Source organism: Streptomyces sp. NPDC046859 (assembly GCF_040645135.1).
GTDB lineage: Bacteria > Actinomycetota > Actinomycetes > Streptomycetales > Streptomycetaceae > Streptomyces.
Genome location: NZ_JBEYXR010000030.1, coordinates 1 through 86,921, shown reverse-complemented (window position 1 = coordinate 86,921; position 86,921 = coordinate 1). Strand labels below are relative to the sequence as shown.

Here is an 86,921-nt window from a genome sequence, read left to right as displayed (position 1 = left end):
GACCACCTTGTTCGCCGCGTTCGACGTCGCCACCGGCGAGGTCATCAGCTCCCTGCACCGCCGGCACCGGGCGACGGAGTTCAAGAAGTTCCTGACCCGGATCGACAAAGAGGTGCCCGCACACCTGCAGATCCACCTGATCTGCGACAACTACGGCACCCACAAGACACCCGCGATCGAGACATGGCTGTCCAAGCACCCCCGCTTCCATATGCACTTCACCCCGACCGGCTCCTCGTGGATCAACCAGGTCGAGCGGTGGTTCGGGTTCCTGGCCGACCAGAAGATCCGCCGCGGCGCACACAAGAATGTCCAGAGCCTCGAAGCCGACATCCGCGCCTGGGTCAAGAACTGGAATGCAGACCCCAAGCCGTTCATCTGGACCAAGACCGCCGAGGAGATCCTCGAATCCCTCGCACGAATCTGCCGACGGATCTCCGGCGCAGGACACTAGTAGTGCTTCGTCACGTTGGGTGATGTGGGCTGTTCATGGGCAGCCCCGTGGGGCGAGGTCGGGGCAAGTGGAACGGCCGCGGGGCGAGGTGGCGGAGTGCGTGCCGATGTGTTCGGGTCGTTGTGCGGCGGGATCAGCGGCGGTGGGGCGAGCGCTGTCTGCAGGACCTGATGCTGGATGGCCGGCGCAAGGCGATCCGGCCGAGGGCCGAGCGTCCGCCGGACGGGAACGTGCTGGGAGCAGAGCGACGGCGCGCCCGGTACCCACGGTGACGATCTCCTGCGGGGATGGAGTGTTCGGCGGGGCCGGACAAGGTGATGCCACGCTGCTCCCGCGTTGCGTGGCCCTCCCGCCGAGTTGATCCTGTACAGGAGGTATGTCGACCATTCGAGTGAACCGAACGCATAGGGCTGCGTGACCTGCGGACTTCGCGGTCCGAGTGAGGGAGCGGGGTTCCAGATGAGGCTTGTCGTCGATCTCAACCGATGCCAGGGCTTCGCCCAGTGCGCCTTCCTGGCCCCGGACGTCTTCACTCTGCACGGCGAAGAGGCGCTGCTCTACACCTCCCGCTTCGACGAGGCCCTGCGTGACCAGGTGGAACGAGCCGTGGCCGCCTGCCCGGTCCAGGCCATTCTCGCCGACTTCTCCGACGAACCGACGAGGGGGGTGGGGGGCCGTGTCGGCTGACAGCGGTGCCGCGGCCCTCCGGCGGGAGGGACGCATCGTCGTCGTAGGTGCCTCGCTGGCCGGACTGCGCGCGGCGGAGGTCCTGCGGGACGGGGGCTTCACCGGGTCGCTCACCCTGATCGGTGACGAGCCGTACGAGCCGTACGATCGGCCCCCGCTGTCCAAGCAGGTGCTGCTGGGGCTGGAGAACGCCGAGGCGACCGCGCTGCCGCGCAGGCGGGAGATCGACGCCGTATGGCGTCTGGGCGTGGCCGCCGCGGGCCTGGACCGAACCGCCAGGCAGGTGATCCTGGCGGACGGCGACACCGTGCCGTACGACCGCCTGCTGATCACCACCGGTACCAAGGCCCGGCCCTGGTTCCATCCGGAGCAGGCGGCGCTGGACGGGGTCTTCGTGCTGCGTACCCGTGACGACGCCGCGCAGCTGTGCCGGAAACTCGCCACCGGCCCACGTCGGACACTGGTGATCGGCGCCGGATTCACGGGCTCCGAGATCGCCTCCGTCTGCCGGGAGCGCGGCCTGGAGGTGACGGTCGTCGAACGCGGCCCGGCACCCCTGGTCGGCGCCCTCGGCGGGGTGATCGCCGCGGTGGCGGCCCGGCTACAGCATGATCATGGTGTGGACCTTCGCTGCGGAGTCAGTATCACCGCGCTGGAGGGTGACCAGGCCGGACGGCTCCGGCGCGCCCACCTGTCCGACGGATCGGCGATCGACGTGGACGTGGCGGTGGTCTGCCTCGGTGCCATCCGGAACACCGAATGGCTGGCCGGCTCCGGAGTGGCCGCCGGCCCCAGGGGGATCGCCTGCGACGCGGGATGCCGGGTGTTCGACGTCAACGGCATCGTCACCGACGACATCTATGCCGCCGGCGACGTCGCCCGGAGCCCGCACCCGCTGTTCGGGTACCAGTTCCTGTCGCTGGAGCACTGGGGCAACGCGGTCGAACAGGCTCGGATCGCCGCCCACAACATGATCAGCGCGGGTCCCGAGCGCTGCCCGCACCTGTGGGTGCCGATGTTCTGGTCGGTCCAGTTCGGCGTGAACATCAAGTCGGTGGGTGTGCCGACCATGGGCGATCAACTGGTCGTGGCGCAGGGGGCACTCGCCGAGGGGCGGTTCGTCGCGGTGTACGGGCATCGCGGCCGGGTCATCGCCGCGGCATCCTTCGACGCGGGCAAGTGGCTGGGCCACTACCAGCAGCAGATCGAGACCGGAGCGTCGTTCCCGCCGGACCACCCAGTGGTGGACGGGCGTGCCGAGGCCGTGCAGCCGATCGATCCGGCGTTCCCGGACCCCCACCTGCCCACCCACGGACCGACCGTCACCCTGACCGGCCACTCACCGACCGAGCGGCGTGTCCACTTCGTCCCGGCACGCGCCTGATCATTTTTGCGGACCGTCGGTCCTCAGGAGACACCATGACTCTCGGCACCCTGTTCGCGCAGATCACCGACTATGCGAATCGCGCCGACCCGTACCCGCTCTACGCCGCACTGCGCGCCTCGCCGGTCAGCCGTCAGGACGATGGATCGTACCTGGTCAGCACGTACTACGAAGTGCGGAGCCTGGCCAACGACCCGCGGCTGAGCAACGACGCGCGCAACCGCACTCCCGGCGCCGACGGCCCCGCCATGCCCGAGGAGGACACGAACCTGCCGCCGAGCTTCCTGTTCCAGGACCCGCCAGGACACGACCGGCTGCGCAACGCGGCGATGCGGCCGTTCGGGCCGCCGCACAGCCCCAGGTTCCTCCACGACCTGCGCGGAGAGCTGGCCAGGGTCGTGGCCGACCTGTTCGATGGGCTCGAAGGCAGGGACGAGATCGACGTGGTCGACGACTTCGCCTACCCCCTGCCCGTGACGGCCATCTGCAAGGTCCTGGGCGTGCCGCGCGAGGACGAACAGCGCTTCCACGGCTGGGCCGACACCGTCGCGTCGGGGCTCGATCCCAGTGGCGGGCAAAGAGGCATGGAAAAGGCACAACAGGCACGCCGCGAGCTGGGCGTCTACCTCTCCGGCCTGATCGACACCAAGCGCCGCAGCAACGGCAGCGGGATCCTGGGTCCCCTCGCTCGCGAAACAGGTCCCGGCGGCAGCATGTCGACCGCGGAGCTGGTGTCCACCGCGATACTGCTCCTGATCGCGGGCCACGAGACCACCGTCAACCTGATCAGCAACGCGACACTTACCCTGCTGCGCCACCCCGAGGTCCTCGAGCGGTTCCGGAAGGAGCCGGAGCTGGTCGTCCCGCTCATCGAGGAAGTGCTGCGGTACGAGCCGCCGGTCCAGTTCATACCGTTCACCACCGCCCTGGCCGACATCGACATCGCCGGGACCACCGTGCGCAAGGGTGCGCCCGTCCGGCTGATGCTGGCCGCGGCCAACCGCGACCCCAAACGTTTCGAGGATCCCGACCGGTTCGAGCCCGATCGCGCCGACAACCAGCACTTGGGGTTCTACACCGGCATCCACTACTGCTTCGGCGCCCCGCTGGCCCGGATGGAGGCGCAGATCGCCCTGCCGGAGCTCTTCCGCCGGATCAAGAACCCACGGCTGCTGGCGGACCCACCGCCGTACCGCGCCAACCCCGTCCTGCGCGGCCCTCGCCACCTTCCCGTGGCGATCGACGGCCTCACCGCACCCTGACGCAGGAGCCGTCCAGCGGGGGCCGTCGCCTTTTACTGCGGCCACTTGTGGCTGCTCTGCCGCACGGCCCCCAGAAAGACATGCCACATCAGCGGTCTGCTCACCAGACCAGCGATGTAACGAGTGTCCGAAAGCGGGAGCACTGTAGATCACGACCACCGACAGTGCTCCCGCCTCGCAAGGAGGGGACGAAAAGCGACTGCCGTGCAACGATTTCAGACCCTGCCATTCCTCATGGCCTGCTCCTTTGTATGCAGTGCCGAAATCTGTCTGAAAATCCTTGCTGAAAATTGCAAGAGTGTCTGTGGTGGCTTGAGGATGGGCCGCATGACCAACCACATGACGCGACGCGCACCTGCCTTCATCGCCGTCCCCGCCATCGTCGCGGCGGGTCTGTTGATGCCTTTGACAGCCGCACCGTCCGCCGCCGCGACCGTCGGAGCGCCGGCTCCGCAGTGCGTCGAGTACTTCCAGAGCTGGCGGTACACCGATGTCCACAACGGCTGCGTCGACGCCGTATCCATCACGGTCGAGTACACGAACAATCAGTGGGCCCCGTGCCGCGTCATCGAGCCCGGAGAGCGGGTCACCTTTGCCGGATACGGGACGAGTGGCAACTACGTCACGGGGCTGCGGACATGTGATCCCACCCTCGTCACCACGGCCAGCGCCTGAACCGAGCGCCACAAGACGTCGAACCTGCGCTGGCCTGACGTCGCCGCTTCGCGCCTGTCGGGGCACAGCAGTCGCCCACCATGAAACCTGAAGCAACTGTCGGGGGCCGCTGCCGGCAGACAGGGAAAGAGCTGGGCATAGGTGTGGATCATCGGGGTAGTCGCCAGTTGTCCGGTGGGAAGGCTGGGGCCGTCAAGCCTGGGGAGGTCGAAGCGGCCCCGGCCTTCCCACCGCAGCACAACGGTCGACGTGGGCCGCTCCGACGGCGGGAAAGTCTGCGATCCGTGGTCCGAGACAGCGCGTCATCTCAATCCCGCTACAACGGAGCGGATCAGAGCACTGCAGCCCCGCGCCACAGCCGGAGGTGTGCAGCCTGCCCTCCGAGTCCCAGTCCGGCCGTGGCGGGTGCGTCGGTCTGTCTGTTCTCGGTGTGACCAGTGGCTGCCCAGTGCCGCCTCGGCCTACGGGCTGCCTCCTGCCGACCGACAGACCAGACAGGGCGGCATCAGTGGGGGAGGTGTCCGCACCTGCGCCAAGGCAGGTGAGGTGGCCGCTACGTCGTGGGCGCGGAAGGGGTGGGGAGGCGAACCTCCAGCACGACTGCCGTGCCGGCCACGGTCCGGTCCTCGTGCATGGTGATCTTCTGGCCGGTCCGGACGTGCGCCCAGTGCGCGGGGGTGAGGGGGATGAGGCGCACCGTGGCTCGGCCACCAGGCCGCAGAAGGGGCATGTCTTCGACCCAGAGTCCGGCAATGCTGACGGAAGCGCCGCCCGTGGGGGAGAGGGTGCCGATGTCCCACATGGGTCGCAGAACACCGTGACCCGGGATCGGCGTCGTGCGTCGGGCCTCGCTGGTGGGCCGCAGCGTCATGTCTGCCCGGACCATGCCGTTCCTGATCTCGGAACATCGCCAGTGGCACCAGGCCGTGCTCCGCTCGAACCCGAGTTGCGCAGCCGCCTGGGCAAGCTGCTCTTAGAAAGCCAACGGCAGCGGAGGTGCGCCTCCGAGTTCCTCCAGCAGGTGCAGTGCGGTCTGCCATTCGTCGTGGACGAGATAGTCCCAGACGTCCCGCACTGAGATGTCGTTCTCGGTCGCGACCTCTTGCGGAACGAGGAGCGAAGCTGATTCGAGCAGCTCAGTGACATTCATGCGGTCATTGTCGACGACGTTGTCGAACTGCCTCGGCGCAAGGCCAACCTCCCGTGGCACGGCGTTGACGCGGGGGGCACGGTCGATGAGCGGCAGGGCGGTCGTGGTCATCGTGGTCTGTCCGATTGCGCAGACCTGACCGGCTGCAGGTTCGCGGGTTTTTGCGTTCTTCACAGCGTGGGCGATGAGTTTGCGGCTGTGGGCCGGTCCAAGCTGGTGACCACTTGGGAAAGGACACTGTCATGTCGGAGCTTTTGGTCGACTTCATCACTTCTCTCGACGGGTACGCGTCGGGGGAGGGGTGGCCCGGGTTCTGGGGGCTGGAGGGCCCGGAGTATCTCGGATGGCTCGGGGAGCAGCCGAAGGCCACCTACTTGATGGGGTCGAACACCTACCGTCTGATGTCGGGGTTCGCGGCAGGGGAGGTCCCGGCCGGCCAGGACGAGTTCAGGCCCGAGGAGGAGGCGTCCGTCGACGAGCTGACGCAGGCGTCGAAGGTGGTGTTCTCCTCGTCCCTGAAAGAGCCTCTGGCGTGGGCGAATTGCACGCTGGTCCGTGAGGACGCGGTCGAGGCGGTCCGTGCCATGAAGGCGGAGGGCTCGGGGCTTCTCAGCACGATCGGCAGCCTCAGCCTGTCCCGGTCACTGCTGCGGGCCGGACTCGTCGACCGCTTCCGGGTGGTGATGTTCCCGGTGATCACCGGGGCCACGGGCGAGGAACGCATCTACGACGGCTATCCGGATGTTGCCCTCGAGATGATCGACCACCGCACCTTCGACGGCCGGACTCAGCTGGTCGAGTACAAGCCGCGGGTGCTCGAACACCCGCCGCTCGGTGTCCCTGGGTGACGCCGCGCCGTCGACTCCGTCCCCGGCGCAGGGCTGTCAGTCGCTTCGGCTGTTCGGCTGTTCGGAGCCACATGGTTAGGCCCGGTGCGGTCGGTCGGGGAGGACCACTGCAGGAGTGAGTTCATGTCGCCGACCGACGGCCGCAGATGGCTGTTGAGGCCGGCCGCTGGTTCGTCCGCCCGCCGAACGACTTGCCAGGTGACCGTAGACTCGCGCGCCATGGAAGAGACGTTCGAGCTGGGGACCATCAGTTGCCCGTCCGGCACCCTGGTGATCATTGACGGCGGTCACCTGGGACTGTGGAGCGGGGACCGGTCGCCGGCGGAGATCGATCCGGCTTCCTTGGGTATCGAAGACGCTGTCATGGCCGCCGACGTCACGGGCGCCGTTGACTTCATGGTCACCGGGCCGGATGCTGCCGACGCTCTTCGGACCTTCGGTCGGCAGCCAGGCTGCAGGATCCATGACATCCCTGCCTCGAAAGCCGCCGAATTCGAGGCGACTTTCGACGGACACTGCCGATCTGCCGGTCTCGACGCCCGGCTGGAGGCCTTGCCGGTTCGGGAGGCGCATGCCCACAGGGCCCGTCGGACAGGCGAAGAGGGTGGTGGCAGCTTCGGGATGTTCGGGGTGCCCGTCGTCGCACTAGGTGGCGTACCCCGAAGCCGACACCTGCCCGTACTGGCTACACGGGTCGACCACGGCGACGGTGTCGGGGAACGCTGGTCCGAGATCTCGATCCGGACGGGTGAGGGCCGGGTGACGTCATCGGTTTCCTTGGGTGACGTAGGCGTGGACTGGGCACGTGTACTTTTTGGCGATGTCGACGCCCTGAACAGCTGGCAGCACGACGAGCCGGTGGACGGCTTGGCCGACGTGGCGTTCTGGGGTGCTGCGGCAGACGCAGCGGCCTCGACGTTTGCAGCACCTGAACTGGGCGAGCCCGGTGAGGACGGTGTTCGCGGGTGGACCGGCCTTCCCGTCTCGGAGGCAATCGACAGAGCACGCGCTCTGTCGAGATGGAAGGACGAGACCGGACAGCGAATGGCGGTGGACTTCCGACCCCACTCCCATCACTGGCAGATCATGCGCGAGGTACGTGCTTCGCAGGTCGAGGCCGGATCCGTGGAACTCGATGGTGCCCGCGTGCTGTGCGCAATGACCAGCTGGGGCGACGGCTTGTTCCCCGTAATCGCCGATCTGGATGCGGCGGGTGACCTCCTCGCAGTGCGAGTGTGCTTCTCCTCCGCTTCCTGAACAGCCGGCCCGGAGCGCGCGGGACGGGTACGTAGTGCCGTACCGCGGTGAGCACTTTCATGCACCACGACCGGTTCAGCAGTGCGCGACGACCTCCAGAGTGATCTTGAGATGCCGACCCGTCATACCCTTGGCCTTGGTGATGCCGAAGGCGTACCGGTCGATCGTGGTAGTGCCGCTTGCTGTCATCCGCTTGCCCTCCTGGGCCACCGTGCCGAGTGTGACGGTGATCGGCCGAGTCACCCCGCCTACTGTCAACTCGCCGTACAAAGTGGTATCGGCGTCGGATCGTTCCACACGCTGGCTCCGGAATCCGATCTCGGGATGTCGAGCCACGTCCAAGTAGTCAGAGGACCTGACGTGGTCGTCACGCTGTTGATTGCCCGACTCGAAGCTTCCTGCCTCTATTACGACGTCCACCGACGACTCGTCTGCCGGCTCCGCCACAGTGATGCGGCCATGACCGATGGCGAAGGTCCCTCGGACTGGGAGCAGCCCGAACATGGCGCGTGTGTCGAAGCGGACCGTTGATGCCGCCTGATCGATCTCGTATGCACCTGCTGCCGGTAAGAGCTGGTTCCCCGATGCCGCCATGAGCTCGTAGCCTCCGTGTGCTGAAGATCAACCCGTGCCGGGTCAGCCTCTCGCGGCGGCAGCGGGTATGCCAGCCCCCGCGTGCCGACGTGGTTGACAAGGACGTCCTGGAAGCCGGCCAAAGCCACGTCGGTTCTCATAGACATTTCTGCGGCGTTGACCGCCAAAGTGCTGTCTGAAACCGTCGACAAACGTTGTCCGCTCTCGCTTGCGAACCCAATCACCAGGTCGTCGAGGTCGCGGTCAGCGCGATGCCTTCTGCTGCCCTGCGTAGGACGGTGACGCACGCAGGCGGCCGCAGGCCCGTCGACGAAGAGGTTGCGGAGATCTTCGTCGAGGAAGATCAGGCGGATGTGGCGAGTGAGCACTATTGCGCCGTCCACGATGAGCACGGTGTCCTTGCGGGACCGTCGATGAGGCGGGAGCGCCAGCTGGCTCGCGATTATGACAGCACTGTTATTAGGGCTGTGACTTCTTCGGATCCCACGGCGGTACCGGACCCCTGGCATTCTCTGCACGAGCTTCTGGCAGCCATGGATGCCGAGATCGAGCAGTTCTACATCGAGCGCGGCATCAAGGGAGTGCGGCCCCGGTTCGCCTATCCGCTGATCCGGCTCGCGCACACCGGACCACTGACCATCCGTGAGCTCGCGGAGTCCCTGAACCGCTCGCACTCCGCGGTCAGCCAGACCATCGCCGCCATGCGCAAGGAGGACCTGGTCACCTCCGAGCCGGGGCCTGACGCCCGTACCCGGCGGATTGACCTGACCGAACGCGGCCGGGCACTGGTGCCGTTTCTCGAGGCGGGATGGCGGGCCACCCATGCCACCGTCGCCGAGCTGGACGACGAGATCCCGCATCCGATGACCGCCGTCGTCGAAGAGGTACGTCAGGCCCTGGAACGCCGGTCCATGCGGCAGCGGATCCTTCACCACCTTGCCGAGCCACCGCGATGACGGGACGTGTCCGTATCAGGTTCCTCGACACCCGCCCCCTGCGCAGCAGTAGGCCGTTCCGTGACCTGTGGATCGGCACCTCGACCGCTCAGTTCGGCGGACAGATAGCCAACGTCGCAGTATTAACGCAGGTCTGGGACCTGACGAACAGCCCCGTCGGGGGAGAGCAGCCGCCGATGCCCTGTCTGGCAGTTGACGTTGATGGTTCGTTCGCTGACCGGTCGTCGCGTGATTAGGTGGTGGGGCGGGTGCCCGGGGTGTGGCCGAAGGTACGGCGGAAGACGCTGATGAAAGTGCTGGCGGATGACCAGCCGCAGCGGTGGGCGACTGCGGTGACCGGGGTGTCGTCGGCGAGGAGGATGAGGGCGTGGTGAAGCCTGATCTGGGTGCGCCACTGCGGGTAGGTGAGGCCGAGGTCGTCGCGGAGGCGGCGCGAGAGGGTGCGGGCGCTGGCGCCGATCTGGCGTCCGAGGTCGTCGAGGGGGCGGTTGTCGGCCGGGTCGGTACGCAGGATGTCGTGCAGTTCCCGGAGCAGGGGATCGGTGGGGGCCGGCAGTCGCAGAGGCTGCTCGGGGGAGAGGGCGAGTTGGTCGAGCATGACGGCGCGCAGGCGGTGGCGGGATGGGGTGTCGTCGCAGGGGTCGCGGGTGTAGGCGACGATGAGCTCGCGTAGGAGAGGGCTGACGGTGAGGACGGCGGGTCTGTCCAGGCCGAGGGGGTTGTCGGTGGTGGGCAGGCCGACGAGGTGGAGGTCGAGGTCGCCGTGGGCCTGGTGCTGGTGGACCGTGCCTGCGGGGATCCAGAGCGCGCGGGTGGCAGGGGCGATCCAGGAGCCGGCGTCGGTGGTCACCGCGATGGTGCCACGGCTGGCGTAGGCGATCTGGTGGTCGTCGTGGCGGTGTGCCTCGATCTCGCCGCCGGAAGCTAGGCGCCGGGTCCGGGTCGGCGCGACAGGTGTTCGGCGGATCTTCTGCATCACCTGTCAATCTATCGAAAGTGCGACACGAGCGGGCCCTTCAGCATGGGAAGGGTGCGAAGGCATACACCGATCTTGCTGCTGGCCGCAGGGCACGCCTGCGTCGACATCTACCAGGGCGCTGTCGCGGCGTTGATCCCGTTCTTCGTGGCCGAGCGGGACTACACCTATGCGGTTGCCTCCGGCATCGTGCTGGCCGCGTCCCTGCTGTCGTCGCTGGCCCAGCCGCTGTTCGGGGTGCTCGCTGACCGGTGGGCCATGCCGTGGCTGCTGCCGGTCAGCACCTTGCTGGGCGGGGCGGGCATCGCGGTCAGCGGCCTGAGCGGCTCCTACGGGATCACGCTGTTCTTCGTCGCTGTGTCCGGCATCGGCGTGGCCGCCTACCACCCGGAGTCCGCGCGCGTGGCGCGCCAGGCCAGCCAGGGCAGCCACAGCGCGATGAGCTGGTTCTCTCTCGGCGGCAACATTGGTTTCGCGCTCGCCCCGCTCATGGTGTCGGCCACGATCGGGCAGGGCTCCCTGCACCTGACACCCGTCCTCGTCGTGCCCGCCCTCGCAGGCGCCGCCCTGTGTGTGCCTGTCCTGCGGATGCTCGCCCAACCTCAGATCGGCACGGCCACGACACATACGCCCCGCCGCGCGGACGACGTGGCCTCGTTCGTGAAGCTGTCCCTGGCGGTGGTGTTCCGCTCCATCGTCTTCACGGGCTTGAGCACCTTCATCTCCCTCTACGCCCAGCAGCGCATGCCAGGCAGCACCACAGCGGGCACCCTCGCTCTGTCCCTGCTGTTCTTGGGCGGCGCAGTCGGTTCGGTCCTGGGCGGAGTCCTGGCCAACCGCTACGACCGCGTCCGCGTCTCCCGCTGGTCCTACCTGCTCTCCATCCCCGCCGTCATCGGCGTGATCCACGCACCCGGCCCGGCCATGTTCTGTTTCGTGGCCCTCACCTCGGCCGGCCTGTACGTCCCCTTCTCTCTCCAGGTCACCCTCAGCCAGGATTACTTACCCTCCCGCATCGGCACCGCCAGTGGCATCACCCTCGGTCTCACCGTCAGCATCGGCGGCCTCATCAGCCCTCTGTTAGGAGTCCTCGCCGACACCACCACCCTCCGGACCGCCCTCACCCCTCTGATCACCATGCCGGTCCTCAGTTGGCTCCTCTTCCGCACCCTGCCCGAACCCGCCACCCGGACCGTTACCCCCACTCCCGCATCCGCACGGCGAGACGCCCAGACCCGCACAGGCCGATGAGCACGATGCGGCCCGCTGGCGGACAAGGTCACGGACGAGCAGTCGAGTAGCGGCAGTTTTGGGGCTGTTCGGCGACCGAATGGTCGCGAGTGGGCACGGTGGTGCCGTCCACGATGAGCACGGTGTCCTTGCGCGCAACCGCCGACGAGGCGGAAGCGCGAGCCTGGGGGCCGAGGTGGTCAATGGTGCGATCGGCCGTGAACTGCGAGATGCCGATAAGCGGGCAAGCTGGCGCATCGGCAAAGTTCGTGCGCCCGTAAGCAGCACGCGGTCTTCCAGCGGCAGATTCCACGGACGGCCCCGCCGCACCGCATCCGCGCCCTCCCGTCGCAACTCGGCCACCAACCTGCGCGAGCAGTGCGGGCTCAGCCCAGTGAATGGAGCTATCCGGGACGGCTCGGACGCCGTGATCACAATTGCCACAGGCCCGTCATCAACGCAAGGGAAGATCGCTTCGCCTTGAGCAAGGTGGGCGTGCGCGAGTGCACGCTCCGAACTGCAATGCCGGCTCAAGCTGCGTTGTCGGATCCGGGTTGGAGCGCGGGGCCGAGAAGCAGGCCCCCGTCCAGGACGAATTCCGAGCCCGTGGCGAAGGACGCGTCCTGGGACGTGACGAAGAGCAACAGGCGGGTGATGTCGGAGGGTTCGGCGAGCCGGGGGATGGCGAAGGGATCGGGCGAGTAGAGGTCGGCGATGGCCGGCTGGCCCGCGACGGTGGGTTCGTTGATCAGCGGTGTGGAGACGACGCCGGGGTGGATGGAGTTGACCCGGATGTTGTCCCGCCCGAGCTCCAGTGCGGCTGTCTTGGACAGCCCGCGCACGGCCCACTTGCTGGCCGTGTAGGGGGCGTAGAAGGCCGTGCCGACGTGGGCCATGGTCGAGGCGATGTTGACGATGGTTCCGCCACCACCCCTGCGCATCGACGGAGCCACGGCCCTGATGCCGAGGAACTGACCGGTGACGTTGACGCTGAAGGTGTGCTCCCAGGCGCGCAGTTCGGTGTGCTCGATAGGGGCCGCCGGGTTCTGGATGCCCGCGTTGTTCACCAGGACGGTGATCGGCCCGAAGTGGTCTTCGACTTCTCGTACCAGTGCCGCCCAGTCGTCCTCGCTGGTGACATCCAGGTGAACGGACAGAGCCCGATGGCCGAGCTGAGCGGCGAGATCGCGGCCGGCGTCATCGTCGCGGCCGGCGATGACCACGTTCGCCCCCTCGGCGTGGTAGCCCCGCACATGACTGCTGCCCATACCCCCGCCGCCGCCGGTGACGATGACGGTCTGGCCCTCAAAACGTTCCATGGTGGCCCCTTCCCGGCTTAAGCACTGGTGAGCCGAGTGACTCACCTCCCTTCTCAAGGTAGGAGCAGGACCAGAGGTGAGTCAAGTGACTCACCTCGCGATGAGGGGCATACTGGAGGGCATGACGGCACAGCCTTCCGAATACCACCGGCGCGTGGCAGCGCAGAAACGGACGTCCATCATCGAGGCGGCGACAAAGCTGTTCCTCGACTCCGGCTACGACGGCACCTCGCTGGCCCGCATCGCAGAGGCGGCCGGAGTATCGAGGGCGACTCTGTTCAAGCAGTTCTCCACCAAGGCGGCCCTGTTCGAGGCGATCGTCACCGAATACTGGAAAGTCGACGACGGGGAGGCACCCCTCCCCGAGCCCGGGAACCTCCGCGCCGGGCTTGAGACCATCGGACGCCGCTACGTGGCCCTCCTCACCCAGCCCGGCATGGCCGCCCTCTTCCGCATCGTCATCGCCGAGGTACCGCGCTTCCCCGAGCTCGGCGAGACCCAGTTCAACCTCGGCAAGATGCCCTACTTCGAATCGGTCCGCCGCTACCTGGCAGCGGAGAACGCCGCTGGTACAGCCCGGCTCGACGATGCGGAGATGGCGGCGACCCAATTCCTCGGGATGATCTCCAACTTCGTGTTCTGGCCGCGGATGCTGCTCGCACGCTGGGAGCCGGACGACACCGCTATCGGCAGCGCGGTCGACCAAGCGGTGCTGACCATGCTCGCCCGATACGGCGCCCCAGGCACCCGCGGCACCTGAGTCACGGGGCCCCACCGCTCTGGGTAACTACCTTTTGCCTCCCGCGCACAGGCAGGCCCTCGATTCTGTCGAGTACTCGATCCTGGCGAGTAGGGGGCGCCACCGCGTGCAGCGGGTAGGGCAGACGCTCGTCCGCCCCCAGCGGTCGTCACTGTGACGACCGCGTTGTCGCTTTTGCCGTGGCGGCCCAGCCAGTGCCGGCTCACGTGCGCGGTCGCCGTTCCCTCCTTTGGGTCCCCGGAGTTGTCGACGACCAGCACCCGCCCGCGTGTGGGGCCGACGTTGCCGCACCGAGCAGGCGTGAGAATGGGCAGTCCGTCGCTTCATTTCGAGCGACGGACTGCCCACGACGCTGTTGCTCGTGAGTTCGCGGGGGCGGCTGAAGGGCTTTAGGCGGGAATGAGGCCATGGGGGTCGATGATGAACTTTTCGGCCACTCCCGTGTCGAAGGTCGCGTAGGCCTCGGGGGCGTCGTCGAGGCTGATCACCCTCGTGTTGAGCATCGGGCTCAAGTAGGGCATGCGGTCCCACAGGATCGCCATCATCAGCTCGCGGTTGTAGTGCATGATCGGTGCCTGCCCGGCTGCGATCCGCGGCGACTTGATCCAGGCCTTGCCGAAGTCGATCGGGTACGTTCCCTCTTGCTCGGCCTTCGACTTCGCGAGCGGGTCGGGGCCGTAGACGCCGATGACGCCCGTGGCTCCGCCCGCGCGGGTGGCGTCGATCACCTGGTTGACGGCGTAGGCCGGGTCCATGTCATCGGCCTCGCGGCCGATGCCGTGTGCCTCGGTGCCGACGTAGTCGACTGCGCAGTCGACCCGGGGTTCGCCCAGGATGGCCTCGATCTGGTCGGTGAGCGCTGCGTCCTGGGTCAGGTCGATCGTCTCGCAGCCGTTCTGCTTCACCAGCTCCAGGCGGTCCTTGTTGTGGTCGCCGACGATGATGCAGGACGCCCCTAGGAGGCGCGCCGATGCTGCGGCGCAGCGGCCGACCGGGCCGGCGCCGGCGATGTACACGGTCGAGCCCGGCTGGGCGCCGGCCTCCATGAGACCGTGGAACGCGGTGGGCAGGATGTCCGAGAGCAGCGCCAGGTCACGGATCTTCGCCATGGCCTGGTCCTTGTCGGGGAAGCGCAGGAGCTGGAAGTCGGCGTACGGGACGAACAGGTACTCGGCTTGGCCGCCGTCCCAGTCGCCCAGGTTGAAGCCGTACGCTCCGCAGGACACCTTGGGGTTCGTGGTCTCGCAGACGTCGGTCCGGCGGGCCCTGCAGTTGCGGCATCTGCCGCAGGCGACGTTGAACGGGACGGAGACGAGGTCGCCCTCGCTGAGGAACTCGACGTCGGGGCCGACCTCGATGACCTCCCCGGTCATCTCGTGCCCCATGACCATGCCCTGGGGCACGGGGAAGGACCCGCGGTAGATGTGCAGGTCGCTACCGCAGATGTTGGTGGCGACGAGCCTGAGGATGACTCCGTGCGGGGCCTCCTTCCCGTTCGGCATCTGAAGCTTCGGGAAGTCTAGAGACTCGACGCGCATGTCTTTCGGGGCCTGGAAGGTGACGGCGCGGTTGCTGCTTGCCATGACGATCTCCTTTGCTGATCCACGGGGACTCGGCCGTGGGAGTGCCGACGGTCATCGGGTGGCTTTGCGACTCGGCTTTCCCTACGTAGGGCTGCCACTCGACGTCTGCGTGCCGGAGCCGGACCCTCTATGCCCTGCGTGCCACGCTTCCGGTTAAGCACGTCATCTGAATCAGGGCATCAGCGCGTCGTTGGATTTGAGGCATGACCGACGCAGCAGCGCCTGCCCCCAGAATTACTTGCCCGTCCGGGCCTACGTCCGGGTGACGGGCGCTCGCGAGCACAATCACAAGAAGACCTCATAGTCCCGCGCGCCGCAACCGTGGTCTTCATGGGCATCTCAGGGCCGGGGGCATCGCCGGCAACCATGCCGAGTACATTCTCGTCCCGTTCGCGGCCCAGGGGGTCATGTCGGTGCCGGACGTCCGGGACGACCCCACGGCACTGTTCGCGTCCGACTCGGCGCCCACCGGGTGAATGGGTGCCGACGTGGGCGGAATGAAGCCGGGCGACGTGGTCGCCGTGTGAGGTGTGGGCGGGCTGTCTGCCAGATGGCCACACGGGCGGCGCTGCTCGGCGCCGGCCGGGTTATTGCTGTCGACCAATTCGAGTACCGCCCGGACATGGCCCGCCGGCACGTCGGCGCAGTGACTCTGAGCTACGGGCTGGTGGCTGGACGGCGCTTGGCAGGCATGCCGGTGACCGCACAGCCCGCTGACCAGTCAAAACGGGTCCATCACCAATCCGGAGGCAAGATCTCCGCTACCGCTGATGCTCCGGCCTGCTCATCGATCTCTTGGACGAAGGCACCGGCCGCCTCCACCCGCGATCGGTCGCCCTGCACCAGCTTCTGGTGAGCCTGGACCGGCCGAAGAGCCGACGGATCTGGCTCCGCGACCCACGGGCTCCGGCTCTCCTGCGTGACCTTGCCAGCGGTACCGTGCCGCTCACCCACGATGCGACTCAGGGCCCTGCCGGACGGGCGGACCGACGCCCACTTGCGTAATCTCCTCATGGACAGCGGTGTCGTGCCGCACTTCGACCGGCTCCTCCTGCTGTTCGAGCGGCGGCTCGCCCAGCGGATCGCCGCCACTTCAGTGAGACCCTCGCCCCGGCCAGCGACCCTCCGCTCCTCGACCTACTCGTCCTGGTCTCCCTTGGTGGGCTGACCGGGCCGAAGCCGACCCCCATGGTGTTGGCCGGCTGTGCCACCCTGTTCCTGCCGCCCGCCCTCACGAGCAGCGCGAGGCTCCTGCGCGCCATGCTGGCGCCTGGTCATCTGCCCGGCGTGGACATGGGTGAACCGGATGACACTGATCGCCGGGCAGCCGCACTCCAGTGGGGCGTCTGGTCGACCACCCTGCCGACGTGACCGGTTCCGTTGGAACCGTGTGTGAAGCGTTCGACGGCAGGCCCGTGCGCGGCCGACGGAGACCCTGGCACCGGCCGTCACATCCTGCGGGCCGAGGAAATGTCGTATGCTGCCCGCCTTTTGGCATGTGACCAATCCGCAGCCCGTGTGGCCCCGGATTACCCAGGGACGTTCCGTCCCGTCACGTACACGGGAGAAGCATGGTGAAGGAACCAGTACACATCGGCACGCGGCAGCCGGTGAAACCTGACCTGCAGCGTCTGCTGCACGAGGTGGCGCTGGGTGATCAGGAGGCCTTCGCCGCGGTCTACGACGCCGTGGCCGGTTCCGTTCTCGGTGTGGCCCGGGCTGTTCTGCGTGACCAGGCACAGTCGGAAGAGGTGGCGCAGGACGTGCTGGTGGAGGTGTGGCGCACGGCTCCGCGTTACCGGCCCGAGCGGGGCACGGCGATCAACTGGATCCTCACGCTCGCTCACCGGCGGGCCGTGGACCGGGTGCGGTCGGTGGAGGCGGCGGCGGCCCGTGACACCAAGGCCGCGCTGCTCGATCATCAGCCTGCCTACGACCAGGTGACCGAGGAGGTCGAGACCCGGCTGGAGCAGCAGCAGGTACGGCGCTGTCTGCGCACCCTGACCGAACTGCAGCGGCAATCGGTCACTCTTGCCTACTACCGCGGGTTGACCTACCGGGAGGTCGCTGAGGCGCTGGCGCTGCCGGTCGGCACCGTCAAGACACGTTTGCGCGATGGGCTCATCAGGCTCCGTGACTGCCTGGGGGTGACCGCATGACCACAACCGATCTGCACACGCTGACAGGCGCCTACACCCTGCACGCGCTGGACGGCGAGGAACGTACCGCCTTCGAGCGACACCTGGCCTCATGTGATTCCTGCGGACAGGAGGTCGCGGAGTTCACGGCCACTGCCGCGCGGCTGGCCCGGGCCGCCACGGTGCGCACCCGCCCCGTCATGCGGGAGCAGGTCCTTGAGCGCATCACCACGGTGCGGCAGGCGCCCCCCGGTGCCGCGGCGCTGGAGCGGGTACGCCGGGGCGGTCGGCGCGGGCGGGCTCTGGGACGGTGGGCGCTGGCCGCCTGCGTGGCCGCCGCGGCGGCTTTCGGCGGCACAGCCGTGTGGCAGTACGAACGCGCGCAGAGTGCTGTGGACCGGGCGGCACAGGCGGAGCGGCACGCGGCGGACGTCGCTGGAGTGCTGACCGCGCCCGACGCCAGGTCCCGCTCGGTGAAGGTGGCGGGCGGCGCGGGCACGCTGGTGGTTTCCGCCAGCCGCGACCGGGCCGTCTTCGCGACCTCCGGGATGCCTGCGCCGCCGCGGGGCAAGGTGTACCAGCTGTGGTTCGCCGACGGCGGGAAGATGCGTTCCGCCGGGCTGATGGACCCAGGCCTGGGGAGTCAGGCCGTGCTGATGCAGGGGGCCGTCGACGGCGCCTCGGGCGTCGGCATCACGGTGGAACCGGCCGGGGGATCGGATCAGCCCACCTCGGAACCGATCGCCCTGCTCGGCGTTCCGGCGTAGACAGGAGCCGGTGACGGGTGGGAGAAGCCTCCCAGCGGGCTTCCCCCACCCGTCACGACATGGGTTGACCGGTGCGAGCGCGGTGGCCGCGGGAAGAAGCCGCTGGTGCGTGTCACATAGCGGTCCCAGCCAGGCTGGTGGGCCATGTGCCGTTCCAGGAGCCGTTTCCCGCTTCCTTCTATCAGCAGCGCATCACGGTTAGGGCTGCGACCTGCCATCCGTCGTCGTCGCAGGCCGAAGATTCCCCACGAGACGCGGAAGTCACACCACTGTCCTCCGTGGCCTTAGGTCGTACGGCCAGGAACTGGTTCGCGCCCATGCGCCGCTCCTCGAAGGCCAAGGCCGCGCCGATCAGGTACAGCCGCCAGACGCGGGCCGTCTTGTTTCCCGCCAACCGGACGAAGTCGTCCCAGGGTTCTTCCAGACGGAGGTGCCAGGCGTTGATGATGCGCGCGTAGTGCTCGCGGCGACTCCACCGAACGTACTTCCAGGCCGGCCCCTTCCAGCAGGCCGACGGTCTCGCCCATCGGCCGCATGTGCGTTCCGGGGCGATGTACGCCTCAATGCACGCGCCGCCGTCGGGCGCGGTCGCGCTGCGGGACGTCTGCTGGACCGGTACGCGCCCGCACGGGCGGACCACCGCGTCCGGGCAGCAGCGAAGGCAGGGTATTTGTCGTCCCGACGTGCTCGCCCATCTCGATCGTGGCCACGGCGTCAAAGACGGAGCCGGTGATGTCCCGGTCGTTCTGGCACACCACGGCCACCAGGTGCTCCAGCCTCCAAGTACGCACCTGCTCCCGCACGTATGCCGCCCTGTTCACGCGCCAGGGTCACGGCGGTGACCTGCACCTGGTGCTTCTGCGCCGCGTACAGGTTCAGCGACTCCGGCCGCAGCCGATGAAGCGCGGCACCTCAACCAGCATCCGCAAACAGGGCACGCGCAGTGTGTTGCGCGGCTGGGCGAACAGTCCGTGCAGCCCGCGGGCTTCGGCGTATTCCAGGCCGCATCCCTCGCACCGCACGGACATGTTCATCTTCAACTCCTGCATGGCGACGTTGAGTTGACGCAACAGTCCGAGCAGGTTCAGGTAGATGCGGCGGTGGTGCACGATGAAAGCGGGTCGACGCGGTGCGTGCGTCCGTCGGGCGCGGCCAGTTCAGGGGTGTGGGCGTGGCCGCCGAGCCGGCCGTAAGCCTCGTAGAGCGTGACGTGGTGGGCGCGGGCCAGGATGTGCGCGGCGGTCAATCCTGACACTCCGCTGCCGATGACTGCCGTACGGCGGGCGTGTGGTGGCCGCTGCTTGTCCGCTCGGCGTTGCGCCACACGGTCGGTGCCTGGTGTTCTGTCCCTTCCCGGACGGATGAACGCCACCTCACAGAGCCGACCTGGCGGTGCCGCGACCGCCCGGCCGGCCGGCCGTGAGGATGGGCATTCGGTCCGCCTGCCGCCCACCGCCCTGCCGGCAGTCGGGCGGGCCGGATGCCCCGGCACAAGGAAAGCGCCCCCCGGATCACTCCCGTCAAGGCGACCGGGCGGGGGGCGCGTCCTAGGCTCACAGATGTCAGCTCTTGGGCATGAGAACGGTGTCGATGATGTACACGTTGGCGTTGGCGGTCTTGACGTTGCCGCAGACGACCTTGGCCGAGTCGTTGACGGTGTAGGACTCGCCGGAGCCGGAGGTCGTGATCTTCGACTTCTCCAGGGTGGTGAAGGAGCCGTTCTCCAGGTCCTTCGGCGTCAGCTTCTGGCCCACCACGTGGTACGTGAGGATCTTCGTCAGCTGGGCCTTGTCGTTCAGGACCTTGTCCAGGGTCGCCTTCGGGATCTTGGCGAAGGCGTCGTTGGTCGGCGCGAACACGGTGATGTCCTGGGCGTTGTTGAGGGTGTCGACCAGACCGGCCTTCTTCACGGCCGCCACCAGGGTGGACAACGCCGGGTTGTTGGAGGCGGCGGTGGCCACCGGGTCCTGGGCCATGCCGTCGAAGGAGCCGGCGCCGTCCTTCGGCACTGCGGAACAGGCCGCACCGAACGGCTGGTCCGTACCGCTCGCGGTGCTGCCGGAACCGGCCATGTCGTCGCTTCCCTTGGTGTCAGAGGCCGACGCCTTGGTCGAGGAGCCGGACTTGCCGGAGTCGCTGTCGTCCGAGCAGGCGGTCAGGGCGAGGGGAAGGACGGCGGCAGCGGCGAGCAGGCCGACGCTACGACGGACACGAGTGTTCATGATGTTCTCCTGAGTGAACGGGGCAGCACGATGCGGCCGCGTAAGGGGTTGTCGTGGAAAGGTGGTTCGGAAGAGAGCGCAGGCTCTCGGGTCAGGTGGGCAGGTGGTCAGTCGACGGTCACGACGACGGAATGCCATCCGCTGGCGCCGTCGGGGATCGTGCGGGTGCGGTGGTCGGTCTGCACGGTGCCCGTGCGGTCGGTGGCCCGAACGGTGAGGGTGTGGCTGCCCCGGGTGGCCTGCCAGGGAAAGGACCACTGCCGCCAGGTGTCCAGGGTGTCCTCGGTGGCCAGACGTGCCTGCAGCCAGGGCCCGTCGTCCACGCGGACCTCGACCTTGTCGATGCCCCGGTGCTGCGCCCAGGCGACCCCGGCGACCATCACCGTGCCCGCGTCGGGCCGGGCGAAGGGCTTGGGGGTGTCGATCCGCGAGGCGGTCTTGATCGGGGCCCTGCGCGCCCAGCCCCGCTTGACCCAGTAGGGGTCATACGCCTCGAAGGTGGTGAGCTCGATGTCCTCGATCCACTTGCAGGCCGAGACGAACCCGTACAGGCCCGGGACCACCATCCGCACCGGAAAACCATGGGCGAAAGGCAGCGGCTCGCCGTTCATTCCGAGGGCGAGCAGTGCGTCTCGGCCGTCCATCACCTCCTCGACCGGGCTGCCGATCGTCATGCCGTCCACCGAGCGCGCCACGAGCTGGTCCGCCGGGCCTCCCCGGGACGGCGGCCTCACCCCGCACTCGGCCAGCAGATCGGCCAGCCGCACGCCGATCCAGCGGGCGTTGCCCACGTAGGGGCCGCCGACCTCGTTGGAGACACAGGTCACCGTGATGTCCCGCTCGATCAGCTCCCTGCGCAACAAGTCGTCGAAGGAGTAGTCGACCGCACGGCGTACGCCCTGGCCATGGACACGCAGCCGCCAGCTCGTCGCATCCACCCTCGGTACCACCAGCGCGGTGTCCACCCGGTAGAAGCTGCTGTTCGGGGTGGTGAAAGGGCTGATCCCCGGAACACGCAGCGCGGCCCTCGCGGGGACCGGCGTGGCCGGTGACCCAGGTCGCGGCAGCACGACCTTCTTTCGTGAGGCGACCGCGTCCTGGCCGCGCGAGGCGTTCAGTGACCGGCCGGCCCCGCCCACCACGGCCGAGGCCGCTGCGGCGGACGCGGCCACGAGGACGAATCCCCGCCGGTCCCATCCCGCGGAGGCCGGCAGACCGGCCCCAACTCCCTCGGGCACTTCCTCGCGCCCATACATCGGCGGGCGCCTCACCACGGTGAGGCGACCCGTCAGGACGTACAGAAGCACAGCCCCAGCAAGGGCTCCCACGACCGACGGCAGTACGTCGGCCAGGCCGGTGGAGTCGGGCCGGCCGGCAGCGGCAGCCGCCCCGACGGCACCGAAGAGAAGGACCCCGGCGGCCCCGGCCCGCCGGAACCGCACCGCCAACACACCCAGCACCAGCGCAAATACGGTCAGCACGGTCAGGATGCCGAGCTGCAGTACCAGCTTGTCGTCGGTGCCGAAGTGACGGATCGCCCAGTCCTTGACCGCGGCGGGCGTCATGTCAATGGATGTGGCACCCACCGCGATGACCGGACTCGACTGCGGACGGACCGCGGCAGCGACCGGTTCGGCCACCGCCAGTGCCGCGAAACCGGCCAGCGCTCCGCTCAGCGCACCCAGCGCCGGACGCGGCCGACCCGGCCGCACCCGCTGCTCCCTCTCTTCGTCCCTCACACCGGGAATCCGGTTCTGCGCACCGGCGCGGATTGGTCCCGGACCTGATCAGGTGAAAAGAGAACTCGCACCAATCCGCCCTGCATTCGGCAACGGATTACCCAGTTGTCGCCCGACAGAGATCACCAGTACCGCTGCTCCCGGACCACGAACGGCGCCCTGCCCCTGGGGCCCGGGACTGGGCGCACCCGTGGCTCCGCGTCAGTCAGAGCCGCATCGGCCGTGAGTCACGGACTCCCGCAGTCACGACCCAGGCAAATAGATCGATGGCCGCATACGACATCTCGTGGCCGGCCCTCGCAGCCTGCCGCTGATGGTCGTGGCCCACCCCGTCCCGCTCCACGATGCCGAGGCGGCGAAGGACGTCCCTCTCCAGCTGCGGCTGACGCACCGCAGGAGCACCGTCGTCCGGGCCGCCCGCTCCTTCGGGGGCAACGCCATGACCTAACCCGCACACCATCTGCGTACCTCGCTGTCTGGACCGCTGCGCAGCCGACGAAAATCTCCGGATTCGTCCTGCCGCCCCCGCCGCCGGCTCGCATGCACCCACCCGGCAATTCGGGCCGTGAACGGCAGCCGTCACCCTGTACACGTGCACCAGTTCCGGCACCGACTGTGGACACGAGCCGGACGGTCTGTGGGAGACAGCTCCCGCAGACCGCTCCAACTGCCGCCGTCCTTGGGGGCTACTTCTGGTCGATCGGCAGGGCCAGGTCGGTGACCTGGAACTTCTTCGGGAAGGAGCCCTTGTCCGTTGCCTTTCCGGTCAGCAGGTTCACTCCGTACAGACGATAGGCACCGGCCGTGCCGATGGCTGCGAAGCCGCGGTTCATGCCGCTGGCCGGGTGGTAGTAGATGTCGAACCCGGCGTCCAGGGCCGCGTCGACACCGAGGTTCCCGGTGGGCGCCAGGGTGCCGGCGTTGGCCGGGGACTGCAGCGAGATCCGGTCGGCCATCGTGTCGAGGTCGAACAGGGTCGTCGCCGTCGCGGTGCTGAGGTCGTTGTTGGTGTACGCGGCGCCGGTCACACCTCGCGCGGTGGACGGCGGTGTGGTCGGGTTGGTGAGCGTCCCGTCGACGGTGGTGGTCAGCGGGGCAGCGGGGTCGTCGATGTTGTGCCGCAGGTTCTGCCCGGTGTCGGAGACGACCCGCAGCCGGTTCGCGGCCGGGTTGAAGTCGACCCCGAACGCGGTGCCCGAAAGCGCCACCGTCAGCCGGGAGACCTTCCGCGCCTTCGCGCGGGCGTCCAGGGTGTAGATGCCACCCCTGTCGCCGACGCCGTACAGCTTCCCGTTCTGCACACGGAAGTCGATTCCCACCAGCCTGCTGTCCCCGGCCAGTCCGGAGATCTTGCCCAGCGCCCGGGCACGGGCGGGCCTGTCGACATTGAAATGGACCAGCCGCTGACTGTGCGTCAGGCCGATCGCGGTCAGCCCGCCACCCCTGGCCGAGGCCGGGACGTCACCGAACGCGAGCGCGGGAGCCGCGCACATGGCCGCCAGGACGACGGCAGAAGCCGCCATCACATGTCTACGCATGTTCTCTTCCCTTTCCCGATGCCCCGGACAAGATCGCCCAGAGCTCTGAAGGGAATCCGCCGCCCCGCCGCACACGGATGGGCGCCCGCCGCGCCCGCCACCCGGACAGCCCCCACACATCACCCGTACAGCCTCCGCGCGGCACCAGTCCCGCACCGCAGCGCGGCGACCTTGCTCAGCGACGGCACGAACCCATCTGCTCGACCGGGGCATGTCCGCGTACCGGCGTGACGGATGGTCTCGCGGCAGACGCGAGGGCGTGAGCCGGCGGTGTGCTGGGGGTACGAAACGACAGGGGCGCAGGGGCGTCCTGAAGCGCAGGCAGGCCACGTCGCCCTGACGAGCGGCGACGCCGGTACTACCACCTCGCGCATGTCGCTCTCACGGACCACGGCAGCCGCCCCGACCTGACTTCGAGCGTGCTCCAATCTCTATAGTGATGATCGCGGACTTCCGCCCACGGGCACGCCCTGCCACCAAGAACCACGGTCGCGAACGGCGGTGGTGAGCGCGGTGGTGAACGCGACCGTTGACCCGGCCAGGCCGGTTCTCAGGACGGAGGTGATCCGATGAAGGTGCTGGTGACCGGCGGGACGAGCGGACTCGGACTCGCCATGGCCTCCGCCCTGGCCGCGACGGGAGCCTCCGTCGCACTGACCGGGCGGTCCGGCGAGCGTGCGGAGTCCGTCGCCGCGAAACTGCCGGGGGCGACCGGCGTCGAGATGGACGTGCGCGACGAGTCGTCGGTGGCCAGGGCCGTCGACCGAGTGTGGTCGCAGTTCGGCGGCATCGACATGCTGGTGAACAACGCCGGCATCGGCATGCGTACGGTCAACCCGCGCTTCATGACAGAGCCGCAGGGCTTCTGGGAGGTACCGCCTGACGCCTTCCGCGCGGTGATCGACACCAACCTGACCGGCTACTTCCTGGTCGCCCGCGAGATCACGCCACGGATGCTGGCATCCGGTGGTGGCCGCATCGTCAACGTCTCGATGAACCACTCGACCATGCGACGCGCCGGTTTCGTTCCCTACGGTCCGTCGCGTGCCGGCAGCGAGGCGCTGTCCCGCATCATGGCGGCCGATCTGCGGGGCACGGGCGTCACGGTCAACCAGCTCCTGCCTGGAGGCGCGACGGTCACCGGGATGCTGCCCCAGGACGTCGTCTCCGAGGGCCACGGGTTCCTGAGTCCCGAGGTGATGGGGCCGCCCATCGTCTGGCTGGGCTCCGACGACGCAGCCGGCGTGCACGACGAGCGCATCGTCGCCGCCGAGTTCGACCAATGGCTGCGCGACTGGGAGAGCCGGCAGTAAGGGCGTGAGCGTGCGTGGACTGGGTGGAGTTGGCCCTCCACAGCCGCCTACAAGGCCCTCATGATCAGAGCCGACTTGCCCCCCGGCGTCGTGTGCTCGCCTCATCAAGGGAGCTTCACTGTGCGTTCTGGGTGGGCCTCGGGGAGGTACCGCAGCAGCGCAGCACCCCATAGCTCATCACACCGAAGCGTCGCTTCCTGTTGAGTCGTTGTTGCCGGGTGCAGTCGGTCCGGTGGTGCGGGGGTTTGGCCCAGCACGCGATTCCGCGCCGCATCGCGAGTCGGACCGGCGCGGCGCGGCGCGGTCAAGTCCGTCCCGGGTCCCGCTCAGGCGTTGCCGGCGCTCTGGTCGGTGCCGGACGAGTTGTGGACGATGTTCCGTCGGGTGGTTCCGCCGACGGAGGTCATACGTCCGCAGGGCGGCGGCCGTCGGCGGGCGAGTGACCGCGAATGCCTGGCGGCGATCATCTTCGTAGCCACCTCGGGGTGTACCTGGCGGCAGTTGCCGCCAGTGTTCGGCCCGGCCTGGCCGACGGTCTACCGGCGTTTCGCCCGGTGGAGCCGGGACCGGGTGTGGGTCAGGCTCCACCGCGTCCTCCTGGACGAGCTCGGCGCCCGCGGCGAGCTGGACTGGTCTCGGTGCGCAATCGACTCTGTCAGCCTCAGGGCTACAAAAGGGGGCCATTGACCGGACCGAATCCGACCGACCGCGGCAAGAGCGGATCGAAAATCCACCTGATCACAGACCGGAAGGGTCTGTCCCTGTCGCTGGGCATCTCCGGTGCCAACATGCACGACAGCCTCGGCCTGAAGCCACTGGTGCGCGGGATCCCGCCGATCCGCTCGCGGCGCGGCCCGCCTCGCCGGCGCCCGGCCAAGCTCCACGCCGTCAAAGGCTATGACTACGACCACCTGCGCCAATGGCTGCGCCAGCGGGGCATCCTTCATCGCATCGCCCGCAAAGGCATCGAGTCCTCGCAGAGGCTGGGCCGCCACCGCTGGGTCGTGGAGAGAACGGTGTCCTGGCTGGCCGGATGCCGACGCCTGCACCGCCGCTATGAACGCAAAGCCGAGCACTTCCTCGCCGTCGACGGCATCGCCGCAGCCCTCATCAGTTACCGGCGCCTTGCGCAGTGTCGCGGCGCAGCAGGCCGGTGAGCCGGCCCATCCAACTCCTGCGCGGCTTGTTATCTCTTTCGATCAGAGATCGCGCTGTCTGCAGCGGGTCACGCGGGGCCTGACCTGCCTGGTGGCGGAGCCAGTAGCGGGCCACTCTCTGCTCCAGGTCGCCCAGGTCCACGATGTTGGTCCTGGCCAGAACGACCGACCCTTCTGGGCCCTCGGGGGCAGTCAGCGCCAACACGCCACCGTCTGGTGAGTACGCCGCTGTGTACTCACCTTCATCTACGTCTATCGCCTCGATCCAGTTCGTAGCGTGGACGAAGGACTCGAAGACGAGGAGGTCGTCGTCGCGGTCGAAGACGAGCACGGTGTCAGGAGGCAGTTCCATAGAAATCACTGTCGCAGTCCCATTCCTCGTGCTGCGACCAAAATAAACGATGTCTTAGCTTCGCTAACCCCGGCACCGTCGCTTGATTCGCCGTACGCCTGAGCCCCTCAGCTTTCGCCGTCTTCGACGCCTGGCGGACCGGTCCACGCCCAGCGCGTCGGACTGGTCGCGGGGCCGGTCATGCAGCAGGTCAGCGGCCTCCGGGAACATGCATCCGGCCGTTGGCGCGGTTCTCGTACTCGCGGTGGACCCTGCGCCGGGCTGAGACCGCCGGAACGCCTTGGTCACCGTCGAGTTCATGCCGCCTTGGACGACGCCCCCCCGTTACCCCAGGGGGCGGTCGGCCACCGTGAGCCCAGTCGTCGAGATCGAGGGTGACTTCCCACGGTTCCCGGGCCATGCAAGCGCGCACCTTACCTGCCTCGCCCTCGGCCGACCCCCTTTCGGGGGAGAGGAGTTCCCGAAATGCGGCCTTGGCCTTCGTGAGGCGCAGCTGCACAGTACGCGCGGCGGAGAGCTCCAGGACATCGACGATGACCTGCTAGTCGGCGCCGGTCGGCACCGCCCACCCGCTTGAACGGGGCCCCGCCACGAAGAACCGCTTCAGCGGGCAGGCGGCACGACGGAGGGCTCTCGCAAGGACGTGACTTGCGGGAGCCCTGCGCCGTCTCCGCAACGTGCGCGTGCCTCGGCGCGGGTGGCGCCTCCCCCCGTGCAGCCCTTCAGGCGCGTGGTTCTTGGGGGAGGAACGTCACCTGAGGGGCGCCCGTGCGCGGATGGACGGCCACCTCCGTCGCCACTCCGTAGACCTTGGCCAGGAGCCCGGGGGTGAGTATCTCGGCGGGGGGTCCGGAGGCGGTGACTTCGCCGTCGTGCAGGACGTAGAGGCGGTCGCAGTAGTAGGCGGCCAGGTTGAGGTCGTGCAGCGCGAGCAGCACGGTCACGGGCAGGCGCCGCAGGGCGTCGAGCACGGACAGTTGGTGCCGGATGTCGAGGTGGTTGGTGGGTTCGTCGAGGACGAGGAGAGTGGGCTGCTGGGCGAGGGCACGCGCGATGAGCACGCGCTGGCGTTCGCCGCCGGAGAGCCGGTCGAAGGGGCGGTCGGCCAGGTGGACGGCGTCGACCGCCAGGAGCGCTGAGGTGATGAGTTCGGCGTCCTCGGGGGTGTCGCCTGCGAGGAGCCGTTTGTGTGGGGTGCGGCCCATGGCGACGACCTCGCGCACGGCGAGGTCGAGGTCGGGTGCCGACTCCTGGACCACCGCCGCCACGGAGCGGGCCAGTTGCCGCACCGGCAACGACCAGGCGTCGCCTCCGTCGACCCGGACCTCGCCCGTGTCGGGGCGCAGGACGCGGTAGACGGTGCGCAGGAGGCTGGACTTGCCGCTGCCGTTGGGCCCCACGAGCCCGATGGTCTCGCCTGGGCGGGCGGTCAGGGACACGTCGCGCACCAGGTGGCGGGCGCCGGCGGTGAGCGTGACGCCGTGGAGGCTCAGTTCGGTCGCGGTCATGCCGCTCCTCGGTCGGTGCCGCGCCGGGCGTCCCGGCGCATGAGCCACAGGAAGAACGGCCCGCCGCACAAGGCCGTGAGTACGCCGACGGGTATCTCCATCGGTGCGGCGATCGTCCGTGCGGCGATGTCGGCCCAGAGGAGGAAGACCGCTCCGCCGAGCGCCGCCGTCGGCAGGACCCGGCGGTGGTCGCCGCCGACGAACAGACGCACGATGTGGGGCGTCATCAGGCCGACGAAGCCGATCGGTCCGGCCGCCGCGACGAGCACGCCCGTGACGAGGGAGAGCAGGACGAACAGCCGGGCACGGAAGCGGGCCACGTCCAGACCCATGGTGGTGGCTGCCTCCTCGCCGGCCAGCAGCAGGTTCAAGTTGCGGGCCTGCGCCATGAGGACGCCGACACCGAGCAGCAAGGCCGTGCTCGGCAGCCACAGCGTGCCCCAATTGACCCCGCCGAGGCCGCCGAGCGTCCAGGCGAGGACCGCGCGGGTCTCGTTGCCCCGATCGGTGGTGAGCAGGAGCAGATCGAGGACCGCGGTGAGCATCGCCGCGATCGCCACGCCGGACAGCACGAGACGCGATGAGGTGATCCGTCCGCCGGTGCGGGCGGTGGCGTACACGAGCAGGAGTGCGCCCAAGGCACCTACGAAGGCTGCCGCCGACAGGGAGACGGGACCGAAAAGGGTGGCCCCGAACACGATGACCGAGAACGCGCCGAGGGACGCTCCCGAGGAGACCCCGAGCAGGTACGGCTCGGCGAGCGGGTTGCGCACCAGGGCCTGAAGGGCCGTGCCGATCACCGCAAGGCCGGCGCCGGTGACCGCACCGAGCAGCACCCGCGGCGCCCGCACGTCCACCACGATGGTCTCCCGGGCCCGCGACCAGTCCGGCTGCTGCCAGTCGGCACCCAGTGCGTGCGTCACGATGCCCCACACCTGGCCGGGTGGCACGTGGACGGAGCCGATCGCAAGTCCCGTAGTGGCGGAGACGGCGAGCAGGGCGGTGAGTACGAGCAGCGTGACGGCCAGCCGCGTGCGGCCCCCTCCTGGCTGCGTGGTCTTCCGTGGTCGGACCCTGCGCTCCGTGGACGCGCCGGTGGCGGTCCGGGTCACCGGAAGCTCTCGGGGTGCAGTCCGCGGGCCAGGTCGTCGACCGCGTAGGCCGAGCGGATTCCCACCAGGGTGGCGGTCAGCGGCAGGACGACGAATCGCTTGTTCCTGACAGCGGGTACGTCGGCGAGCGCGGGCTGGGACAGCAGGAACCGCTTCTTCTGCTCGACGTTTCCGGCACCGGCGTAGTCGTAGATGGCGATGACCTCCGGTTTGCGCTCGATGACCTGCTCCCAGGAGACATCGCCGAAGACGTCGTCGAGGTCGGCGAAGACGTTCTCGCCGCCGGCCAGGCGGATCAGCTCGGTGCCCAGGCTCTTGCCGCCCGCGGTGAATGCGGCCTTGTCGCCGCTGTCGTAGACGAAGACGGGCACCTCGGGCTCGCCTTCGACCGTGCCTGCGGCCTTGCCGACGCGGCCCCTGAGTTCGGTGACCAGCTTGTCGGCCCGGTCCGAGACACCGAAGATCTTGCCGATGGTGCGGATCTCGTCGTAGGTGTCCTCCATCGTCACCTTCTTCTTGCCGCAGTACTCACGGTTGAGGTAGGTGTCGATGCCCGCGTCGGCGAACGCTGAGCGGGAGCGGCCCTCCTTCTCGGCGAAGGCACTGCCGTAGCCGCCGTAGACGAGTTCGGGTTCGGCATCCAGGACCTTCTCGAACGACGGTTCCTTGCGCGCCAGTTCGGGAACCGCCTCGTAATCCTTCTTCAGCTCGGGCAGAACCGCGGAGTCGGGGAAGGCCTTGCCGACCATGCGATCCTTCAGGCCGAGGGCGAGCATGAGTTCAGCCGGGTGCTGGTGGATGGTGACCACCCGTGACGGCGGCTTGTCGTACGTCCTCCTCACGCCGCAGTTGTCGATGGTGACCGGGAAACCCGCGGGCACGGCCGCGGTCGCCTTCGCGTCCCCGCCGCTCTCGTCGGCCGCACCGCAGCTCGTGGTCAACAGCACTGACGACAGAGCCACGGCAGCGGCCGTGGCACGAAGGAGCCCGCGCGTGCGGGCAGGGGTGAACAGCTGGGACACGTGAAGCCTCCTGGAGTCCGCGCTCCTCGGATCGGGCCCGCGACGGACCAGTGTCCTGACTCCCGGATCGACGCTTCCTCCGCCTTCCCGCGCGGCGCGCAGTGGCGTGTCGGAGGGGCGCTCCCCGGTCACAGTGGCGGGACCGTGCCGGATTCGCACCGGCTTCCTGTCTCCCGTCGCGGCGATGACCAGGTGATCTTACGATTCCCCGCGTCGCAGGCAAAAGGGCGCGCGGACCCGGCCGTGCGCACCACGCCTCCCTCACGCTTCGCGGACGGCCCGAAGGGTGAGTCGTTCAGCGCTCTCGTCGTAAGGGCGCCCCTCGAACCCGCCGAAGACCTGCCCGCGGCCGAACCCCGCCTCCTCGGCCATCCGTCGCCGCTCCGCCGCGCTGTGCACCCTGAGAAGCCGTGCCGCCGGGCCAGAACCGCCTGGGCGGTTTCCGGTACGGGCGTCAGCGCCGATCGCGAAGCGCGGCGTCACCCTGGCCGTCGCCTTTCCACGGTGGGGGACGGCGGGTTCGGGGTCTGCGTGTCGTCGAGGTCGGCATGGGGGTCGGCCTCCGTTGGCGGCGCTGTCCGGGTGGTCCTCGTCTCGCGGACTCGGTGGGGGGAGTGCGGCTTGGGCGGGCGGGTGGATGAGGCGAGGCAGGTTTCGTCTGGCGGAGACGTCGGCGCTTTCTTGTGTCGATGGTTTGACACAAGTTTTCGCAGCAGGGCATCTTGTATCCATCGTTTGGTACAAGGTGCCTTGGGGGATCTTCACGTGCTCGACACCGTCCCGCTCCAGTCCCGGTTCCTCGACCACGCCGACCATTACGCCCGATGGTCCGGCCTGGCGATCGGCTTCGAGTTCGGGCCGGGCGACCACCGGCAGCGTCGCGACCGTGCCTGGGCCATCGTGGGAGCCTGGGGACTGCTGGTGTCGTGTCAGGTCCTTCTCGTCGTACTGATGCTTCTCGTCGCGCTCACGGACGGGCCCTGCGCCGGCCCGCTCGGCGCGGTCACCATCGTGGTGATCTGCCCCCTGGGTCTGCTGAGCGTGTTCACGTTCGGATGGTCCGTGCTCACCGTGGTGGCGCCACGGGCGGTGGACGACGGTGTGGCGGACGAGGGGAGTGGCGACGATGAGTGAACGCACCGTCCGTGTCGACACCACCAGCCAGGTACCGCCGTACGAGCAGATCCGTGCCCAGTTGGCCGCGCTCATCCGTACCGGCCGGCTGGCCGAGGGCGAGCGCCTGCCGACCGTTCGGCAACTCGCTGCAGACCTCGGTCTGGCGCCGGGCACCGTGGCCCGTGCCTACCGCGAGCTGGAGGCCGCGAGATTGATCCGGACCCGCCGGGGCGCGGGTACCCGGGTGGCCGAACTCCCGGCCGCGCACGGGCACGATGTCCATCAACTGGACACGCTGGCACGCGACTTCACCTCGGCAGCCCGTGCACTCGGCGCCGGCACCGAGGACATCCTGACCGCCGTCCGCAACGCTCTGGACTCGGGGTCCGAGCCGGTCAAGGCAAAGGACCACAGCGCAACTGAGGGCGTCAAACCGACGGAGGCGTCGGCGACCATCCCGGGCACGGGCGTGCGTGGCAGGTGAAGTCGAGGAGCCTTGCGCGCTGTTCAGTGCGCAAGGCATGCGCTGCTCCGCCGCAGGCGTGGGCTGGGGCGCTCCGTTCGGCGGCCGGTTCACATCCGCAAGAGGTCCGTGCGTGCCCTTTCCTCTTCGGGAACTTCGGTGGAGGCGTGGACAACATCGTCGGCCGCACCTCCGCTCAGGGGTCACGTCATGTCCGCCCTGGACCGGGCCACACAGGCCGAACCGGTCCCGTCGGCAGCTCCGGAACTTGGCCGTTCGCCCGTCCTGCTGCACGACCTCGCCCGGACGGTGACTGGCGCGCAGGCTTTCCCCTCGCGCCCGGTAAGGGCCGGCCGACGCACGGCGACGACACGATGAGCCCGGACTCCGACGTGCAGGACGTCCTGCTGCGGAGGCTGCCAGGCTGATCATGATGCAAGGCCATTCCACCCCCCGGAGCTCGGGTGCCGTCACCACGTCCGGCGGATTCGACACCTCGACCGTACGGAACCCCTGCCGCTGCCCGCTGGTCCGGACAGCGACGGAATCGCCAGGCAGCCGAAGGCAGCCGATGTACTGCTCAGAAACCTCCTGCCATGCCTTGACCCGACGTCCGATCCCGCGGCTCCCCGCCGGTCGGTCATGATCGATGCCCGAGGTGGCCCGCTTGACATATTTCGGACCGGTGTGAGGCTGAAGGAGATACGGTTCCGCTCGACCGTCGCTTTCACGAAGAGCCCGACACCCGACAAAGTCGCCCACCGGGTCCAGTCACCCACCAGGTCGCGGTGGCGAATGTTGAATCTGACCCGTGTTCCGCAGGGGGACAGCTCCGGACGCGAAGTGAGGCGATCGAATGGACCGGGTTCCCGAGGTGGCCGTGATAGGAGCCGGCATCGTCGGTCTCTGCACCGCCTACGCACTGGCCGAGCGCGGAACGATGGCGCGAGTGTACGAAAGCGGCGTTCCAGGCCACGGACAGTCCAGCGGCCAGTCCCGCATCTTCCGCCACGCGCACGACGACGCCCGCCTGGTCGAATTCACCCGGCAGGGCCGCGCCGTCTGGGACGAGTGGGCCGACCGGTTGGGCACCGAACTGATCTCCCAGGACGGAGTGGTCGCCCTGGGCGATCCCGTACCTAGGAGACTGCGCATTCTGCAGGATGTCGGCGGCATACCGGTCCGGCCCGTGGACAGCGCCGAGCTTCACACCCGCATGCCGCTGCTCGCCGACTACAGCGGTCCCGCGATGCTCGATGAGGACGGCGGCGCCATCCGCACCCGTGTCGCGATCGAGAGCCTGGCCGACGCACTGGGTGACGCGGTGGTCACCGACGAGGTCATCTCCCTGCATCCGACGGGTCACGGGACGGTGGAAGTGCTCAGCGCCGGCGGCCGCGCAGAGTACGCGTCGGCGGTGGTGTGCGCGGGCCTGAGCACCGCGCGACTGGCACGCAACGTCGGGCTTTCGCTGCCCGTACAGCCGGCAGCCCACGTCCGCCTCACCTTCCAGGTCAGGGGAGCGCCCCCGGAACGGGTCGCCTGTCTGCAGGACAGCAGCGGCGACTTCGGCGAGGTCGGCGTCTACGCCGCCCCCTACCCCGGCAACAGCCGCTATGCGGTGGGACTCAGCCAAACGGTCGAAGTGCGGGAGGACGGCAGCTTCGCCGACCCCAACGCACTGGTGGCTCTCAACGACCGCGCCCGCGCGTACGTCTCCCGCGCATTGCCCGGTCTCGACCCCGAGCCCGTCGAGTACCTGCACTGCTGGGTGACAAGTCTGCCGTGGAGCGAAGACGGCATGGCGGTCTGGGAAGCCGACGGGATCTTTTTCGCCGCCGGGCACAACCTGTTCAAACAGGCACCTCGACTGGGACGGGCATTGGCCGGCGCCGCCATGGCCGAAGAACTCGAGGAGAACCTGCGGCCGACGGCAGCACTCGGCCAGCCCCGCTGACCGCCCCGCCGGTCGGCGCATCCCGCTCCGACGACGTGGTAGCCACGAGGGGCGAGGAAGCATGCCACGACCTTCCCCTGGACCGACTGGCTCGGGCCTATGCAGACCGCATCGACCTTGTGCCCCAGAACGCAGGACTACCGTGATCTCCAGCAACCAGAAGACCTGCGCTCTTACCTGTACGGCCGGAGCCCGTACGAGCCCAAGCGGGTGACAATCCCGCCGTGAACGCCGTCATCTGCTACCGCGGGCTCATGCCCGCCCGGGGCGACAAAGCTCAGGTGTTCGCGGCGCCGTAGTGCAGGACGTCGCCTTGTGGAAGCAGGTACCCGATGTCCCGCGTCTTCGGCATCCTTCCCGCCAGCGTCGACGCGTCGGTGCAGCCGGAGACCTCGAAGCCGCCGATCCCCAGGCTGAAGGCGGCGCTCGTGAAGGTCTCGGCCCCGACGGCAGCCAGCCATTCGTCCATCACGTCAGACCTGAAGAACGGCCTACCGTCCCAGTAGGCGACGCCTGCCTTGTCCAGGGCGCCGAGGGGGACGTAGAAGTCCAGCCAGTCACTGCTTCCGTCACCGCCCCGGATCGCCACACAGCCGCACACGACCAACTGGCCTGTCGGCAGCAGAACCTGACCACTGAGGTGACCGAACTCGGCCAGTGAGTCGACCGTGCACGGCACGGGATCCTGCTCCTCAGGTTCACGGTCTCTCCGCCCGAAGCACCCGTCAACGTCCGCGGCAGACCACAGAGCACTCAGGACGGCTTGAATCCGGGCATCATCGCTCGACCCAACCTCTATGGCCAACTCGTAGTAGCCGTCGGACCAGTTGGTCTGGTCCCGGAAGGCGGCAGGACTCGTCATGCCGTGATCATGTGACAGAGCCGCCCCTCAACGCCACCCGCAATGCAAGCGCGCGACCGGACCAAGGGAGATGGCCTCTTAAAAAAGGGCGCCGAAAGAGCACTTTGCCGGCGTAGACGTAGACACGTGGCGCATCCGGCCCGACGGCTGTACCGCTTGCCCTTGCCTACCGGGCAGGGGCTCGACGGTCACCACGCCGGTCCGTCGGCTGGGCACCTGGTTCGGCCACCCCGCCTGAGCGGCGCATTAACCATCGTCTCAGGTTCGCTCGGTACGAAGTCGGGGTCAGACAGACGATGTGACACGCATTCAGGAGGCCAGTGAATGGCAGTCAACGCAGCGCCGTCCAGAGAAGCGCCGGCCGGTCGGTTGGCAGGCCGGTGGGTGCCGTGGTTGGTGATCGGCTTGTGGCTGGTGCTGGCGGCGGGCATGGTGCCGCTGAGCGGAAAGTTGAGCTCGGTCACCACCGACAGCGCCGTAGACACCCTGCCGGCCAGTGCCGAGTCCACCAAGGTGGCGGCGCTGGACGACAGTCTCCCCGGCGGTGACGACAACACGTTCGTCTTCGTGTACCACCGCGCCGGCGGCATCACCGACGCCGACCGCACGACGGTCGAGCGCCACTACGACACTCTTGCCAAGCGGTACCCGCCGAAGGCGAAGGCGGCGGCCGGTGAGGACGAAGAGGGCTCACCGACCAGACTTTCCACGGACGGCAAGGCGATGATGTTCACCCTCGAGGTGAGCACGGCCTACGGCGCACCGGAGGCTATCGTCGGCCCGTTGCGTGACGCCGCGAAGGACCGCCCCTCCGGCCTGGATCTCGATGTGACCGGCCCGGGCGCGATCGACGGCGACATGGATGCCGTCTTCGACGGCATCGACGTGCAGGTCCTCCTCACCACCATCGTCGTCGTCACGCTCCTGCTCATCCTCACTTACCGCAGCCCGGTGTTGTGGCTCATCCCGCTCGTGGCCGTGGGCGCGGCCGCGCTGACCGCGATGGCGACCGTCTACCTGCTCGTCAAGGGCTTCGGCATCGTGGTCAACGACCAGAACTCGGCGCTGCTGACGATCCTGGTGTTCGGCGTCGGCACGGACTACGCGCTGTTGCTCATCGCTCGATATCGGGAAGCGCTGCACCACCACGAGAACGTCCGGGTCGCGATGGTCCACGCGCTACGCGGCGCGGCGCCGGCCATCGTCGCGTCCGCGGCCACCGTGGTCGCCGGCCTGCTCTGCCTGCTCGTCGCGGACCTGAACAGCACCAGCGGGCTGGGCCCGATCGGCGCGGCCGGCATCCTGTGCGCGCTGGTGGCCATGCTGACGCTGTTCCCGGCGGTGCTCGTGGTGCTCGGCAGGCGGATCTTCTGGCCGGCCATTCCGCGGTTCAGCACGGCCGTGGAGGAGAATCCGGGGCTGTGGGGACGGCTCGGCACCGCCATCAGCCGCCGCCGGTGGGTGGCGGCGCTCGGCTCGCTCGGAGTCCTCGGCGTGCTCGCCCTCGGGCTGGCGGGCAACACCGGCGCCCTGCGGGAGCAGGACCAGTTCCTGTCCGCGCCGGAGTCGGTCACCGGCTTCACCGTTCTCCGCCAGCACTTCCCGGAGCTCGGCGGCCAGCCGATGACGATCTTCACGCGGCCGGCGCACCGGGAGCGGGTGCTCGACGTCGTCAAGGACACTCGCGGTGTGGCCCTGGCCATCCCGGAGCAGACCAGCGGTGGCTGGGCCAACATCTCCGTGTTCCCGAAGGACGCGCCGGACACCGTCGCCGAGTACGACACGATCAAGCGGGTGCGCACCGCCGTGCACGCGGTGAGCGGGGCGGACGCGATCGTCGGCGGGCCGAGTGCGGAGAACCTCGACACGGAGGTGACCACCAGCCGCGACGAGAAGCTGGTGATCCCGCTGGTGCTCGCCGTCGTCCTGATTGTCCTCGGGCTGCTGCTGCGCGCGATCCTGGCCCCGCTGGTTCTGATGGCCACCGTGATCGTCTCATTCGCCGCGGCCTTCGGTGGCAGCGTGTTCGTCTTCGACACGATCCTCGGTTTCAAGGGTGTCGACTATTCGGTGCCGCTGCTGGCATTCCTGTTCCTGGTGGCGCTCGGCGTCGACTACAACATCTTCCTGGCCAGCCGGGCCCGGGAGGAGACCGTGCGCCTCGGCACGAGAAAGGGCATGCTCAAAGCCCTCTCCGCCACCGGTGGCGTCATCACCTCGGCAGGCCTGGTCCTGGCGGCCACGTTCGCGGTCCTCGCCACACTTCCGCTGGTGATGCTGATCGAGGTCGGGTTCCTGGTCGCCTTCGGCGTGCTCCTCGACGCCCTGCTGGTGCGGTCGGTCCTGGTGCCCGCCCTCACCTTGCTGATCGGCCGGCGGATGTGGTGGCCGAGCCGGCTGTCCCGTCCAGCGGCGGAGCTGCCGGACGGTCAACAGCCGCTCGCCGACGACCAGGAGCCCGCGCTGCAACGGTGAGCGCGGCGGCACGGAGGAGATCCGGGACGGGGCCCCAGGCCCGTCCCGGATCTTTCTTGGGCCCGACGGTCGCCGCCTCTTGGTCCTGCGCCGTGCGGCCGGGGCTGGGGTCGGCGCACCGTGTCCTGCCCGGTGGTGGGCCGCGCGGGGCCCTGCCCGAGGGCCGCCGTCCCCTGTCCTGCGCAGCGCCGCCGGGGCGGGTCAGCGCGCCGCGGTGTCGTCCCCGGCGGCGCGGCGCGCGACCGGGGTGGGCGGGGCCGCGGCCGGAAGGCCGACCCGAAGCAGCGCGCCACCGCGTGCGGAGCGGGCGACGGTGGCCCGGCCGCCGTGGGCGTCGACGACCCGCTGCACGATCGACAGCCCCAGACCGGATCCCGGCAACGCCCGGGCGCTGTCGGCACGGTAGAAGCGGTCGAACACCCGCGGCACGTCGGCGGCGTCGATGCCCGGCCCGGCGTCGTCGACCTCGAGCACCGCCGCCGCGCCCTGGGCACGGAGCCGGACCTGGACCGGCTGGTCCGCGGGGGACCACTTGCCGGCGTTGTCGATGAGGTTGAGCACCGCCCGCTGGAGCGCGGCGGGACGCCCGCTCACCCACACGGAGGTCACGTCGAGCGCGACCTCCATGTCGGGCAGACGGGAACGCGCCTGGGTCGCGGCGGCCACCACCACGTCGGCGAGGTCGAGCACCTCGGTGCTCTCGTCGCTGACGTCACCGCGCGCCAGGTCGGTCAGCTCGGCGGCAAGGGTGCTCAACTCGGCCACCTGAGCGCCGAGATCGTTGAGCAGCCGGGTCCGGCTCTCCGCCGGCAGCGCGCTGTCCAGGGTGCCGCGCCGATCGAGCCGGATCAGCAGCTCGACGTTGAGGCGCAGGCTGGTGAGCGGGGTCTTGAGCTCGTGGGCGGCGTCCTCGGCGAGCAGCCGTTGGGCCCGCCGGGAGTCCCGGAGCGCGGCGAGCATGTCGTTGATCGACTGGATCAGCCGCCGGATCTCCCCACCGCCCTCGTCCGGGATGTCGGCGTCGAGATCCCGGGTCTGCGCCACACGTACCGCGGCGGCGGTCAGCCGGTCGATCGGTGCCAGCCCGGTCCGCGCCACGGCCCGCCCGACAAGTGCGCCGCTGACCACGCAGAGCAGCCCGATCAGCAGCATGCCCAACCCGAACTGGTTGAGCGGGCTGTCGTCGGCGACGCGGGCCACCTGGACCGCGCCGTCGCCCGCCCGCAGCGTGTAGACGAGGTAGCCGTCTTCGTCGCTGTCGCCCGACTCCATCAGGTCGGGCGACGCGCCCCGCGCCACGCGCCCGGCCTCCTCGCTGACCGGGGGCAGCGCGGGTTGGCCGGTCGGCGTCCGGATCGAGCCGTCGGGCAGGATGACCCGCACCAGCTGACCGGATCCGGGATACGGCGGTAGCTGGACCTGCGCCAGACCCGCGCGCTCAGCGTTCGTCGCCAGGACGCGGGAGTCCGCGCGTAGCTGATCCTCCGCGGTGTCCCGCAGCTCCCAGGCCATCAGCTCGCTGGCCACCTGGAAGGCCACGAACACGCTGACCGCGATGGCCGTCGCCCCGATCACCGTCAGCCTGGTCCGCAGGGACCGCCGGCGCCACCAACGGGTCAGCCGGCGCGAGCCCCGACCGGCGTGCCCGCTCACGGAGGAGTCTCCCGCAACGTGTACCCCAAGCCCCGCAGCGTGTAGATCAATCGCGGCTCACCCTCGGCCTCCATCTTGCGGCGCAGGTAACTGACGTACACCTGCAGGTTGTTGGCGGTGGCGCTCATGTCGAAGCCCCAGATCGCCTCGAACAGCGCGTCACGGGTCAACACCCGGGTCGCGTTGCTCACGAGGACCTGCAGCAGGGAGAACTCGGTCCGGGTCAGGCGGAGCGGCCGCCCGCCCCGCCACGCCTCGAACCTGTCGGGGTCGACCCGGACGTCGGCGAACGTCAGGATCTGCGACTCGTCGTCGCCCGTCACGCGGCGGCGCAGCAGGGCCCGGACCCGGGCCAGCAACTCCTCGGTGGCGAACGGCTTGGGCAGATAGTCGTCGGCGCCCGCGTCCAGCCCCGCGACCCGGTCGCTGACCTGATCCCGGGCGGTCAGCATCAGCACCGGCAGATCCCGGCCCGCCGCCCGCAGCCGCCGGCAGGTCTCCAACCCGCCGAGGCGGGGCATCATCACGTCGAGGATCAGCAGATCCGGCGCGTCGCCACCGACCCCGTCGAGCACGGCGAAACCGTTGGCGACGGTGCTGGTGTCGTAACCCTCGACTTGGAGCACCCGCTCCAGCGAGTCACGGATGGCCGCCTCGTCATCCGCGATCATGATCCGCACGTCGGCCCGCCCCCTGCAGTCGATGCTTTTTGCCGCTCATTGTCCCCGATCAACCTGAGGCCAGGATTAGAGCGTCGCCCTCGTGGTGCCCGCGGGCTGTGCTCTTACGGATGCCGAAGACCGTGTCCCCCGTGGTGAGGCGTCGTGGATCTCGGTATGGGGCGGGGTAGGGGGAATGGGATCGTTCCGGACGGCGTGTGGGAGATCGCGAAACCGCTGATCCGGTCCTCGACCCCACCGCGGCCGCCACTTCAAACCCCAGGGCCCCCGCACGGACAACGCCTACGGCTGCGCTGACCTGCGGAAATGGTCACGCGGCAAACGCATCGGAGGACGGATCGCGTGCAAAGGCATCGCGTCCAGCGAACGATTGGGCCGCCGCCGCTGGGTCATCGAGCGCACCATAGCGACGGCATGCGGGCTCTGGGTGAGCCGCGGCTGCACCTGCTGGGCTACGGCGACTGGCCTCGGCCTCGGCCACCCTCGTCGGCCTCGGCCGCCCAGCCCACGACGCGGTACGAGAGGTCGCACAGCAAGACCGCGCTCAGTCGGTGTCCGTCGCGGCCGGCATCGCCAGGCGTCGGCGTTCCGGCGTCGTGCGGCAGTACCGCTCCGGCGCCGGCGCGTTCCACAAGGGGGGATCGCCAGGCCGTGGCTACCTTCGAACGCACGGGTTAGAAACGAGGCGGAACTCTCAGAAGGGGGAGCGTCGTGATCGATCGCACAGGGCTGGCAGGCTTTCTCCGCAACCGCCGCGAGGCGCTGCAGCCGGAGGACGTCGGCATGCCTCGGGGACGGCGCCGCAGAACCAGCGGGCTACGGCGGGAGGAGGTCGCGACGCTGTGCAACATGTCGACCGACTACTACTCCCGTCTGGAGCGCGAGCGTGGTCCGCAGCCGTCACCGCAGATGCTCGCCTCGATCGCCCAGGGACTCCACCTGTCCATAGACGAACGTGACCATCTGTTCCGGTTGGCCGGGCACAACCCGCCGCCCCGTGACAGCTCCAGTGAGCACATCAGCCCCGGGCTGCTGCGTGTTCTCGACCGGCTGCAGGACACGCCTGCGGAGATCGTCACGGAACTCGGTGAGACCTTGCGGCAGACACCGATGGGCGTCGCCCTCACCGGCGACACGACGCGCTACACCGGTCCTGCTCGCAGCATGGGCTACCGGTGGTTCACCGACCCGAGCGCCCGAGACCTGTATGCCCCGGAGCAGCACGCGTTCATGACCCGGATGTACGCCGCAGGCCTGCGCGGGATCGTCACCCTCCGGGGTCCGGACTCCCGAGCCGCATATCTGGCGGACCTGCTCCTGGACTCCAGCGAAGAGTTCCGGCGGGTGTGGGACGACCACGAGATCGGGATCCGCCCGCGCGAGGTCAAGCACTTCGTTCACCCCGAGGTCGGTGCTCTGGAGCTGAACTGCCAGCGCCTGATCGATCCGGACCAGGCCCACTCCCTGATGGTGTACACCGCCGTCCCCGGCACGGAGAGCTACGAGAAGCTGCAGGTCCTGTCCGTGATCGGCACACAGACGCTGCACTGAACCGACGACCGAAGACCTGCTCGGCCGGATGCCGCCGAGACGACGGGTGACGTTGATCGTGAACGCCGCCCGCGACGCGATCAACGAGCTCAAGCGGCTCGCCGTCACCGACCACAGGTCACCGTGGCACGGAGCGAGCGCCGACGACCTGCGTTACAAGCGCGGCATCCTGCAGGCCAGGGCCGGTCGATGACCTTCGGACGCCTGCTCGCCGCCGTCGACTCACCAGGCATCACCACCCTCGCCGAGTCACCCGGCGATGCCGACCCGGGGTACGTGCACCACAGCTTCGGCGCCCACTTCTGCGAGGTACGGGTCGACCGGTTCACCGGCGATACCCACGTCACCCGATTCACCACGGTCGCGGACGTCGGCCGCGTCATCAACTCCCGGGCCGCCCGGAGCCAGCTCGTCGGCGGCGTCATCTTCGGCATCGGGCACGCCCTGCTGGAGGAGAACCCGTTGGAGCTCGACACCGGGCGCCTGGCGTCCAGCACGCTCGCCGACTATCTCGTGCCCGTGAACGCCGACGTCCCCGACATCGACGTGCACCTGCTCGGCCGGCCCGACCCTGTCCTCACCGGGCCGCTGGGCGACGGCAGTGAGGACGTCGGCACCAGGAGCCTCGGCGCCCTTGGTCTCGGGGAGATCGGCACGGTGGGCTCGGCGGCCGCGATCGGGAACGCCGTCTACAACGCCACCGGGATCCGGGTGCGCGACGTGCCGATCACCCTGGACAAGCTGATCGAGCACCTGTGATCGGTGAACCGTGCCTACCCAGAATAGCCCGGTCACAGGGTGGTACGGCCAGTCTGTGAGTACGGCGCACGGCGAGCCAACCGATCGGACTCGGCGTGGCCGAACCGTCGTGGCAGGTTGCCACGGGCGTCACGGCGTCGGATCGCCGGTCGCTGATCAACGGCACGAGCAGCAGGTCGTCGAGCACGATCACCGATTCCCTCAGCGCATTCCAGGTCCCTGCTGTGGCGACATGCTCCTTGATGGACCGGAAGGTCCTCTCGCCGCCGAAGGACGGTGGCGACCCGGGAGTCTCAGTCCATGCCGGCGAGACCCGTTGAACCGGATGCCGCGGTCCTTGAGTTCGACGGACCAGGTCCACGCGAAGGACCGGACGGCCGCCTTCGACGCTGCGTACGCGCCGAACGCCTCCATTCCGCGGTGGCCGTCGAACCGACCAGGACGATCGACGCTCCGTCGTGGAACACGCACCTCAAGGGTGGATCGTCAGGCCCTGAATAACGCAGTCCACTTCCGCGACAGTTGAACCGACGACCTGACCTCTAGGAGTGGACCCATGGCACGCACACCCATCGACATCACCATCCCCGACCTGTCGGGAAAGCTGGCCGTCGTAACCGGCGCCAGCGACGGCATGGGTCTGGGGATGGCTGAACGCCTCGCGCAGGCAGGTGCAGAAGTGATCATGCCCGTGCGCAATCGACGCAAGGGGGAGACCGCGATCAATGTGATCCGGGAGTCCGTGCCCGCTGCGAAGGTCTCACTGCGAGATCTCGACCTGTCGTCGCTCATGTCCGTCGCCGCGCTCGGTGACACGTTGCGCGCAGAGGGGCGGCCGATTCATCTCCTGATCAACAACGCAGGCGTCATGACCCCACCGGACCGGCAGACGACAGCCGACGGGTTCGAGCTGCAGTTCGGCACGAACCACCTGGGCCATTTCGCGCTCGTTGCCCACTTGATGCCGCTGCTGCGGGCCGGCCGCGCGCGGGTGACCTCGCAAGTGAGCATCGCCGCCAATCAGGGCTCCATCAACTGGGACGACCTGAACTGGGAACGCAGCTACGTCGGGGTGCGCGCCTACAGTCAGTCAAAGATCGCGTTCGGACTGTTCGGTCTGGAGCTCGACCGACGCAGCCGCGCGGGTGGATGGGGTATCACCAGCAACCTCTCACATCCAGGACTCGCTCCGACGAGCCTGCTCGCGGCGCGCCCCGAACTCGGACGCGACAAGGAGGTGGCAGGCCGAAGGGTGATCCGTCTCCTGTCCGGGAAGGGCATCCTGGTCGGAACGGTCGAAACGGCGAAGCTGCCCGCGCTCATGGCCGCCACGGACCCCCATGCCAAGCCCGGGGGCTTCTACGGTCCGCGATGGCTTGGACGCGTCGGAGGGCCGCCCGCCGAGCAGAAGCTCTACTCGCGACTGCGCAGCACGGACGAGGCCGCGCGAGTCTGGGAAGTCTCCGAGCAACTGACGGCGACGACCATCGGTGCCGTCTGAGAGGGGCCGGGACCCCGTCACCCTCGTCGGCGTGTGGGCGTAGCGACGAAAGCCTGCCCGGCGACCGAACACCCTTGAGTCAATCGGGAGAGGACTCACGCGGCATCGAAACCTGGGCCGCACCGGCATCGAGGTCTATCCGTTCGTGCTCGGCGCGATGATGTTCGCCACGCAGATGGGCAATGATCCGGACGAGTCGGTCAGGGGCATCGACAGAGCGTAGGACGCGGGGGTGTACCAGGCGGGGCTGTCGATGCCCCATCCCGCCACGGCGTTCGCGATCGCGCCCCCCTGAGTCACCAGTGGCTGCTCGACCTTCGCACCGTGGACCAGCACGGCGGCCTTCTCGCGGGACTGAACCCTGTCTTGTCCGACGAGGTCCTGGAGCAGAGGGTCCCGCCGGAGCCGGAGCCGGAGCCGGAGCCGGAGCCGGAGCCGGAGCCGGAGCCGGAGCCGGAGCCGGAGCCGGAGCCGGAGCCGGCGTCGGCACTCGCGACCGGGCGTACGTGCCGCCGTCGATCGGGCGGCCCGAACTGCGCCGCCGCCGGGTCCGCGAGCCGTTCATCGAGTGAGACCGGTACGCCACCAGCCACCAGCCACCAGCCGAGTGCTGCAAGCAACTTTGGCCGCGGTGAAGTTGACCATCCGCCTTTGCCTTGCGGCCCGAGTGCATCATGACGAAAGGGGCCATCGCCATGGCCGATATCAGTGAGACGGACCTGCCCGACAACTGGGGCCGATGGGGAGCGGACGACGAACTCGGCACCCTCAACCTGATCACCGACGAGGTGCGCGCCAGGGCCGCCGCGGAGGTGCGGACCGGCCAGTGGGCGTCACTGGCACAGCCGATCACGCCGAGCGCGATGTTCTTCAGCCCGTTCTCGCCCGAGAGGGTCGACGCATCGCCGGTGCAGCAGATGGTGTCCCACACCGGTGGACCAGTGGCAGCCGATCTGTCGGTGGTCTACAACCACCACTGGAAGTCGACGCACCTCGACGCGCTCGCACACTGGTCGACGGACGGCCAGGTCTATCCGGGCCGAGCGAGGAATCAGGTCGTCACCCCCGTCGGAATCACGCACGCATCGACGGCTGCTTTCGCCGCCGGAATAGTGACACGTGGAGTCCTGCTCGATCTGGCCGTCGAAGGCACAATTCCCGGGGGCTATGCGGTGACGTCACACGACTTCGAACAGGCCGAGAAACGGCAGGGAGCCCAGGTGGCCTCTGGGGACGCACTGGTGGTACGACTCGGCTGGACGGGACGCGCGCCCCACGACACACCGAGCCCGGGAATCAGCATGGACGCGGTGCGGTGGATGCACCGCCGAGGTGTTGCCATCGTTGCCCCGGACAGGGGTGACGCGCAGCCTCCCCTGAACTCGGACGAACCCGCCCCGCTGCACGGGGTAGCGCTCGGCCGGATGGCGATGCCTCTGATCGACGTGCCCCAATTGGATGACCTCGCGGCGTTGTGCGCGCGGCTGAAGCGCTACAGCTTCCTGCTCACCGTCGCCCCGCCCCGCATCCACGGTCTGACCGGCGTACCGGTCAACCCCATCGCGATGTTCTGACCGAACGATCACCAGCGCCTCTTGGAGATCCCCGGTCACTCTCGTGCACGGCGAGATGTGCGGTTGCGGTGCGATCACGGTTCAGCCTGTGCGGGCGACCGCGGCTTCACCGAAATGCCGTGCTGTGATCGGATTGCTCTCACCAGCAGGCAGCGGCTCGGGGAGGGCCGCGCAAGAGGGGAAAAGCGTGATGCCGGCTATCGCCGAAGAGACCGTACAGCTGTGCCCGGAATGCGGTTCGGAGATCCGCGGCGACAGCCGGTTCACCCTCTGGTGCACTGCGTGTGACTGGAATGTGGACCCCGGTACGCCGCAGCCGGACCTGGGGCGGCTGGAGCGGGCCGGGCGCGTTCTGGCCCGGCGGCACGGCGAGCAGTTGCTCGCCGAGATGCTCAGCGGATCCGACGGGCGCCCGCGGCGTGACGCTTCGGCAGTGGCGGCCACCGTGCTCGCCGGGACCGTACACAGCATCACAGTCGTGCTGGCCGTCGGTGGTCTGTGGTGCGTGGTGGCGGGCTGGGGCGGGATCGGCGTCGCGGCAGGGCTGGTCCTCGTGGCGCTGGCCTGGGTGCTCGCTCCGAGGGTCGGCCGTCTGCCCGGAGACAGGCCCGTGCTGCTGCGGGCCGACGCCCCCGAACTGTTCGCCCTGGTCGATGAGGTGGCCGCAGCAGTCGGCACCCGCAGCGTGCACGCGATCGCCGTGGACGGCAGCATCAACGCCGCCGTCACGACGTACGGGATACGGGGCCGGCGGCTGCTGGTGCTGGGCATGCCGCTGTGGGAGGTTCTCACTCCCGAAGAACGGGTCGCGCTGCTCGGCCACGAACTGGCCCACTACGCCAACGGTGACATCCGCAACGGCCTGGTGGTGGGCACCGCGGTGCGTTCCCTGACGGTGTGGCACCGCATTGTCGAGCCGCTTGCGCACCCGACCGGCTTGGAGGTGATCGTCAACGCTCTCTACGTGCTGCCCCGCCTGCTGATCGGGGGACTGCTGATACTGCTCATCCGCTTGACGTCACGAGCCGGCATGCGGGCGGAGTACCTCGCCGACCGGCTGGCCGCCCGCACCGCCTCCACACCCGCGGCAGTCGGCCTCATGGACCGCCTGCTCATCACCCAGTCACTCGGCGTCTGGCTGCGCACCGAAGCCAACCGTGCCGCCCTCCGCGGACCCCGGTCCACCCGCCACGCGACGGACCGGGCCGACGAACTGTGGGCACGGCTCACCGCATACGCGACGTCCATTCCGGAACACGAGTACGAAAGGCAGCGGCGCGCCGGAGCCCGGCGCGGACACCAGGTCGACGCCACTCACCCGCCGACCCATCTGCGCCGCGCCTGCCTGCTCGCCGGCCAGTCCGAGACAGCCGCAGTGACGCCCAAGGCCCACCAGAGCGACCTGATCACCGCCGAACTCGCCGCCGCTCGCACCGAGGTTGCCCGACGCCTCCTGCGCGGCGCCATCGATAACTAACCGCCCTAATGAGTCGAGGTCCGGCACATGGGCGGCAATGCCTGAGCACCCCTGGTGAACGAACACGGTGTCGTCGAAGGCAGTGACCCCGCGTAGGGATCGCGATTGAACCAGCGTCTGGTGCATGACGTCCCCGACGCAGCACCGTCGGCTCACGGCGGACCTCCGACGGTCTGGGTGCCTCAACCGCCCGATGGATTCTCGGTCGACTGCTTACCTGATCTACCCGTGCCGGTTCACGTCACGGGTAGTACGGCGTGTGAGTGATGGCGGAGATCTTGAGGTAGCGGGCGCCGTCAGCGGTGGCCCAGGTGGAGCTGTTCGGATTGCCCGGCCAGTCGCCACCGACCGCGATATTGGCGATGAAGTGCATGCCCGTCCCTACCGGTGTGCTGTACCAGGTGGTGCCCGTGAAGGTGCCGTCCACGGCGAAGTCGATGTGGTCGGGAAACCAGCTGAACGAGTAGGTGTGGAAGGCGTTCGTCCAGCCCGAAGCGTTCGTCCTGGAGAACTGCTGCTGGGCGTTGCCCGCGTCGTGGGAGGTCTGATAGACGACGCTGGGGTTCTGACCCACGATCTCGGCTGCGTCGAACTCGGGGAGCCACGGATTCAGGTACGCCCCCCACGTGGCCGGCAGCAGGCCCTGGCCGTTGGGCATGTTCGCGGTGAAGCTGTACGTGCCGTACCCGTACAGTGCCGTCGACTCCACGCGGCCTGAGTAGTAGACCCCGCCCCCCGCGTTGTACGCCTTGATGATCAGCGTGCTGCCCTCGTACCAGACGCAGTCCGGCGTGTACGTCTGCAGTTCGTTGTTTGCGGTCCACCTTCCGCTGATCTTCTTCCAGGCGTTAACCGTGACGGGTGCGCCCCACGAGGCGGCCCGTGCGCTGGCCGCGCCCAGCATCAGCCCGGGCGGCACGGCCAGCGCGGCACCCAGGATGCGTCTGCGGCTCGGCCTCAGTGACATGTCGGTCATCTCAGCTCCATTGCTTGGATGAACGAAGGGGCTTGGGAGCGATCCCACGCCTCACTTGCCGCCGGACTGTAGGAGTCCGTTCACTGGTTGACAAGGTGCGTCGCACAGAACGGCGCATGCCTTTGGCAACTGAACGGCTTCGCGAGCTCGGCATGGCTTGCCCGCGGCTTCCCACACTCGCTGGAGGACGCGCAGGAGGCAGCCGTGTGGGCGGGCAGCCCCTCGCGGTGTGGGCGCACATCATGCGCGAGGGGGTTGGACCGTTACCGCGTCGCGCCGACCCGTTGGAACAACTTGTGGGCATGGGATACCGCAGGCGGTTCGCGCGGCGGACGAAGCGGTGAGGGCGAGTCGGTCCGAGAGATCCCGGGCCTGCGGCGCGCAAAAACTCACCGCGAATGGAAGGTGAACTTCTACTTGCATGCAGATGTACAACCTTCGACATCTGCCTCATGTCGAACGGGTGTACCGCGGCGCCGCCGCTTCGCGCAGCCTTCCGAAGAGGAAACCCTTGCCCATGTCGATCCGTTGGCTCTGTGCCGTGCTGCGTGTGCGGGGGGCGGCCGACTTGCTCCTCGTGTTTCTGTTCGGCACCGCTTTCGCGGCCCTGCCGGTGTTCGCCCTGATGCCGTCCCTGTGGGGCTTCGCCGCGGCCTCGGCCGTGACGTACCTGGCCGACGAGGCGCTGCACGTGCGGGCGCCCGCCTTCGTGCGCCGGCTGGCGGCGCTGCAGCTCGACCGCACCCTGCGCTTCGCCGTGCGGACGGCCCTGCTGCTCGTCCTGGCCCAGCGCATGGACGTACCGACGACCCTCCTGGTTACCGGGCTGGCCGCCTTCAGCCTGCACTTCGCCCTCGTCATGCTGTACACCGCTGTGCACCACGCCGTGCGTCGTCGGCGCGAGCTGCCCATGGCCGTCCGCAATCTCGACATGAGCGCGGCGGGCATCCCGCAGACCCCGCCCGCTCTGCTGTATCGCCGGTTTCTGCGCAAGCTGCTCCACCTCGATGTGCCGGCCCACATAGGACTGCTGGCCGCGCTGGCCGCAGGGACCGGGTACCCGGCCGAGACCGGCTTCGCGCTCACGCCAGGGTTGTCCCTGGTCGCGGTGCTGACCATGCTGGGGCAGCTGCACCGGGCACGCCGGATGCCGGGACCGGACGAGGTCGTCTTCGAGGTCAACCGGCAACTGGCTGCATACCGGCCCGAGGTGGCGCTGTACTTCAGCTTCGCCTCGGTGTCGCGGGACTTCATGTACCAGGTCAACATGTGGATCGAGACCCTGGAACAGCTCGACCGGCGCGCGCTGATCATCCTGCGTGAGCACGCCTCGTTCCGATACCTGAGCCGCACCCGCCTCCCCGTGATCTGTGTCCCCAAGGCCGACGACCTGGCCAAGCTGGAGCTGCCCGACGTCCGGGTCGTCCTCTACCCCGGCAACGCCGGCAAGAACGTGCACATGCTGCGGGTCGCCGAGGCCAAGCACGTCTTCATCGGCCACGGCGACAGCGACAAGCTCGCCAGCAGCAACCGGGTCAGCAAGGTCTACGACGAGATCTGGGTGGCCGGCCGCGCTGGCCGCGACCGATACCAGCGGGTACGGCACGCCATCAGCGACCAGGCCATCGTCGAGGTGGGCCGCCCGCAACTGGCGCCGATCCGCCTGGCCGCCGAGCACACCCCGGCGAGTCCGCTGCCGACCGTCCTGTACGCCCCCACGTGGGAGGGATGGAGCGACGACGACTGCCACACCTCCCTGATCCCGATGGGCGTACCCCTGGTCGAGCGGCTCCTCACGGAGAACGTGCGGGTTCTCTACAAACCGCACCCTCTCACCGGCAAACGCTCGGCCGAGGCGGCCGCCGCCGACCGGGCCATCCGAGAGCTGCTGTACGCCGACAACGAACGCCGCGAGAGCTCCCGGGCCGAAGCCGCCGCCCCACGCTTGAAGGAGCTGCGGACCCGCCTGGGCGAGCTGACAGGCCGTCACAGTGGCGACCACGCCCAGCAGACCCGCGACGCACACCTGCCGAACGACGACGGCGCGGGTGAATGGAACGCGCTGCATGCCGCCTGGCACGAACTCCACTGGGAGAGCCAAGGGCTGGTCCGCCACCAGGTGATTACCGGGCAACTGCCCACGCTCTACGAGTGCTTCAACCAGGCGGACATGCTCATCAGCGACGTCTCCTCCGTTGTCGCCGACTTCGTGGCCAGCCTCAAGCCGTATGCCCTGACCAACGCCCAGGACCTGCCTGACGACGACTTCCGGGCCGCGTACACCACCGCAGGCGGCGCCTACCTGCTCGACCGCGCCTGCACCCGGCTTCCGGAGATCCTGAAGTCGGTCCGCGCACCACACCATGACCCGATGGCACCGCACCGCCGCACCCTCAAGGAGTACGTCCTCGGCCCGGACCGTCCCACGTCCATCGAGCGGTTCAACGGTGCCGTCAACGCCCTGGCGGAGAAAGCGACGGCCGAACGGGCCGAACATGACGCGGACCGACGCCACGACGTCGTGATCCCCTCCCAGCGTGCCCGCACGGACAGCACACCCGAGCCGGAGAACGAAACGGCAGCCCGGGAGGCGCTAGGGGAGGCCGCAGGCCTGCAGCCGGGTGGCGGCTCAGGAAGGGTCGGCTGACGGTGTGTCGATGTCTGGTGCGGTGAGGAAGCCTGTGGTGCCCCGCCGTCCCCGTCAACCAACTGCCGAGTTGGGTGGCTATTCATCCACGTCGACGGCCCCCTGGGCCCGCGAGGACGATCTCGCGATCGGCCTTGTCGGCACGGAGCCGGAGGAGGGGGCGGCCCGTCACCGCCTCACCCTTCACCACGGCGTTCTCATCCACTGCGAGACCGCCGCCCCGGCACCCGTCCGGCGTGCACCTGACCCTGACGAAGCGGCAGTCGCTAGGACTCGTTGCGGGCAGGGCCCTTGAGGGTGCCCGGGGCGGAGGGGGCCTCGCTCTGCTGGGCCGCCGTGTTCTCGCAGCTGACGAAGCCCGACCCCAGCGCCGCGACGGTCACTCCGTGAGGGTGGCGAGCGCTGCGCGCCAGCCGCCGTGTGCGGTGATGTCCCGGGCGTCGTCGAGGGCCTCGGCTTCGCAGAGGAAGCCTGGCACGCTGGTGCCGTCCGCGAGTTCCACGCTGCCGAGGGTCATCGGGCGGGGGAGGGCGGCCACCAGTGCGCCCAGCCCTTCGGCGGGGAGCCGCCACACTTCGGCCTCGATCGCGGCGCCGTCTTCGCGGACCCGGACCAGACCGGGTTTCGCGGGCGTCGTGTCCAGCGCGTACAGCCGGTACGCGGGCGCCGTCGCCGTCGTGCGGACGAACCGGCCGCCGAGGGCGAGCAATTGCCCGTTGAGTGGTTGCCCGGACAGGTGCGCGCCGACCACCGCCACGTCCAGGGGAGGAGCCGTGAGCAGACGGGCGATCCGGGCGAGGCGTTCGTCGGTGTGGGCCGGCCCGATCAGCATGACGCCGAACGGCCGTCCCGCCACCTCGCCCGCCGGGACGGCGACCGCCGCGAGGCCGAACAGGTTGGTGGAGTTGGTGAACCGGCCGAGCCGGGCGTTCGCCTCGAGGGGTGCGGCCGCGACGTCGGCGAGGGTCGGGTGCCCGGGGGTGGTCGGCAGGAGCAGCGCGTCCGCGTCGCCGAGGGAGGCCAGGGCCCGGGCGCGGAGGACGGCCAGCCTCTCCCGGTCCGCGTACAGGCGGTGGGCCGGCACGTCGCGCGCCCCGGAGATGATCCCGGCCACCGTCGGGTCGAGGCCGGGTTCGCCCGTGTGCCCGTCGACGAAGGCGCCGACGGCCGTGTAGCGCTCGGCGACGAACGCCCCCTCGTACAGCATGGCCGCTGCCTCGAGGAAGGGCTCGAGGTCCACGGGCAAAAGTTCGGCCCCCGCCTCGTCCAGCCGGGTCGCCGTGGTGGTGAACGCCTGCGCCCAGCCCTCGTCCAGCTCGCCGAGCTGCGGGGCGTGGGGGACCGCGACGCGCCACGGCCCCGGGCGGCGTGGCGGTGTGGCGACGCGGGCCACGGGCGCCGCCATGAAGGACAGGGCCTGCTCGGCCTCGGCAAGGGTGCGGGCGAACACCGTGACGCAGTCGAGCGACGCGCAGGCCGGGACGACGCCCTCGGTGGGGACGAGGCCGGGGGTCGGCTTGAGGCCGACGACGCCGTTGAAGGCGGCCGGCACCCGGCCGGAACCCGCCGTATCCGTGCCGAGGGCGAGGTCCACGAGGCCGAGGGCGACCGCGACCGCCGAACCGGACGAGGACCCGCCGGACACGTACGCCGGGTCGACGGCGTTGCGGACCGCCCCGTACGGGCTGCGCGTGCCGACCAGGCCGGTCGCGAACTGGTCCAGGTTGGTGGTGCCGAGGACCACCGTCCCGGCCGCCCTCAGCCGCGCCACCGCCGGTGCGTCGGCTTCGGGCCGGTACGCGTACGAGGGGCAGCCCGCGGTGGTCGGGAGTCCCGCGACGTCGATGTTGCCCTTGACGGCGAGCACCGTTCCCGCCAGGGGCAGGCGCTCCCCGGCGGCGGTCCGCGCGTCGATCGCGGCGGCCTCCGCCTCCGTGTCCGGCTGGGGGCGCAGGTCGATCCACACCTCGGGCCGGTCCGCGCGGGCGATGCGGGCGTACGCGGCCCGTACCCGTTCCAGCGCACCGCTCATACGGCCACCTCCGCGGTCTCGACGGGGGCCAGGACGACGAGGGCGGTACCGGCCTCGACCTGGCTTCCCGGCTTGATCAGGATCTCCGTGACGACGCCTGCGGCGGGAGCCGTCACGGGGGACTCCATCTTCATCGCCTCCAGGGCGACGAGCTGCTGACCCGCCGACACCCGGTCGCCGACCTCGACGTTGACCTGCCAGACGCAGGCGGTGAGGTCGGCCTCGACCAGCCGGCCGCCCTCGGGCACCTCGACGTCGGCGGTCGGCGGGACGACCTCGGTGGCCGCTTCGGCGCGGGCGAACTCGCCGGCCGCCTCCCAGGCGTCGCGCTCGGCGCCGAAGGCCGCGCCCTGCCGGGCCCGGAAGGCGGCGATCGACTCGGCGTTGGCGTCGAGGAAGTCCCGGTAGGCGGCGAGGGAGAAGGTGCCCTCCTCGGTCTTCGGGACGAAGCGGCCGGAGACGATGTCCGCGCGCAGTTCCAGGAGTTCGTCGGCCCCGGCCGGGTACCACTTGATCCGGTCGAAGAAGCGCATCAGCCAGGGCCTGCCCGGTGCGAAGGCGCCGCGCTGTTGCCAGGGCGACCACACCTGGGTCGTCCGGCCGACGAACTGGTAGCCGCCGGGTCCCTCCATGCCGTAGATGCACAAGTAGGCGCCGCCGATGCCGACCGAGTTCTGCGCCGTCCAGGTGCGGGCCGGGTTGTACTTGGTGGTGACCAGCCGGTGCCGGGGGTCCAGCGGGGTGGCGACGGGGGCGCCGAGGTAGACGTCCCCCAGGCCGAGCACCAGGTACTCGGCGTCGAAGACGGTCCGGTACACGTCGTCGACCGTGTCCAGGCCGTTGACGCGGCGGATGAACTCGATGTTCGACGGGCACCAGGGGGCGTCGTCGCGCACGCCGGCGATGTAGCGCTCGATGGCCTCGCGGGTCGCCGGGTCGTCCCAGGACAGCGGCAGGTGCACGGTCCGGCTGGGCACCACCAGTTCGTCCGTGGCGGGGAGTCTCTCCTCCACGCGCAGCACCACGTGGAGGAGTTCGTGCTGCGGCAGCACGTCAGGATCGGTCTGGATCTGGAGCGAGCGGATGCCCGGCGTGAGGTCGACGACTCCGGGGAGCGCGCGGGCGGTCAGCGCCTGCGCGAGGGCGTGGACCCGCATGCGCAGTGCCAGGTCGAGCTGCATGGGCCCGTACTCGACGAGGAGGTTGTCGTCGCCGCTGCGCCGGTACGTGACCGACGGGCGGGCGTCGTTCTCGGGCAGGCGGGCGAGGACGCCCCCGTCGACGATCACCTCGCGGTCGGCGCGCGGCACCGTGGCCGGGGCGCGGCGCAGCCCGGCGGCGGCCTGCGGAGTGACCGGGACGAACCGGACGGTGTCGCCGGGGCGGAGCTGGCCGAGCTTCCAGCGCTGCCCGGTGACGACCGTCGCCGGGCAGACGAAGCCGCCGAGGGACGGCCCGTCGGGGCCGAGGAGGACCGGCATGTCACCGGTGTAGTCGACGGCGCCGACCGAGTACGGCGTGTCGTGGATGTTGGAGGGGTGCAGTCCGGCCTCGCCGCCGTCCGCGCGCGCCCAGCGGGGCTTGGGTCCGACCAGTCGGACGCCGGTGCGCGCCGAGTTGAAGTGCACCTTCCAGTGCGCCGCGTAGAAGTCGCGGATATCGTCCTCGGTGAAGAACTCGGGGGCGGCGTGCGGACCTTCGACCGCGCCGATGTGCCAGACGGCGCCGAAGTCCGGCCGCTCGCCGACGGGGACGGCGGAGGTCTTGGTACGTGCCTGGCCGCCGTGCAGGACGTCGCCCGGGCGCAGGGCCCGCCCGCCGTGCCCGCCGAACCCGCCCAGGGTGAAGGTGGCGGCGCTGCCCAGGAACTCCGGGACGTCGAGACCGCCCGCGAACAGGACGTAGGTGCGCAGACCGTGTGCGGTGGGTGCGTCGACGGCGAGGGTCTGTCCGGCGCCGACGGTGATCGGTTCCCACTGCGGCACGGCGGCGCCGTCGACCGTCACCCGCGCCGGGGCGCCGGTGACGCAGACGGTGGTCGGGTGGGTGAACCGCAGGGAGGGGCCCTGAAGGGTGCATTCGAGTCCAGGGGCGCCCTCGTCGTTGCCGAGGGCGGTGTTGCCGAGCCGGAAGGACAGGTCGTCCATCGGCCCGCCCGGGGGCACGCCGACCTGCCAGTAGCCGGTACGCCCCGGCCAGTCCTGCACGGTGGTCAGGGTGCCCGCGGCGACGACCTCGACGCGCGGGGTCGGGTCGGTGACGGCGGCGAGCGTGGCCGTGCAGTGGGCGGCCGCGCGGACGTCGGCGTTCCGCAGGGCCGCGCGGACCAGGCCGAGGTTGGTCTCGATGCCGTCGACGCGGGTCTCGGCGAGGGCCGCGTCGAGCCGGTCGAGTGTGTCGGCGCGGTCGGAGCCGTGCGCGATCACCTTGGCGAGCATGGGGTCGTAGGAGGTGGTGACCTCGGTGCCTGTCTCCACCCAGGCGTCCACGCGCACGTCCTCGGGAAAGGCGACCCGCGTCAGCAGTCCCGCGCTGGGGCGGTGGTCGCGGGAGGGGTCCTCCGCGTAGACGCGCGCCTCGACGGCGTGGCCCGTGGGGGCCGGGGGAGTGGTGACGACGCTCGTGTCGCCCTGCGCGAGGCGCAGCATCCAGGCGACGAGGTCGACGCCGTAGATCGCCTCGGTGACCGGGTGCTCGACCTGGAGGCGCGTGTTGACCTCCAGGAAGTACGCCTCCTCGCGGGCGGCGTCGTACACGAACTCGACCGTGCCGGCGGATCGGTAGTCGACCGACGCGCACAGGTCGCGGGCGGCGGTCGCGAGCCGGTGGCGGACGTGGTCCGGCAGGCCGGGGGCCGGGGCCTCCTCCACGACCTTCTGGTTGCGGCGCTGGAGGGAGCAGTCGCGGTCGCCGAGGGTGACCACCCGGCCCCGGCCGTCGCCGAAGACCTGCACTTCGACGTGGCGGGCCCGCTCGACGAGTCGCTCCAGGAAGACCCCGGCGGAGGAGAAGGAGGCGGCGGCGACCCGCTGCACCCGTTCCCAGGCGTCGGCGAGTTCGGTCGCGTCGTGACACGCCTGCATGCCGATGCCGCCGCCACCACCCGTCGCCTTGAGCATCACCGGATACCCGATCTCGTCGGCGGCGGCGAGGGCCGCGGTCACGTCGGGCAGGAGGCCGGTGCCGGGGGCGAGCGGGACGCCCGCCGCCTCGGCGGCGGCGCGCGCGGTGTGCTTGGCTCCGAAGAGCTCCAGCTGTTCCGGGGTGGGGCCGACGAAGACGATGCCGGCGTCCGCGCAGCGGCGCGCGAAGGCGGCGTCCTCGGACAGGAAGCCATAGCCGGGGTGGATCGCGCCCGCCCCCGTGTCCTTGGCCGCCCGGAGGACCAGGTCGGCGTCGAGGTACGACTCCTTGGCCGGGGCGGGGCCGAGCCGTACGGCCTCGTCGGCGATCCGGACGTGCTCGGTGGCGCGGTCGGCGTCGGAGTACACGGCGACGGTCCGCAGCCCGAGCGTTTGGGCGGTGCGGATGACGCGCGCCGCGATCTCGCCGCGGTTGGCGACCAGCAGGGTGTCGAAGGTCATCGTGCGCCGTCCTCGTCGTTCTCGCAGGGCTCGGTGATGGTCATCCGGACGGCCGTCGGGTCGAACCCGTTGCAGGGGTTGTTGATCTGGGGGCAGTTGGACAGCAGGACGAGGACGTCGGCGTCGGCGCGGAGCACGACCTTCAGGCCCGGGGCCGAGATGCCGTCGACGATGCCGAGCGTCCCGTCCTCCTCGACCGGCACGTTCATGAACCAGTTGATGTTGGAGACCAGGTCGCGCTTGCCGAGGCCGTGCCGGGCGCCCTCGGCGAGGAAGTTCTCCACGCAGGCGTGCTGCGACCAGGTGTGGTGGCCGTAGCGGAGGGTGTTGGACTCCTTGGAGCAGGCGCCGCCGAGGGTGTCGTGCCGTCCGCAGGTGTCCTCGACGACGGTCATCAGCGGCGTGTGCTCGTTGGAGAGCAGGACCGAGCCGGTGGTCAGGAAGACGTTGCCCTGGGCCTGGATCGTGTCGGGGGCGCTGTAGCGCACGGAGGTGTCGTGTGCGTCGTACACCAGGAAGTCCGCGGCCTGGTTGCCGTGCAGGTCGGTGAGGGTCAGCAGCTGCCCCTTGCGGACGACCGCGGACCAGCCGGCGCGGGCGCGGACGGTGTCGTCGCGGACGACGAGGTCGGGAAGGGTGGTGACGGTCATGCGAGCCCCCGGGCGGTGAGGTGGCCGACGGTGTTCAGGAAGGCGCGGCGGCCTTCGGGGCCGGCGTCCCAGAGGGCGTCTTCGGGAGCGGTCGGCCGGGACCGGTACGCCAGAACCTGGAGGTTTCCGCAGACGTACTCGGGGCGCGGGTCCAGCGGGTGCGGCACGTTGGCGAGGAGGACGGTGACGTCCTGTTCGGCGCGGAGGGTGACGGACGCGCCGGGGCCCGCCGAGCCGGTGAACACGGTGGTGCCGTCCTCGGCGATCCGGACGCCCTGGAAGAAGGAGACGGACGGCGGGAGGTCGCGCGGGGCGAGGCCGTTCTTCAGGGCGGCGAGCTTGAACAGCTCGAGTCCCGCCGGCGAGGCGGACTGCGGGGTCCCGTCCCCGTACCGCGCGGTGTTGCGCGCGAGGGTGGAGGTGCCGGTGAGGGCGTCGTGCCGACCGGAGGTGTCCTCGACGACGGAGGCGAGGACCCGGCCCTGGTCGGAGAGGAGCAGGTGTCCCTCGCCGAGGTAGGCGTTCCAGAGCACCTTGACCGTGTCGGCCGTGTTCAGCCGTTCCCAGGGGCGGTCGGCGCAGTGCAGGAGGAGGTGGGCGCAGGCGTCGCCGGTGAGGTCGGTCAGCCGCAGTTCGGTGCCGCGGGCGAGCACCTTGTGGGTGTAGTTGCCACCCGCCACGGTCTCGGCCCAGACGAGGTCGCCCGCTGCGACGCCCGGGGGAGGGGCCGGCCAGTCGCTCGCGGGGACGACCGGCATGGCATCCGCCCGCGTGCCCTCCTGGGCGCGGGCATGTGCGCGGGCGCCGTACGCCGACGCGGTGACTGACGGTGGCGCTGAGGGTGTCCCCATGGCTCGACCTCCGGTGCGGGCTCGTCTCGGGCCTAATTTCTGTCGCTCGACAGAAATTAGGCAGCGGCCGCTTCACCCCCATTGCCCGCGCGTTTCCGGTCGGTTACCGGGAACTCACCCCCCATGGCCCGCTCCGAGGCATCGTCCGGCCCTGTGCGAGGATCACGGAGTGAGCACGCCGAACACGCCCGCCGGCAGGAAAGTCGGCCGCCCGAGAGCCCAAGAGCGCCCGGCCGACGGACCGGAACCGCGCGACGAAGTCCTCGCCGCCGCAGCGGAGTTGTTCACCACCCGGGGCTACACGGCCACCTCCACCCGCTCCATCGCCGAGCGCGCCGGGCTACGACAGGCCTCCCTGTACCACTACTTCGACGGCAAAGAGGCGATCCTCGCGGATCTGCTGGAAGGGACCGTACGCCCCTCGCTGGAGCTGGCGGCCGGACTCGTGTCCCGGACCGAGGCGTCCCCCGAGGCGCGCCTGTGGGCGCTGTGCCACTCCGACGCCACCCTCCTGTGCGCGGGGCCGTACAACCTCGGCGCGCTCTACCTGCTGCCCGAGGTCGGGACGGAGCACTTCGCCGCCTTCCACCGTCTCAGGAACGAACTCAAGTCCGCCTACACGGGGTTGCTCGCCACCACCGAGCCCGGCGCGGACCTCACCCCCCAGGAGCTGGCGCTCCGTGCCGACCTCCTGTTCGGCCTCACCGAGAGCGTGATCCTCATCCGCCGCGCCGGCCCCGACCACGCCCCCGGGGCCCTCGCGGGGGCGACGGCCGACGCCGCGCTACGGGTGGCCGGCGTGCCGCAGCGCGCCCTGGCACGACTGCGCCGCGAGGGGCTGGGGCTCCTCGCGGCGCGGGTCTGATCCTCGGACTCCTGATGCGGGCCTGTCTCAAGCGCGTACGGTCGCGGCCTCCGGCTCCGGTTTCGCGGGAATCCCGTGTTCCGGGACGTTCCGGCGCCGGCGGTGCCAGCGGTAGGCCGCGCCCGTCGCGACCGTCGCCGCGAGGACCAGGACGGTGAACCAGCGGAAATACCAGTGGCCGCCCTCGGGGTCGTACACCTCGGCACGCGGCCAGGCGAGGTTGACCGTCATGAAGAGTCCGTAGGCGGCCGCGAGCACATTGACGGGAAGTCCCCAGCGCCCGAGGGAGAACAGGGGACGCCCGAGCTCGTCGCGTTCACCGTCGGCCGGAGGCAGCCACTCGCCCCGCAGCCGCCGGACCAGCATCGGCCCGGTCACCATGGCGTACGCCAGGTACACCATCGCGATGCACGTCGTGCCGATGGCGAGGAACGCCTGCGGGGAGGCGAGGTTGAGCAGGAGCAGCAGGGCCGCACCGACGCCGACCACCACCGCGGCCGTGCCGGGCATCCCGGTCCGTCGCGGCACCCGCGCCAGCGCCGCCGACCGGGGGAGGACGCCGTCGCGGGCCATGGAGAAGAGCATGCGGGTCGCCGAGGTCTGGATGGCGAGGGTCGCCGCGCAGACGGCGACCGCCACGTCGGCGAGCAGGACCCGGCCGAGGCCGTCGCCGAGGGTGCTGGTGAGCACGTAGCCGAGCCCCTCCGTCGCCAGCCGTCCGTCGGTGAGGCTGGGTGCGGCGAGCAGGCCGCCGAGGAGCAGCAACCCGCCGCAGACTCCGGACGTGGTGAGGGCGGTGAGCGTCGTGCGGGGCGCGGTGCGGCGGGGGTTGACGGTCTCCTCACTCATCTCGCTCGCGCTCTCGAAGCCGATCAGGACGTACGCGGCGGTGAACGAGCCCACGAGGAGCGCCGTGACGAGACCTCCCTCGCCACCGGTGTGCAGGGTGATGCCGGGGTCGCGCTCCGCGTGGGTGGCCAGGAGGACGACGATCAGGGCGACGCCGGCGATCTCGGCGGTGACCCCGATCGTGTTGACGGCCGACAGCGCGCGGTTGTCCAGGACGTTGAGCAGGGTGGTGAGCGCCAGCAGGACGAGGCCGAGGAGGACGGCGTTGGCGGCGCCGCTGGTCGTCGTGGGCGACGGGTCGCCGCCGACGATCTGGAAACCGGGCCATACGGCGGGCAGGACGACCTGGAGGGCGAGCGCGGCCGCCGCCACCACCACGATCCGCCCGATCACCATGATCCAGCCCGCGTACCACCCGAACGTGGGGGAGCCGAGCCGGCTCGCCCACTGGTAGATCGCCCCGGCGATGGGCATGCGGGCGGCGAGCTCGGCGAAGCAGGCGGCGACGAGGAGTTGCCCGACGAGGACGAAGGGCCAGGTCCAGAAGAAGAGAGGCCCCCCGAAGGAGTAGCCGAGGGAGAAGAACTGGAAGACCGTGGTCAGCACGGAGATGAAGGAGAACCCAGCGGCGAAGGAGGCGTACCGCCCCATCCGCCGCCGCAGCTCCTGGGGATAGCCGAACGGGGCGAGTGCGTCGCCGTCACCCGGCGATGGAGATGCCGGCGGCGTGGGATCGGTGGTCACGGTCATGGCGGTCCCCTGTCACGGAGGTGAGTCGTCCCTGCGAATTCCTGTCGGTTGACAGAAATTAGGGACGACCCGTTTCCGCCGCGTGTCGCGGCCGTGTCCCGCCCGTTAGTGACTGCTCTCCCGCTGGATCCGCCGGACCTGTCGGATCCGCCGGGAGCCCGGCTCAGCTTCGCGGACCAGGCGGCGTTCGTTGCCGCGGTGGACCATGCAGTCCTGCGTGGAGAGCTGATCCCGGATGAGCGCGGCGCGCCAGGCGGGGGTGGCAACGGTGTCGCCGACGGGGGAGTCCCCATACCTCAGGGATCCGCCCGATGCCCCGCTCAGCCTGCGTGGGTTGGTGCGTCCAGGCCGCCGTAGCGGCTCGCCCGCCGGTGATGCAGGTTGGCGCGCCGCGCGTCGCCGCCGTAGTGCGCCAGGACCTTGGGGTCCATCACCCGGCGCCACAGCGGGGTCGCCCAGGCCAGCACGATCATGGTGGCGTACCCGGAGGGGAGTTGGGGCGCCTCCTCGAAGTGGCGCAGGGTCTGGTACCTGCGCAGCGGGTTGGCGTGGTGGTCCGAGTGCCGCTGCAACTGGTAGAGGAAGATGTTGCTGGTGGTGTTGTTGCTGTTCCAGCTGTGGCGGGGGGCGACCCGCTCGTACCGTCCGTCCGGTCGGCGCTCACGCGACAGGCCGTAGTGTTCGAGGTAGTTGACCGTCTCCAGCAGCAGGATGCCGCACACCGCCTGGACGAACAGGTACGGCAGGACCGATGGCCCGAAGACGGCGGCGAGCGTGGTGAAGAGCAGGGCGGTCAGTCCCCACGCGGTCAGTACGTCGTTGCGGTGCGACCAGATGCGGTGGTGGCGACGGCTGAGGCGACGGGCCTCCAGGCGCCAGGCCGACCGTACGCTCCCCGCGACTGTCCGCGGGAGGAACGCCCACAGGCTCTCACCGAGTCGTGAACTGGCAGGGTCCTCGGGCGTCGCGACCCGGATGTGGTGTCCGTGGTTGTGCTCGACGTAGAAGTGGCCGTAGGCGGACTGGGCCAGCGCGAGGCGGGCCAGACGGCGTTCCACGGTCTCCCGCTTGTGCCCGAGCTCGTGCGCCGTGTTGATGGCGACACCGGCGACCACGCCCACGGTGGCGGCGAGGCCCAGTGCGTCCTGCACGCTCATGCCCTCGGCCCAGAGCAGGCAGGCGTACAGCAGCCCGGCGTACTGCAGGGGCAGGTACAGGTAGGTGCACCAGCGGTAGTACTTATCCTCCTCCAGCTGCGGGATCACCTCGTCCGGGGGGTTTGCCTGGTCCGGGCCGATCAGCGCGTCGAGCACCGGGATGATCACGAAGGCGAAGAACGGTCCCCACCACCACAGCACCGTCCAGTCGCTGACGGCGACCAGCGCCGCAGCCTGGAAGGGCAGCGTGGGGACGGCGAGGCCGAGCAGCCACGTGTAGCGCTTGCGGTCGCGCCAGGGTGTGCTGGCGGGGGATGCGGGAGGCGTCGTCGACGGTGCGGTCATCGGACTGTGCTCCTTGCGGGCGTTCGGCTCTGACCCGGCAGAGCGTGGCACCGGCCCCGATCGCTGACAATCAGGGACGCATTGTCAATGTTTTGACGGACCGTCAGGTCAGGTCTCTCGGTTCAGTGCCCCGATGGCCGCCGCTGTGATGACCTGGGCGGATTCGCGCGGCGATTGGTCGGGCGGCGGCAGCACGATGTGCGACAGGGTGAGGCGCACGATGACGTCGGCGGCCTGATCCGTCCGCGCCTCGTCGAACTGCTGGAAGTGCGCCTGGCACCAGGCCCGCACCATGAGGCGAGCGCCCGTGACCACCGGTTCCGAGCGGGCCGTCAGGTAGGGCAGCAGGGAGTCCGTGCCGGCCCGGGCGGCCTTGACGACCGAGGCGACAAGTACGTTGTCCCGGGCTTCCTGCAGCGCGTACAGAACGGCGGCGGCAAGCGCCTTCGACGCGGTGGGCGCCGGCTGTCGCAGCGCGTGGTCCACACCGGCGAGGAAGCGCTCCGCCTCGCGGTGCACCAGCGCCTGACTCAGCCCGCCGCGGCTGCCGAACTCCTTGTAGACCGTGGGTCGTGACACCTCGGCGCGTGCCGCCACCTGCGACAGGCTCACCGAGTCCCAGCCCTTCTCCGCCGCCATCGCGCGGGCCGCGTCGAGCACGTCGTCCCGCATCCGTCTTGGCCACGCCTCGCGGGGCGGCAGAGGCGTGGAGCCGCGGTCCGTGGCTGCGGTGAACGGCTTTGCCTCCACTGCGTCTCTCCTCGCATCGGGTGCCGGGCAAGGTGCCGATGATGCAATGCCGCGAGGACCTGATGAAGCGTCAGGACATTGACACCGCGTCACCCTGGGCGCCGTTCGGCCGACGTGGCACGCTGGCCGTCGGCGGAACCACCCCCCGTGTCCGCCATGCTGGTAGCGCGCCCCGTACCGCCGCTTGCATCCCGTCGGCGGCGGTACGGGCGCACGTAGCGGGATCCGCTCGTCGCGCAGCGTGCCGGGTGCCCGGTGCCGTCATGCGTATCCTCGTGCGCTGCCGCCGCAGGCGTCGTGCGCGACGGGTGCCGACCTGGCGACCAGCTCTTTCCCCCCGCCCGTGCCGCCGTTCTGGGCGAGCGCGGAAGCGGCCGGTGTCTTGTGCGCCGTGTCCGTCCGGCGCATGTACCGGCACTGGTCGCCGCCCGCGACGTACCCGACCCGGCGGGGCGGAAGTTCGTGGTGTCGGCCCGGGTGCTGTTGCCATCGGCGGCGGGGGTGGGGGTCCAAGTGGTGCGGGAGTTGGTCCCGGCGAGCTTGATGACGTCGTCGCACTCCGTCGTCCTGCCGTCCGAGGGCGGCGCGGAGCCGGCGAGTACGACGGCGTCGAGGGAGTCGATGCCCCGCTGACCGTGGCGACAGTGCCGGCCGGGGAGCCGGCGGTGACCGAGCCGTCGCCGTTCATGGTGAAACGCCGGGCCGTTCCCGTTGTCGTGGTGGGGGTCGCACGCGCCGGCCAACCAAATCCGGTGGACGCGGTCCAGACGGGGGCGGCGGAAGCGAGCGTGGCGGCGAGGGCGGGGGGCGTGACGGTGACCGGGCGGCGCGGCAGGCGTGCGGGCATGGATCCCCCGGGTCGGGGCTTCACGGGTGGGGGAGCGAGGCGCTAGCGGGCGGTACAACCAGGCGACCTTGGCGGCAATATGTATCGCATGCTCGGCTGCAGACGGGGCGCGTGATGTGGAGAAAGCCCAGCTCGCGCCCAGTCCGGTACCAGTGGTCGATGTCCGCGCGTCGCGTTACGCGAACGTAACGTGCGATACATCTAGGCAAGAAGCGAAGCGTTCTGTAATTTCCGGTGTGCGGTCGGCGGCACCTCCGCCGGCCAAGGATTCCGAGAGGCCCGATCCGCCATGAACGCTCGCACAGTCCGCCGCCTGGCGGCCGCCACCGCAGTGACCACCGCCCTGACCGCGCTCACCGCCTGCTCCGGCGATGACGACACCGCACCGGCCGCGAGTGGCAGCGTCACCGTCGCCGGTGTGAAGATCGACAAGGACCCCGCGCTGCACGACGCGCTGCCCGCGGAGATCAAGGACGCGGGCACCGTGAAGGTCGCCACCGATGTGCCGTACCCCCCGTTCGAGATGTACGTCAGGGAGGGCGAGAGCGAGCTGACGGGCCTCGACTACGACCTCGGCCAGGCCATCGGCGCCAAGCTCGGAGTGCGGTTCGCCTTCACCCCGCAGAAGTTCGACGGCATCGTCCCGGCGATCCAGGCCGGCAAGTTCCACGCGGCGATGTCGGCCATCACCGACAACAAGGAGCGGCAGCAGGTCGTCGACTTCGTCGACTACTCGCAGTCCGGCTCCGGCGTTCTCGTCGCCGAGGGCAACCCCGAGAAGATCGCCACTCTCGACGACCTGTGCGGCAGGAAGGTCGCCGTGCAGGCCGCCACCAACCAGCTGGACCTGCTCAAGGAGCACCAGGCGCAGTGCAAGAAGGCCGGTGGCGGCCAGGTCGAGATCCTGACCTTCCCCAAGGACTCCGACGCCCAGCTCGCCCTGCGCTCCGGCAAGGTCGTCGCCCAGCTGCTGACCAAGCCGGCCGCCGGCTGGACCGCCAAGACGGCCGACGACGGCAAGACGTTCGACCTCGTCGAGGACCCGGCCGCACCCGGCGGCTACAACGCCTCGCCCAACGGCATCGCCGTCACCAAGAAGCTGCCCGAGCTGACCGGCGCGATCCAGAAGGCCCTGCAGGCCCTGATCGACGACGGCACGGCCACCAAGATCTTCGAGAAGTACGGCGTCGCCTCCATCGCGGTCAAGGAAGCCACCAAGAACGTGGCGGTCGACTGAACATGGCCACCCTGAAAGCAACCCGGGACGCCGCGCCGCCCGCACCCGCGCGCCCGGCCGACGGCCTCGTCGTCGTGCCGGTGCGCAACTACGGCCGCTGGGTGGCCGCCCTGGCGGCCCTGGCCGCACTCGTCGGACTGGTCGGCTCACTGGCCAAGAACGACAACCTGCACTGGGACATCGTCGGCGACTACCTCTTCGCCGACCTCATCTTCGACGGCCTGTTCACCACCCTGTGGCTGACCGTCGCCGCCATGGTCCTCGGGCTCGCCCTCGGGACGCTGGTCGCGGTCATGCGGCTGTCACCGAGCCCGGTCCTGTACGGCCTCGCCACTTTCTTCGTCTGGATCTTCCGCGGCACCCCGCTGCTCGTACAGATCATCTTCTGGGGCTACGCGGCCGCGCTGTACAAGTACGTGAAGATCGGTGTTCCGTTCACCGACATCACCTTCTTCCAGGCCGAGACCAACTCGCTGCTCACCCCGGCCGTCGCGGCCCTGCTCGCCCTCGGGCTCAACGAGGCCGCCTACGCCTCCGAGATCGTGCGCGCGGGCATCCAGTCCGTCGACCAGGGGCAGACCGAGGCCGCGCACTCGCTCGGTATGCGTCCCGCCCTGACCATGCGCCGGATCGTGCTGCCCCAGGCGATGCGCGTCATCATCCCGCCGATGGGCAACGAGACCATCAACATGCTGAAGATGACCGCCTTGGTCTCGGTCATCTCCGCGCACGACCTGATGTCCAACATCCAGGACGTGTACGCCCAGAACTACCAGGTCATCCCCATGCTGGTGGTGGCGAGCCTGTGGTACCTCGCCCTGGTCACGCTGCTCGGCATCCCGCAGGCATGGCTGGAGCGGCGCTACGGCCGCGGCACCGCCGGCGCCCCGCACGTGTCGCCCCTGCGGCGCCTGCTCGGCACAGCCGCCCGGCCCACTCGCGTGAAGAACAAGGAGGCGGGCCGGTGAGCGCCCCCAAGACGCACGACGGCAGTGCCCCGACCGGGCACGACGGCAGCGCCCTCAAGACGTACGACGGCAGCGCCCCTCAGACGCACGACGGCAGCGCCCCGACCGGCCACGACCAGCGCGCGCCGATGCGGCACGACGAGAGCGTCCCGATGGTGCACGCGGAAGGGGTGCGCAAGCAGTACGGCAAGCTGGAGGTCCTCAAAGGCATCGACCTCACCGTCCGGCGCGGCAGCGTGTGCTGCCTGCTGGGACCGTCCGGCTCGGGCAAGTCCACGTTCCTGCGCTGCATCAACCACCTCGAGAAGGTCGACGGCGGCAGACTCACCGTGGACGGCGAGCTCGTCGGCTACCGGCAGCACGGCGGCAAGCTGCACGAGCTGAGGGAACGGGAGGTCGCCGAGCGGCGCCGTGACATCGGGATGGTGTTCCAGCGCTTCAACCTCTTCCCGCACATGACCGCCCTGGAGAATGTCATCGAGGCACCCGTACGGGTCGCCCGGGTGCCCAGGGCGCAGGCCCGCGAGGAGGCGGGGCACCTGCTGGAACGGGTCGGCCTCGCCGACCGCGCCGGCCACTACCCCGCGCAGCTCTCCGGCGGACAGCAGCAGCGCGTGGCCATCGCCAGGGCGCTTGCCATGAAGCCCAAGCTGATGCTGTTCGACGAGCCGACATCGGCCCTCGACCCGGAGCTCGTCGGCGATGTCCTCGACGTGATGCGCCGGCTGGCTGACGACGGGATGACGATGGTCGTCGTCACCCACGAGATCGGCTTCGCCCGCGAGGTCGGCGACACGGCCGTCTTCATGGACGAAGGCGTGATCGTCGAGGCCGGCGACCCGCGCCAGGTCCTGGTCGCCCCTGAGCAGAAGCGCACCCGCGCGTTCCTGTCGAAGGTCCTGTGAGCGCCCCCTCGCGGCAGCGGCCCCGCCCCGCCGACCTGCTCGGCCCGGCCCGCAGCCGTCTGCCGCAGTACCTGCACGACCTCGCCGAACTCGTGGCCATCGACTCGGGCTCCTACAGCCCCGGCGGTGTCAACGCCGTAGCCGACTGGGTGCAGACGCGCCTGACGTCGCTCGGCTTCGCCGTCGAGCGGATCCGGCCGCCCCGCGCCGACGGCCCCGGTGCCGATGACGTCCGCACGGGCGACGTGCTGGTCGCCCGCAAGGCGGGCCGCCTCGCCGAGGCGGACGGCGGGCGCCGGGTCCTGCTGGCCGCCCACATGGACACCGTCTTCGAGGACGGCACCGCCGCCGAGCGGCCCTTCACCCTCACCGGCACCCGTGCGCACGGGCCCGGCGTCAGCGACGACAAAGGCGGCCTGCTGGCCGGCCTGACCGCGCTGGAACTCCTTCGGGAGCAAGAGGCGCAGGACTACGCGGAGTTGGTGTTCCTCGCCACCCCCGACGAGGAGATCGGCTCCCCGGCCAGCCGCGGGATCACCGAGGACGTCGCCCGGGGTGTGCACTACGCCCTGGGCCTGGAGTGCGCGCGGGAGAACGGGGACCTGGTGCTCGCCCGCAAGGGTGTCGCCGACTTCCGGCTCATCGTCACCGGACGCGCCGCCCACGCCGGCATCGAGCCCGAGCGGGGCGCCAACGCCGCCCTGGCCGCCGCACACCTCGTGGTAGCCCTGCAGGCCCTCAACGGGCGTTGGGACGACGTCACCGTCAATGTCGGTGTCGTCAGGGCGGGCCACCGCCCCAACATCGTCTGCCCCGAGGCCGAACTCCGCCTGGAGGTACGCGCGGTCACCGCCGCCGGTCTGAGCCGGGTCAGGCGGGCCATCGAGGCCACCGCCGCCTGCCCGGCCGTCCCCGGCACGACCGTCACCGTCGAACAGCTCGACGACTGCCCTCCGATGGAGGCGACCGCGGCATCGCACCGCATGCTGGCCGCGGCCGAACAGGCGGCAACCGCGCTCGGCTTCTCCCTCGGTGCCACGGCCACCGGCGGCGTCGGCGACGCCAACCTGATCGCGGGCACCGGTGTCCCCGTCCTGGACGGTCTCGGCCCCGTCGGCGGCGCCGACCACAGCCCTCAGGAGTGGCTGGACACGGCGAGCGTGCCCGAGCGCGTCGCCCTGCTGGCCGCGCTGGTCATGTCCCTCGGTGACCACAGCGGCGACAGCAGCGACAGGAGTGCCTGACCACCGGGCCCCGGCCGCGTCGCGGTCCGGCCGGTGGCCCGGTTTCCCCCTCGACCCTCCGATCACCTCCCGAGGAGACACCATGCGCGATCGTTCCCTGCTCGGCCGGCGCCACTTTGTCGCCGGGGCCACCGCCCTCGTACTGACCCTCACCGCCGCGCCCGCGGCTCAGGCGACCGTCCGCGCCGGCAGCGCACCGCGGACGGGTTCCCTGGTCCTGATGGGCGGCGGGCTCGCGCCCGACAACACGCAGGTGTACGGCGAGATCATCGAGCGGGCCGGCGGATCTCGCGCCCGCATCGGTGTCCTCACCGCCGCGTCCGTCCCCGAGAGCCAGGACCCGCACGCCGACGACCCCGAGAAGTGCAGCAACTCGGCCTGCAACGGCGCCTATTACGCCGGACTGTTCAAGAAGCACGGCGCGGCCGACGCCGAATGGATCCCCGTCGACCTGGACCACGTCGCCAACGCCGACTCGGACGCCGTGGTCGACCAGATCAACTCCATGACCGGGTTCTTCTTCGGTGGTGGCGACCAGTACCGGTACGTCACCACCCTCCTGCACGGCGCCCGGCACACCGATTCCAAGGTGCTTGCCGCCGTCCGCGCCAAGCTCGCCGACGGCGCGGTCGTCGCCGGCACCTCCGCGGGCGCACAGATCGCCGCCGGCCCCGACATGGTCACCGGCGGCGAGTCCTACCAGGCGCTGCGGGACGGCAGCGCCGCCGGCTACTTCGACGACGCCACCCGGCTCGGCTACCTCCCCGACGGCGGATTCGGCTTCCTGCGCTCCGGCCTCGTCGACACCCACACCGGCGCCTTGGGCAGGGAGGGCCGGGCGCTGCGCCTGGCCGCGGACACCGGCCACGACCGCGTCTACGCCCTGCAGGAGAACAGCGCACTCGTCGTCGACAACCCGGGAACGCTCCAGGAGACCACGACCGTCCTCGGCAGCAACGGCGTGGGCATCCTCGACCTGCGCGACGCCCGCGCCCGCACCACACCCGACGGCTGGACCCTCACCCGCGCCCGCTACACCCACCTCACCAACGGCGACCGCTACGACGCCCACCACTGGTCCGCACACCCGGCCCCCGGCAAGCGCCCCCTGATCGCCCGCACGACGTCCCCCGTGCCCGCCAACGACGACGTCTTCTACTCGATCGACAACCCCTCAGGGGTCCCGTACTCCTTCCTGGGCACGGCCCAGGCACTCGCCGAGACCAGGAACCAGCGCACCGCCACGGCCACCACCTACGAGAGCAAGCCCCGCTTCACCGTCACCTTCACCAAGCAGCCCGGCTTCACGGCCTGGACCAGCGACGGCACCACGGCGCAGACGCTCGTCGGACTGCGCATCGACGTCGCACCCCGGTGACGTGACCGACTCCAGCCCGCGCTCGGTGGCCGGGACCGGCAGGTACCTGCGACCGGTCCCGGCCGCCCCTGCGGGCATTAGGCTCGGCACCGGCGCACCGCGTGATCCGAAAGGAGCCCTCATGGCCTCCGGCACACTTGCCGACGACATTCGCCTCAAGCTGGGTACCCTCAGCCCCGCCGAGCGGAAGGTCGCGAGGGTGCTGCTGGCCGCCTACCCCGCCGCCGGCTTCGAGACCGTCGCCACCATCGCCGAACGCGCCGCCGTCAGCGCCCCCACCGTGCTGCGTTTTGCCGCTCGCCTCGGCTACAGCGGATTCCCCGAGTTCCAGGCCGCCCTGCGCGCCGAGCTGGACCAGCGCAACGCCTCGCCGCTGTCGCTGTACGAGGACGCGGAGGACACCTCGGGTGACGACTCGGCGGCAGGCCTCATGGCCCGCAGCAGCAAGCTGTTCACCACCGCCGTGGCCCAGACCCTGGCCGAGACCCCGCCGCACGACCTGGAGCGGGCCGTGGCGCTGCTGTCCGATCCCAAGCGCCGGATCACCCTGGTCGGAGGCCGGTTCACGCACCTGCTCGCCCAGTACCTCGGCCTGCACCTGATGCAACTGCGAGACGACGTCCACGTCCTGCCCGAACGCGACGTGGAACGGGCCGCCGCCCTGGCCCGGCTGGGCCGCCGCGACGTCCTCGTCGTCTTCGACTACCGGCGCTACGAGGACGACAAGGTGGCCCTCGCCCAGCTCACCCAGGAACGCGGCGGCAAGGTCGTCGTCTTCACCGACACCTGGCTCTCACCCACCAGCGCGCACGCCGAGGTCGTCCTGCCCAGCCAGGTCACCACCCCGTCCCCGTACGACAGCCTGGTGCCGACGCTCGCGGTCATCGAGACGGTCGTCGCCGGCCTCCTCACCACCCTCGGCGACGATGCGCACCAGCACATGCGGCACACCGAAGACGTCGCCCGCCGCGCCGGGCTGGTGTGACCGACGGCCGTCGCCGGTGTGACTCGTACCGTGAGCCGTGAGCCGTGAGCCGTGAGCCGTGAGCCGTGAGCCGTGAGCCGTGAGCCGTGAGCCGTCAGCCGTCAGCCGTCAGTAAGTCAGTGCGCCGTGTGCTGTGCGGCCAGCCGCACGGGGGCGTTGGGCGCGCCGTGGCCGCGGTAGCCGTCGCGCTGGACGATTTCGAAGAAGACCCGGCCGTCGGTCAGGGTGTAGCAGTGCAGGAACTCGCCGTGCGGGTCGCGGTCGTAGAGGATGCCGAGTTCGCGGTACGTCTCCAGTTCGTCGTCCGCCGGCTCGTACCGCGCGGCCAGGTCGTGTCGCCGGTTGTGGCCGCGATCTCCGCCCGCGAGACAGCCGCCCTCCCGACGGAGCGGCTCGGCGAGCCCGCGCCGCGCGAGTCCGGGCAGCCGGAGCGGGTGACGGCCTGATCAGGCGCAGCGCGCCGGGCCGTTGGACCAGGCCCGCCGGCACAGCACGAGCAGGGACCCGTCCGGGTCCTCCAGGGTGACCTGCCGCTCGGTCCACTAGGGGGTTGGAAGGACAGCACCTTTTGTCCTTCCCCACTTCTCCAAGGGGCGACCAGGTCGTCCGGCACGGGCCGTCCACGTAGGAGACCCACCCAGGAGGTCCTCCTCGGTGGGCCGCGGCTCGACCGGCCGCGCGGGCTCGCGGACCAGCGCCAGATGCCAGCCGGCGTCCGGCCACCCGGGCATCAGCGGATCGTGCGCACAGGGTCCCGGCCCGCTCGCGCCGCGCCCTACGACGCTCCGGCCCAGCCCTTCGGTCCAGAACCGCTCCGCCGCCGCCAGGTCTCGCGCCAGGGGCGGGCGACGCGGATGTGACCGCGGCCGTCGATCCGGACGACGATCTCCGCGCCAGTTCCTCGACGGCCCGACGACCGCGCAGCATGGACTGCGGCGACGGGCGCGGCCATCGGCCGTCCGCCCTGGGGCACGGAGTCCTACGCCCCCGGGTGGTCCGTCAGTCGGCGGCCCTCGGAATGCCGTATACCCGCTCGACTCGCAGCCGCAGGACCAGTCGCCGATCGCGCACCATGGCGGCCCGGAAGTCGTCCCAGTCGGGGTGCTCGCCCTGGACATCCCGGTAGAGGCGCACGAGTTCCTCGACCGTGGCGTCGGAGGGGTCCCCGGCCACCGGCGTCAGCTCCGCGGTGCCCTCGGCGACCGCGTAGGCCCACCGGTCGGCGGTCGTGACGTGGTATGACGCCCGGGGGTCGCGGCGCAGATTGCGGGTCTTGGCGCGGCTCTCGGTGAGGGACACGCGGATGACGTCCTCGCCCGGGTAGTAGGCGTGGGTGACGTTCGACAGCTGCGGCCGACCGTCGCGCTTGAGGGTGACCAGCACCCCGCCGTGGCCCTCGGAGAGCAGCGCGCGCAGCGCGTGGTGCGTGGCGTCCTGAGTCATGTATCCCTCAACCCCGTGGCGTGGCCCGCCCATTCCCGGGCTCGACTCGCGTGAGAAGTGGAAGGGTCACCGCGTGATCATCAAGGGTTGTGTGGACTACTTAGCAGAGCAGCCATCCCTGCTCTTGTCCGAGGATGTCGGCTCACCGACAACCAGCGCCGGGCGCCGAGCCCCGTAAGGGCTCCAACGTGTCGATCATCAAGCGCTCGGGGGCACCCGGGAGCTCCCATCACGTTCATGGCGTGTCCCGGCCACCGGCCGGTCCCGAGCTCAAAGACGGCCTGGAACGGCGTCAACGTCTACGGCGCGTCCCACATCGTCGTCAAGAACGTGGAGGCCAGGGGCAACAACGCCGCCCTGTCCCTGGTCGGCGCCGAACGCTCGCCGAGCAGGACGGACCCCACACATACAAGACCGACTGCATAACCGTGGAGAAGAACCGGAAGTCCGGCTCGTTGCGGCGGTGTTGCCGCTGCGGGACCTGTCGGCGCAGCCGACCCCCCGGTGGCCGACCACGTCGGTAGCCGTCAGGTCAGGGGCACAGGCCCGTGTCCGAGTTGCAGTAGATGTCGATCGAACCGCTCCAGGTCATGCACTGGCCGGGCTCTGGAAGGTCCTTGTACACCGGTCCGGCATAGGTCGTGTAGGAACCGGCGTCCCTCGCCGGGTGGTCGCCGGTCGGCCAGGTGTCCAGCGTCACCTCCATGAACACGCGGGCGCCGGGCTTGTTGCGCACCGTCACAGCGCACCACTGCTTGTCGGCGGAGCTGTAGGCCACATAGGTGGTGGCGGCCACAGTGGTCTGCGAGGACTTGATCGGCGTCGACGTGAAGACCTCGTACCCGGCGCCGCACGCCCCGTTGTAAGCGCCGGCCGTGGTGGCCGATGCCGGCGTCGTTGCGGCGAGCGTGCCGCCCAGGGCCAGGACGGCAAGGGCGCCGGCGGTGGCTGCCTTGTGGCGGATCGACTTCATGGTGTTCCCCCTGGTGGTGTCGTGACGGGCGGGCCGGTCGTGGCCGTCCACGCCAAGTCAGACAGGAGAGGCCCGTTGAGAGTTGTGGGCGCTTTTGTCGCGGTCCTGTCACCGGTGTGACGGGAAGCCGTTACGCCAAGGGCATCTTGTTTGCGGGCTCGTATGCCCGTCACCCGTCCGTCCGCCGCAATCGCTGACGTGCTGAGCACCGACCCCGTAGCCATCCGTGAGCAATCCTGAAGATCTGTGGATCGAGCTCGGGGAGCACGCGAAGGGCGTACCTTCCCGAGTGGATCGACTGATGGTCATCGAGTTGGCCGGTGTTCCAGCCCGGTCGGGAAGGCGGCCCGTGCTCAGCGTAGTCAACGACGACGGCACCACCGCCGACGGCTCCGCCCTGATCGACCAGATGGTCCGGGAAGGCGCAAGAAGGACGCCGGCCGCCCTGCTGAGAGAGGAAGTCGAGGCCCCCGGAGTCGAATTGACCGACCAGCGCGACGAGAACGGCCGACGGCTCGTGGTCCGTAGCGGCTACCACCGGCCCAGGAGGGTCACCACCGCGGTCGGCGCCGTCGAGGTGAAGGCGCCGCGGGTGGACGACAAGTGCGTCGACTACGCCACTGGCGAGCGCAAGTGGTTCTCCTCCGCGATCCTTCCCCCGTGGTGCCGCAAGTCCTCGAAGATCAGCGAGGTGCCGCCGCTGCTCTGCCTGCACGGCGTGTCCTCCGGCGACTTCGTACCCTCGCTGGAGCAATCCTTCGGCAGCTCGGCCGGATTGTCCCCGGCCACGGTCACCTGGCTGACGACGCATAGGCAGGCAGACCACGCCGCGTCCATGAACCGCGACCTCGCGGAGATCGATCACGTGTACACGTGGGCCGACGACCTCCACCTCAACGCCGGCCTGGATGAGGCCAAAGCCTGCGTCCTGGCGCTCACCGGGGTGCGCACCGACGGCTCCAAGGAACTGGTCGCGCTCAGGGACGGCTACCGCGAATCGCTCGAGTCCTGGATGGACCTGCTCCGCAGCTGCGCCCGCCGGGGCCTGCGCGCCCCGGCGCTCGGTCGGCGACGGCGCCTTGGGCTTCCGGAAGGCCCTGGCCGAGGTGTTCCCCGCCACCCGCGAGCAGCGGAGCTGGGTTCACAAAACGGCCAACGTCCCGGACGCCATGCCGAAGTCGAGTCCGCCCAGGCCCGTCGGCGAGCGGTGAACACGCCCCACCTCTTCGCCCTCGTCCGCGCCAGAGCCTGCTTCGAACGCGGCCAGCGCGTCGAACGCCCCGGGGCGGTCTCCGCATGAGCCAGCCGTCGCACGGCATGCTGCATCACGTCGAGCTGTGGGTGCCGGACCTCCATCGTGCGCTCGCCTCACTCGGCTGGCTGCTGCAGGCGCTGGGGTACGCCCTCTACCAAAGCTGGGAAGGCGGACGCAGCTGGCGGCTCGGGCCGACCTACCTGGTCATCGAGCAGTCGCCGGCCCTCACCGCCGAAGAGCACGACCGCTGCCGCCCAGGGCTGAACCATCTGGCCTTCCACGTCGAAGACGCCACCACGGTCGAGAAGCTCGTGGCCGACGCCGCCCAGCACGGCTGGCACCTGATGTTCCCCGAGCGGCATCCTTACGCTGGCGGCAGACAGCACTACGCCGCCTACCTGGAGAATGACGACGGCTTCGAAGTCAAACTCGTCGCAATCAACTCACCAGGCCGAAAGTGAGATCAATCGATTCACGGTCTTGACGTTCACTCGCATTCGGACGCGCATGCGCCCTGGCGTCGAGGTGACTTCGGTGGCTGAATCCCCGGGTTCGAGCTCAACATGGCAGTAGGGGCGTGGATCCCGCCAAGGCGCGGTCCGACCTCAGTTGCTTTCGGCCACGCTGAACTCGGCCTGCAGGCACGCGGCAACCTATCGCAGCCGCGCCGCCCTTGCCGTCGCTGCGGCCTGCCGCGTCGGCGCAGGGCAGGCAGTCCCCGGCGCACTCGTACAGCTTGTCGACCGCCTCGGCCAGAATCTTGGGCGGCATCCCGGTCTCGGCGGGGCAGCCGTCGAGCAGCCTGCCGACCAAGGACATGGCGTCTCCGCACATCACGGGCGGGGTCGGAACTATCCGTTTAGCGTGATGCGCGCGACGCGAGCCCACGCCTGCGCTCGCCACCCACTCCGACGGTGAGCAGCACGCTGCGGATCTCGCCGATACTTGGCGCGGTTCTGTGCCGGGTCCGGGTGTGGGAGAGGCAGAGGACACGGTGGGGGCCTCTCCGCGCACGTGCGGCCACCGGGAGGCCGACTGCCGCGGGGCCAGTGGGTGAAGGCGGTCGTACCGGGTACTCGCCAGGGCATGATCAAGCGCGCACTGTGGCAGGGCCTGCTCGCCGGTACCGTCGGAGGCGTCGTGATGACCCTCGGGGAGAAGATCGAGCAGGCCGTCACCGGCCGACCCGATTCCCATGTGCCGGCGCGTGTACTGCAGCGGCTGATCGGCCTGCCCGAACACCCCGGCCCTCAGCCGCTGCCGGTCAACTGGGGCATGCACTACGGCCAGGCCGCCCTCCTCGGTGTCCTCCGCTCGATCATGGCCCAGGCCGGACTGCGTGGACCAGTCGCCTCCGCCAAGTTCGCCGTCGTCCGCCTCACCAACGACCAGATCCTGGAGAACGCGACCGGCGTCGGCGCCCCGCCGCAGACCTGGCCCCGCAAGGAACTCGTCGTGGACCTGCTGAACAAGGCCGTTTACGCCTTCGCCACGGGTGCCGTCGCCGACGCCTTGGCCGCCCGCGGCGGCCCGGGCCCCGGACAGCGCCACGCCGCCGCCCGCCCCGGCCGCCACGCCCACGCCGGACCCCTGCCCCGCAGTCATGCCTACGGGGCTGGCGTCCGACGGTCCGAGTGACTGCGTTCAGAGCCAGCTCGCCGTTGCCCGGGTCGGGATCGTGCTGCCTGTCGGGATGTAGCCGCGCCGCCCTGGTCGCATAGTCACCTCAGATGCTGCCGGAAAAGTGAGGATGAACCGGACCTTCTCTTCCCGGGCAGCCACATCGTCGTATGGGGGTCGCCGCTCCCGGGTTGCGGGTGCAGGGGTGCCGGCATATACGCCCGCCGGGAAGGCCCGGCCGTCCCGGTCATGCACACTCCCGATACGGCTGACGGCCGTCAGAGCCCGCTGGAAGAGGTCACCGGGGGAAAGGGAAGCTCATCCTGAGGAGGACGACAACCGTCAGGAGACCCGCCTCCACGATGGCTGACGAGACGACCGAGACGCCCGAGGAAGACGAGAGCTGGTTGCCACACCATGACCGCAATGGTTAACGCCGCTCCCGCGCTGCTGCGTCGTGCGCTCCCGGCATGGAATGCGGTCACCATCAGAGCGCGGGGCGCCGACGTGCTGAGAACAGTGGCCCCGTCAGCCAGGCCCACTTCCGGCGCGGACCCGTCTTCGAGGGATGGGGCCAGCCAAACCTACCGCGTCGCATCCACGAAAGGTGTCATGACTTCTTCGTCCGTCTTTCGATACGCGCCGGTCTGCTGCTGGTCGACACGGGTACGCGACTGTCGTCCCCTCGCTCGGTGTGGCTGAGCAGGCTGTGCGGTCGGTAGCCCCGCGTGAAGGGCGCGTCGCGGGTCTGTACACCCTGCGCTTGGGACCCTGGCCACCGAGTGAAGCCGTGGTCGTCATGGTCCACGGACTCGGGCTGTCGGGTCGTTACTTCACCCCTCTCGCCCGGTTGCTGGCGGCCGCGGGGCGCACCGTGCTGGTACCAGACCTGCCAGGAAACGTACGCTCGCGGCGGGCCGTCCGGCGCCCCCTCGGCATCGAGGAAACGCTGGAAGCGTTGCTGCGCTGGCGGACCGCCGCAGCGATCGGTCCTTGTGTCCTGGTGGCCAACTCGGTCGGCTGCCAGGTGACCGCGGCGCTCGCAGCCCAGCACCCTCGGCTGGTGGAGCGGATGGTGCTCATCGGCCCTGCACTCGACGTCACGGCGTTGTCGCCGGTGCGGCAACTGCTGCGGCTGTTGAGTGATGTGCCGAAGGAACCGCTGTCCCTCCTCGGTGTGGCCGCCGCGGACTACCTCGTCACTGGAGCGACCCGGTTCGTTGCGGGGTTCCATTACGCACGACAGGACGCGTCCGGCCCGTTCGAGGCGCACCTGCGTCGGGTTGAGGCGCCGACCCTGGTGCTGAGAGGTTCCGACGACCGGGTGGCCCCCCAGCTCTGGGCCGAGCGGGTGGCCGCGGACCTGCCTCAGGGCCGACTCGCCGTGGTGCCCCGCGCAGCCCACGCGGTGCACTTCAGTCGGCCCGACGCCACAGCCCGACAGATTCTGCAGTTCCTGCTATGAAGAATTCCGGTATGGACGCGTATCACCGCCCGGATCGCTCTGCCCGACGATCTGGGCGGTGCACGCATGGGCCGAGGACAGTAACCCGCCCCCGGTGGTTCAGCGGTTCAGGAGCATGACAAGGATGGCGGTCGCCACCGCGCTGATGAGGAGGGAACCGAGGCAGCCGACGCGGTTGCTGAAGAAGAACATGACCCCCGGTTACCCCTCTTCATGCAATACGATCGCAGTCCTTCGAGCGCGATCCACGACAGGGGATCGGCTCAGGCATTGCGTCCGAAGCCGCAACGCCCGGCGCTCACCCGCTGTCACCGCACCCCACGGCACCAGGACCTTCCCGACCGGGCGGGTGCCGAGATCCAGAACGCCGTCGACGGCCTGTCCGCGCGCCCTTCGGCCCTCAGCGCCGCATCAGGTTGGTTCAACGTCGTCTGCGGCGCATCGCCACGGCCGCGACCAACACCAGAGCCCCGGCGAGCCCGGTGAACACCTTCTTGGCAGGGGCCATGGACGTGTTCAGTCCGCAGGCGTCGCGCATCCGGTCGTAGAGACCGAGCGGCACACCCAGGACCGCGTTGCCGGGCGGGCGCCGCGGGATGACGGGGTGGGGGTGGGTGGGCGCGCTGCGGCGCACCATGTCCCATGCCGCGCCGAGCCGGCGCAGCTGGGCAGCGGGCAACGCTTCCTGCAGCCGGGGCAGCACCAGGTCCTCCTCGTCGCGGATGTCCTGCCGTATCAAGGCGAAGACCCGCCGTACGCCTCCTCACGCTCAGGAGAACCCGGACTCAGGCGTTCGATGTCGGCGACAAGATCGTTGATCTGCAGGTGTTCCTCCTCGACCCGCGAGGTCAACTCGTGCCCGTCCTCGACCGAGCGCCGGACGGCCGGCCACAGAACGGTCTCCTCGGCGAAGGCATGGCTGAAGACCAGTTGGACGGTCTGCTGCAGGACCTGTTCGCGCTCCTCGCTGTCCGTCAGGGACTGATAGCGGTCCATCAACCTGTCCATCTCGGCATGATCACGGCGTTGCCGCGCCAGCACGCTGCCCGGACCGCCCAGTCGCTCAACCGTCTGCTCCCTGATCGTCTTCGGCATGGATCTCTCCTCTGCCCAGACCGGCCGCAATGCCTTTCCGCCCCAGCGGCCGCGGACGGTGTCCGGTGGCGGGTACCCCGACGCAGCGCGGCACACGGTTGTGGTGTCTTCGCCTGCTGCTCGGTGCGGTCCGGTCGCCGGTGCATCAGGTGCCGATCAGCAAGTCGCCCTCCTGTACTGCTGTCGGGGAAAGCGTCTTGTAGCCGACCTGCTCGGACAGCACGACGAGGCGGTCCTCCTCCGTGCGCATCACGGTGCCCGCACCCCACGCCGCGTCCGCGCACCCGGTTGTTCGTCCCTAGGACCCGCGCCCGGGCGGGGGAGCGGCGTCCCGGTGCCCGGCCCCGGTGGCGTGGTGCTCGTCCTCGCGGGCGTATACGTCACACTGCCCGCACTGTGTGTCCAACTGCTCGCCGAAGGAGCCCAGAAGGTGCTGGCGGTGGCAGATGGGCGTCTCGGCGTACCCGCGCATCATCTCGATGCTCGATGCTCGATGCTCGATGCTCGATGCTCGATGCTCGATGCTCGAGCGGTCGAGCGGTCGAGCGGTCGAGCGGTCGAGCGGTCGAGCGGTCGAGCGGTCGAGCGGTCGACGCGGAGCCGCCGCTCGAACACCGTGCCGCCTCTTCCGTGGCCTCGTCTGCCGACGGCCGGGCGGAGCCCGGACCGCGCGGCGCCTGCCCTCGACGGCCACCGCTCCCGCGATTCCAGCAGGTTCATCAGATCGCTGGTCTTCCGGCGCGACAGGCCGCACAGCTGCGTGGTCCTGCTACGACTGCGTGTAGCGTCCTGACCGAGCAGCGTGGTCATGATCCGGCGCAGTGCGTCGGTGTCCAGGGCTCGGGCCGTGAGGAGCTTCTGCAATCCCAGGTCCTTGGGCCGGTAGAACAGCATCGCGCGGGCCGGCTCCCCCCGAACCGTTTCCGGGCGACGTGGCGTAGCTCGGCGATCCGGTCCTCCACGCCCATCGCGACGCCCCTTCATGGCCCGGCATTCCGGAGACCCGCCCCGGGTACCCCCGCCGGGTGTCCCCACCGGGTGGTAGGCCGTGATGCGGAGCGGCGCGCGGCTCCCGTGCGACGTCAAGATCCCGACTGCTCGCCCTGGGTGATCGCCTGCGCCGTTCGGCCCTGTGCGGTCGTGGCCGCCCGTCACCAGGGAGAACCTGGACGAAGCCCAGGGCCCGCTGTCCGCGGGCCGACGCAGCTTCGGGACTGCACCGCAAGGGAGAATGTCTTGACCGACGCCATGCCCCGCCTCGACGACGCCGGCGAGCACGACGACGTCGTGGCACTGCTGATGCAGCAGCACAACCACATCCGTGATCTCTTCGCCGAGATCGAGAACGCCACTGCCGACGACCGGGCGGAGGCATTCCACAGGCTCGTCCGCCTGCTGGCCGTCCACGAGACAGCCGAGGAGGAGGTGGTCCACCCCGCAGCCCGCCGTCTCCTGCAGGACGGCGAGCTGGTGGTCGACGACCGTCTCGAGGAGGAGAGGGCCGCGAAGGAGCAGCTGAGCCGACTCGATGACATGGACCCCCACGACCCCGGGTTCATGCCCGCCTTGCGGAAACTGCGCGCGGACGTGCTCCAGCACGCGGCTTCGGAGGAACAGCACGAGTTCCCCGGCCTGCGCGAGAAGGCCGGAGCCCGACAGCTCGCCATGATGGCCACGGCTGTCCGTGCTGCCGAGGCGGTGGCACCCACCCGCCCGCATCCGGGAGCGGAGACGGCGGCGGAGAATGTCGCCGTCGGACCCGTGGCAGCAGTGATCGACCGGACTCGTGACGCCCTCCGCAAGGCGATGGGCAAGAGCAGTTGATCAGGTCTGGACAGAATGGCCCACCCCGGCCCGCGCCTGAGCAGCTCAGTGCCGCGCTGGTCCCCGACACGGTCGGCGGCCAGCGGATCGGCATGATGTCAGCATCGGACGCCTGCGAGATTCCGAACCCGAGCGGGGGTACTCGCCACGCACCGCGACGCGCTCCGAGAGAGAAGGCTCACCGTGACCGCGTGCACCCGTGCTCCCCTCTGCAGGGCCTGATCGCCCGGGGTGCTGCTCACCCGTCGTACCTGATCATCCGAGGATGTGACCGTCCATGACGCTCCGGAAATCACTATGGGCAGCCGCCGCGGGACTCACCGCGGGCGCCGTCGTCGCCCTACGGCGCTCGAAGGCACGTCCGGCGGATCCGGCCGCCGCCGACCGCTGGCTGACGGTGACGATCAACCGTTCACCTGCCGACATCCAGGCCGACAAGCTGCCGACGCCGTTGCAGAGGTACGGCGACCGGATCCAGACGCGGATCCGCCCCGCACCCGGCGACCGGGGCACCGAAGTTGCGGTGCGCCTGAAGGACATGCCGTCGGCCGCCTCGTCCGTGCCCGCACGGCTCGCAGGCCAGGATCCGCGTCAGGACCTGCGCCGTTCCCTGCGCGAAGCGAAGGCGCTGCTGGAGGCGGGGGAGGTCCTGCTGCCGGATGCACCGCCCACCACCCATGACACACCCGGCGGGAAGCTCGTCGGTCTGTTGAGTCGCCGCGCGCGCGGGGAGGGAGTGCTGTGAAGGCGCTGTGCTGGGAAGGTGTCAACAAGCTCGCCGTGGAGCAGGTGCCGGATCCCGTCGTGCGCAACGAGCAGGACGTGATCGTGCGGCTCATCGCCGGCACCACCTGCGGCTCGGACCTCCATCTCATCGGCGGATACGTCCCCTTCATGCGGTCCGGGGACGTCATCGGTCACGAGTTCCTGGGGGAGGTCGTCGAGGTGGGCGCCGGGGTACGCCGCCACAAGGTCGGGGACCGGGTGGTGGTCTGCTCGTTCGTCGGCTGCGGGCGCTGCTGGTACTGCGCCCACGACCTGTGGTCGCTGTGCGACAACACCAACACCAACCCCGGCATCGGCCAGGCCCTCTTCGGCGCGGAGACCGGCGGCATCTTCGGCTACTCGCACGCCATGGGCGGACTGCGCGGCAGCCACGCCGAGTACGTACGCGTCCCCTTCGCCGACTACGGCGCCTTCCCCGTGCCGGAGGGCATCGACGACACCAGCGCCCTGTTCGTCTCCGACTCGGTCCCCACGGGATGGATGGGCGCGGACCTGGGGGGCGTGAAGCCGGGTGACGTGGTGGCCGTATGGGGCTGCGGGGCCGTGGGGCAGATGGCGGCGCGCGCTGCCATCCTGCTGGGCGCAGAACGCGTGATCTCCATCGACCGGATTCCCGAGCGCCTGCAGATGACCGAGCGGCACATCGGCAGCGAGGTCATCGACTACACGAGCACCGACATCGGGGAGGAGTTGCGCGAGCGCACCGGCGGCCGAGGCCCCGACGTGTGCATCGAGGCGGTCGGCATGGAAGCTCACAGCGACAGCCCCGTCCACCTCTACGACAAGGCCAAGCAGCAGCTCCGGCTCCAGACCGACCGTCCCACCGCCGTACGGCAGGCCATCCACGCCTGCCGCAAGGGCGGCACAGTGTTCATCCTCGGCGTCTTCGTCGGGGTGGTCGACAAGTTCCCCCTGGGCGCGGTGATCAACAAGGGCCTGACCGTGCGGGGCGCCCAGCAGCACGGCCAGCGCTACATCCCGATGCTGCTGGACCGGCTGGCGGCCGGAGAGCTGAGCACGGCCCATCTGGCGACCCATACCGTGCCCCTGGACGAGGCGCCGCGGGCCTACGACATGTTCAAGGAGAAGAACGACGGCTGCGTGCGTGCGGTGATCCGGCCGGGCGGCTGACCGCGTCCGCCGCGGGCGGCCACTGTCCGTCTGCGCCGGAGGGGATCCGGTCCACTATGAGCGCGACGCCATGCCGCCCCGGTTCCGGCTGTCGGGGCGGGTTGTGAATGCTGGGCCACCTGGAGCGTGAGCCCAGGGGCTGGCGCGGTGATCGACGACATCCGCGCGGAGTCCGTGTATCCGGCACGTCTGCTGTTGGTGCGGGTGCCGATCGCCAGTCGTGGTCTGCGTCGGTCTGGCCTCCGCTGCCTCCTACGACGAGCTCGGCGAGGGCCTGCTGGCGTGGTACCGCGCCAGCAGGCCCTCGCCGAGCGATGTTGCGCTCGGACGCCCCACGCTTCGATCGCTCGGTGGTGGTCAGAGACTCACTTCTGACGCCGGCCCGTTGCAGCCCTGCCTCGTGACGCGGCTGCTGTAGCGTTCGGCGCGTTACCGGCTGCGGCCCCTGGAGACTGGTCTCGTTTCGCCCTTGGCGATCTTGAGGTCGGCCGACTTGACGACTTCCTGTTGGTCAGTCCTTTCCCATGGCCTTGCGGACGGCGTCCTTCGTGCGGTCCATGAGGGCGGCCACCGGACCGAGGGCCACGTTGGCGGTGGCCGACTCGGAGTGCGGCCGGGTGGGAGCCATCGCCTCGGCGGCTTTGACGGCCTTGACCATGGTGGCGAGGTGGGTGACGTCGGTGCTGCGGGGGGTGTGGGCGAACTCGTATCGTTCCTCCGTCCTGGCGTGTTCCTGCACCTCGGTGCGCAGTTGCAGCAGCCGGGGCATGAACTTGGGGTCGTCGGTGTCCATGTCGTCCAGGGTGTTCGTGCGCCTCGCGGACGTAGCCGGCGCCGAGTGTCGTGAGGTCCAGCTGGGTATCCAGCGGTTCGCGCAGGTACTGCTTGTCCGGCTCGATAGTGAGCACGTTCGAGGCCTGATCCAGGACCACCTGCAACACGGTGGGGAGACGGCAGCCCACTCCGGCCCTGGAACAACCCGACGGGGGGTCTCGCGCGACACCCCCACCACCGCCGGGGCACGTATCAGCCACCCCCGAGAGGGTTACCGATCAACGTCTTCGTCGCTGCTCACCGGCGCGTGAGTGACGCTCAAAGGCGGCCGCGCGTCGCCGTGCTCATCCCACCGCCACCCCGCCGCCCAGCAGGCCATATTCGAGGCACTGCTCGGCCCGGCTCGGACGGTTCACCCGCTACGGGTGCCGCCGCACCGTCCCGTCCGGATCCTGGCCGATTGGTTCCGGTAGTGGCCGCCCCAACGCCCAGTCGATCAGGGCCTCGGCGACCGCGTGCAGCCTGACGTCGGTGCGCTGGGGATACCTCGAGCAGCGCCGCGAACCCGGCCGTCGGCGCAATCCGCTGGGTCGCGGGCAGAACGCTTATGGCCGCCTGGTCCACTGTCGCGCGGGAGCCGACAGCATGTTGTAACTGCGCGTTCTCCAGCTCCAGGTCGGCGATAGCGGCGTCGCTACGCCTTGCACCAGGCGAGGGCCGCTGCGTGCGGGAGGTCGTCCTCGACTGGTCTCCATAGGGAGCGAGGTCTCCGGTACGCCTGCCCACCATCACATCGGCAGGACGCGCTCGCCGTGGCCTGAAGAAGGACCGCTCTCAGGAGGGGCTGAGGAGTAGGCCGTCGTTGCCGCGGGGTCGGGGTTCGGTCCGGCCGGCCGGCTGCGATTGCTGTGCCAGTCCAGTATGAGCACCGTGGCGTCGTCCTCGAGGTTGCCATTGCAGGCGTCGAGCACCGCGGCGGTCAGGCTCCGGACGGCTTCCCGTGGGTGCAGTGCGCGGGTGGCGTGAACGACCGAGCCCAGGTCGACGGCCGCGGCACCGCGCTCCTGCATGCCGTCGGTGAGCAGGACCAGGCGGTCCCCGGGACGCAGCTGTAGTTGCTGTAGGCGGTAGGGGGTGGGGGCTGCCACACCGAAGGGCAGGTTGACGGCGAGTTTCACCTCTTCGACGGCGTTGTCACGCAGCAGCAGCGGCCGGGGGTGGCCGGCGTTGACCAGTTCGCACAAACCCGTTTCGAGGTCGACGCACAGCAGCTGTCCGGTGGCCAGGCCGCTGCTGTGGCTCAGCAGGGCCTGATGGGCGTGGTGGGCCTGCTTGAGGGCGTCGCAGCCGCTGCGGCGTGCCTTGCGCAGCGCGCTGACCAGCAAGGTGGCAAGCAGCGCGGAGTTGGTGTCGTGGCCCATGGCGTCGGTGATGGACAGGTGCAGGGTGTCGCGGTCGAGGGTGTAGTCGTAGGTGTCGCCACCGATGTCGTCGGCCGGTACCAGCCCGGCGGCCAGAGTGAACTGGGCAGCCTCGCAGCAGGAGGCCGAGGGAAGCAGCTGGTGCTGGATCTCCGCGGCCAGGCTGGTGTCGGTGGTGCGCCGGCCCAGGTGGTACAGGTCGGTGAAGCGCCCGTCTGTGACGATGATGTAGGCCAGGGTGTGGGCTGCGTCGCGGACCTGTCGCAGCACGATGTCGTCCGCGGCCTGCAGGGTCACCTCCAGGACGCCGATGCAGTCGCCCCGGTTGGTGACCGGCGTGATGACGCGCCATCCGCCCTGGCCGTCCGGTTCCACATGCTGGCGCTGGCTCTGCAACACGCTGTCGTAGACGCTGTTCCGCAGGTCGATGAGCTCGCCAGGGTCGGCGACCTCGTTGCCGGCCGCGGCGAGGCGTACCAGCCGCTGGCCGATGAGGTCGACGAACAGGAAGGACACGGCCTCGGCACCGAACCGCTTCTGCAGGTCGTGTGCCACCACGTCGACGGACTCACCGGGCGGGGCCGCTTCGGCGGCAGCCAGCAACTCGCCCAGTTCCAGATCTCCACCCTTCACAGCAACCTCCTTGCGGTTGCCGCACCTTCTTCCCCGAGTCTGCGCAACATCACAATTCTGTCCATTTTTCCTGGTCCGAGCGGCGTGCCAGATCGGTGCGAGCACGTCCCGCACCCATCAGGCCATGTTCGTCGGTGATCGTGCGGGCGGTGCGTCGGCGGACCTGGGACGCAGAGGAAACAGCATGTCGACTGCAGCTCGGGATCGCCTTGCCATTGACCGAGTAGTGCCGCTGGCCGTCGAGCTCCAGAACCACGCGCACCCCGTGGGGCAGCAGCAGGAGAAAGTCCATACGCTGCCTCGCCAAAGGACGGGGCGTGGCTCGGGCCTTTGCGGTGTAGGGGTCGTGGTGGCGATGCACCCGGGGAACAGGCAGAGCGAGCCTTCCGCCTCGGAAGTACAGCGCCGCGTATGTGGGGGACAGGACCTTCTCCGGCGGGCAGGCAAGCGATTCTGCAAGCCGTTCGCACAGACGCCCGGAGCCTGCCGCCTGATCACCGGACCCGGCGGGGTTCGTCGCCTGCCACCAGCTAACGAGCTCTGCCCATGACGGGCCGACGGCGGCGCCGAGAGGCCGGGTGTACGTAAGGCACTACTGGGCGTTGCGCACGATGTCGAGGCTCCGCCAGTTCTTGAGGTGGACGATGTCGTGTTCGACCCGGATGCGGCGTGAGGAGTGGGCTTGCACTGTCGTTCGTGCATCAATGCCACCCGCAGGACATCGCGCTACTGCGCCCACTCACCTGTCACCCCCGCTCCCTGCCCCGGGCCCGGGCGCTGGCCGCTCTGCGACTGCTGGATGCACTGTCCTACGACGAACAAATGCCGTTCGCTGGCGACCCCGACTCCCTGGTCCGCAGCACCGCCGACCGCGCGCTGCCGCGCAGGTCCCAGAAGTCGAAATCGGGGAGCCCGGTGACATCGCGCCCCGTACGGGGACTGCAGGGCGCGTATTCGATCCATCCAAAGTCGACGAAACCGTCCCGTCCCTCGGCGAAATCCCTAGCATCTGACAATGCGCACAACTCCTACACTGCTGCGGGCCTTTCGTCCGTCTGTCCAAGAGCGTCTCTACGACTTCTACGACGAGCTGCGAAGTGCCGACGACCTCTTCTTCGACCGCCATCTGGACGCCTGGATCGCGACCTCGCACGCACTGGTCAGCAGCGCCGCGGCCGATCCGAGGCTGTCGTCGGTGCGCTACCCCGACATCGGTGCCGTCGCCGAGGAACTGCGCCCGCTGGCGAGAGTCCTGAGTCGGCAGATGCTCTACAGCGACGCTCCCGACCACACCCGGCTGCGCTCCCTGATCGGCAAGTCCTTCACACCACGGGCGGTGGCGTCGCTGCGCCCCAGGATCGAGGAAACAGTCGACCGGCTCCTCCTGCAGGCCGCGCCCACTGGCCGAATGGACGTCATGGCCGACCTGGCCCGTCCTCTGCCTCTCACCGTGATCTGCGACCTGATCGGCGTGCCCGAGCAGGACCGCCCCGCCCTCGCCGCGTGGTCGGCCCCGATCGCCGAGGCCATCGGCAACTCCAGCCTCGACGCCGACGCCCATCGCACGGCCTCGCAGAGCATGGCGTCCACACTCGACTACCTCCGCACCCTCCTCTCACACCAGGACACCTCCACTCCGCACACCCTGGGCCGACTGCTGACCACACAGGCGCAACAAACCGACCAGGACCTCGACGAACTCCTCGCCAACTGCGCCCTGCTCCTCATCGCCGGCCACGAGACCACCACCCACTTCATCGGCAACTCGACCCTCGCTCTGCTGCGCCACCCGCACGCCGCCGACCAGTTGCGCAAGCGCCCCGATCTGATGCCCGCCGCCGTTGAGGAACTTCTGCGCTACGACGCCCCCGTGCATCTGCTGCTCCGACGAGCACGCCATGACCTCGAGTTGGCGGGACGCACCATCGCTGCGGGGCAGACCGTGCTCCTTGTGTGCGGCGCCGCCAACCGAGACCCCGCCGCCTTTCAGGACCCTCACGTTCTAGATCTCGAACGGTCCGGAACACGGCACATCGCGTTCGGACACGGTCCTCACTTCTGCCTCGGCGCGGCGTTGGCCCGGCTTGAAGGCGAGGTCGCGCTCGGCGCACTGCTCACCAGGTTCCCCGACCTTCGCCTCGACGGCCCTGAACCGCAGTGGCAGCGCAGTCTCAACTTCCGTGGCCTCACGCGCCTGGACGTCAGCTTCACCCCGGCAGGTGGATGAGCGCAGCACGGGCCGCAGGACTATTCGCCGAGGCGCCTGCGCACGACCGTGACCACGCGGCGCATCCAGCAGCCGTCCCGCCGGGACCAGCTGCTCCCGCCGTCCGCCGCAGCGTTGGGTCGTCCAGCCTCTGGCTCGCTCGGGCGTGCCTGGAGGCGCAGCGGCCCACGTGCAGCGCTTCGGCGGCGGTGCACCGGTCGACGGGAGTGCCTGACCCCGTGCGGGCGGGTGTGGGTCGCTCGCCTGCGGGGCCTCGGCTCCCGGTCGGGATCTTGAGGTGTTCGACGCGGGCCTTCTTGTCGGCGTCGTCGCGGTCGCGGGGGGTCTTCCAGGTCTTGATGCGTTGAAACGACACGCCCTCCTCGCGGAGCAGGATCCGAAGGCCCTCGTGGCTAAGGTCGTCGCCCCTCGGCGACCAGGAAGTCGGCCGGCTTGGCCAGGCTCTAGGTCGAGAACGGCAGACCGTGCTCGGCCGGCCTGGCCTTGGCGATCTTCTTGATCTCGCGCCGCTCGGGCAGGGTGAATGTCAGTCCTGGGCCGACCGCCCTTGTCCCTCGGGTAGAGGGAGGCGAAGCCGTCGGCGTTGAAGTTGTGGATCACATCCGGACCCGGTCCGCGCTGGTGCGCTGCCCTCGCCTCATCGATCTCGCGGACGCGTACTCGCTCAGCCACCGGCACAGCTTCCCTGCCGCGCGCTGTCGGCGATGGTCATACCGTCGGCGTGCCGATGCGCAGCCGGTTGCCATCAGGGTCGCGCAGCTCGATCTCACGCGCCCACGGGGCATCCTCCACCTGGACACCGACCTCGGAGGCGATGGCCTCGACATCACGAACGCGGAGGTAGACCAACGTGTCAGGGCGGGCATCGCCCTTGTGCTCCGACAAGAACAACCGCACCCCGCCCCGGGCGACCTCGACGAACGCGGGAAGTCCCGCTTCGAAGCGGTGTTCCCACTGCTTGGCGAAGCCCAGCCGCTCGTACCAGGCGACCGCCGCCGCAGCGTCCTCGACGCGAAGAATGGGAATGACTTCTTCGTCCATGGAGTCATCGTCGCAGACGGAGCAGGGCGAACGTTGCCTGATGCCGTACTAGTGTCCTGCGCCGGTAGTCCGTCGTTAGATCTCGTATGAGTTCTTCTGCCGGGGTGCCGGTGCCGCGTCGTGGTCCGAAGTTGGAACCGCT

Annotated in this window: 74 protein-coding genes, 12 pseudogenes and 1 riboswitch; of the genes and pseudogenes, 45 read left to right on the top strand and 41 right to left on the bottom strand. The window is 69.8% G+C overall.

What is annotated here, in order from left to right; genetic code table 11:
- From ABZ899_RS31360 to ABZ899_RS31340, 5 genes are all read left to right on the top strand, one after another.
- Positions 1-454: IS630 family transposase (locus tag ABZ899_RS31360; protein WP_361352680.1), on the top strand; the 454-nt coding region annotated here is incomplete at its 5' end.
- 459 nt (positions 455-913) lie between these two features.
- Complete coding sequence (locus ABZ899_RS31355) at positions 914-1,141, top strand: ferredoxin (protein ID WP_361352678.1); 228 nt, start codon at positions 914-916, stop codon at positions 1,139-1,141.
- A complete protein-coding gene (locus tag ABZ899_RS31350) occupies positions 1,131-2,525 on the top strand; it encodes an FAD-dependent oxidoreductase (RefSeq protein WP_361352675.1) in 1,395 nt (464 codons plus the stop codon). The genes ABZ899_RS31355 and ABZ899_RS31350 overlap by 11 nt, the downstream gene beginning before the upstream one ends.
- Before the next feature lie 35 nt (positions 2,526-2,560).
- Positions 2,561-3,787 (top strand): cytochrome P450, encoded by a 1,227-nt coding sequence (locus ABZ899_RS31345; RefSeq protein WP_361352672.1) that lies wholly within the window; start codon positions 2,561-2,563, stop codon positions 3,785-3,787.
- 327 nt (positions 3,788-4,114) lie between these two features.
- On the top strand, positions 4,115-4,462 hold the full coding sequence (locus ABZ899_RS31340) for an alpha-amylase (protein ID WP_361352669.1): 348 nt from the start codon (positions 4,115-4,117) through the stop codon (positions 4,460-4,462).
- A 553-nt stretch (positions 4,463-5,015) separates the two neighbouring features.
- Here the strand turns inward: ABZ899_RS31340 and ABZ899_RS31335 are convergent.
- Positions 5,016-5,612, bottom strand: a pseudogene (locus ABZ899_RS31335) (hypothetical protein).
- 242 nt (positions 5,613-5,854) lie between these two features.
- Here ABZ899_RS31335 and ABZ899_RS31330 point away from each other — a divergent pair.
- A complete protein-coding gene (locus tag ABZ899_RS31330) occupies positions 5,855-6,460 on the top strand; it encodes a dihydrofolate reductase family protein (RefSeq protein WP_361352666.1) in 606 nt (201 codons plus the stop codon).
- Between the two features lie 219 nt (positions 6,461-6,679).
- Complete coding sequence (locus ABZ899_RS31325; RefSeq protein WP_361352663.1) at positions 6,680-7,717, top strand: hypothetical protein; 1,038 nt, start codon at positions 6,680-6,682, stop codon at positions 7,715-7,717.
- Positions 7,718-7,792: 75 nt separating this feature from the next.
- Here the strand turns inward: ABZ899_RS31325 and ABZ899_RS31320 are convergent, their stop codons facing one another.
- On the bottom strand, positions 7,793-8,311 hold the full coding sequence (locus tag ABZ899_RS31320) for a YceI family protein (protein ID WP_361352661.1): 519 nt from the start codon (positions 8,309-8,311) through the stop codon (positions 7,793-7,795).
- Between the two features lie 278 nt (positions 8,312-8,589).
- Between ABZ899_RS31320 and ABZ899_RS31315 the strand changes: the two genes are divergently transcribed.
- Positions 8,590-9,267 carry a MarR family transcriptional regulator gene (locus ABZ899_RS31315; protein ID WP_361352658.1) on the top strand — a complete coding sequence of 226 codons (678 nt, stop codon included), beginning with the start codon at positions 8,590-8,592 and terminating at the stop codon, positions 9,265-9,267.
- 232 nt (positions 9,268-9,499) lie between these two features.
- Here ABZ899_RS31315 and ABZ899_RS31310 read toward each other — a convergent pair whose 3' ends face one another.
- Positions 9,500-10,243: a helix-turn-helix transcriptional regulator gene (locus tag ABZ899_RS31310; protein ID WP_361352655.1), complete on the bottom strand. Its 744-nt coding sequence runs from the start codon at positions 10,241-10,243 to the stop codon at positions 9,500-9,502.
- 54 nt (positions 10,244-10,297) lie between these two features.
- Between ABZ899_RS31310 and ABZ899_RS31305 the strand changes: the two genes are divergently transcribed.
- Positions 10,298-11,494: an MFS transporter gene (locus tag ABZ899_RS31305; protein ID WP_361352652.1), complete on the top strand. Its 1,197-nt coding sequence runs from the start codon at positions 10,298-10,300 to the stop codon at positions 11,492-11,494.
- Positions 11,495-11,534: 40 nt separating this feature from the next.
- On the opposite strand, the pseudogene ABZ899_RS31300 reads toward ABZ899_RS31305, so the two are convergent.
- Both ABZ899_RS31300 and ABZ899_RS31295 read right to left on the bottom strand, forming a co-directional pair.
- Positions 11,535-11,917, bottom strand: a pseudogene (locus ABZ899_RS31300) (IS5/IS1182 family transposase); the annotation flags it as partial.
- 86 nt (positions 11,918-12,003) lie between these two features.
- Positions 12,004-12,792, bottom strand: coding sequence for an SDR family NAD(P)-dependent oxidoreductase (locus ABZ899_RS31295; protein WP_361352649.1), 789 nt, complete (start codon positions 12,790-12,792; stop codon positions 12,004-12,006).
- Between the two features lie 121 nt (positions 12,793-12,913).
- On the opposite strand from ABZ899_RS31295, the gene ABZ899_RS31290 reads away from it, so the two are divergent.
- The gene (locus ABZ899_RS31290; RefSeq protein ID WP_361352688.1) at positions 12,914-13,552 is read left to right on the top strand and encodes a TetR/AcrR family transcriptional regulator; all 639 of its coding nucleotides are present in this window, start codon (positions 12,914-12,916) and stop codon (positions 13,550-13,552) included.
- 164 nt (positions 13,553-13,716) lie between these two features.
- Here the strand turns inward: ABZ899_RS31290 and ABZ899_RS31285 are convergent.
- Positions 13,717-13,812 (bottom strand): annotated as a pseudogene (locus ABZ899_RS31285) (hypothetical protein); the annotation flags it as partial.
- Between the two features lie 129 nt (positions 13,813-13,941).
- Positions 13,942-15,135, bottom strand: a complete 1,194-nt coding sequence (locus ABZ899_RS31280) for an alcohol dehydrogenase catalytic domain-containing protein (protein WP_361352646.1) — start codon at positions 15,133-15,135, stop codon at positions 13,942-13,944.
- Between the two features lie 1,012 nt (positions 15,136-16,147).
- Between ABZ899_RS31280 and ABZ899_RS31275 the strand changes: the two genes are divergently transcribed.
- The 3 genes from ABZ899_RS31275 to ABZ899_RS31265 all read left to right on the top strand — a co-directional run bounded on the left by ABZ899_RS31275 (position 16,148) and on the right by ABZ899_RS31265 (position 18,040).
- On the top strand, positions 16,148-16,303 hold the full coding sequence (locus ABZ899_RS31275) for a hypothetical protein (RefSeq protein WP_361352643.1): 156 nt from the start codon (positions 16,148-16,150) through the stop codon (positions 16,301-16,303).
- A 403-nt stretch (positions 16,304-16,706) separates the two neighbouring features.
- The gene (locus ABZ899_RS31270) at positions 16,707-17,294 is read left to right on the top strand and encodes a sigma-70 family RNA polymerase sigma factor (protein ID WP_361352640.1); all 588 of its coding nucleotides are present in this window, start codon (positions 16,707-16,709) and stop codon (positions 17,292-17,294) included.
- Positions 17,291-18,040 (top strand): anti-sigma factor, encoded by a 750-nt coding sequence (locus ABZ899_RS31265; RefSeq protein ID WP_361352638.1) that lies wholly within the window; start codon positions 17,291-17,293, stop codon positions 18,038-18,040. Before ABZ899_RS31270 ends, ABZ899_RS31265 begins: the two co-directional genes overlap by 4 nt.
- Before the next feature lie 181 nt (positions 18,041-18,221).
- Here the strand turns inward: ABZ899_RS31265 and ABZ899_RS31260 are convergent, their stop codons facing one another.
- The 4 genes and pseudogenes from ABZ899_RS31260 to ABZ899_RS31245 form a co-directional block, all read right to left on the bottom strand.
- On the bottom strand, positions 18,222-18,680 hold the full coding sequence (locus ABZ899_RS31260) for a class I SAM-dependent methyltransferase (protein ID WP_361352635.1): 459 nt from the start codon (positions 18,678-18,680) through the stop codon (positions 18,222-18,224).
- A 259-nt stretch (positions 18,681-18,939) separates the two neighbouring features.
- Positions 18,940-19,364 (bottom strand): annotated as a pseudogene (locus tag ABZ899_RS31255) (NAD(P)-binding protein); the annotation flags it as partial.
- 238 nt (positions 19,365-19,602) lie between these two features.
- Positions 19,603-20,262 carry a fasciclin domain-containing protein gene (locus tag ABZ899_RS31250; RefSeq protein WP_361352633.1) on the bottom strand — a complete coding sequence of 220 codons (660 nt, stop codon included), beginning with the start codon at positions 20,260-20,262 and terminating at the stop codon, positions 19,603-19,605.
- 107 nt (positions 20,263-20,369) lie between these two features.
- Positions 20,370-22,001 (bottom strand): molybdopterin-dependent oxidoreductase, encoded by a 1,632-nt coding sequence (locus ABZ899_RS31245; protein ID WP_361352630.1) that lies wholly within the window; start codon positions 21,999-22,001, stop codon positions 20,370-20,372.
- 286 nt (positions 22,002-22,287) lie between these two features.
- On the opposite strand from ABZ899_RS31245, the gene ABZ899_RS31240 reads away from it, so the two are divergent.
- Positions 22,288-22,449: a hypothetical protein gene (locus tag ABZ899_RS31240; protein ID WP_361352627.1), complete on the top strand. Its 162-nt coding sequence runs from the start codon at positions 22,288-22,290 to the stop codon at positions 22,447-22,449.
- Between the two features lie 238 nt (positions 22,450-22,687).
- Here ABZ899_RS31240 and ABZ899_RS31235 read toward each other — a convergent pair whose 3' ends face one another.
- Positions 22,688-23,539, bottom strand: coding sequence for a DUF4394 domain-containing protein (locus tag ABZ899_RS31235; RefSeq protein WP_361352624.1), 852 nt, complete (start codon positions 23,537-23,539; stop codon positions 22,688-22,690).
- Positions 23,540-24,108: 569 nt separating this feature from the next.
- Between ABZ899_RS31235 and ABZ899_RS31230 the strand changes: the two genes are divergently transcribed.
- Positions 24,109-24,852: an SDR family oxidoreductase gene (locus tag ABZ899_RS31230; RefSeq protein ID WP_361352621.1), complete on the top strand. Its 744-nt coding sequence runs from the start codon at positions 24,109-24,111 to the stop codon at positions 24,850-24,852.
- A 372-nt stretch (positions 24,853-25,224) separates the two neighbouring features.
- A protein-coding gene (locus ABZ899_RS31225; RefSeq protein WP_361352685.1) for an IS5 family transposase occupies positions 25,225-26,009 on the top strand; the annotation gives its coding sequence in 2 pieces (ribosomal slippage) (positions 25,225-25,537 and positions 25,537-26,009; 786 coding nt in all).
- Here the strand turns inward: ABZ899_RS31225 and ABZ899_RS31220 are convergent.
- The 4 genes from ABZ899_RS31220 to ABZ899_RS31205 form a co-directional block, all read right to left on the bottom strand.
- Complete coding sequence (locus tag ABZ899_RS31220) at positions 25,963-26,361, bottom strand: hypothetical protein (protein ID WP_361352618.1); 399 nt, start codon at positions 26,359-26,361, stop codon at positions 25,963-25,965. The genes ABZ899_RS31225 and ABZ899_RS31220 overlap by 47 nt on opposite strands.
- A gap of 722 nt (positions 26,362-27,083) precedes the next feature.
- Positions 27,084-27,869 (bottom strand): ABC transporter ATP-binding protein, encoded by a 786-nt coding sequence (locus tag ABZ899_RS31215; RefSeq protein WP_361352616.1) that lies wholly within the window; start codon positions 27,867-27,869, stop codon positions 27,084-27,086.
- On the bottom strand, positions 27,866-28,981 hold the full coding sequence (locus ABZ899_RS31210) for an iron ABC transporter permease (RefSeq protein ID WP_361352613.1): 1,116 nt from the start codon (positions 28,979-28,981) through the stop codon (positions 27,866-27,868). The genes ABZ899_RS31215 and ABZ899_RS31210 overlap by 4 nt, the downstream gene beginning before the upstream one ends.
- A complete protein-coding gene (locus ABZ899_RS31205) occupies positions 28,978-30,003 on the bottom strand; it encodes an ABC transporter substrate-binding protein (protein ID WP_361352611.1) in 1,026 nt (341 codons plus the stop codon). Before ABZ899_RS31205 ends, ABZ899_RS31210 begins: the two co-directional genes overlap by 4 nt.
- Before the next feature lie 48 nt (positions 30,004-30,051).
- A riboswitch (cobalamin riboswitch) is annotated at positions 30,052-30,173 on the bottom strand.
- 595 nt (positions 30,174-30,768) lie between these two features.
- On the opposite strand from ABZ899_RS31205, the gene ABZ899_RS31200 reads away from it, so the two are divergent.
- From ABZ899_RS31200 to ABZ899_RS31190, 3 genes are all read left to right on the top strand, one after another.
- Positions 30,769-31,137: a hypothetical protein gene (locus ABZ899_RS31200; RefSeq protein ID WP_361352610.1), complete on the top strand. Its 369-nt coding sequence runs from the start codon at positions 30,769-30,771 to the stop codon at positions 31,135-31,137.
- A complete protein-coding gene (locus ABZ899_RS31195) occupies positions 31,130-31,603 on the top strand; it encodes a GntR family transcriptional regulator (protein WP_361352607.1) in 474 nt (157 codons plus the stop codon). The genes ABZ899_RS31200 and ABZ899_RS31195 overlap by 8 nt, the downstream gene beginning before the upstream one ends.
- An 835-nt stretch (positions 31,604-32,438) precedes the next feature.
- Complete coding sequence (locus ABZ899_RS31190) at positions 32,439-33,539, top strand: FAD-dependent oxidoreductase (RefSeq protein ID WP_361352604.1); 1,101 nt, start codon at positions 32,439-32,441, stop codon at positions 33,537-33,539.
- Positions 33,540-33,816: 277 nt separating this feature from the next.
- On the opposite strand, the gene ABZ899_RS31185 is transcribed toward ABZ899_RS31190, so the two are convergent.
- A complete protein-coding gene (locus ABZ899_RS31185; RefSeq protein ID WP_361352602.1) occupies positions 33,817-34,401 on the bottom strand; it encodes a hypothetical protein in 585 nt (194 codons plus the stop codon).
- A gap of 324 nt (positions 34,402-34,725) precedes the next feature.
- Here ABZ899_RS31185 and ABZ899_RS31180 point away from each other — a divergent pair, with 324 nt between their 5' ends.
- Positions 34,726-36,876, top strand: coding sequence for an MMPL family transporter (locus ABZ899_RS31180; RefSeq protein WP_361352599.1), 2,151 nt, complete (start codon positions 34,726-34,728; stop codon positions 36,874-36,876).
- A gap of 201 nt (positions 36,877-37,077) precedes the next feature.
- Here the strand turns inward: ABZ899_RS31180 and ABZ899_RS31175 are convergent, their stop codons facing one another.
- Together ABZ899_RS31175 and ABZ899_RS31170 are read right to left on the bottom strand one after the other, a co-directional pair.
- Entirely contained in the window at positions 37,078-38,529 is a 1,452-nt protein-coding gene (locus ABZ899_RS31175; protein ID WP_361352596.1) for an ATP-binding protein, read from the bottom strand.
- The gene (locus ABZ899_RS31170; RefSeq protein ID WP_361352593.1) at positions 38,526-39,209 is read right to left on the bottom strand and encodes a response regulator transcription factor; all 684 of its coding nucleotides are present in this window, start codon (positions 39,207-39,209) and stop codon (positions 38,526-38,528) included. The genes ABZ899_RS31175 and ABZ899_RS31170 overlap by 4 nt, the downstream gene beginning before the upstream one ends.
- A gap of 319 nt (positions 39,210-39,528) precedes the next feature.
- On the opposite strand from ABZ899_RS31170, the pseudogene ABZ899_RS31165 reads away from it, so the two are divergent.
- From ABZ899_RS31165 to ABZ899_RS31145, 5 genes and pseudogenes are all read left to right on the top strand, one after another.
- A pseudogene (locus ABZ899_RS31165) lies at positions 39,529-39,618 on the top strand (IS5/IS1182 family transposase); the annotation flags it as partial.
- Positions 39,615-39,739, top strand: a pseudogene (locus tag ABZ899_RS31160) (pyridine nucleotide-disulfide oxidoreductase); the annotation flags it as partial. The pseudogenes ABZ899_RS31165 and ABZ899_RS31160, both read left to right, overlap by 4 nt.
- 181 nt (positions 39,740-39,920) lie before the next feature.
- Entirely contained in the window at positions 39,921-40,760 is an 840-nt protein-coding gene (locus ABZ899_RS31155) for a helix-turn-helix transcriptional regulator (protein ID WP_361352590.1), read from the top strand.
- 46 nt (positions 40,761-40,806) lie between these two features.
- A complete protein-coding gene (locus ABZ899_RS31150; RefSeq protein WP_361352587.1) occupies positions 40,807-40,953 on the top strand; it encodes a hypothetical protein in 147 nt (48 codons plus the stop codon).
- On the top strand, positions 40,950-41,519 hold the full coding sequence (locus ABZ899_RS31145; protein WP_361352584.1) for a molybdopterin cofactor-binding domain-containing protein: 570 nt from the start codon (positions 40,950-40,952) through the stop codon (positions 41,517-41,519). The genes ABZ899_RS31150 and ABZ899_RS31145 overlap by 4 nt, the downstream gene beginning before the upstream one ends.
- 226 nt (positions 41,520-41,745) lie before the next feature.
- Here the strand turns inward: ABZ899_RS31145 and ABZ899_RS31140 are convergent.
- Positions 41,746-41,980: pseudogene (locus ABZ899_RS31140) on the bottom strand (SDR family oxidoreductase); the annotation flags it as partial.
- A 95-nt stretch (positions 41,981-42,075) separates the two neighbouring features.
- On the opposite strand from ABZ899_RS31140, the gene ABZ899_RS31135 reads away from it, so the two are divergent.
- The 3 genes from ABZ899_RS31135 (at position 42,076) to ABZ899_RS31125 (ending at position 46,071) form a co-directional block, all read left to right on the top strand.
- Positions 42,076-43,020, top strand: coding sequence for an SDR family oxidoreductase (locus tag ABZ899_RS31135; protein WP_361352581.1), 945 nt, complete (start codon positions 42,076-42,078; stop codon positions 43,018-43,020).
- Positions 43,021-43,715: 695 nt separating this feature from the next.
- Positions 43,716-44,594, top strand: coding sequence for a cyclase family protein (locus ABZ899_RS31130; RefSeq protein WP_361352578.1), 879 nt, complete (start codon positions 43,716-43,718; stop codon positions 44,592-44,594).
- 43 nt (positions 44,595-44,637) lie between these two features.
- Complete coding sequence (locus ABZ899_RS31125) at positions 44,638-46,071, top strand: M48 family metallopeptidase (RefSeq protein WP_361352576.1); 1,434 nt, start codon at positions 44,638-44,640, stop codon at positions 46,069-46,071.
- A gap of 241 nt (positions 46,072-46,312) precedes the next feature.
- On the opposite strand, the gene ABZ899_RS31120 is transcribed toward ABZ899_RS31125, so the two are convergent.
- Complete coding sequence (locus ABZ899_RS31120; RefSeq protein ID WP_361352573.1) at positions 46,313-47,047, bottom strand: glycoside hydrolase family 16 protein; 735 nt, start codon at positions 47,045-47,047, stop codon at positions 46,313-46,315.
- Positions 47,048-47,564: 517 nt separating this feature from the next.
- On the opposite strand from ABZ899_RS31120, the gene ABZ899_RS31115 reads away from it, so the two are divergent.
- A complete protein-coding gene (locus ABZ899_RS31115) occupies positions 47,565-49,694 on the top strand; it encodes a hypothetical protein (RefSeq protein ID WP_361352570.1) in 2,130 nt (709 codons plus the stop codon).
- A 379-nt stretch (positions 49,695-50,073) separates the two neighbouring features.
- On the opposite strand, the gene atzF is transcribed toward ABZ899_RS31115, so the two are convergent.
- Genes atzF through ABZ899_RS31095 form a run of 4 tightly spaced genes read right to left on the bottom strand, consistent with a single transcriptional unit; the run spans position 50,074 to position 56,811 of the window.
- A complete protein-coding gene (gene atzF, locus ABZ899_RS31110) occupies positions 50,074-51,726 on the bottom strand; it encodes an allophanate hydrolase (RefSeq protein ID WP_361352567.1) in 1,653 nt (550 codons plus the stop codon).
- Positions 51,723-55,310, bottom strand: coding sequence for an urea carboxylase (gene uca, locus ABZ899_RS31105; protein ID WP_361352565.1), 3,588 nt, complete (start codon positions 55,308-55,310; stop codon positions 51,723-51,725). Before uca ends, atzF begins: the two co-directional genes overlap by 4 nt.
- On the bottom strand, positions 55,307-55,960 hold the full coding sequence (locus ABZ899_RS31100; RefSeq protein ID WP_361352562.1) for an urea amidolyase associated protein UAAP2: 654 nt from the start codon (positions 55,958-55,960) through the stop codon (positions 55,307-55,309). Before ABZ899_RS31100 ends, uca begins: the two co-directional genes overlap by 4 nt.
- Positions 55,957-56,811 (bottom strand): urea amidolyase associated protein UAAP1, encoded by an 855-nt coding sequence (locus ABZ899_RS31095; protein ID WP_361352559.1) that lies wholly within the window; start codon positions 56,809-56,811, stop codon positions 55,957-55,959. Before ABZ899_RS31095 ends, ABZ899_RS31100 begins: the two co-directional genes overlap by 4 nt.
- Before the next feature lie 169 nt (positions 56,812-56,980).
- Between ABZ899_RS31095 and ABZ899_RS31090 the strand changes: the two genes are divergently transcribed.
- A complete protein-coding gene (locus ABZ899_RS31090; RefSeq protein WP_361352556.1) occupies positions 56,981-57,676 on the top strand; it encodes a helix-turn-helix domain-containing protein in 696 nt (231 codons plus the stop codon).
- A 27-nt stretch (positions 57,677-57,703) separates the two neighbouring features.
- Here the strand turns inward: ABZ899_RS31090 and ABZ899_RS31085 are convergent, their stop codons facing one another.
- The 3 genes from ABZ899_RS31085 to ABZ899_RS31075 form a co-directional block, all read right to left on the bottom strand.
- Complete coding sequence (locus ABZ899_RS31085) at positions 57,704-59,275, bottom strand: amino acid permease (RefSeq protein ID WP_361352553.1); 1,572 nt, start codon at positions 59,273-59,275, stop codon at positions 57,704-57,706.
- Positions 59,276-59,595: 320 nt separating this feature from the next.
- Positions 59,596-60,777, bottom strand: coding sequence for an alkane 1-monooxygenase (locus ABZ899_RS31080; protein ID WP_361352550.1), 1,182 nt, complete (start codon positions 60,775-60,777; stop codon positions 59,596-59,598).
- Positions 60,778-60,885: 108 nt separating this feature from the next.
- Positions 60,886-61,527, bottom strand: coding sequence for a TetR family transcriptional regulator (locus tag ABZ899_RS31075; protein ID WP_361352547.1), 642 nt, complete (start codon positions 61,525-61,527; stop codon positions 60,886-60,888).
- Positions 61,528-62,663: 1,136 nt separating this feature from the next.
- Between ABZ899_RS31075 and ABZ899_RS31070 the strand changes: the two genes are divergently transcribed.
- The 6 genes from ABZ899_RS31070 to ABZ899_RS31045 all read left to right on the top strand — a co-directional run bounded on the left by ABZ899_RS31070 (position 62,664) and on the right by ABZ899_RS31045 (position 69,091).
- Positions 62,664-63,611: an ABC transporter substrate-binding protein gene (locus ABZ899_RS31070; protein ID WP_361352545.1), complete on the top strand. Its 948-nt coding sequence runs from the start codon at positions 62,664-62,666 to the stop codon at positions 63,609-63,611.
- A 2-nt stretch (positions 63,612-63,613) separates the two neighbouring features.
- Positions 63,614-64,579 (top strand): amino acid ABC transporter permease, encoded by a 966-nt coding sequence (locus tag ABZ899_RS31065; protein WP_361352542.1) that lies wholly within the window; start codon positions 63,614-63,616, stop codon positions 64,577-64,579.
- A gap of 152 nt (positions 64,580-64,731) precedes the next feature.
- Positions 64,732-65,484 (top strand): amino acid ABC transporter ATP-binding protein, encoded by a 753-nt coding sequence (locus ABZ899_RS31060; protein WP_361352683.1) that lies wholly within the window; start codon positions 64,732-64,734, stop codon positions 65,482-65,484.
- Positions 65,481-66,728, top strand: a complete 1,248-nt coding sequence (locus ABZ899_RS31055; protein WP_361352540.1) for a M20 family metallopeptidase — start codon at positions 65,481-65,483, stop codon at positions 66,726-66,728. The genes ABZ899_RS31060 and ABZ899_RS31055 overlap by 4 nt, the downstream gene beginning before the upstream one ends.
- An 82-nt stretch (positions 66,729-66,810) precedes the next feature.
- Entirely contained in the window at positions 66,811-68,106 is a 1,296-nt protein-coding gene (locus tag ABZ899_RS31050) for a cyanophycinase (protein ID WP_361352537.1), read from the top strand.
- A gap of 121 nt (positions 68,107-68,227) precedes the next feature.
- Positions 68,228-69,091: a MurR/RpiR family transcriptional regulator gene (locus tag ABZ899_RS31045; protein ID WP_361352535.1), complete on the top strand. Its 864-nt coding sequence runs from the start codon at positions 68,228-68,230 to the stop codon at positions 69,089-69,091.
- A gap of 116 nt (positions 69,092-69,207) precedes the next feature.
- Here ABZ899_RS31045 and ABZ899_RS31040 read toward each other — a convergent pair.
- A pseudogene (locus ABZ899_RS31040) lies at positions 69,208-69,423 on the bottom strand (sugar phosphate isomerase/epimerase and 4-hydroxyphenylpyruvate domain-containing protein); the annotation flags it as partial.
- On the opposite strand from ABZ899_RS31040, the gene ABZ899_RS31035 reads away from it, so the two are divergent.
- Positions 69,325-69,537 (top strand): hypothetical protein, encoded by a 213-nt coding sequence (locus ABZ899_RS31035; protein WP_361352691.1) that lies wholly within the window; start codon positions 69,325-69,327, stop codon positions 69,535-69,537. The pseudogene ABZ899_RS31040 and the gene ABZ899_RS31035 sit on opposite strands and share 99 nt — an antisense overlap.
- Here ABZ899_RS31035 and ABZ899_RS31030 read toward each other — a convergent pair.
- From ABZ899_RS31030 to ABZ899_RS31020, 3 genes and pseudogenes are all read right to left on the bottom strand, one after another.
- Positions 69,538-69,977: pseudogene (locus ABZ899_RS31030) on the bottom strand (VOC family protein).
- 113 nt (positions 69,978-70,090) lie between these two features.
- The gene (locus tag ABZ899_RS31025; protein ID WP_361352532.1) at positions 70,091-70,534 is read right to left on the bottom strand and encodes a PPOX class F420-dependent oxidoreductase; all 444 of its coding nucleotides are present in this window, start codon (positions 70,532-70,534) and stop codon (positions 70,091-70,093) included.
- A gap of 532 nt (positions 70,535-71,066) precedes the next feature.
- Positions 71,067-71,507 carry a hypothetical protein gene (locus tag ABZ899_RS31020; RefSeq protein ID WP_361352529.1) on the bottom strand — a complete coding sequence of 147 codons (441 nt, stop codon included), beginning with the start codon at positions 71,505-71,507 and terminating at the stop codon, positions 71,067-71,069.
- 349 nt (positions 71,508-71,856) lie between these two features.
- On the opposite strand from ABZ899_RS31020, the pseudogene ABZ899_RS31015 reads away from it, so the two are divergent.
- The 4 genes and pseudogenes from ABZ899_RS31015 to ABZ899_RS31000 all read left to right on the top strand — a co-directional run.
- Positions 71,857-72,697 (top strand): annotated as a pseudogene (locus ABZ899_RS31015) (transposase); the annotation flags it as partial.
- 106 nt (positions 72,698-72,803) lie between these two features.
- Complete coding sequence (locus tag ABZ899_RS31010; RefSeq protein ID WP_361352527.1) at positions 72,804-73,223, top strand: VOC family protein; 420 nt, start codon at positions 72,804-72,806, stop codon at positions 73,221-73,223.
- Positions 73,224-73,848: 625 nt separating this feature from the next.
- The gene (locus ABZ899_RS31005) at positions 73,849-74,400 is read left to right on the top strand and encodes a hypothetical protein (RefSeq protein ID WP_361352524.1); all 552 of its coding nucleotides are present in this window, start codon (positions 73,849-73,851) and stop codon (positions 74,398-74,400) included.
- A gap of 772 nt (positions 74,401-75,172) precedes the next feature.
- The gene (locus ABZ899_RS31000) at positions 75,173-75,847 is read left to right on the top strand and encodes an alpha/beta fold hydrolase (protein ID WP_361352522.1); all 675 of its coding nucleotides are present in this window, start codon (positions 75,173-75,175) and stop codon (positions 75,845-75,847) included.
- Between the two features lie 421 nt (positions 75,848-76,268).
- Here the strand turns inward: ABZ899_RS31000 and ABZ899_RS30995 are convergent, their stop codons facing one another.
- The 4 genes from ABZ899_RS30995 to ABZ899_RS30980 all read right to left on the bottom strand — a co-directional run bounded on the left by ABZ899_RS30995 (position 76,269) and on the right by ABZ899_RS30980 (position 77,836).
- Positions 76,269-76,586 carry a hypothetical protein gene (locus tag ABZ899_RS30995; RefSeq protein ID WP_361352519.1) on the bottom strand — a complete coding sequence of 106 codons (318 nt, stop codon included), beginning with the start codon at positions 76,584-76,586 and terminating at the stop codon, positions 76,269-76,271.
- Positions 76,583-76,942 carry a hemerythrin domain-containing protein gene (locus tag ABZ899_RS30990; RefSeq protein WP_361352516.1) on the bottom strand — a complete coding sequence of 120 codons (360 nt, stop codon included), beginning with the start codon at positions 76,940-76,942 and terminating at the stop codon, positions 76,583-76,585. Before ABZ899_RS30990 ends, ABZ899_RS30995 begins: the two co-directional genes overlap by 4 nt.
- A 298-nt stretch (positions 76,943-77,240) precedes the next feature.
- Positions 77,241-77,414 (bottom strand): RecQ family zinc-binding domain-containing protein, encoded by a 174-nt coding sequence (locus ABZ899_RS30985; protein ID WP_361352513.1) that lies wholly within the window; start codon positions 77,412-77,414, stop codon positions 77,241-77,243.
- On the bottom strand, positions 77,414-77,836 hold the full coding sequence (locus tag ABZ899_RS30980; protein ID WP_361352510.1) for a hypothetical protein: 423 nt from the start codon (positions 77,834-77,836) through the stop codon (positions 77,414-77,416). The genes ABZ899_RS30985 and ABZ899_RS30980 overlap by 1 nt, the downstream gene beginning before the upstream one ends.
- Positions 77,837-78,178: 342 nt before the next feature.
- Between ABZ899_RS30980 and ABZ899_RS30975 the strand changes: the two genes are divergently transcribed.
- The 3 genes from ABZ899_RS30975 to ABZ899_RS30965 all read left to right on the top strand — a co-directional run bounded on the left by ABZ899_RS30975 (position 78,179) and on the right by ABZ899_RS30965 (position 80,683).
- Complete coding sequence (locus ABZ899_RS30975; RefSeq protein ID WP_361352508.1) at positions 78,179-78,766, top strand: hemerythrin domain-containing protein; 588 nt, start codon at positions 78,179-78,181, stop codon at positions 78,764-78,766.
- A gap of 277 nt (positions 78,767-79,043) precedes the next feature.
- Complete coding sequence (locus ABZ899_RS30970; RefSeq protein ID WP_361352505.1) at positions 79,044-79,511, top strand: hypothetical protein; 468 nt, start codon at positions 79,044-79,046, stop codon at positions 79,509-79,511.
- On the top strand, positions 79,508-80,683 hold the full coding sequence (locus ABZ899_RS30965; protein WP_361352502.1) for a zinc-dependent alcohol dehydrogenase: 1,176 nt from the start codon (positions 79,508-79,510) through the stop codon (positions 80,681-80,683). Before ABZ899_RS30970 ends, ABZ899_RS30965 begins: the two co-directional genes overlap by 4 nt.
- 511 nt (positions 80,684-81,194) lie before the next feature.
- Here the strand turns inward: ABZ899_RS30965 and ABZ899_RS30960 are convergent.
- The 3 genes and pseudogenes from ABZ899_RS30960 to ABZ899_RS30950 form a co-directional block, all read right to left on the bottom strand.
- Positions 81,195-81,485, bottom strand: a pseudogene (locus ABZ899_RS30960) (hemerythrin domain-containing protein); the annotation flags it as partial.
- 760 nt (positions 81,486-82,245) lie between these two features.
- The gene (locus ABZ899_RS30955; RefSeq protein WP_361352499.1) at positions 82,246-83,511 is read right to left on the bottom strand and encodes a PP2C family protein-serine/threonine phosphatase; all 1,266 of its coding nucleotides are present in this window, start codon (positions 83,509-83,511) and stop codon (positions 82,246-82,248) included.
- A gap of 49 nt (positions 83,512-83,560) precedes the next feature.
- The gene (locus tag ABZ899_RS30950) at positions 83,561-83,803 is read right to left on the bottom strand and encodes a hypothetical protein (RefSeq protein WP_361352496.1); all 243 of its coding nucleotides are present in this window, start codon (positions 83,801-83,803) and stop codon (positions 83,561-83,563) included.
- Between the two features lie 723 nt (positions 83,804-84,526).
- Between ABZ899_RS30950 and ABZ899_RS30945 the strand changes: the two genes are divergently transcribed.
- Entirely contained in the window at positions 84,527-85,738 is a 1,212-nt protein-coding gene (locus ABZ899_RS30945; protein ID WP_361352493.1) for a cytochrome P450, read from the top strand.
- Between the two features lie 206 nt (positions 85,739-85,944).
- On the opposite strand, the pseudogene ABZ899_RS30940 reads toward ABZ899_RS30945, so the two are convergent.
- Both ABZ899_RS30940 and ABZ899_RS30935 read right to left on the bottom strand, forming a co-directional pair.
- Positions 85,945-86,416 (bottom strand): annotated as a pseudogene (locus ABZ899_RS30940) (helix-turn-helix domain-containing protein); the annotation flags it as partial.
- 30 nt (positions 86,417-86,446) lie between these two features.
- Positions 86,447-86,779 carry a glyoxalase superfamily protein gene (locus tag ABZ899_RS30935; protein WP_361352490.1) on the bottom strand — a complete coding sequence of 111 codons (333 nt, stop codon included), beginning with the start codon at positions 86,777-86,779 and terminating at the stop codon, positions 86,447-86,449.
- Positions 86,780-86,921: the final 142 nt, after the last annotated feature.

Coding starts and splice junctions, on each gene's coding strand:
- ABZ899_RS31355 (WP_361352678.1), top strand. CDS start 914: ATGAGGCTTGTCGTCGATCTCAACCGATGCCAGGGCTTCGCCCAGTGC.
- ABZ899_RS31345 (WP_361352672.1), top strand. CDS start 2,561: ATGACTCTCGGCACCCTGTTCGCGCAGATCACCGACTATGCGAATCGC.
- ABZ899_RS31340 (WP_361352669.1), top strand. CDS start 4,115: ATGACCAACCACATGACGCGACGCGCACCTGCCTTCATCGCCGTCCCC.
- ABZ899_RS31330 (WP_361352666.1), top strand. CDS start 5,855: ATGTCGGAGCTTTTGGTCGACTTCATCACTTCTCTCGACGGGTACGCG.
- ABZ899_RS31325 (WP_361352663.1), top strand. CDS start 6,680: ATGGAAGAGACGTTCGAGCTGGGGACCATCAGTTGCCCGTCCGGCACC.
- ABZ899_RS31320 (WP_361352661.1), bottom strand. CDS start 8,311: ATGGCGGCATCGGGGAACCAGCTCTTACCGGCAGCAGGTGCATACGAG.
- ABZ899_RS31310 (WP_361352655.1), bottom strand. CDS start 10,243: ATGCAGAAGATCCGCCGAACACCTGTCGCGCCGACCCGGACCCGGCGC.
- ABZ899_RS31295 (WP_361352649.1), bottom strand. CDS start 12,792: ATGGAACGTTTTGAGGGCCAGACCGTCATCGTCACCGGCGGCGGCGGG.
- ABZ899_RS31290 (WP_361352688.1), top strand. CDS start 12,914: ATGACGGCACAGCCTTCCGAATACCACCGGCGCGTGGCAGCGCAGAAA.
- ABZ899_RS31280 (WP_361352646.1), bottom strand. CDS start 15,135: ATGGCAAGCAGCAACCGCGCCGTCACCTTCCAGGCCCCGAAAGACATG.
- ABZ899_RS31275 (WP_361352643.1), top strand. CDS start 16,148: ATGGACAGCGGTGTCGTGCCGCACTTCGACCGGCTCCTCCTGCTGTTC.
- ABZ899_RS31270 (WP_361352640.1), top strand. CDS start 16,707: ATGGTGAAGGAACCAGTACACATCGGCACGCGGCAGCCGGTGAAACCT.
- ABZ899_RS31265 (WP_361352638.1), top strand. CDS start 17,291: ATGACCACAACCGATCTGCACACGCTGACAGGCGCCTACACCCTGCAC.
- ABZ899_RS31250 (WP_361352633.1), bottom strand. CDS start 20,262: ATGAACACTCGTGTCCGTCGTAGCGTCGGCCTGCTCGCCGCTGCCGCC.
- ABZ899_RS31235 (WP_361352624.1), bottom strand. CDS start 23,539: ATGCGTAGACATGTGATGGCGGCTTCTGCCGTCGTCCTGGCGGCCATG.
- ABZ899_RS31230 (WP_361352621.1), top strand. CDS start 24,109: ATGAAGGTGCTGGTGACCGGCGGGACGAGCGGACTCGGACTCGCCATG.
- ABZ899_RS31220 (WP_361352618.1), bottom strand. CDS start 26,361: ATGGAACTGCCTCCTGACACCGTGCTCGTCTTCGACCGCGACGACGAC.
- ABZ899_RS31215 (WP_361352616.1), bottom strand. CDS start 27,869: ATGACCGCGACCGAACTGAGCCTCCACGGCGTCACGCTCACCGCCGGC.
- ABZ899_RS31195 (WP_361352607.1), top strand. CDS start 31,130: ATGAGTGAACGCACCGTCCGTGTCGACACCACCAGCCAGGTACCGCCG.
- ABZ899_RS31190 (WP_361352604.1), top strand. CDS start 32,439: ATGGACCGGGTTCCCGAGGTGGCCGTGATAGGAGCCGGCATCGTCGGT.
- ABZ899_RS31185 (WP_361352602.1), bottom strand. CDS start 34,401: ATGACGAGTCCTGCCGCCTTCCGGGACCAGACCAACTGGTCCGACGGC.
- ABZ899_RS31180 (WP_361352599.1), top strand. CDS start 34,726: ATGGCAGTCAACGCAGCGCCGTCCAGAGAAGCGCCGGCCGGTCGGTTG.
- ABZ899_RS31145 (WP_361352584.1), top strand. CDS start 40,950: ATGACCTTCGGACGCCTGCTCGCCGCCGTCGACTCACCAGGCATCACC.
- ABZ899_RS31135 (WP_361352581.1), top strand. CDS start 42,076: ATGGCACGCACACCCATCGACATCACCATCCCCGACCTGTCGGGAAAG.
- ABZ899_RS31130 (WP_361352578.1), top strand. CDS start 43,716: ATGGCCGATATCAGTGAGACGGACCTGCCCGACAACTGGGGCCGATGG.
- ABZ899_RS31120 (WP_361352573.1), bottom strand. CDS start 47,047: ATGACCGACATGTCACTGAGGCCGAGCCGCAGACGCATCCTGGGTGCC.
- ABZ899_RS31115 (WP_361352570.1), top strand. CDS start 47,565: ATGTCGATCCGTTGGCTCTGTGCCGTGCTGCGTGTGCGGGGGGCGGCC.
- atzF (WP_361352567.1), bottom strand. CDS start 51,726: ATGAGCGGTGCGCTGGAACGGGTACGGGCCGCGTACGCCCGCATCGCC.
- uca (WP_361352565.1), bottom strand. CDS start 55,310: ATGACCTTCGACACCCTGCTGGTCGCCAACCGCGGCGAGATCGCGGCG.
- ABZ899_RS31100 (WP_361352562.1), bottom strand. CDS start 55,960: ATGACCGTCACCACCCTTCCCGACCTCGTCGTCCGCGACGACACCGTC.
- ABZ899_RS31095 (WP_361352559.1), bottom strand. CDS start 56,811: ATGGGGACACCCTCAGCGCCACCGTCAGTCACCGCGTCGGCGTACGGC.
- ABZ899_RS31085 (WP_361352553.1), bottom strand. CDS start 59,275: ATGACCGTGACCACCGATCCCACGCCGCCGGCATCTCCATCGCCGGGT.
- ABZ899_RS31080 (WP_361352550.1), bottom strand. CDS start 60,777: ATGACCGCACCGTCGACGACGCCTCCCGCATCCCCCGCCAGCACACCC.
- ABZ899_RS31070 (WP_361352545.1), top strand. CDS start 62,664: ATGAACGCTCGCACAGTCCGCCGCCTGGCGGCCGCCACCGCAGTGACC.
- ABZ899_RS31065 (WP_361352542.1), top strand. CDS start 63,614: ATGGCCACCCTGAAAGCAACCCGGGACGCCGCGCCGCCCGCACCCGCG.
- ABZ899_RS31060 (WP_361352683.1), top strand. CDS start 64,732: ATGGTGCACGCGGAAGGGGTGCGCAAGCAGTACGGCAAGCTGGAGGTC.
- ABZ899_RS31050 (WP_361352537.1), top strand. CDS start 66,811: ATGCGCGATCGTTCCCTGCTCGGCCGGCGCCACTTTGTCGCCGGGGCC.
- ABZ899_RS31045 (WP_361352535.1), top strand. CDS start 68,228: ATGGCCTCCGGCACACTTGCCGACGACATTCGCCTCAAGCTGGGTACC.
- ABZ899_RS31025 (WP_361352532.1), bottom strand. CDS start 70,534: ATGACTCAGGACGCCACGCACCACGCGCTGCGCGCGCTGCTCTCCGAG.
- ABZ899_RS31020 (WP_361352529.1), bottom strand. CDS start 71,507: ATGAAGTCGATCCGCCACAAGGCAGCCACCGCCGGCGCCCTTGCCGTC.
- ABZ899_RS31010 (WP_361352527.1), top strand. CDS start 72,804: ATGAGCCAGCCGTCGCACGGCATGCTGCATCACGTCGAGCTGTGGGTG.
- ABZ899_RS31005 (WP_361352524.1), top strand. CDS start 73,849: ATGATCAAGCGCGCACTGTGGCAGGGCCTGCTCGCCGGTACCGTCGGA.
- ABZ899_RS30990 (WP_361352516.1), bottom strand. CDS start 76,942: ATGCCGAAGACGATCAGGGAGCAGACGGTTGAGCGACTGGGCGGTCCG.
- ABZ899_RS30985 (WP_361352513.1), bottom strand. CDS start 77,414: ATGCGCGGGTACGCCGAGACGCCCATCTGCCACCGCCAGCACCTTCTG.
- ABZ899_RS30980 (WP_361352510.1), bottom strand. CDS start 77,836: ATGCTGTTCTACCGGCCCAAGGACCTGGGATTGCAGAAGCTCCTCACG.
- ABZ899_RS30970 (WP_361352505.1), top strand. CDS start 79,044: ATGACGCTCCGGAAATCACTATGGGCAGCCGCCGCGGGACTCACCGCG.
- ABZ899_RS30950 (WP_361352496.1), bottom strand. CDS start 83,803: ATGGACTTTCTCCTGCTGCTGCCCCACGGGGTGCGCGTGGTTCTGGAG.
- ABZ899_RS30945 (WP_361352493.1), top strand. CDS start 84,527: ATGCGCACAACTCCTACACTGCTGCGGGCCTTTCGTCCGTCTGTCCAA.
- ABZ899_RS30935 (WP_361352490.1), bottom strand. CDS start 86,779: ATGGACGAAGAAGTCATTCCCATTCTTCGCGTCGAGGACGCTGCGGCG.